This is a genomic window from Streptomyces sp. NPDC055140 (assembly GCF_053607285.1).
In genome coordinates this window covers 113634-228976 of the sequence record NZ_JBSGTG010000002.1, presented here as the reverse complement: position 1 = coordinate 228976, position 115343 = coordinate 113634, and the positions used below count along the sequence as shown (strand labels likewise).

The window sequence follows — 115343 nt, the reverse complement described above, 5'->3', positions numbered from 1 at the left end:
AGGGCCCCCTCGACTGGCTGGTCCCGCCCGTCTTCCGCGCCGCCGAATACGGCACGATCCTGCTGATCGCAGCGAAAGCGGACGTGAACGGAGCGTTGCCGGCGGCTTTCGGACTGGTGGCCGCGGTCGCCTACCATCACTACGACACGGTGTACCGCATCCGCGGTGGCACCGGCGCGCCCCCGCTCTGGCTTGTCCGGGCGATCGGCGGGCACGAGGGCAGAACGCTGGTGGTCACTGTGATCGCCGCACTGCTCACCGACACAGATTTCACTGTCGCGCTCACGGTTTGCGCCGTGGCCGTGGCACTGGTGGTGCTCGTCGAGAGCATCCGCTACTGGGTGACCGCCCACAGGCGCGGCACACCCGCCGTACACGATGAAGGAGAACCCGCATGATCGGCCTCGTGCTGGCTGCCGGCGCCGGACGGCGTCTGCGTCCCTACACCGACACCCTGCCCAAGGCCCTGGTGCCGGTCGGCCCCGAGGGTGACGAGGAGAGCCTCACGGTTCTGGACCTGACCCTCGGCAACTTCGCCGAGATCGGTCTGACCGAGGTCGCGATCATCGTCGGGTACCGCAAGGAGGCCGTCTACGAGCGTCGCGAGGCGCTCGAGCAGAAGTACGGCGTCAAGATCACCCTGATCGACAACGACAAGGCCGAGGAGTGGAACAACGCCTACTCCCTGTGGTGCGGCCGTGACGCGATCAAGCACTCGGTGATCCTCGCCAACGGCGACACCGTGCACCCGGTCTCCGTCGAGAAGACGCTGCTCGCCGCCCGCGGTGACGGCAAGAAGATCATCCTCGCCCTCGACACGGTGAAGTCCCTCGCCGACGAGGAGATGAAGGTCGTCGTCGGCCCCGAGGGCGGCATGACGAAGATCACCAAGCTGATGGACCCGGCCGAGGCGACCGGTGAGTACATCGGCGTCACGCTCATCGAGGGCGAGGCGGCCGACGAGCTCGCCGACGCGCTCAAGACCGTCTTCGAGACGGACCCGCAGCAGTTCTACGAGCACGGCTACCAGGAGCTCGTGAACCGCGGTTTCCGGATCGACGTGGCCCCCATCGGCGACGTCAAGTGGGTCGAGATCGACAACCACGACGACCTCGCCAAGGGACGTGTTATCGCGTGCCAGTACTGACGAGGCTCATCCCCTCGCCGGTCGTCGTCGACATCCGGGCGGGGGCGATCGACGACCTGGCGACCGTTCTCGCCGACCAGCGGATCTCGTCGTCCACCGGACGCCTGGCCATCGCGATCAGCGGTGGCTCGGGCGCCGTCCTGCGCAAGCGCCTCGAGCCGCAGCTGCCCCGTGCGGAGTGGTTCGAGGTCGGCGGCGGCACGCTCGACGACGCGATCAAGCTCGCCGAGGCCATCAAGAAGGGCCGCTACGACGCGGTCGTGGGCCTCGGCGGCGGCAAGATCATCGACTGCGCCAAGTTCGCCGCGGCGCGCGTCGGCCTGCCGCTGGTCGCCGTCGCGACGAACCTGTCGCACGACGGCCTGTGCTCGCCGGTCGCGACCCTCGACAACGACGCGGGCCGCGGCTCGTACGGCGTGCCGAACCCGATCGCCGTCGTCATCGACCTCGACATCATCCGTGAGGCCCCGGTCCGCTTCGTGCGCTCCGGCATCGGTGACGCCCTGTCCAACATCTCCGCGATCGCGGACTGGGAGCTGGCCGCCCGCGAGCGTGGCGAGGACATCGACGGCCTGGCCGCCGCCATGGCCCGCCAGGCCGGCGAGGCCGTGCTGCGCCACCCCGGCGGCGTGGGGGACGACTCGTTCCTCCAGGTCCTGGCCGAGGGGCTGGTCCTCACCGGTATCGCGATGTCGGTGTCGGGCGACTCCCGTCCGGCGTCCGGCGCCTGCCACGAGATCAACCACGCCTTCGACCTCCTCTTCCCCAAGCGCGCCGCGAGCCACGGCGAGCAGTGCGGCCTGGGCGCGGCCTTCGCGATGTTCCTGCGGGGAGCGCGCGAGGAGTCGCTGTACATGGTCGAGGTCCTGCGCAGGCACGGCCTGCCCGTGACCCCCGAGGAGATCGGCTTCACCGTGGACGAGTTCGTCCAGGTCGTGGAGTTCGCGCCGCAGACCCGTCCGGGCCGGTACACGATCCTCGAGCACCTCAATCTGTCCACCGACCAGATCAGGGACGCCTACGCCGACTATGCAAAAGCCATCGGTAGCTGAGCTCCGCCCGGTCGTTCACCCCGCAGGGGTGAAGGACCGGCGGAGCGGCGAGCACTGGGGCGGGCGGCTCTACATGCGCGAGATCTCGCTGCGCATCGACCGCCACCTCGTGAACACCAAGGTCAGCCCCAACCAGCTGACCTACCTGATGACCGTGTGCGGCGTCCTCGCGGCGCCCGCGCTGCTGGTCCCGGGTATCTGGGGCGCCGTTCTCGGCGTCGTCGCGGTCCAGCTGTACCTGCTGCTCGACTGTGTCGACGGCGAGATCGCCCGCTGGCGCAAGCAGTACTCGCTCGCCGGCGTCTGGATGGACCGCGTCGGCGCGTACCTGACCGACGCCGCGGTCCTCGTCGGCTTCGGTCTGCGCGCCGCCGACCTGTGGGGTTCCGGCCGGATCGACTGGCTGTGGGCCTTCCTCGGCACGCTCGCCGCGCTCGGCGCCATCCTGATCAAGGCCGAGACGGACCTGGTCGGCGTGGCCCGCGCGCAGAGCGGCAAGGAGCAGGTCAAGGAGTCCGCCTCCGAGATCCAGGCCTCCGGCATGGCGCTCGCCCGCAAGGCGGCGTCGGCGCTCAAGTTCCACCGCCTCATCCTCGGCATCGAGGCGTCGCTGCTGATCCTGGTCCTCGCGATCGTCGACCAGATCCGGGGCGACCTGTTCTTCACGCGCCTGGGCGTGGCGGTTCTGGCCGGCATCGCGCTGCTCCAGACCCTGCTGCACCTGGTGTCCATCCTGGCGTCGAGCAGGCTGAAGTGAGTACGCGCATGAAGGTCGGCGCGGTGATCATCACCATGGGCAACCGCCCCGAGGAGCTGCGCGCCCTCCTCGACTCCGTCGCCAAGCAGGACGGCGACCGGGTCGAGGTGGTCGTGGTCGGCAACGGCTCCCCGGTCCCGGACGTCCCCGCCGGTGTCCGCACCGTCGAACTGCCCGAGAACCTCGGTATCCCGGGTGGCCGCAACGTCGGCATCGAGGCCTTCGGGCCCTCGGGCTCCGACGTGGACGTGCTGCTCTTCCTCGACGACGACGGCCTCCTGCCGAACACCGACACCGCTCAGCTGTGCCGCGAGGCCTTCGAGGCCGATCCGAAGCTGGGCATCATCAGCTTCCGGATCGCCGACCCGGAGACTGGCGTCACCCAGCGTCGCCACGTCCCGCGCCTGCGCGCCGCCGACCCGATGCGCTCCTCGCGCGTCACCACGTTCCTCGGCGGCGCCAACGCGGTGCGCACCGGCGTCCTCGCCGAGGTCGGCGGCCTGCCCGACGAGTTCTTCTACGCCCACGAGGAGACCGACCTCGCCTGGCGTGCCCTCGACGCGGGCTGGATGATCGACTACCGCGCGGACATGGTGCTGCACCACCCGACCACGGCTCCCTCCCGGCACGCGGTCTACCACCGCATGGTCGCCAGGAACCGGGTCTGGCTCGCCCGCCGCAATCTGCCCGCGCTCATCGTCCCCGTCTACCTCGGCGTCTGGCTGCTCCTCACGCTTGCCCGCCGCCCCTCCGGACCTGCGCTCAAGGCCTGGTTCGGCGGGTTCAAGGAAGGCTGGACGAGCCCGTGCGGCCCCAGGCGTCCCATGAAGTGGCGTACGGTGTGGCGCCTGACCCGACTGGGCCGACCTCCCATCATCTGACAAGCTCGTGTCTGAGAGCATTCGGCCCGTACCCCGGTCCCTGGCCCGTGCCTATGCCCGACCAGGCTGCGCACTTTGAAGACGAAAGTTTCCACTAGTGAGTGAGACAACGCATGACGGCGGTGTCGCGGTGACAGCGCGTCCGTCGCCCGATGAAGGGCTCTCCCCGGCCGACCTGGCCGCCAAGTACGGTCTGACCGTCAGTGGCGCCAGGCCCGGCCTGTTCGAGTACGTCAGCCAGCTGTGGGGGCGGCGTCACTTCATCCTCGCCTTCTCGCAGGCGAAGCTCACCGCCCAGTACAGCCAGGCCAAGCTCGGCCAGCTCTGGCAGGTGGCGACGCCACTGCTGAACGCGGCTGTGTACTACCTCATCTTCGGCCTCATCCTGCACGCCAGCCGGGGCATGTCGATGGACGTGTACATCCCGTTCCTGGTCACGGGCGTCTTCGTCTTCACCTTCACGCAGAGCTCGGTGATGGCGGGCGTGAGGGCGATCTCGGGCAATCTGGGCCTGGTGCGCGCCCTGCACTTCCCACGGGCCTCGCTGCCGATCTCGTTCGCGCTCCAGCAGCTCCAGCAGCTGCTGTTCTCGATGATCGTCCTGTTCATCGTCGCGATCGGCTTCGGCAGCTACCCGGGTCTGTCCTGGCTGCTGATCGTCCCGGTGCTCGCACTCCAGTTCCTCTTCAACACCGGACTCGCGCTGATCATGGCGAGGATGGGCTCGAAGACCCCGGACCTGGCGCAGCTGATGCCGTTCGTGATGCGTACGTGGATGTACGCGTCCGGCGTGATGTTCTCCATCCCGATCATGCTGGCCGACAAGCCCGCGTGGGTCGCCGACGTCCTGCAGTGGAACCCGGCCGCGATCTACATGGACCTGATGCGCTTCGCGCTCATCGACGGATACGGCTCCGGGAACCTGCCGCCGCACGTGTGGGCGGTCGCGGCCGGCTGGTCGGTGCTGGTCGCCGCCGGCGGCTTCGTCTACTTCTGGAAGGCAGAGGAGCGGTACGGCCGTGGCTGACGAAGACATCCTGGGCAAGAACGCAGGCAAGGGGCACATCCCGACCGTCATCGCGGACGGGCTGCACATCGTGTACCGCGTCAACGGCGCCAAGACGGGCAAGGGCAGCGCCACCGCGGCGCTGAGCCGCATCGTCAAGCGGGGCTCCGACGACGCCGCGCGCGGCGTGCGCAAGGTGCACGCCGTCAAGGGCGTCACCTTCACCGCGTACCGCGGCGAGGCGATCGGCCTGATCGGCTCGAACGGGTCCGGTAAGTCGACCCTGCTGCGCGCGATCGCCGGGCTCCTGCCGGCGGAGAAGGGCAAGGTCTTCACCGACGGCCAGCCCTCGCTCCTCGGTGTGAACGCGGCGCTCATGAACGACCTGACGGGCGAGCGGAACGTCATACTCGGCGGGCTCGCGATGGGTATGTCCCGCGAGCAGATCCGGGAGCGTTATCAGGGGATCGTCGACTTCTCGGGCATCAACGAGAAGGGCGACTTCATCACGCTCCCGATGCGCACCTACTCCTCCGGTATGGCGGCGCGGCTGCGCTTCTCCATCGCGGCGGCCAAGGACCACGACGTCCTCATGATCGACGAGGCCCTGGCCACGGGTGACCGCAAGTTCCAGAAGCGCTCCGAGGCCCGGATCCGCGAGCTGCGCAAGGAGGCCGGCACGGTCTTCCTCGTCAGCCACAACAACAAGTCGATCCGCGACACCTGCGACCGCGTGCTCTGGCTGGAGCGCGGCGAGCTGCGTATGGACGGACCGACAGATGAGGTACTCAAGGAGTACGAGAAGTTCACGGGCAAGTAGCCGAGGCGGCCCCCGGGCAACCCGCTGCACCCGTTTCGCGTCTCAAGGCCCCGCCGGGATCTCTTCGGCGGGGCCTTGATATGCATGTAGGTGGCAACTGATTCCCGCGGAGGTCAAGTGAAGGCCAACTTCCTTGCGCGCAGGGAATCTTGAAGCCGATCGGTGTGTTGTTGTGATCTGCAGGAAACCCCGTCGGGGCAGGGCCGGTTGTACAACGTAAGCTGTACCGGTGCCGATTCGCGGCAAAGGGGCGATAATGCGCGACATCCTGACTCAGGGGTCGGGTCTGCCGCGCGCAAGGCTGGGCGGCGTGTCCGAAATGGGATGTTTTGGGTCGGCAGTGTAGAACGGGAGATGTGACGGCAATGGCTATGGAAACTCTCCAGCTCCACGATGCTTTCGCCGTCCTAGCACCGGGCCGTGCGTGGTGACGGGATCATCGGCAGCGCCCGCCGGGTCCCCGGCCGAGGCGACACTCGACAAGGCCGCCGACGAGAATTTTCCGGTGGCCCCCTTTTTCCTGCCCCGGGACTGGCGCGACGACCTCATGGCGGTCTACGGCTTTGCCCGCCTCGTCGACGACATCGGTGACGGCGACCTCGCCCCCGGCGGCGCCGACGCCCGCCTCCTGGGCGTGTCACCCGAACGGGCTGATGGGGACCGGCTTGCTTTGCTCGACGCCTTCGAGGCAGACCTTCACCGGGTGTTCGAATCCACCCCCCGTCACCCCCTCCTGCGCGCCCTGCAGCCCACCGTGCACCGTCGCGGCCTCACCCCCGAGCCCTTCCTCGGCCTCATCGAGGCCAACCGCCAGGACCAGCTGGTCACGCGCTACGAGACGTACGAGGACCTGCTGGCCTACTGCGAGCTCTCGGCCAACCCGGTCGGCCGTCTCGTCCTCGCGATCACCGGCACAGCGACCCCCGAGCGCATCCGCCTCTCGGACGCCGTGTGCACCGGCCTGCAGATCGTCGAACACCTTCAGGACGTCGGCGAGGACCTGAGGCAGGGCCGCATCTACCTGCCCGCCGAGGACATGAAACAGTTCCATGTCCAGGAGTCCGATCTCGCCGCACCCACGGCGGGCGCATCGGTGCGCGCCCTGGTCGCGTTCGAGGCCGAACGCGCCCTCGGTCTCCTGAATGAAGGCACCCCCCTCGTGGGTAGCGTCCACGGCAGGCTGAAGCTGCTGCTTGCCGGGTTCGTGGCAGGGGGGAAGGCGGCGGTCACCGCGATCGCCGCCGTTTCGTACGACGTACTTCCTGGACCGCCCAAGCCCACCAAGCTCCGGTTGCTGCGTGAGGTGGGAGCGACTCTGCGAGGAGAGGGGTGAGCCGGACCGTGGAGTCAGACCAGCACGTGTCGGCAGCGGTACTCGCCGCATACAGCTACTGCGAGACCGTGACCGGACAGCAGGCACGTAACTTCGCCTATGGCATCAGGCTGCTGCCGACGGCCAAGCGGCGCGCCATGTCGGCGGTGTACGCGTTCTCGCGTCGCGTCGACGACATCGGCGACGGAGCGCTGCCGCCGGACGTCAAGGCCGACCGGCTCGACGAGACCCGGGCACTGCTCGCCCGGGTGCGCGACGGCGATGTGGCGGAGGACGACACCGATCCGGTGGGCGTCGCCCTCGCGCATGCCGCGCACCGGTTCCCGATCCCGCTCGGCGGCCTCGACGAACTCATCGACGGCGTCCTGATGGACTTGCGCGGCGAGACGTACGAGACCTGGGACGACCTCAAGGTCTACTGCCGCTGCGTCGCCGGGGCCATCGGCCGGGTCTCGCTCGGCATCTTCGGCACCGAGCCGGGCGCGCGCGGCGCCGAGCGCGCCTCCGAGTACGCGGACACGCTCGGGCTCGCGCTCCAGCTCACCAACATCCTGCGCGATGTGCGGGAGGACGCGGCGGACGGCCGCACCTACCTGCCTGCCGACGACCTCGCCAAGTTCGGCTGCTCGGCCGGCTTCGGGGCCCCGACACCGCCGGTGGGCTCGGACTTCGCGGGCCTCGTGCACTTCGAGGTGCGCCGCGCCCGCGCCCTGTTCGCCGAGGGATACCGGCTCCTTCCGCTGCTCGACCGGCGCAGCGGCGCCTGCGTCGCCGCCATGGCCGGCATCTACCGGCGCCTCCTGGACCGCATCGAGCGCGAGCCCGAGGCCGTCCTGCGCGGCCGCGTCTCGCTCCCCGGGCGCGAGAAGGCCTACGTCGCCGTGCGCGGCCTGTCCGGTCTCGACGCCCGCAGCGTCTCCCGGCAGCACCTCAGGAGGCGCGTCTGATGAGCACGTCCGACAGAGCGGTCCGCACCGACGGGAAACGGCGGGCAACCCTCCGCGCCGACGCGGCGTCCATGACTTCAGCGGCCTGCCGTGCGTCTTTCAACCATCGCGCGCACACTGACGGAACGGCCGGAGGGGAGGGCGCATGAGCACCGGGAACATGCGGCCCGACGGGCCGGGCGCGGACACCGCCAAAGACACCGGACGGCAGACCGCGGTCGTGGTCGGCGGTGGTCTCGCCGGGACCACGGCCGCACTCGCGCTCGCCGACGCGGGCCTCGACGTCACCCTGCTCGAAGGGCGCCCGAGGCTTGGCGGTCTCGCGTTCTCCTTCAAGCGCGGCGACCTCACCATCGACAACGGCCAGCACGTGTACCTGCGCTGCTGCACCGCCTACCGCTGGTTCCTCGACCGCATCGACGGCGCGGCCCTGTCGCCCCTGCAGGAACGTCTCGACGTACCCGTCCTCGACGCCGACAGGAACCGGCTCGGCAGACTGCGCCGCACCGCACTGCCCGTACCGCTGCATCTCGCCGCGAGCCTCGTCACGTATCCGCATCTCTCGCTTGTCGAGCGCGCCAACGTGGGGCGTGCCGCGCTGGCCCTCAAGGGGCTCGACCTGGGCGATCCGGCCCTGGACGAACGGGACTTCGGCAGCTGGCTGGCCGAACACGGCCAGTCGCGGCGCGCCATCGAGGCCCTCTGGGACCTGGTGGGCGTCGCCACCCTGAACGCCGTCGCCGGCGAGTCCTCGCTCGGGCTCGCCGCCATGGTGTTCAAGACCGGGCTGCTGTCCGAACCGGGCGCGGCCGACATCGGCTGGGCACGCGTCCCCCTCGGTGAACTCCACGACACTCTCGCCCGCAAGGCGCTCGACTCCGCGGGCGTACGCACCGAACTCCGTACACGCGTCACCTCCATCTCCCGTACGGAGAACGGACGTTGGAGCGTGGAGGTTCCCGGGGAGCGGATCGCGGCGGACACCGTCGTCCTCGCCGTGCCCCAGCGCGAGACGTACGACCTGCTGCCCGACGGCGCGCTCGACGACGCCGAACGGCTGCTCGCCATCGGGACCGCGCCGATCCTCAACCTGCACGTCGTCTACGACCGCAAGGTCCTCAAGCGGCCCTTCTTCACCGCGCTCGGCTCGCCGTTGCAGTGGGTCTTCGACCGCACGGAAGCGTCCGGGCTCACCGAGGGGCAGTACCTCGCGGTGTCCCAGTCGGCCGCGCAGGACGAGATCGACGAGCCCGTCGCCGTGCTCCGAGAGCGCTATCTGCCCGAGTTCGAGCGGCTGTTGCCCGCCGCGCGGGGCGCGAAGGTACTCGACTTCTTCGTCACCCGGGAGCGCACTGCGACCTTCGCGCCGGCCCCCGGCGTCGGCGCGCTGCGGCCCACGGCCCACACCAACGCACCCGGCCTGTACCTGGCCGGCGCGTGGACCGCCACCGGGTGGCCCGCGACCATGGAAAGCGCGGTACGCAGCGGTGTCAGCGCCGCCGATGCCGCTCTCGCCGCACTCGACCGCCCACGCGGTCATCTGTTCCGGGAGGCGGCATGAAGCTCGATCTCCAGGGGGCGGACCATCCGGCCCCCGGCGACGCAACAAAAGGAGACCCTGTGCCCGCTGTGCCCCCGGCCGAACCGGCTGCCGACGCGGTGGACGTGACCGCGCTGCTAGAGCGCGGCCGGACCCTGGCCACCCCGGTGCTGCGGGCCGCCGTGGACCGCCTCGCACCCCCGATGGACACCGTCGCCGCCTATCACTTCGGCTGGATCGACGCCCAGGGCAACCCGGCCGACGGCGACGGCGGCAAGGCCGTACGCCCCGCGCTCGCCGTGCTGTCCGCCCAGGTCCCCGGCGCGGCACCCGAGGTGGGCGTGCCCGGCGCGGTCGCCGTCGAGCTGGTGCACAACTTCTCGCTCCTGCACGACGACCTGATGGACGGCGACGAACAGCGCCGCCACCGGGACACCGTCTGGAAGGTGCACGGCCCGGCGCAGGCCATCCTCGTCGGCGACGCGCTCTTCGCCCTCGCCAACGAGGTGCTCCTCGAACTCGGCACTGCCGAGGCCGGCCGCGCCACGCGCCGTCTGACCGCCGCCTCGCGCGCCCTGATCGACGGGCAGGCGCAGGACATCAGCTACGAGCACCGCGAGCGGGTCACCGTCGAGGAGTGCCTGGAGATGGAGGGCAACAAGACCGGCGCCCTGCTGGCCTGCGCCTCCTCCATCGGGGCCGTGCTCGGCGGCGCCGACGACCGGACCGCGGACCAGCTGGAGAAGTACGGGTACCACCTCGGCCTCGCCTTCCAGGCCGTCGACGACCTGCTCGGCATCTGGGGCGACCCGGAGGCCACCGGCAAGCAGACCTGGAGCGATCTGCGCCAGCGCAAGAAGTCACTGCCCGTCGTCGCCGCGCTCGCCGCGGGCGGCCCCGCGTCCGAGCGGCTCGGTGAACTCCTCGCCGCCGACGCGAAGAGCAACGACTTCGACACCTTCTCCGAGGAGGAGTTCGCGGCCCGCGCCGCCCTCATCGAGGAGGCCGGCGGCCGCGACTGGACCGCCGAGGAGGCGCGCCGGCAGTACGCCGTCGCCATCGAGGCCCTGGACTCCGTCCAGATGCAGGACCACGTGCGGGCGCAGTTCGTCGCGCTCGCGGACTTCGTCGTCGTACGAAAGAGATGATCACTATCGGCCGCATATGACTCGCAGTCGCCGGCCGGTGTCCATCCAGGGCATCGGCCGACGGCGGACCCAGCAGAGATCGAGCACTGCACGAAGGGGAAGCCATGACAGCGACGACCGACGGAAGCAGCGGAGCGGCAGCTCCCGGCGCGACCTCGGCCACCACTGCCCAATTGACCGACACGAGCCCCGGGGCGGCCGGGACGCACGACGCCGCCACCCGCGCCGTCCAGCGCGCCACGGACTTCCTGCTCGCCCGGCAGGACGCCCAGGGCTGGTGGAAGGGCGACCTCGACACGAACGTCACGATGGATGCCGAGGACCTGCTGCTGCGCCAGTTCCTCGGGATCGGGGACGAGGCGACCACCCGCGCCGCCGGGCTCTTCATCCGCGGTGAACAGAGCGACGACGGCACCTGGGCCACGTTCTACGGCGGACCCGGCGAACTCTCCGCCACCATCGAGGCGTACGTAGCCCTGCGCCTGGCCGGGGACGCCCCCGACGCGCCGCACATGGCGAAGGCCTCCGCCTGGATCCGGGAGCGGGGCGGCATCGCCGCGAGCCGCGTCTTCACCCGCATCTGGCTGGCCCTGTTCGGCTGGTGGAAGTGGGACGACCTGCCCGAACTGCCCCCGGAACTCATCTACTTCCCGAAGTGGATGCCGCTCAACATCTACGACTTCGGCTGCTGGGCCCGCCAGACCATCGTGCCGCTCACGGTCGTCTCCGCGAAGCGCCCCGTACGGCCCGCGCCCTTCCCGCTCGACGAGCTGCACACCGACGCGCGGAACCCCAACCCGGCCAAGCCCCTTGCTCCGTTGGCAAGTTGGGACGGCGCCTTCGAGCGACTCGACAAGGCGATGCACCTGTATCGCAAGGTCGCGCCGCGCAGGCTGCGCAAGGCGGCCATGAACTCGGCCGCCCGCTGGATCATCGAGCGCCAGGAGAACGACGGCTGCTGGGGCGGCATCCAGCCCCCGGCGGTGTACTCCGTCATCGCCCTCCACCTGCTCGGCTACGACCTCGAACACCCCGTGATGAAGGCGGGGTTGGAGTCACTCGACCGGTTCGCCGTGTGGCGAGAGGACGGGGCCCGGATGATCGAGGCCTGCCAGTCTCCCGTGTGGGACACCTGCCTGGCCGTGATCGCCCTCGCCGACGCCGGCCTGCCCGCCGACCACCCCCGGCTGGTCAAGGCCGCCGACTGGATGCTCCGGGAGCAGATCGACCGGCCCGGCGACTGGTCCGTCCGCAGGCCTCAACTCGCCTCCGGTGGCTGGGCGTTCGAGTTCCACAACGACAACTACCCCGACATCGACGACACGGCCGAGGTCGTCCTCGCGCTGCGCCGCGTCCGGCATCCGGACACCGTGCGCATGGAGAAGGCCATCGAGCGCGGCGTGCGCTGGAACCTCGGCATGCAGTCGAGGAACGGCGCCTGGGCGGCCTTCGACGTCGACAACACCAGCCCGTTCCCCAACCGGCTGCCGTTCTGCGACTTCGGCGAGGTCATCGACCCCCCGTCCGCGGACGTCACAGGGCACGTGGTGGAGATGCTCGCCGTCGAGGGAATGTCGCACGACCCGCGCACCCGGCGCGGCATCGAGTGGCTGCTCGCCGAACAGGAGCCGAACGGTGCCTGGTTCGGCCGCTGGGGCGTCAACTACGTATACGGGACAGGGTCGGTGCTGCCCGCCCTGACCGCCGCCGGACTGCCCCCCTCGCACCCCGCGGTCAGCCGCGCCGTCGCCTGGCTCGAATCCGTCCAGAACGACGACGGCGGCTGGGGCGAGGACCTGCGCTCCTACCGCTACGAGGACTGGAAGGGCCACGGCGTCTCGACCGCCTCGCAGACCGGCTGGGCGCTGATGGCGCTCCTGTCGGCGGGGGAGCGGGACTCCAAGGCCGTCGAGCGGGGAGCCGCCTGGCTGACCGAGACCCAGCTGGAGGACGGCACCTGGGACGAGCCGTACTTCACCGGCACCGGCTTCCCGTGGGACTTCTCGATCAACTACCACCTCTACCGCCATGTCTTCCCGCTCACGGCACTTGGCCGGTACGTCCATGGGGAGCCGTTCGCCGACCAGTCGTCCTTGCCGGGCAAGGTGAGCTGATGGCCCGATCCCCGGCGGCCCCGCGCCCGCCGGACGCCGCCCCGCTGCTGGTCGCCTGCGCGCTCGGCATCGAGCACCTCGCCCTGCGCACCGGCGCCCGCGCCGGAGCACCGGCCCCCGTGACCGTGCTGCGCACGGGCATGGGCCCCAAGGCGGCCGAGCGGTCCGTGGCCAAGGTCCTCGAGGACCCCGCCCTGCAGGACGCGGCGGTCGTCGCGACCGGTTTCTGCGCCGGCCTCGCCCCCGGGATGCACCCGGGTGACCTGGTCGTCGCCGAGGAGACCCGTGACCCGTACGGTTCCACGCCGTGCACCGGCACGGAACTCCTCGTCAAGGAGCTGGTCAGGGCGGTACCGGGACGGACCGTGCACACCGGTCCGCTCACCGGCTCCGACCATGTCGTGCGCGGGCACGAGCGCGGCGACCTGCTCGCCACGGGCGCGATCGCCGTGGACATGGAGTCCGCGGCCACGCTGCGCACGGCGGCCGCGCGGGGCCCGCGTCCGGTTGCGGCCGTACGGGTGGTCGTGGACGCTCCAGAACATGAGCTCGTCCGTATCGGCACGGTGCGCGGTGGAATATCGGCTTTCCGCGTTCTTCGTGCCGTGCTTCCCGCATTTTTCGAATGGCACCGTTCTTTGCTGCTCCCCCGGAGGTGAGCCAGATGGCCATGCCGCTTCGTCAGTCCATCAAGGTCGCGACGTACCTCGTTGAACAGAAGGTTCGCAAGCGCGACAAGTTCCCGCTCATTGTCGAACTGGAGCCGCTGTACGCCTGCAACCTCAAGTGCGAGGGCTGCGGAAAGATCCAGCATCCCGCCGGAGTGCTGAAGCAGCGGATGCCCGTGGCGCAGGCCGTGGGCGCCGTCCTGGAGTCCGGCGCGCCGATGGTGTCCATCGCCGGCGGTGAGCCGCTCATGCACCCGCATATCGACGAGATCGTCCGGCAGCTGGTGGCGAAGAAGAAGTACGTCTTCCTCTGCACGAACGCGCTGCTCATGCGCAAGAAGATGGACAAGTTCAAGCCCTCGCCGTACTTCGCCTTCACGGTGCACATCGACGGGATGCGTGAGCGTCACGACGAGTCCGTCGCCAAGGAAGGCGTCTTCGACGAGGCGGTGGAGGCGATCAAGGAGGCCAAGAAGCGGGGCTTCCGCGTCACCACGAACTCCACCTTCTTCAACACGGACACCCCGCAGAACATCATCGAGGTCCTGAACTACCTCAACGACGACCTCGAGGTCGACGAGATGATGCTCTCGCCCGCCTACGCCTATGAGAAGGCGCCCGACCAGGAGCACTTCCTGGGCGTGGAGCAGACCCGCGAGCTCTTCAAGAAGGCCTTCGCGGGCGGCAACAGGCGCCGCTGGCGCCTCAACCACTCGCCGCTGTTCCTCGACTTCCTCGAGGGCAAGGTCGACTTCCCGTGCACGGCGTGGGCGATCCCGAACTACTCGCTCTTCGGCTGGCAGAAGCCCTGCTACCTGATGGCGGACGGGTACGTCACCACGTACAAGGACCTCATCGAGAAGACCGACTGGGACGCCTACGGGCGCGGCAAGGACGAGCGCTGCAACAACTGCATGGCGCACTGCGGTTACGAGCCGACGGCCGTCCTCGCCACGATGGGCTCGCTCAAGGAGTCCATCCGCGCCGCCCGCGAGACCGTTTCCGGAAACCGCGGGTGACACCGCCATGACCTCCGGAGAGCCCGTTTCACTGGGGCTCCCTTCGCTGCCGGTCCGACCGATCGCCGACCGCAGAACGAGTCGGCAGATCCACGTCGGACCGGTGGCAGTGGGGGGCGGAGCGCCGGTGTCCGTGCAGTCGATGACGACGACACGGACCTCGGACATCGGGGCCACGCTGCAGCAGATCGCCGAACTGACGGCGTCCGGCTGCCAGATCGTGCGGGTGGCGTGCCCCACGCAGGACGACGCGGACGCGCTCGCGACGATCGCGAGGAAGTCGCAGATCCCTGTCATCGCGGACATCCACTTCCAGCCGAAGTACGTCTTCGCGGCCATCGAGGCGGGCTGCGCGGCGGTCCGGGTGAACCCGGGCAACATCAAGCAGTTCGACGACAAGGTCAAGGAGATCGCGCAGGCGGCCAAAGATCACGGCACCCCGATCCGTATCGGGGTCAACGCCGGTTCCCTGGACGCCCGATTGCTGAAGAAGTACGGCAAGGCGACGCCCGAGGCGCTCGTCGAGTCGGCGCTGTGGGAGGCGTCGCTCTTCGAGGAGCACGGGTTCCGCGACATCAAGATCTCGGTCAAGCACAACGACCCGGTCGTGATGGTGAACGCCTACCGCCAGCTCGCCGCGGCCAGTGACTATCCGCTGCACCTCGGCGTGACCGAGGCGGGCCCGGCCTTCCAGGGCACCATCAAGTCGGCTGTCGCCTTCGGGGCGCTGCTGAGTGAGGGGATCGGCGACACGATCCGTGTCTCGCTGTCCGCGCCGCCGGTCGAGGAGATCAAGGTCGGCATCCAGATCCTGGAGTCGCTGGGGCTTCGGCAGCGGCGTCTGGAGATCGTGTCGTGCCCGTCGTGCGGGCGGGCGCAGGTCGACGTCTACAAGCTGGCCGACGAGGTCTCCGCCGGCCTCGACGGGATGGAGGTGCCCCTTCGGGTCGCCGTCATGGGGTGTGTGGTGAACGGTCCCGGCGAGGCGCGTGAGGCGGATCTCGGCGTCGCGTCGGGCAACGGCAAGGGCCAGATCTTCGTGAAGGGCGAGGTCATCAAGACCGTCCCCGAGTCGAAGATCGTCGAGACCCTCATCGAAGAGGCGATGAAGATCGCCGAGCAGATGACGGACGCCGGGGTGGCCTCGGGCGCTCCCGACGTCACCGTGAGCTGAGGACAACCGGAGAGGGGGCCCGAGCGTGACAATTCTGGAAAGCATCCGGGGGCCGCGCGATCTGAAGGCGCTGAGCGAGGAACAGCTCGGCGAACTGGCCGCGGAGATCAGGGAGTTCCTGATCCACGCGGTCGCGAGGACCGGCGGCCACCTGGGACCCAACCTCGGGGTGGTGGAGCTCTCGATGGCCCTGCACCGGGTCTTCGAGTCGCCGGTCGACCGGATCCTGTGGGACACCGGCCACCAGAGCTACGTGCACAAGATGCTGACGGGACGTCAGGACTTTTCGAAGCTGCGCGGGAAGGGGGGCCTGTCCGGCTACCCCTCGCGCGAGGAGTCCGAGCACGACGTCATCGAGAACAGCCACGCGTCCACCGCGCTCGGCTGGGCGGACGGCCTCGCCAAGGCCAACCAGGTCCTGGGGGAGCGGGGCCACGTCGTCGCCGTCATAGGAGACGGGGCGCTCACCGGCGGCATGGCCTGGGAGGCGCTCAACAACATCGCGGCCGCCAAGGACCGCCCGCTGATCATCGTCGTCAACGACAACGAACGGTCGTACGCGCCGACCATCGGCGGACTCGCCAACCACCTGGCCGCCCTGCGCACCACCGACAGCTACGAGAAGGTCCTGGCCTGGGGCAAGGACGTCCTCCTGCGCACCCCGGTCATCGGACACACCGTGTACGAGTCCCTGCACGGCGCCAAGAAGGGGTTCAAGGACGCCTTCGCGCCGCAGGGCATGTTCGAGGACCTGGGGCTCAAGTACGTGGGGCCCATCGACGGGCACGACCTGGGCGCGGTCGAGTCGGCGCTGCGACGTGCGAAACGGTTCCACGGGCCGGTGCTCGTGCACTGCCTCACCGAGAAGGGCCGCGGCTACGAGCCCGCCCTCGCGGACGAGGCCGACCGGTTCCACACCGTCGGTGTGATGGACCCGCTCACCTGCGAGCCCCTCGCGCCGTCCCACGGCCCGTCGTGGACCTCGGTGTTCGGCGACGAGATCGCCCGCATCGGACGGGAGCGCGACGACGTCGTGGCGATCACCGCGGCGATGCTGCACCCCGTCGGACTCACCAAGTTCGCCGAGGAGTTCCCCGGCCGGGTGTGGGACGTGGGGATCGCCGAGCAGCATGCGGCGGTCTCGGCGGCCGGACTCGCGACCGGCGGCCTCCACCCGGTCGTCGCCGTCTACGCCACCTTCCTCAACCGCGCCTTCGACCAGCTCCTCATGGACGTCGCGCTGCACAACTGCGGTGTCACCTTCGTCCTCGACCGAGCCGGCGTGACCGGCGTCGACGGCGCCTCGCACAACGGCATGTGGGACATGTCCGTCCTCCAGGTCGTCCCCGGCCTGCGCATCGCCGCGCCCCGAGACGCCGAGCAACTGCGGGCGCAGCTGCGCGAAGCGGTCACCGTGGACGACGCCCCGACACTGATCCGCTTCCCGAAGGAGTCGGTCGGCCCCGAGATCCCGGCGGTGGACCGGATCGGCGGCCTCGACGTACTGCACCGGGCCGACGACCCGGACGTCCTTCTGGTCTCCGTCGGCGTGATGGCGCCGGTGTGCCTCCAGGTCGCGGAACTCCTGGAAGCGCGCGGCATCGACTGCACGGTCGTGGACCCGCGGTGGGTCAAACCCGTCGACCCGGACCTCGCGCCGCTCGCAGCACGGCACCGGCTCGTCGCCGTCGTCGAGGACAACAGCAAGGCGGCCGGCGTCGGCTCCGCCGTGGCGCTCGCGCTCGGCGAGGCCGAGGTCGACGTACCCGTACGGCGGTTCGGGATCCCCGACCAGTTCCTCGCGCACGCCAAGCGCGGCGAGGTGCTCGCCGACATCGGGCTCACGCCCGTCGAGATCGCCGGGCGGATCGGCACCAGCATGGCCCTGAAGGCCGAGAACGCGGCCCTCGTGGCCGGCAAGGGGAGCGACGACGTATGAGCAAGGAGTTCGATCTCGCAAGACTCCTGGCCGACCGCGGCGCCGAGCGCTACGAGCTGCACGCCAAGTACCTCAACCACCAGCTCCCGCGCATGCTGCACACCATCGGCTTCGACAAGGTCTACGAGCGGGCGGAAGGCGCCTACTTCTGGGACGAGGACGGCAACGACTACCTGGACATGCTCGCCGGGTTCGGCGTGATGGGCCTCGGCCGGCACCACCCCGTCGTCCGCAAGGCGCTGCACGACGTCCTCGACGCCTCGCTCGCCGACCTCACCCGCTTCGACTGCCAGCCGCTGCCGGGCCTCCTCGCCGAACGGCTCCTCGCGCACAGCCCGCACCTGGACCGGGTCTTCTTCGGCAACAGCGGGACGGAGGCCGTCGAGACGGCGCTGAAGTTCGCCCGGTACGCCACGGGCAGGCCCAGGGTCCTGTACTGCGGTCACGCCTTCCACGGGCTGACCACCGGGTCTCTGTCCGTGAACGGCGAGTCCGGATTCCGGGACGGCTTCGCGCCGCTCCTGCCGGACACGGCGTTGCCGCTCGGTGACCTCGACGCCCTGCGCGCGGAACTCGTCAAGGGTGACGTGGCGGGGCTGATCGTCGAGCCCATCCAGGGCAAGGGGGTCCACGGGACGCCGCCCGGCTATCTGCACGCCGCTCAGGAGCTGCTCCACCAGCACAAGGCGCTGCTCATCGCGGACGAGGTGCAGACGGGCCTCGGCAGGACGGGGGACTTCTACGCCTACCAGCACGAGGAGGGCGTCGAACCCGACCTCGTATGCGTGGCGAAGGCGCTCTCCGGCGGCTATGTGCCCGTCGGCGCGACGCTCGGCAAGGACTGGATCTTCAAGAAGGTCTACTCGTCCATGGACCGCGTCCTCGTGCACTCGGCCAGCTTCGGCGCGAACGCGCAGGCCATGGCCGCAGGGCTCGCCGTGCTTTCCGTGATGGAGAACGAGGAGGTCGTCGCGAACGCCCGGGCGACCGGTGAGCTCCTGAAGTCCCGGCTCACCGCGCTCGTCGACCGCTACGAGCTGCTGAGCGACGTACGCGGCCGCGGCCTGATGATCGGCATCGAGTTCGGGCGGCCGAAGTCGCTGAAGCTGCGCAGCCGCTGGACGATGCTCCAGGCCGCGCGCAAGGGTCTCTTCGCGCAGATGGTCGTCGTGCCGCTGCTCCAGAAGCACCGGATCCTCACGCAGGTCTCCGGCGACCATCTGGAGGTCATCAAGCTGATCCCGCCGCTGATCATCGGGGAGCGTGAGGTGGACCGCTTCGTCGAGGCGTTCACCGCCGTCATGGACGACGCGCACTCGGGCGGCGGGCTGATGTGGGACTTCGGCAAGACGCTGGTGAAGCAGGCGGTCGCCAACCGCTGACCGCTTCGGAAGGGCGCTTCAAAAAGAAGGTCACCGTAAGAAGGTCGCTGTTTGCCTCTGGGGCAAGAAATTTGCCTCAGAGGTACGGCTCTGGCTCAATCGACGGTATGAGCCCTGCCCCTCCGGAGCCGGCTCCGGAACCCACGGAGCTGCCCGCCGTCGCCCCGCAGCTGCGCGAACTCCGGCGCCGCGCCGCCCTGACCCTGGAGGCCGCGGCCCGCGCCGCCGGGCTCTCGCCCGCGCACCTCTCCCGCCTGGAGACGGGCCGCCGTCAGCCCTCGCTCCCGATGCTGCTCGCCCTCGCCCGCACCTACGGTACGACGGTCTCCGAGCTCCTGGGCGAGACGCCTGCCGACAGGGACGCCGTCGTGCGCTCCGGCGACATGGAGCCCACCGAGGCGGGCGGCTGGATCTACCGGCAGGCGGGCGCCCCGGGGCGCGGCATGCAGGCCTTGCGCGTGCACGTGCCGTTCGGCGCCCAGGGCGACATCGTGCGGGTCCACCCCGGTGAGGAGTGGCTGTACGTGCTCGAAGGGCGGCTGCGGCTGCGCCTCGGGGACACCGCGTACGCGCTCGCGCCCGGGGACAGCGCGCACTTCGACTCGCTCACCCCGCACCGGATCGCCGCCGCCGACCGCGACGGCGCCGAGCTCCTCTTCGTACACACCCTGCTGCAGAGCCCGTCCGCCGCGCTGTGTCTCGGCCCGGCGACGGGCGCCGGCGAACGGACCCAAGGAGGCCCCCAATGAGCTCAGAGCCGAACGACGTGACCGAGCCGGAGCGGCCCGCCCGCCGCGACATCGAGGACAAGCTCCCGCGCGGCATCTGGGTGCGCCTGCTCGTCTACGTCTTCGCCGGGCACCTCGTCGCGGGCTTCATCTATCTGCTGTTCACGCTGGGGGCGTCGCGCGGGTGACGCGCCCGGCGTGCGGCCGGTGAGCCTCAGTCGAGGAGGCGCTCGCGCAGCCGCTCGCGCTGGGCGGGGGACAGCTTGAGGCCTTCCTCCAGGTAGCGGTCGGTGGAGCCCCAGGTCTGCGCGACCTGCTCGAAGGCGGCCGCCAGATACGTGGCGCGGGCGTCGAACAGCGGGCTCAGCAGCTCCATGACCTCGGGGGACATCGCGTCCTTCGAGGCACTGCTGCGGTGCACCTTGTAGCGGCGGTGCGTCGCGTTCGACTCCAGGTAGTCCGCCTCGATGGCGTCGCGCTCCACACCGACGGCCAGGAGCGTGACCGCTATCGACAGGCCCGCGCGGTCCTTGCCCGCCGCGCAGTGCATGAGCGCCGGCACGCTGTCCTCGGCGAGGGAGTGCAGGACCTGGCTGTGCTCGGCGGTGCGCTCCGTGATGATCGCCCGGTACGACGTGATCATGCGGTTCGCGGCCTGGCCCTCGGCGAGGGCGGCGCGCAGGTCGTCGAGGTTGCCGTCGCGCACCATCTGCCAGAACTCGGCGCCGTCCGCCGGGTCGGTCAGCGGCAGATTCACGTTCCGCACGCCGGGCAGCGTGACGTCGGGGCCTTCGAGGCGCTGGTCGGCGGCGTTGCGGAAGTCGAAGATCGTGTGCAGCCCGAGCGAGGAGAGGAACGCGGCGTCCTCGTCCGTGGCGTGCGCGAGGTGACCACTGCGGAACAGCACGCCCTGCTTGACCCGACGGCCGTCCACGGTCGGGAGACCACCGACATCGCGGAAGTTGCGCACTCCGGCCAACTCGGGCTCGGTGGACGGGACCTGCTGCGTCACGGGGGCTCCTCCCGGTCGGCCGCGGCGCTGCTCGCCTGCGGGCGCGTTCGACGATACGACATGGCTGCCAGGGGCACCCATGTGAGAGGTGGCTGGCGATTGCGTATTAAATGCCCGAAATGAACCGATAGGTAGGCAATCGAGCCTTACGAGATAACTGGCCCTGAAATACAGCCATATGGTGGCCGATGGGTGAGCAGGGTCATAGCGGTGACCGTGCGTGGCGGCGGGGCCGAATGGATTTTCAGCAGGTATCGCAGTTGCAAAGATCGTGAATCGACGGAGCGTGACGGCCTTTTCCGGAAAGGATCATTTAAGGATCAAGAACCGGAATGCCCAGGGGAATTCGCGGCTTGTCCCAGCGCTCTCCGCTCGCTTACGTTCAGCGCAATCCGGACGGACCGCCTAATCCTGCCGCCGCCCGGAATCCGCACATCGATCCGTGCTCGGCAGGAGTGGGGGACCCAGGTAGACCGCCGTTTCCGGGACACCGGAAACGGCTCGGGGTGAAGCCGTGCCCGAAAGGGGCGCGGCCGGGCAACTCCAGTCCGAACCCGACAGCTCACCTCGCAGGCGACGGAGAGGAATCCCCCATGCCCGCGAAGGGTAAGCACCGCCGTCCCAAGTCCCAGCGCTTCGCACGCACGATCGCCGTCGCCGGAATGGGCGGCGTCGCGCTCGCGCTGCCGCTGATGGGTGGCTCCGGCGCCCACGCCGCGACTCCCGCGGCCGCCCACTCGGCCGTGAAGGCCGCGGCCGCTCCCGCCGCTGCCAAGACCTACACCGTCAAGGGCGGGGACACGCTTTCGAAGATCGCCGACGTGCAGAACGTCAGCGGCGGCTGGAAGAAGCTCTACTCCGACAACCGCTCGGCCGTCGGCGGCGACCCGTCCCTGATCCATCCGGGCCTGAAGCTGACGATCGGCCAGAAGGCCGCGGCCCCCGCCGCGAAGTCCTCGGCCACCGCCACGCAGGCTTCCGCACCCAAGGCCGCTACCGGTTCCGGCTACGCGCTGCCCGTCCAGGGCGCCTCCGTCGGCACGGCGTACAAGACCGCGGGCAGCATGTGGTCCAGCGGCTACCACACCGGTGTCGACTTCGTGGTCCCGACGGGCACTCCGATCAAGGCCATAGGCGCGGGCACCGTCGTGTCGGCCGGCCTTGACGGCGCGTACGGCAACGAGGTCGTCATCCAGCACGCCGACGGCAAGTACTCGCAGTACGCCCACATGTCGTCCCTCTCCGTCTCGTCCGGGCAGACCGTGACCGAGGGCCAGCAGATCGGCCTCTCCGGCGCGACCGGCAACGTCACGGGACCGCACCTGCACTTCGAGATCCGCACCACCCCGAGCTACGGCTCGGACGTGGACCCGGTCGCCTACCTCCGTGCGCACGGGGTCTCGCTCTGACCCCGGCGGTGTGACGTCGCTCTGACCTGACGGTGTGACGTGAAGGTGTCTCGTCGAGGCGTGACGTGAAGGGGCGGGTCCGGTTCCGGGCCCGCCCCTTTGTCGTATCCCCGTCGTATTCCTGAAATCGCGAAACTGACCGGGTGGGCTATATCACCACCCGTCAACCCCTTCCTACGGTCGCGTAGGTCACATCGCAGGGTGAAAGATGTGTGGTCGTGGCAAACGAATCGAGATCACTCAGCGGCGGCACGATTCGGTCCTACGCGGCGGTGGGGGACAGCTTCACCGAAGGTGTCGGGGACCCCGGTCCCGACGGGGCCTTCGTGGGCTGGGCCGACCGTCTCGCCGTCCTCCTGGACGACCGGACCCCCGAGCACTCCTTCCGATACGCGAACCTTGCCGTGCGCGGCAAGCTCCTCGACCAGATCGTGGAGGACCAGCTGCCGCGGGCCGTCGAACTCGCCCCGGACCTGGTGACCTTCGCCGCCGGCGGCAACGACATCATCCGTCCCGGCACCGACCCCGACGACGTCGCGGAACGCTTCGAGAAGGCCGTGGCCCGGCTGACCTCCGCTGTCGGCACGGTCATGGTGACCACCGGCTTCGACACCCGTGACGTCCCGGTCCTCAAGCATCTGCGCGGCAAGATCGCGACGTACAACGGGCATGTGCGCGCGGTCGCCGACCGCTACGGCTGCCCGGTGCTCGACCTGTGGTCCCTCAAGACCGTCCAGGACCGCCGTGCCTGGGACGACGACCGGCTGCACCTTTCGCCCGAGGGGCACACGCGGGTCGCGCTGCGGGCGGGGCAGGCGCTCGGCGTCGAGGTGCCGGCGGACCCGGACCAGCCGTGGCCGGCGCAGCCGCCGCGCGGCACGCTGGAGGTGCGGCGCGACGACATCCACTGGGCGCGGGAGTTCCTGGTGCCGTGGATCGGCCGACGGCTGCGCGGCGAGTCGTCCGGGGATCACGTGGCGGCGAAGCGGCCGGATCTGCTGCCGCTCTGACGGGAGTTGCGCGCGTCATGGGGGAGCTTGCCCTTGGGGGCGGCTCCCCGCGTCATTTCTACGCGGTCACCCGGGCTCCCTTCGGAGCCGACGTCGCAGCGCCGTCAGCCCGTCGTCGTCGTCGCCGTCGTCGCCGTCAGGTCCGCCCGCTCGAGGCCCAGCTCGCGGGCCAGCGCGTCGTCGACCCACTCCTGCATGCGGGCCCGTGAGACCGTCCCCGTATACGCGGTCATCTGCACCGCAAGACCGTCGAGGAGCGCCGTCAGGCGCAGTGCGGCGCCCGCAGGGTCCGGGCAGCGGAACTCGCCCGCCGCCACGCCCTCCGCGACGACCTCCGTGAGCGCCGCCTTCCACTGCTTGTCCAGGTCGCGCGTGACCTCCCGCAGCGCGGGCTCACGCAGTGCCGCGGACCAGCCCTCGATCCACAGCCGCCACCCCTTGGCCTGCCCGGTCGGCGCATACCAGCGCACGGCCGAGCGCAGCCGGCGCAGCGCCGTCGTGCGCTTGCCCAGCAGCTTGCGCAGATGCGCCAGGTCGCCCTCGGCGGCGTGCGCGAACGCGGCCGAGACGAGCTTTTCCTTCGTCGAGAAGTGGTACAGAACCAGCGCGTTGCTCACCCCGAGCGCTGCGGCGACGTCGGCGATGCGCACGGCTGCCACGCCCCGCGCCTCGATCTGCTCGATGGCGGCCCGCAACAACTCTTCGCGCCGCTCGGCCACGCTCAACCGCACTCTTGCCACGCGGTAACCCTACACACGGGCACCGGCGGTGGGCGCCGAGCGGCGAACCCGGCGCGAACGCCTCGTGCACGACTCTTGACAGTGCCCAGTGGCGCCCGTCACAGTCTCGCTTACTGACTGGCCGTTCAGTCAATAGGGCGACCGGGGAGCCGGTCGCGACACCGTCGCAAGAAGAGTCGCAGCACAGTCCGAGAACACCCGTCACGCCCCGTGCCCCGCCGTGCAGCAGGAGTTTCCCCGTGACCCAAGCGCCGCCGATACCGCCGACCGAGCCGTCCGCCAAGGACGCACCCGACCTGCCTGACCTGTCGGAGGGATGGGGTGAACAGCGCTCCCGGCTCAAGAAGGACCTGCGCAGGCTGGACGTGCTGTTCTTCCTGATCTGCACCCTCGTCGGCCTCGACACGATCGGCTCCGTGGCCGCGCAGGGTCCGCAGGGCCTGACCTGGATGGCGATCCTCGCCCTCGCGTTCTTCCTCCCGTACGGGCTGCTCGTGGCCGAACTCGGCTCGGCCTTCCCCGTGCAGGGCGGCCCCTACGTCTGGACGCGCCTGGCGTTCGGGCGGCTCGTCGCCGGTGTGAACCAGCTCCTCTACTGGATCTCCAACCCCGTCTGGGTGGGCGGCAGCCTGTGCATCATCGCGCTCACCACGTGGGAGGAGTTCTTCACCCCGCTGCCGGGATTCTGGAAGTACGCGGCCGGCCTCGTCTTCATCTGGGGCGGCGCACTGGCCGTCGTGCAGTCCGTGCGCATCGGCAAGTGGGTGCCCATCGCGGGCGCCGTCGCCCGGATCGTGCTCCTCGGGTTCTTCCTCGTCTCCGTGGTGGTGTTCGCCGTCCAGCACGGCGTGCACGCGCTGCCCGCGGGTGAGTTCGTCCCGACATACGCCGGTTTCGTGGCGCTGGTCCCGGTCCTGATCTTCAACTACGTCGGCTTCGAACTGCCCAGCTCCGCGGCCGAGGAGATGACGAACCCGCGGCGCGACATCCCCCTGTCGATCCTGCGCTCGGGCTTCGCGGCGGTGCTCCTCTACGGCGGCCCGATCCTCGGCATCCTCTTTGTGCTGCCCAGCCAGGAGATCGGCAGCCTCGGCGGTTTCATCGACGCCTGCAAGGCCGTGTTCACGGTCTACGGCGGGTCGATCGCGGCCGACGGCACGGTCACGCTCACCGGCCTCGGCTCCGTCTTCGGCGGGGTCGCCGCGGCGGGCCTGATCATCGGCCTGCTGACCTCGGGCGTCACCTGGGCCATGGGCGCCCACCGCGCGCAGGCCGTCGCCTGTGCGGACGGCGCGGGTCCGGCGTGGCTCGGCCGCATCTCCGAGAAGCACGGGACGCCGGTGCGGGTGAACCTGCTCTCCGCCGTGCTCGGTTCGATCCTCTTCGTGGTCGCCCTCAACCTCACGGGCGGCAACGGCGAGAAGTACTTCGCGGCGGGCCTCGGCCTGACCATCTGCACCACCTTCATCTCGTACGTCATCACGTTTCCCAGCCTCGCCGTGCTGCGCCGCAAGTACCCGGACACGCCACGCCCGTACGCCGTCCCGGGCGGACGTGTGGGCGCGTGGGTCGTGAGCGTCCTCGCCACCGGGTTCGTGGCGTTCACCGTGATCGTGCTGATCTGGCCGGGCTTCGGGGTTGGCTGGTTCGGCTCGGCGGGCAGCGCGGCGGACTCACTGCCTGAGTCGTTCGCCGGCCAGCGCGCCCAGTACACACTCAGCCAGGTGGTGCCCCTGCTGCTCTTCGTCGGCATCGGGCTCGTCTTCTACGCGATGGGCTCGCGGACGCGCAGGCGCGTGGGGAAGTAGCGTGCTCGCGCGCAAGGGAGGGCCTTCCCCGTGGCGGGGAAGGCCCTTCGGTGCATTGGATCCCGACGGACGATCTGTCGCGTCAGATGCCCACGAACTGGTAGTCACGCACGATGCGTCCGTCCTCCGCCACGACCACGAACTCCAGGCCTCCGCCCGTCACTTCGCCGCTCTGCGTGAGGACCGACTCCCAGCGGAACGTGACGACGTCGTTCAACTGCTGCGCGTGCGCGGCCGTCGCCCTGAACGCGTATTCGCCGGACGCCACGAACTCCTCGTGGGCCCGCGCCACCCGCGCCTCCAGCTCGTCGTGACCGCGCGCCTCCAAGGCGGCCGTGGGGAAGCCGAGGCGCACGGCCGACTCCCGCAACTCCTGCGGCGGCAGCAGGGCGTGCACGCCGTCCGGGGACCACAGGGCGTGCACGGCCTTGCGGCGCAGCTCGGGGTCCCGCTCGTTCCAGACGGCCGCGTACCGGCCGGCCAGTTCCTGTGCGTCGATGTGCGGCATTGACTCGCTCTCTTCCTGTCCCTGATGGCTCCTGTGATGTGTGAACTCTGCGCGGCGGGGTGCGGCGCGACAATTCCCCGCAGGGAATGGCCCGTAGGCCCCACCGTCGGGTAGACACGGTCCCGTGACGACGCAGGCGGAACCGGCTGAGGCGGGGACAGGGGCAGGGCCCTCGGACAGGGCGGCGCAGAGCGGGCTCGGTGACGCGTTGCGTGAGTGGCGGGTGCGGCGGCGCGTCAGCCAGCTGGAGCTGGCCACGCGCGCGGGGACCACGCAGCGGCATGTCAGCTTCGTGGAGAGCGGCCGCTCGGTGCCGGGCCGCGCCATGGTCGTACGCCTGTCGGAGGCACTGAAGGTGCCGCTTCGGGACCGCAACGCCCTTCTCCTTGCGGCGGGTTACGCACCCGCGTACCAGGAGTCGCACTTCGGGGGTCCGCAGCTGTCCGCCGTCCGTACGGCACTGGAGCGCGTCATGGAGGCGCATCTGCCGTATCCGGCGGTCATCATCGATCGGCGCGGGGATCTCGTCTCGCGCAACGAGGCCTTCGACGCGCTGACCGAAGGGGTCGATCCGGCGCTGCTCTCGGCGCCGGTGAACATCGCGCGCGTGCTGCTGCATCCGCGCGGCCTCGCGCCGCGGATCGTGAACCTGGACGAGTGGGCCTGGCACGTCATCGACGGACTGCACGACGAGTCCGTCCGCAATTCCAACCGAGCTCTCACGGAGCTGGTCGCAGAACTTGAGGACATGGTGCCGGACCGGCCCCGACAGGCCGGTCCGGACTACCTCGGCTTCGCCGTCCCGCTGCGGCTGCGCACGAAGCGCGGCGAGCTGCGCCTCCTGAGCACGCTCACCCACTTCGGGACGGCGGTCGACGTCACGCTCGCCGAGCTGAAACTGGAGGCGTTCCTACCCCTCGACCAGGAGACCGCCGCCCTCCTCGCCGACGCCATGGACGGGCGCCGGTGAGGTGCCGGCCTGGTCGAGCACCCCGTGCGCGTCCAGTGCGATCGCGCCGCCCGGGTGCACGAGCAGGGGATTGACCTCCAGTTCGGCCAGCTCCGGATGGTCGACGGCGGCTCGTGCGACCGCGCACACCGCGGCGGCCGCCGCCTCCAGATGCGCTCCGGGCGCGCCGCGCCAGCCCGTCAGCAACGGCGCGTGCCGCAGCCGCAGGAGCAGGGCACGCGCGTGTGCCGGCGTCAGGGGTGCGAGGGCCAGCGCCGTGTCGGCGAGCAGTTCGGCGGTCACCCCTCCGATGCCGACCATGACGACGGGCCCGAACGACGGGTCGCGCCGTACACCGACGATCAGTTCGTGTCCGTACGGCGGTGTGGCCATCGCCTCCACGGCGTAGCGGTCCGCGCCCGTCGCCGCCTTCATACGGGCGAACGCGGTCCGCAAGGCGTCGGCGTCGGCGATCGACAGGGCGACCCCGCCCGCCTCGGTCTTGTGCGCGAGCCCCATCGCCTTGAGGGCGAGCGGATACCCCGTCCGGTGCTCCGCCGCCTCCACGGCCCCCTCCGCGTCGGTTACGAACTCGGCTGCAGGGAAGGCGAGTTGATAGGAGGCGAGCAGCTCCCGTGCGCTCTCGTAATCGCCGTCCGCCAGCCTGTACGTCGCCGGGGCAGGAGGATCCTCGCGGGTGAGCGGAGGGTCCGTGAGGCGGGCCGCCGCGGCGACGGCGGTCGCGGCGTGCTCGATGCGCTCGTAGACGGGCACGCCGCGCTGCCGCAGAACCGTCAGGGCGGGGGTGTCGCGGGCCATCGTGTGCACCACGAGGGCGCGCCCGGATGTGACGGCGGCATCCGCGAGGGCGTGTGCGACCTCGCATTCGCGCTCGGCCTGGGCCGGGTTGGCGGTCGCGTAGTCGCCGAAGTAGCCCGTGAGGACGACGGCGTCGGTGTCTCCCGAGTGCAGCAGGGTCCCCGTCACGCGCGCGTAGTTGCCGAGATCGGCCTCACCCGCGCCCGCCAGGTCGACGGGGTTGCCGCACCCGGCCCCATTCGGCAGCTGCTCCGCCACCGCCTCGCGCGTGTGCTCCGTGAAGGCGGGTACGTCGAGGCCCTGTGCGGCGAACGCGTCGGCGGCGAGGGCGCCTTGGCCGCCGCTGTCCCCGACCACGGCGACGCTGCGCGGGTGAGGCGGCGGGCCGGCCGCCGTGTGCCCCGCACTCCGGTCGCGTACACCCTGAGCCAGCAAGTACACGGCTGTGTCGACCAGTTCGCCCGCCGTGTCGAGCAGCAGGGCGCCGGCGTCGCGGTACACCGCCTCCACGGTGGCGCGCGCGCTCACCAGGGCGCCGGTGTGGGACGCGGCGGCGCGCCCGGACGCGGCGCTGCGCCCCACGGTCAGGAGCAGGACGGGCTTCCCGGCGGCGTGCGCGGCAGCCAGGACCTGCGCGAGCCGCCGGCCGTCGCGGAAGTCCTCGATGTACGCGGCGAGCGCTCTCGTGGGGCCGTGCGCGATCAGCGACTCCAGGGCGTCCGCCGCGTCGATGTCCCGCTGGTTGCCCAGCGACACGAACCGGGAGAAGCCCTGCCCGGAGCGTGCGAGGAGTCGGCCGATCTCCAGGGCGAGATTCCCGCTCTGGGACACGAGACCGAGGCCGCCCGAGGGGAACTCTCCCCAGCTGAGCCGCAGTTCGCTCGTCGTGTCCACCACGCCCATGCAGTTCGGGCCCAGCAGCCGCGCTCCCCGGGCCGTGACGAGCTCGGCGAGCGCCCGCTCCTCCTCGGCGGTGGCGCCGCCCGACGTGATCACGGTGAAACACCGGGCGCCCGCCGCGAGACCGTCCGTGACCACCGGCCGCACATGGCGGGGCGGCACGGCGACGACGACGTGCTCGGGCGGCACGGGGAGCGACGCGAGATCCGGCAGGAACGGTTCACCGTCCAGGGCACCCCCGCGGTGGTTGACGAGGTGGACGGCTCGGCGGTCACGGCCCGACAGGGCCCCCGCCGCCAGCCAGTAGCCCCACTTCTCCGGGTTGTCGGACGCCCCGACGACGGCGACCGACCGAGGGTCGAAGAGCGCGTCGAGACCTACGCGCGCGTGTGCACCTACGTCCGGCGGGGGCGTCACCTGTACCACCCGAACCGCTCCGCGATCACCGGAAGACGGTCCGCGACGATCGCGTGCGCGGCGGCACGCGGCGTCGTCCCGTCCGCCTCGGCCCGCGCCAGCATCTGGTCGATCAGCGCGCGCATGGAGCGCCGCGTGTAAGCGAACGCCTCGTCCGCGTTGGCCTCGATGTCCCCGAACAGGGTCCACCACCACCAGGCGTTCGTACCGGAGTTGACGACGACGTCGGGCAGGACGGTGATGCCGCGTAGCGCGAGCAGCTCCTCCGCCGCGGGCAGCACGGGCATGTTGGCGGCCTCGACGATCCAGCGCGCCGTGATCTGTTCCTGGTTCGCCGCGTCCACCGCGTACGACACGGCGGCGGGCACGAGGACCTCGGCGTCGGCCGACAGCCAGGCGTCGCCCGGCAGTTCACGGTCGCCCTCGCGCAGTGCCGAACGGTCCACCGTCCCGTAGGCGTCACGGGCGGCGAGGAGCGCGTCCACGTCCAGGCCTTCGGGGTTGGCGACGGTGCCCTTCACGTCCGCGACGGCCACGACCCGCAGACCCGCGCGTGCCAGGAACCGGGCGGTCGCCCCGCCCATGGTGCCCAGGCCCTGCACGGACACCCGGGTGCCCTCGTACGGGACGCCCGCGCGGTCCAGGGTCGCGAGCACCGACTCGGCGACCCCGCAGCCGCCGACGAGCTCGTCGAGGCCGATGCCGTCGACGTCGACCGCGAAGGCATCGGCGAGGCGCCGGCGCGCGGCCGCCTCGTCGTCGAGCAGCGGGTAGACCGCCTGGATGGACGAGACGAGCCCGGCCTCCTCGGCCGCCCTGTCGACGAGGTCCTGGGTGAGCCCCAGGTCCTCGCCGGTCGTCCAGAAGGACTCGATGTAGGGCCGCATGGCGCGCAGATAGCGCACGAGGACGCCGTACGCCTCCGGGTCCTGCGGGTCGCAGTCGATGCCGCCCTTGGCGCCGCCCAGCGGGATGTAGCGGCCCTGCGGGTTGTAGTGCAGGGCCTCCTTCATCGTCATCCCGCGCGCGAGGCCCGCGACCTCGTCGAGGGTGCAGCCCTGACGCATCCGGAGCCCGCCGCTGGACACGCCGCGCACGAGCCGGTCGACGACGAGGTAGCCGTGCCTGCCGGTGACGTGGTCGGTCCAGGTGAGCGACATCAGGGGGGTGGCGGGCGCGGTCATGCGGTCTCCTCGGGGACGGTGATCAGGGTGGGTCCGGGGGTGGCCAGGGCGCGGGTCAGGAGCGCGGCGAGTTCGCCGGGGGAGTGCGCGGGGGCACCCCTGCCGCCGAAGGCCCGCGCGAGGCCGGCGAGGTCCACGCGCGCGTGGTCGACGGCGGCCGGTGTGTCGCCGCGCGCGGCCATCTCGTCGCGGATCTCGCCGTAGCCGCCGTTGTCGAACACGACGACGGGCAGCGGCAGTCGGAGCTGCGCGGCCGTGGCCAGCTCCTGCACGGAGAACTGGAGCCCGCCGTCCCCGCTGATCGCGATCACCTGCCGGTCGGGGCAGGCGGTCTTCGCGCCGATCGCGGCGGGCAGCGCGTAGCCGAGCGTGCCGAACCCGGTGGGGTGCAGATAGCGTCCCTCGGGGCCGACGGGGAGGTGCGGGAGCGCGCCGTAGTAGCAGCACTGGGCGCTGTCGGAGGACACCACGGCATCGGCCGCGAGGACGCTCCTGATCGCTTCGAGATACGGCACCCAACGAGCGTCACGCGCGCGGGTCTCGTCGTCGCGGGCGGCGCGCACGGCGGCCGTGGTCCGCGTGGCCGCGTCCGTGGACGCGGGGCCCGGCACCTTGGCGAGGCGCTCCTTCAACGCCTGCATCGTGGCCTTGGCGTCGCCCACCAGGGCGACGTCCGCGGGGAGGCCCGCGTACATCTGCGCCGGATCGACGTCGACACGGATCAGCCTGCCGCCGAGCGCAGGCGGCGCGGACCACAGGTCCGACTCGGCGAGCTCCGTCCCGAGGGCGAGCACGACGTCGCAGTCGGCCAGCCACTTCTGTACGGAGGGGCTGTGCAGGGACACACCGAGGGACAGCGCATGCCGTTCGTCGACGATGCCCTTGCCGTTCGCGGTGGTCGCCACCGGAGCGCCCAACTGCTCCGCCAGTGCCCGGCATTGCTCGGCCGCACCGCGTGCGCCACCGCCCAGGACCAGGCCGGGGCGCACCGCGCCGGCGAGGAGGGCGGCCGCCGCGTCGAGCGACGGACCATCCGCTGTGCGGGGCGCCACCAGGGGAGCGCGCCGTATCGGCCCGGCGGGCTCCGTCGCCTCGAGCAGGTCGAGCGGCACCTCGATGTGCGCGGGCCGCGGCCTCTCCGTACGGAACAGGCTGAACGCGCGCGCCACCGCCGCCCCGATCTCCTCCACCGAGGACACCCGATGGCTGAAAGCCGCGACGTTCCGCAGCGCCTCCGTCTGGCTGCGCATCTCGTGCAGCAGACCCGTCGACTGGCGCGGATGGCGCAGCGGCATGCCCGGCGACACGACGAGAAGCGGCACGCTGTCCGAGTACGCCTGCCCGACCGCGGCCGCGATGTTCAGGAGAGCGGGCCCCGTCGTCGTGATCGCGACGCCGGGATCGCCCGTCACGCGCGCGTAGGCGTCGGCGGCGTATCCGGCGCCCTGCTCGTGGCGCGGCGCGACATGTGTGATGCCGTACGCCGCCAAGTGCCGGTAGATCTCCAGGTTGTGGGTTCCCGGAATGCCGAACGCGGTGGAGACCCCATGGGCGGCGAGTGCCCTGACGAGCGCCTCGCCGCCGGTCGACGTCCGCATCTGCTCCGTCACCGTCTCCTCGGTCACAGCGACCTCGATATGACCAGGCGCATGATGTCGGAGGTGCCTTCCTCGATCTCCTCCAGTTTGGCGTCCCGCATCCACTGCTCGACCGGGAACTCCCGCGAGTAACCCCAGCCGCCGAGCGTCTGCACGGCCGCCCAGGTGCAGTACGCCGCCGTCTCCGACGCGGTCAGCTTGGCCATGGCCGCCTCGGCGGTCGCGTCGAGTCCGGCGTCCAGACGCCGCGCGGCACGCCACGTCATCAGACGGGACTGCTCGATCCGCGTCCGCATGTCCGCGAGGCGGAACGCCACGGCCTGGTGCTCGATGATCGGCTTGCCGAACTGCACGCGCGTGCGTGCGTAGTCACGGGCGTACTCGTACGCGGCCCGCGCCACACCCGTGGCCGCCGCGCCCAGAACGGCGCGCGAGATGTCGAACGTCCGCATGAGGCCGGCGAAGCCCTGCCCCTCGTCGCCGAGGCGGTCGGCGTCGGGCACGAACACGTCGGAGAAGAACACCTCGCGGCACACGATCGCGCGCTGGCCCATCTTGCGCATCGGCTCACCGAACGTGAGCCCCTCCGCGCCCTTGCGCAGCAGGAACGCCGTGACACCGCGCGAGCGCTGCGACGGATCGGTCTTGGCGAAGACGACGTACTGCTCGGCCTCGCCCGCGTTCGAGATCCACGCCTTCTGGCCGTTCAGGAGGTAGCCGCCCGCCGTGCGCGTCGCGGTCGTCACGATCGAGGCGGCGTCGGACCCGGAGCCCGGCTCGGTCGTCGCCAGCGACGTCATCGGAGTGTCGGGCCCGGCCAGCGGCGTCAGCCACGCGCGCTTCTGCTCCTCGGTGCCCAGCTCCATGACCGGGTCGGCGAAGAAACCGTTCGAGCACAGGAGGTTGCCGATGCCCAGGTCACCGACGCACAGCTCCTCCTGGACGAGGACCTGCGTGAACACGTCGGTGAACCCGCCGCCCCCGTACTCCTCGGGCAGCATGAATCCGGTGATGCCGACCTTCGCGGCCGCGCGCCACAGGTCCCAGGGCGTCTCCACGTCCGCCTCGTCCACGGCGCGCCCGCGCGGGCGGATCTCCTCACGCGCGAACGTCCTCGTGAGGTCCACGATGTCCCGCTGCTCCGGGGTGAGGGGGACCAGCTCGATGGGGAGCTCTGACACGGTGCCTCCAGAAACTGACGGATACCGACGAGGGGGTCACGACCGGCGCGGATCACTGACCCGATTACTGAATCGCCAGTCAGTATCCGAGGCCGTGAAGACCGGTGTCAACGCAACGGCTACTGAATGATGGATCAGTTTTTTTGACGCCACTGCGAAGCGGCTTCCACCCGCTCGGCGCGCGGGGAGGTCCGAGTGGGATACGAGCCTGTTGCGGGCCGTGACGCCGAGTGACGTCGGCGCCACGTAACCGGGGCGTGTCTTGGAATTCCCTGTGCGTCCAGGTCCCGGATCGGGCACTGTCGGCGAGGCCGCCCATAATGGAATCCCTGATCGGGAAACCCTGATCGATCCACCGGGAGGCGCTGTGTCACGTTCCCTGAGCTCCGGGCTCCGCCCGCTGCGGCCTGCCGCTTTCGGCGCGGACCCGGCGGGAGAGCGGCTCGAGCGGATCCGGAGGTCGCCGAACTTCGCGGACGGCAGCTTCCAGAACCCGGTGGGCGCACGCACCCGGCCCGCGGGTTCCATGATCGAGTTCGCGAAGGCCTTCTTCGCCAAGGAGGGGCGTGTCCGCCGGGCGCCCACGGGCACCGTCCCCGTGCACTCCACGACCCTCGCAGACCTCGCTAAGCCCCCGGCGAGCGGCCTGCGGCTCACCTGGATGGGGCACTCCAGCGTCCTCGCCGAGATCGACGGCCGCCGCGTGCTGCTCGACCCCGTCTGGGGCGAGCGCTGCTCCCCGTTCTCCTTCGCGGGCCCCAAGCGGCTGCACCCCGTACCGCTGCCGCTCACCGCGCTCGGCCCGGTGGACGTCGTGGTGATCTCCCATGACCACTACGACCACCTGGACCTGCCCACTATCCGGGCGCTGGCCGACACGGACACGGTGTTCGCGGTGCCGCTCGGCGTCGGCGCGCACCTGGAGCACTGGGGCGTCCCCGCGGAGCGCCTCCGCGAGCTCGACTGGAACGAATCGACGAAGGTGGCTGGGCTGACCCTGACGGCCACTCCCGCGCGCCACTTCTGCGGCCGCGGTCTGCGTAACGAGCAGCACACCCTGTGGGCGTCCTGGGTCGTCGCCGGTCCCGAGCACCGCGTTTACCACAGTGGTGACACCGGCTATTTCCCCGGCTTCAAGGACATCGGCGAGGAGCACGGGCCGTTCGACGCGACGATGATCCAGATCGGCGCGTACAGCGACTTCTGGCCCGACATCCACATGCGTCCCGAGGAGGGCATGCGCGCCCACCTCGACCTCCAGGGAGGGCTCGGCGGCGGGCCCATGCTGCCGATCCACTGGGGCACGTTCAATCTGGCGCCGCACCCGTGGTCCGAGCCCGGCGAGGGCACGCTCGCGGCGGGACGGCGGGCCGCGGCCAAGGTCGCGCTCCCGTGCCCGGGGGAGCCCTTCGAGCCCACGGCCGAGACGCTTCCCGTCCAGCCGTGGTGGCGCGGCGTCGCCACGCAGCCGGAGGAAGGCTGGCCCGAGGCGGAGCCGGCGGACCGGCCGGACACCGGCGCGGCAGCCGGGAACGGCGCAGGCACCGGGGTCGGGGCCGGCTCCGGCGAGCAGGAGGCTGTGCCCGCCGTTTGAGCGGGTCGATGAGATCCGGGCTCCCAGGCCCCGAACTCCTCTCACCGACCCGAGCCGCAAACCAGCCATGGGTGGCTGGCGCAGCGGCCGTGACGGCACACAAGAGCCGCGTCAGATCTCTGAGTTGGCGACTTTCGGCGCCGGTGTACCGGTCGGGTCGTCCAGTGGGCGGAACGGCAGGGGCGGGCCGCTGCTGCCGGGTTCGGGGGGCGTCGTACCGGCGGTGGCGTTCACGCGCTCAGCAGAACGGCCTTGTTGCGGGCCAGCCATTGGCGTTCCGCGTCGATCTCCTCGGCGTCGCCACGCCGCAGCATCAGGTCCCACGGGGCCCGGCCGCGCCCACCCTGTTCACGGATGCGGGCCGCCTCGCGCACCTGCATGCGGTCCAGCGCCGCCAGCACCGGGTCCGGCCCGATGCCGTCGCCATAGGCCTCGCAGAGGCCGAGGAACCGCTCGTACACCGGAGCGCCGTCCGGGAACCCGCAGCGGGCCTGCACTCCCGCGTCGCGCAGCGGCACCGCGTACCAGGCGAGTTGGGCCAGATCGTCGACGGGCTCGCCGGGTTCGGCGAAGTCCCAGTCGATGAACCCGGCCAGTCGATCGCCGCTCCAGATGGAGTTCCACATCCCCAGATCGCCGTGGCGCACGATCTGGCCCGGGCGCCACCGCGCGTCCGGCGCAAACCACTCGGCGTCCTGCGGCGGCCGGAAGCCGCGAACGGCCTCGTGGTAGTCGCGGGCCCACCTCCCCAACTGCCGCAGACCGTCCGCGCCTTGGAGGGCCGGCCCCCACGGGTTCATCCCCGGCTCGCCGTGCAGCAAGGACAGCACCTCGCGGCCGTCCTCGTCGAAGCCCAGCACACGCGGAGCGCCGCGGAATCCGGCCGTCTCGAGGTGGGCGAGCAATGCGTGCACCAGCGGGGTCCAACGGCCGGGAGGGCGCCTGATGGTGTCGCCAACCCGCTGAACCGTCGTCACGGTGCCCTGGTCTGTTCCGCCGTCCTCAATCACGCCGGAGAGCGTATCGACAGGCCGGCACCCGCATCGGTCCGACGGCTGTTCCCGGCACGCCCCGCCTCCGCTGCGACACCTCTTCGGCTATGGAACATCCGTACCCATGACCGGTCGGGCGTCCGGAACTGTTATCGGTCTGTCGTACGAAGCCTCATACCAGAGCGGGACCTGGGCCGCCGGACTTTGGCAACTGCCCACCGCATGTGAGCCGTCCCCGACTACCGTGTGTGCTCGCTGAGCGACGCAGCGGCGGCATTCCCACCCGCTCCCGGCCGGGAGCGCGATGCCGCCTGCCCGCCTCGCGCCGACCCGCAGGAGCCCCCACGTACGAGGACGCCGAATGTCTCACCTTCGCCCACCGGCCCCCCGCGCAGACCGCCGAGAGGGCGGTCGGCACGGCAGGCCGGGCGGCCGGTCCGTCCCCCCGCAGCCCGAGACCGATATACGGCCCCAGCTTCTGCGCCTTGCCGTACTGCCCCCGCTCGCCGTCGCCCTGAGCGCCGGCGCGGCCGTTCTCTTCACCATCCGCTCCACGGGCGCCCGCCCCGGGCTCGCCCTCTGGGCCGTCCTCGCCGGAGCGTGCCTCGTCACCCTGGCCGACATCGTGATCGCCGCCGTGGCCGCCGACCGGGCGGCCAGGACCGTACGCGAACGGGTCGGTGTCCTGCGCCGAGCGAGTGCGCGCGGGCAGGGTGAACTGCGCGGTCTCGTCGAGCAGTTGCGTAAGGGCGAGGGGCCGCCGCCCCGCAGGCAGCCTCCCGCGGCCGCCCCGGACGCCGACGAGTTCGACCTGCTGGCCGCGGACATGACGCGCGCCCAGGACGTGGCCGTCACCGCCGTCGTCCAGGCGTCCCAGCTCTCCAGCCACGCGGGCAGCGAACAGAAGGTCGAGGTCTTCGTCAATCTGGCCCGGCGCCTGCAGTCCCTCGTGCACCGCGAGATCTCGATCCTCGACGAACTCGAGAACGACGTCGAGGACCCCGACCTGCTCAAGGGCCTGTTCCACGTCGACCACCTCGCCACCCGGATCCGCAGGCACGCCGAGAACCTGGCCGTGCTCGGCGGCGCCGTGTCCCGTCGCCAGTGGAGCCGCCCGGTCGCCATGACCGAGGTCATGCGGTCGGCCATAGCGGAGGTCGAGCAGTACTCGCGGGTCAAGCTCGTCCCGCCGGTCGACGGCACCCTGCGCGGGCACGCCGTCGCCGACTGCATCCACCTGCTCGCCGAACTCGTCGAGAACGCCACCGTGTTCTCGGCCCCGCACACCCAAGTCCTGCTCCGCGCCAACACCGTCACGTCCGGTCTCGCCATCGAGGTCGAGGACCGCGGCCTCGGAATGCCCGTCACCGAGCAGAACAAGATGAACACGCTGCTCGCCGACCCGGACCAGGTCAACGTCGCGAGCCTCCTCCAGGACGGGCGCATCGGCCTCTTCGTCGTCTCGCAGCTCGCCCGCAGACACGGCATCACGGTCCGGCTCCAGAGCAATATCTACGGTGGTGTGCAGGCGGTCCTCGTCGTGCCGCAGAGCCTGCTCGGCGGCGACGAGAACGAGCCCGCGCCGAGGCCACGGAGCGCCGCGGACGCGACGGACGACAGCGCGCAGACCATGCACCAGCGGCACCAGGCGCATGAACGGCGACTCTCGCAACACCAGAGCCAGCAGGGACGGCAACACCAGCTCGAACAGCAGCCACAGCCGCAGTCCCACCGCCGGCCACCGCAGCCCCAACCCCAACCCCAACCCCAGCCCCAGAACCAGCTCCACCGGCCCCCTCGGCCCGACGTCCAGCCGTTCGACCCCCAGCCGTACGAGGCACCCCATCAACCCCCGCCGCCCCGCGAGACCCCGCACGCCGGCGTGGCCGTCGTCCCGCGGCAGCCTCAGGGCGGTGCCTCCGACGGCAGGCATTCCGGGGCGAACGGCGTCGCGCCGCCCCTGCCGTTGCGTACCGCCAGGGACGAGCGACGGACACCCGCCGACGCGCTGCCCGGCATCCGTTCCGAGGACCGGCAGGCCGCCGGGGAGCACACGCCCGTCCTGCCGATCCCGGCCGACGGTGCCGTGCGCGGCACCATGGGGCGGCCCCAACTCCCCAGACGGCGCGTCCAGGAACACCTCGCGCCGCAGCTGAGGGGCGGCCCGGCGCAGCGGCAGGAGCGCCCCGAGAACGAGGCGCCCGTACTCCACGACCCGGGTCTGATGGCGGCGTTCCAGCGCGGCATCGGGCTCGCGGAGGCGGCCGAGGCGCGAGACCTGACCCTCGGGCTGCGCGACCTGCCGGAGGCCGGTCCCGAGCCGACCGGCGGCCCCGCCACCGGGTCGCTCGCCGCCTACGAACCGGACGCACGGCACGACGGGAGCGATACGGCCGGATGACGTTCGCCCGCCACCTGTGCGCCCGCCACCTGTGCGCCCACCCCCCGTGCGCCCGCCAAGTGCCGCAAGCAGTCCCGCACTTCCCACAGTCAACGCACCCCCAGCAGTCCACCAAGGAGTCGATCCCCTATGGCGAGCAATGTGCCGACGGGTCATGTGTCCGATCTCGACTGGCTGATGAGCGGCCTCGTCCAGCGTGTGCCGCACACCCGCAGCGCCGTCCTCCTTTCGTCCGACGGGCTGGTCAAGTCCGTCCACGGCCTCGACGCCGACAGCGCCGACCACATGGCGGCCCTGGCGTCGGGCCTGTACTCCCTCGGCCGTAGCGCGGGCGTCCGTTTCGGGGACGGGGGTGAGGTCCGGCAGGTCGTCGTCGAGCTGGACTCCACCCTGCTGTTCGTCTCCACCGCGGGCTCCGGCACGTGCCTCGCGGTGCTCGCCGGGCGTGAGGCCGACGCCGCGGTGCTCGGCTACGAGATGGCCATGCTGGTCAAGAGTGTGCGCCCGTATCTGATGACCGCACCCCGCCAGCACGCGGCCGAACCCACGGCGATGAGGAACTGAGCATGACGGCCCCGCAGGACGGGCCGTGGCTCGACGCCGCGGCCGGCCGCCTCGTCCGTCCGTACACGGTGAGCAACGGGCGGACGCAGCCGACCACTTCGCTGGATCTCCTGTCGCTGGTGATGGCGACCGGGGCCACCCCGCTCGGTTACCTGGGGCCCGAACACGGCGAGGCGCTCAAACTGTGTGCCCACCCCACATCGGTCGCGGAGATCGCGGCCCATCTGAAACTCCCCGCCGCCGTCACGAAGGTCCTGCTGTCCGACCTCGTCGACTGCGGGGCGATCACCACCAAGCCCCCCACGTTCCACGACAACCCCACTGACCGGTCCCTACTGGAGGCAGTGCTCGATGGACTACGACGACAGCTCTGACGCCTTCCCCACCGCGCTGAAGATCCTGGTCGCGGGTGGCTTCGGTGTCGGCAAGACGACCTTCGTCGGCGCGGTCAGCGAGATCGCCCCGCTGAGTACGGAGGAGCTGCTCACCACGGTCAGCGCCGAGACCGACGACCTCGAAGGCATCGAGAACAAGGTCGAGACGACGGTCGCGATGGACTTCGGGCGGATCACCCTGGACCCGCAACACGTGCTGTATCTGTTCGGCACACCCGGGCAGGAGCGCTTCTGGTTCATGTGGGACGAGCTCTCCGAGGGGGCGCTCGGCGCGGTGATCCTCGCGGACACCCGCCGTCTCGAGGACTGCTTCGCGGCCGTCGACTTCTTCGAGGAGCGCGGCCTGGGGTTCATCGTGGCCGTCAACGAGTTCGACGGCGCCTACCGCTACGACCCCGACGAGGTGCGGGCGGCCATCGACCTCGATCCGCAGGTGCCCGTCGTGCGGTGCGACGCCCGGATCTCCAGCTCGGGCATCCAGACCCTTCTCACCCTCGTCAGGCATCTACTCGCCCACGCCCCCGCCCCGACGTACGGGGCCCGCACATGACGACGTCAGACGGTCACCGTCCCGCCTTCCGGGAACGTGATCCGCACCTGCCCGCCGTCCCCGGGGGCCGCCACACATGAGATCGACTCGCGCAGGGACTGCGGACGCACGACGTCGCGCGTCAGGACCGCGAGCGTGACATGGACGCTCGGACCTCCCGGGTGGCCGGTCGCGCGGAGGTACGGCGTCGCCGAGTGCGGGCCGTAGGCGTTGGCCTCGACCTCCCGTGCGATGCCGGACTCCTCGTCCCAGCCGTGCAGCGCCACCACCGCGCTGGTCACCCCGGACTCCGTGCGTGTCAGTGCCCAGCCCGGGCCCCGCTCGGCGTGGACGCTGGTCTCGTCGGCGACCGCGTAGCCGCCCTCGCGCACCGTCACGCCCGCGGGAGCCTGCACCCGGTGCACGCGGATCTCCCAGGGCCCGTGCAGCACGGTCGTCGACTCGATCGGGAACTCCTCGTCGAATCCCGGCAGTTGGGCGTCATGGCGGGACGAGGCGACGCGCCCCTCGCAGGAGACCTGGTGGATCCGGCGCCGGCGCGACGGGGTGCCGTCCTCCGCGACGAGCGCCACATGGTTGTCGATGGTCCGCTGCCAGGCGTGCGGGGCCGACTCGGGCGCCGTCGCCGTGGAGTAGGCGAGCTTCGCGTAGTGCGGATCGTCCGTGGCGGGACCTTCGAGCGGGTTGTGGTCGCTGCCGTGGTTGATCAGCCGCACGATCCCGTCGTGGGGCGTGCCGTGCAGCAGCCAGCCGGGCGCGGGCAGCGCCGTGTACTGGATGGCCCGCTCGGACTTCTCGACGGGCAGTTGCGCCTCGCGCTCGGTCCACACCGGATGGTCGGCGGGCAGCAGCAGTCCGAGGAACCCCTTGCTCGCCCAGTACGGCGAGGCGGGGCCCGAGTAGGGCTGCGTCGTCGGCAGGAACGTCCCGTACCAGCCGAGCGGCAGCAGGCCCCGCTCGTCGGGGACGCCGCGCTCCACGAAGTGCCGCGCCGTGCCCGACGCGAGGCGCCGGGTGAGCCCCGGCTCCAGCGGGGTGCAGTCCGCGAGCGCGCCCATCCACACGGGCGCGGTGGCGGCGAAACGGTACGTCAGTGAGCGGCCCTGGTGCACGGGTGCCCCGTCACCGCCGAAGAAGTGCGGGTAGGTGGTGAGGAACTGAGACAGGCGCTCCCGGTAGTCCTTCGCGCGGCCGCCGTCGCCGTCCGGGCCCGCCATCCGCGCCCACAGCAGCGGGTACAGATGCATGGCCCAGCCGATGTAGTAGTCGAAGTTGCGGCCCTCGCCGTCGGTGTACCAGCCGTCGCCGACATACCAGTCCTCGATGCGGTCGAGACCGCCGTCGATGTCGTCCTGGCTGTACGGGGCCCCGACCGAGGCCAGGAACTGCTCCGAAACCACCTGGAACAGACGCCAGTTGTTGTCCCAGGTGCGGCCGCCGACGAAGCCGGAGAACCAGTCCACGATCCGCTCCTGGACCCGGGAGTCGAGCTTGTCCCAGATCCAGGGGCGGGTCTCGTGCAGCCCGATCGCGATGGACGCGGCCTCCACCATCTGCTGGGAGCAGTCGGTGAGTTCGGGCCACGCCTCGCCGTCGAGGCCCGTGCCGCGGCCGCGGTCGGTGCCGGTTGTCAGACCCTCCGCGTAGCGCTCCACGAGTCGGGGATCCACGTCCCCGCCCGCGCCCGCTATACGGAAGGAGGCCAGCAGGAATGACCGCGCGAACCCCTCGAGCCCGTCCGACACGACGCCCGACCAGCTGGCCCGCCCGGGCAGCCGGTACTGCGCGAACCCCGGCGTCGCGTACGGGACGAGCGCCTCCAACTGCCGGTCGGCGAGCGCCTCCCAGTGGGCCCGCGTCCAGCCCGTGAGCGGGGACAGGACACGGTCGGTGGGCGGCAGCGAGAGGTGCGGTGCGGGCATGGGGGCGTGACGCTCCTTGATCGGAAGTGGCGGGCCGGGGGTGACCCTATGCGCGCCTGGGACGGACGTCGACGGCCGGAACCGACGGACATGACCTCATGCGAGCTCCGCCGTGTGGCTGTGCCCGCGTGAGCCCGCGACGTCGACCGTCAGGACGGGCCGGCGGCCCGGGGTGAGCGTGATCGTGTCGTCGGCACGCGTCACCTTGCGGACGGGGAAGGGGAGTTCGACCGTGAGCGTCGACCCGGTGCGGCCGGGGTCGGCCACGGCGACCGCGATGGCGTCGCCGTGCCGCCGCACCAGGACGGTGCCGGGACCGGACGACGTGAGTCCGCCGGCGCTGCCGGGACCCCAGAAGTGTGCGGCGAGGAGCCCGAGTCGGCGCGCCTCGACGGCCTGGACCATGGCGTCGTTCGCCACGATCCGCACGGGCCGAGAGTGCGCCCAGACCCCGGTCGCCACGGCGCTCGCACCCGGCAGGAGCACATAGGCGTACGAGGAGTCGGTGGGGGAGGAGCCGTGGTCGAACCACAGCGTGACGTAGCGGCGCGTGACCGGGTCGGTGTTGCCACCGGTGTCCGCACCGGAGTTGAGGGCGCCCCAGGTGCCGGTGCGCTCCTCCCGCAGCGCTCTCAGCGGGACGCCGCCGTCCGGCCTCCGTCCCGGATGGTCGGGAAAGACATAGCCGCCCGTGCCCTCCAGATGTGCCCAGTCGGCGCCGGACAGCGATGCGGACCAGCCCTGCTCGCCCGGTTGCCGCATCCCGTCCACCAGGAGGCGCGGCGCTCCGTCCGTACGCAGACTGCGGTTCTCGACGACGGTCTCGATCGTGCGGCCGTCGCTCGCGGTGATGCCCGCGCCGAGCGCGACGACCGCGTTGTCCAGGCAGAACCACGCCTTCCGCGCCTGCAGGGTGCTGCCGTCGGCGATGAGTTCCATCGCAGCCGCGCCATAGCGGTCCTGGAGGACGGCGCCGCCCGCCACGGCGTTCTTCGGGCGGTACGTTCCGGTGCCGGCCCCGGTGCCGAGGTCCGCACGCGCGCGCGTGTCCACCGTCGTGCCCGGCAGCCGGTACGGGTCGACGGTCGGCCAGAACCCGTCGCCGAACTGGCCGAGGTCGTCACCGTCGTACAGATACGTCATACCGTCGCCGGTGTACCAGCCGTGCAGGTTCTCACCGTTGCCCGCCTCGTAGGCCGCGATGCGCTTCGAGGAGAGCGACAGGGCGAGCGCCCAGCCGGGGCGCCGGTGCACCACGCGGTCCATGTCGGCGAACGAGAAGTGACCGGTGAGACGCTCCGCCGCCGGGATCGCCTTGTCGTCGAGGACAGCCTTCGCGCGTGCCAGAGCCGGGATGCCGACGAGCCCCGCGTACGGATTGGCCTTGTTGCGGCTGATCCACCCCTTGGCGAGCGCACGCCAGCGGTCGGCGTACGGGGCCGGGGCGCCCGCGGCGAGCTGAAGGACGTAAGTGAGGGTGACAGCGCCGTCGTTGTAGTCGCGGGCCCGCTCGCGGGAGATCGCCCGGCCGCGCAGCGCGTCCATCATCAGCCCGTCGAACATGACGGGCGAGAAGGACCGCTCCACCGCCTCGTAGAGCACCGACACCTTCGGGTCGTTCAGGGCCCAGTCCGATCCGGCGAGCAGCGCGATCAGCTGCCCCGCGCTGCCGAGCAGCACACTGCCGTACGTCCCTGTGTAGGCGACGCTGTCGTGCTGGACGAACGACCCGTCCTCGTAGAAGCCGTCGCCCGAGGTGACATAGGTGAACAGGCTGCGGCGGCCGTTGTCCCGCACGTCCGACAGGCCGTCGCGGGCCAGCGCGACGGTGGCCGCGTCCCGGGCGAGGAGCCCGCGCAGGGCCACGATGACGGCCTTGTCGGCGCGGTTCGCGCCGGTCTCGGAGAGGGAGGGGGAGTTCGTGCGGCGGTCGGGGTTCGGGCAGAACTTCGCGACGGTCCCGACGTATTTGGCCAGATCCGCGGCAGGCAGCTTCGATCGCAGGAGCACGCAGGTGTCCATCAGCGCCCGGGGTGCGCCGATCTCCCAGAACCACCAGTTGCCGGACTCGCCGCGGGCCGGGTTGTAGCCGGTGCTGCCCAGGAAGCCCAGCGCCGCGACGAGTGTGTCGGCGACCTCGGCGCTGCCCGTCAGCGAGGTGCCGGGGGTGGCCCAGGCGGTGGCCAGGGTGCGCAGGCGCGGATAGCTCTGCCCGAACATTCCGGGGTCCGACGCGGGGGAGAGGTCGGCCCACAGCGCCTTCCTGCCCGCGCTCCGGTCGAGGTCCTTCCACCAGGCGGACGCCTGCGTGTCGAGAGCCTTGACGGCGGCCGCGAAGTCTGGATCGGCGGTGTCGAACGCGCCGCCGGTGAGCTGCTCCTCGGCGCGTGCCAGCAGTACGTCGAAGGCGTCGGCGGCAGGGGCGTCCGCCGCCGTCGCGACGCCCGCTGCCAGGGGGAGCGCCGCCGCGGCGGTCGCGCCCGCGAGGGTCAGGGTCTGTCTGCGAGTGAGGTCCATGTTCGGTGGGTCCCCTCCGGGTCGGTCGCGTCGGTCGCGTCGGTCGGGTCAGTCGGTCAGCGTGGCCGGTTCGACGGTCGGCTTGGGCAGCTGGAGCGCGGCGATCTCGGCCAGCCCGGTGGCGTCGATGGGGAAGGCCCAGTCGCGGCTGAAGAAGTTCGTGAGGTCGCGGCCGGAGACGCGGCTGGCGTAGGTCGACAGGGCGCGGTACCGCTTGGCGGTCTCGGTGTAGTCGGACTGCGGGTTCTCCTCGCGCACAAGCCGGTGCAACCGCGGCCAGAAGTCGTCACCGAAGGCCAGCTCCAGCTGCCGCAGCGGCACGAGCTTCTCGTAGGCGCCGAAGGACTTCTCGTACGTCAGCCCGTCCGTGCCGAACTTCGCGCGTGCGGACTGGAAGGGGTTGAGACCGGTCTTCGGGTCGACGGTCAGAAGGTTCGACGGCTGGCCAAGGGCCCGCTGCACCGCGAGCGAGTAGATGTTGACCGTGACCTCGGTCAGGCCCGTCGGCTTGTACGCCATCTGCTGATGCAGGTGCCCGAGTTCGTGGTAGAGGCCCCAGCCCCGGGTGCGCAGCCCGTCGACGGTGGTGGCGCGGTCGAGATAGGCGCGCGGGAAGCCGTTGTACCCGTGCGTGGCGTAGGCGCCGACGCCGGACGGGACCACCGACACCTCGGTGAAGTGGTAGCCGCCCGCCTTCGGCCGGTGCACCGGCTTCGACCCGTCGAGCCCGCTGATCCGGGACTCGGCCTCGATGATCTCCTCGACGAGCCGGAGCAGCGCCGCGTGGTCCTGGTCGCGGTACAGGAGCGCGCCGTCGCGCGTCAGCGTCATGATGGTGCGCGGCGCGTGCAGCTCGACCACCGGTACGTCGGTGAGCGTGTCCAACTGCCGCTGGTAGTCGGCCTCGGAGGTGTGGCCGAGCGTGAAGACGGGCATCGCGGTGGCGCCCGCCCTGAACTTCACGGCGGCGCGCTCGCCGTGGCCTTCGAGGGAGAAGTAGACGGGACCGCCGTGCGGGTCGGTGACCGTGTTGGCGCCCGGCTTCAGCGCATAGCTGCGCGGCTCCGTCACCGTGCCGTAGTAGTCCCACTGCCCGATCCAGAGCGTGGGTACGAGGCCGTCGTAGGGCAGCACGTCGAAGCGCAGCGCGGTCCCGGCCGGGACGTACTGCCCGGTCGGCTGGAACTCGGTGGCGCGCAGGGCCTGTCCGAGGCGGAGGCGCTCCGTCTCGGCGGAGGGGCGCGCGATGAGCGGGACGGTGAGGCCGACACCGCGCACGTCGTGGGCACTTGCGGTGCCGGTGCCGAGCAGCGTGACGGCTCCCGCGCCGGCCAGGGTGGCGAGCACCGCACGACGGGAGAAGCCCGAGGTGGCGGGGGTGTCGGCGGGGACAGCGGCGTCGGCAGAGGTGGCGGAGGGCATACGGGCAGGGCGCATCCAGAGACTCCCATGGGGATCAACAGCATCGGAGTGATGTGCGGGCTGCGCGCCAGCATGTAAGCGTTTGCTATTCCGCCGCAAGAGGGCCCGGCAAGTTTCTGTCTGTTACTACGACCTGAGGGAGGAAACCGGTGAACAGGGCCGGGCGGAAAGCCGTTGAACGGTCCAGGGCAGCATGCCGTGAGCCGGGGCGTCGTGAGCCGGTGCGCCGCAAGCCGGTGCGCCGGACATCGGAACGTCGTGAGCCGGTGCGCCGCAAACCGAGACGCCGCACACCGAGACGCCGTGAGCCGGGGCGTCGTGAGCCGGTGCGCCGCACACCGAGACGCTGTGAGCCGGGGCGCCGCAAGTCGGGACGCAGTTCACCCCCGGCGGCGTCGCACCCCACGCGGCGCCGCCACGGAATCGCGTACCACCAGATGCGTACCGAGGCGCAGCGTGCCCGTCGTCGGGGCCCGCCAGTCGTCCTCGTCGCCGCCCGCGAGGGCGACGCGGACGGCCTGGCGGCCCATCTCCTCCAGCGGGATGTGCACGGTGGTCAGGCGCGGTCGCAGCTCCTGCGCCACGGGCACGTCGTCGTAGCCGACCAGGGAGACGTCCTGCGGCACCCGCATCCCGGCCTCTTCCAGGGCCTGGGCCGCGCCCGCCGCCACTATGTCGTTGGCCGCGAAGACGGCGGTGAACTCCGGCCCGTCGCGCAGCAGTTCCGCCATCCGGCGGTGGCCGAACTGGCGACTGAACGCCCCCGGCTGCACGAGCGCCGGATCGCGCGGCAGCCCGCGCTGTTCCAGGGCGCGACGGTGGCCGGCGATCCGTTCCTTGGTGGTGGAGAGCCCCGGCGGCCCGCCCAGGTACAGGATCCGCTCGTGGCCCTCGGTCAGGAGGTGGTCGGTGATCGCGAAGGCGCCGCCCTCGTTGTCGTACTCGACCCCGACCGTGGGGGCGTCCTTGCCGAGGGAGGGGCGGCCGCACAGCACGAGTTTCGAGCCGCCGGCGTCCAGTTCGCGGGCGCGGCGTTCGAGTTCCGTGCGGTAGCCGCGGTCGGCGACGCTGCCGCCGACGAGGATCACCGCGTCGGCGCGGCGCTCGTGCATCAGCTCGATGAAGGCCAGCTCGCGCTGCGGGTCGCCCTGGGTGCTGCAGACCAGGCAGAGCCGGCCACCCGCCGTCGCCTCGCGTTCCACGCCGCGCGCGATGTAGGCGTAGAAGGGGTCGACCACGTCGCTGATGATGATGCCGACCGTGCGTCCGGAGACACCCGCCAGCGCGCGGGCATGGGCGTTGACCACATAGCCCAGCTCCCGCATGGCCTCCTCGACGCGCTCGCGGGTGGCGGCCGCGACCGGATAGTTGCGGTTCATCACGCGGGACACGGTCGCGGTCGACACGCCCGCGAGACGAGCCACGTCCACGACGGTCGCGCGCCGTCCGTTCGCCGTAGAGCCCTGCCGGGGCATCCGGACCTCCCCCTGGTCGTCGCGGTCGTCCTGACCGTCCTGGTCACCGGTCTGCGCGGCGGGCCCCGCGACCCGTCCCGCGACCCTCCCGTGCGCAGAGCCTATGGCGTCCGCGGAGCCCCCGCTCACGCGATCCGCTCCAGTTCCTCCAGGAGGACCGGGTGGTTGAGCGGCACCCCGCGCGCGTAGCGGGCGAGTTCGTCGACCGCGAGGGCGCCGAGCCGCCCCACCTCGTTGCCCTGCGCCCCCGCCAGGTGTGGGGTGATGAAGACGTTGGGCAGGTCCCACAGGGGGTGGTCGGCGGGTAGCGGCTCGGGGTCCGTGACGTCGAGTACGGCGTCGACCCGGCCGCTGACCAGGTGCGCGGTGAGGGCCTCGGTGTCGACGAGAGGGCCGCGTGCCGTGTTGATCAGCAGGGCGCCCGGGCGCATCAGCGCGATGCGCCGCTCGTCGAGCAGGTGGTGGGTGAGGGGGGTGGACGGCGCGTGCAGGGTCACGACGTCGCTGGTGGCGACGAGGGTGTCGAGGTCGGTGCGGGTGGCCCCGAGCAGCTCCGCCTCGGCGTCGCTCACGTACGGGTCGTGGAGCAGTACGTCGGCGTCGATGGAGCGCAGCAGCTGGATGACCCTGCGTCCGGTGCGTGACGCGCCGACCACGCCGACGGTGATGCCGTGTGTGCCGAGCCAGTGGTGGCGGTCGAGGTCGGCCGCGGTGCGGTGGGAGCGGCGGGACCGGAACAGCTGGGCGAGCGGGAAGGCCCGCTTGGCGCCCATGATGATCGCCGCGAGGGTGAACTCCGCGACGGGTACGGCGTTGGCGGCCGCGGCGGACGACACCGCGATGCCGCGCCCGTACGCCTCGGGGGTCAGGAACGTCTTGACCGTGCCCGCCGAGTGGATCACCGCGCGCAGCCGCGGTGCCCGGTCGAGCACGTCCGTGTCGATGTGCGGGCAGCCCCAGCCGGTGAGCAGGACCTCGCACTCGGCGAGCGCGGCCACCGCCTCGGGACTCCCGAACTCGCCCACCACCTGCGGCGGCCGGATGTCCGCGGACTCCTCGAGCCGCAGCCGTACGGCGGGCGGAAAGACGTCGTCGAGCAGCCCCGCGTCCATCGCCAGAACGGTACGGGGCCTGCGTGGGGGCCGTGTGGAGCCGGCGGAGTCGGCCTGGACCGGCGACTCGTCAGTGGTACGCACCCTGCCTCCGGACAGTAAACGTGTTCTATGAAGTCACCGCACGCTAGGGATCACGAGGGGTGAGCGTCAAGCATGCCGACCATGGCCCTCGCCCGCCTTACCGCGAGATAGTGTCAAATACCCGTCAGGAACGGGCAGTTGAAAAGCTCGCTTGACCCAGGTGTTACCCAGACCTATTGACGTGAGGGGTAACCGATTACTAACTTGCCGCCCCATGGCTGATACAACGCCCTCCCCGCCGGGGGCAGTTCACCGCCTCTCGCTGGGGCAGCGGCTCAAGCGGGACAGGGTCATGCTGCTGCTGACCCTGCCGGGCCTGCTCTATTTCTGCGTGTTCCACTACGTGCCGCTCCTGGGCTACGTGGTGGCGTTCCAGGACTACCAGCCGTACCTGGGCTACATGCACAGCGCCTGGGCGGGCGTCTCGAACTTCACGTCTGCCTTCGCCGACCCGGCGTTCTGGTCGGCGACCGGCAACACGCTGAAGATCGCGCTCGTCCAGCTGGTGTTCTTCTTCCCGGTCCCCATCGCCCTCGCGCTGCTGCTCAACAGCATCGTCAGCGACAGGGTCCGCCGGTTCGTGCAGAGCGTGGTCTATCTGCCGCACTTCATCGGCTGGGTCATCATCGTCTCGATCTTCCAGCAGATCCTCGGCGGCGCCGGCGTCCTGCCCGACCTCCTCGGCCACCTCGGCCTGCCGCGCTACGACATGACGACCGACCCGGCCGCCTTCCCCTGGCTCCTGACCCTCCAGGTGGCCTGGAAGGACGCGGGCTGGGGCACGATCATCATGCTCGCCGCCCTGCTCAACATCGACCGGGGCCTGTACGAGGCCTCGGCGATCGACGGGGCGGGGCGCGCCCGGCGCCTGTGGCACGTCACGCTGCCCGGCATCTCCCCGGTGATCATCCTGCTCCTGATCCTCAACCTGGGGCAGATCCTCTCCGTCGGCTTCGAGCAGATCCTGCTCCAGCGCGACGCGGTCGGCCCCGCCGCCGGTGAAGTCCTCGACACCTACGTGTACTTCCACGGGATCAAGAACAACGACTGGGGCACGTCGGCGGCCGTAGGACTGGTCAAGGCGGTCATCGGCACCGTCCTCGTCCTCGGTGCGAACAAGTTCGCCCACCGGCTCGGCCACGAAGGGGTGTACCGCGGTGCTGACCGCTGAGACGCAGACGGCGGCCGCCGGACGCCGCGCACGCAAGACGGCCGCCCCGGCCGAAACCGGCATCAGGGTGTCCGACGGCCGCCCGCCCTGGATGGAGAAGCCCACCCGAACCGGCCTGTTCCTCAAGGGACTCGTGCTGATCCTGGTGGTCGCGGCCGTCGCCTACCCGCTGCTCGGTGTGATCGGCACGAGCTTCGCCTCGCAGTCCGACATCATCCGCAGCCCCGGCCTGGTCCTGTGGCCCGACCACCCGACGCTCGAGGCGTACCGCACGGTCTTCAGCGGCGGCGTCGTCACGCACGCGCTGCTCATCTCCGTCGGCGTGACCCTCGTGGGCACCGCGACCAGCGTCCTCGTCACCATCGGGATGGCGTACGGCCTCTCGCGCCGCGAGGTCACCGGTTCCCGCTTCATCCTCATGACGGCCCTGTTCACGATGCTCTTCGACCCGGGCATCATCCCCAAGTTCCTCACCATCAAGGAACTCGGCCTGTACAACACCCTGGCCTCGCTCGTACTGCCCACCATGGTCAGCGCGTTCAACCTGGTCGTCCTGCGCTCCTTCTTCATGAACCTGCCCGAGGAGCTGTACGACGCCGCGAAGGTGGACGGCGCGGGCGACCTGCGCACCCTGGTGCGCATCGTGCTGCCGCTGTCGAAGGCCGTCATCGCCGTGATCAGCCTGTTCTACGCGGTGACGTACTGGAACGCCTTCTTCAACGCGATGCTCTACCTGAGCGACAACGACAAGTGGCCGCTCTCCATGGTCCTGCGCACCTTCGTCCTCCAGGGCCAGTCCCTCGAAGGGGCCTCGGCCGGTGAGGCCCTCGCGCCTCAGCAGGCCGTGCAGATGGCCGTCCTGGTGATCGCCGTCGTGCCGATCCTGTGCGTCTACCCCTTCCTCCAGCGCTACTTCACCAAGGGCGTCCTCACCGGCGCCATCAAGGGCTGACGCAGCACAGTCCCGTCCGTCCCACACCCCCCGCGCCCATGTCCCCTCCGTCACCGAGGAGTCCACCGTGCCGCGCTCCACCCCCATCAATCGCAGAACCCTGCTGAGGACATCCCTCGGCCTGGGCCTCGGACTCGCCGCGGCCCCGCTGCTGACCGCCTGCGGTGACGGCGGCGCCGCCGAGAAGTCCGCTGCCAAGAGCCGCAAGGTGCTGCCGTCCACCGTCACCGCCAACGGCGTCAAGGCCGACCTCCCCGGCACGGCCGCCGGTGTGCCCAACGCCTTCTTCAACTACCCGAAGTCCCCGGTCCGCTCCGTCGAGGGCACTCCTCTCAAGGGCGCCAAGACCGTCAAGGCGTTCACCGAGACCTACGCGCCGCCCGCCCCGGGCCGCGCCAGGAACGCCGCCTGGCAGGCGATCGAGAAGCGGCTCGGCGGCACGGTCGACATCACGGCCGTGGCCGCCGACGACTATCCGGCGAAGTTCTCGACGATGGTCGCGGGCGGTGACCTCGCGGACGTCTTCATGTACCCGGAGACCGGCGGCGTCGACCACAAGGCGGCCTTCCTCGCCGCCGAGTGCGCCGACCTGACGCCGTTCCTGTCCGGCGACAAGGTCAAGGCGTACCCGAACCTCGCGGCGATCCCGGCGAGCGCGTGGCAGCAGGCCCTCTACGGAGACAAGCTCTACGGAGTTCCGGTCACCCGCTACGGCACCTCGGGCGCCGGCTTCTACCGCCACGACCTGTTCAAGGAGGTCGGGGTCGACAGCCTCGACCAGATCACCGACCTGGACCGCTTCTTCGAGGTCTGCAAGGAGCTGACGCAGCCGAAGAAGAAGCAGTACGCGATCATCGCGGGTGCCACCAGCATGCTCGCCATGTCGGCCGGCGCGCCCTACTTCTGGTCGATGGACAAGAAGACCGGCAAGTTCACCGCCGACCTCGAGACCGACGAGTACCGCTCCGCCGTCGAGATGGCGGCCAAGCTCTACAAGGCAGGCTGCTACTACCCGGGCACACTCGCCATGACAGGCGCCCAGAAGGCCCAGTACACGGACCTCTTCAAGAACGGCAAGGGTGCGTACGTCTACGACGGCATGCCTGCCTATCTTCAGCCCTCCAGCGGTTACGTCGACGCGATGGCCGCCATCGACAAGAGCTACGACGTGCGGCCCTTCGTGCCGGTCGGGACGAAGGCGGTCACCTGGACCGACAACGCCACGCTCAGCGAGTCCTTCGTGAAGAAGGCTCCCAAGGCGCGCGTCGAGCAGATCCTGCGCCTCCTCGACTTCATCGCCGCGCCGTTCGGCACCGAGGAGTACACCCTGATCAACTTCGGGGTGGAGGGCACCGACTTCAAGCGCGACGCCCAGGGCATTCCGGTGCTCACGCCCGCCGGCAGCCAGGACATCGGCGTCCCCTGGGGCAAGCTCGCCTCCGCCATCCCGGCCCTCTTCTCGCCGACCTCGAAGGACGCGGTGACGCACGCGCACGAGGCGTACACGAAGCTCATCCCGATGCTGGAGAAGTCCGCCTTCCTGGACTACACGTCCCCGACCTGGGACTCGAAGGGATACGGCAGCCTCTACACGCTCAAGCTCGACGGGCTCAAGGACATCATCTCCGGCCGTAAGTCCATGAAGGACTACGACGCCCTGGTCAAGGACTACCTCGCCAAGGGCGGCGAGCAGTGCCGCTCCGAATTCGAGGACGCCGCCCAGAAGGGAACCGGCAAGTGACCCGCACCGTACGCGCCGCCATCGCCACCGCCGCGGCCGCCGCGACCCTCGCCCTGGCCGCGCCCGCGCAGGCCCACCCGTTCGACCCGAAGCCCGGCACGGACGGCGTCGGGGACCCGCTCTTCCCCACGCTCGGCAACGGCGGATACGACGTCCGGCACTACGACCTGTCCTTCGACTTCACACCGGTGACGTACGACTTCACCGGCACCATGAAGATCAGCGCGAAGGCCACCCAGGACCTCTCCTCCTTCAACCTCGACATCGACTCGCTCGCCATCGACGCGGTGAAGGTCGACGGCAAGGACGCGGCCTTCGCCGTATCGCTCGGCAAGAGCGGCCAGGAGCTGACGGTCACCCCCGGCGGCGGCCTGCACGACAACCGCCCCTTCGAGGTCGCCGTCACCTATCACGGCAACGGCAAGACCAAGCCCATCGGCGCACCCGGCTGGCGCTACATGAGCGACGGAGGGTTCGCCTCCGCGGCGCAGTCGTCCCGGGCCGACACCTTCGCGCCCGTCAACGACACGACGATGGACAAGGCGAGCTGGACCTTCCACCTCACCGCCCCCGACGGCTGGACACCCGGCGCCAACGGCACCGCGACCGGCACTCGCCCGGCAGGGGAGGGGAAGACCACCTCCGACTTCCGGCTCGACGCGCCCATGGCCTCCGAACTCCTCGGCATCTCCGTGGAGAAGCAGACCCTCCTGACCGGCGAGGGGCCGCACGGGGTGAAGCTGCGCCACTACGTCCCCGACGACCAGGTCGCCACGTACCGGCCCGTCGTCGAGCAGACCGGCGGCCAGATCGCGTGGCTGGAGAAGACCCTCGGCGTACGCTTCCCGTTCGACACCTACGGGATGCAGATCGTCCGTGACGGCTACAGCGACGCGTTGGAAAACCAAACCCTGTCACTGTTCGGGCCGGCCTGGTTCAAGAACGCGTCCACCTCCACGACGTACACGAACGTCATGGTCCACGAGATGACCCACCAGTGGTTCGGCGACTCGGTCACACCCACCACCTGGCAGAGCGCCTGGCTCAACGAGGGGCCCGCCGTCTACTACGCGGCCCTGTGGGCCGACCAGCAGGGCACCGCCTCCATGGAGGACAAGATGAGGACGGCGTACGGGAAGCTCGACGCCGTCCGCAAGACCGACGGGCCGCCCGGACTGCCCACCGAGCTCGGCGGGTTCAACATCTACGACGGGGCCGCCGTCGTGCTGTACGCCCTCAACCAGCAGGTCGGACAGGACGACTACGACGCGATCATGAAGTCCTGGCTCACGAAGCACCGGCACGCCAACGCCGACTCCCAGGACTTCATCGACAACGCGGTACGGGTCACGCACGACCCGTCGCTGCGGCCCTTCCTGGAGGACTGGCTGTTCAGCAAGGACAACCCGCCCATGCCCGGCCACCCCGACTGGAGCTGACGCCGACCATGAACGGCACCCGCATCGCCGTCGCCCTCGCCGCGACCGCCGCCCTCCTGTCGACCGCCCCCGCCGCGCACGCCGAGCCGTCCCCCCGCGTCCTGCACGCCGCCCCAGACGGATCCGGCACCGCCTGTACGCACGGCCGTCCCTGTTCCCTCGACGGCGCCCGCGACGCCGCCCGCACCGTCGAGGGACGCGACGTACGCGTCGAACTCGCCGACGGCACCTACCCGTTGAGCAGACCTCTGGAACTCGGCGCGGCCGACTCCGGGCGCGACGGGCACACCGTCACCTGGACCGCCGAGCGAGGCGCCCACCCCGTCCTCTCCGGCGGCAAGACCCTCAAGGGCTGGGACAGCAACACCGACGGGACCTGGACCACGCACGTCCCCGAAGGCGTCACGCCCCGCCAGCTCTTCGTCGACGGGGTACGGGCCGTGCGCGCACGCGGCGCATCGTGCGCCGCCTCCGTGTGCGACGCCACCAAGACCGGCATGACCGGCGCGAAAGCCACCGGCATCGCCTCCTGGGCCCGCCCCACCGACGCCGAGGCCGTCATCAGCGTCCGCTGGCGCAACTACCACTGCCGCATCGACTCCGTCACCGGCGACGTCCTGACCTTCGCCCAGCCCTGCTGGACCAACTCCGCCTCCGGCACGAACCGCACGGGCCCCGCCTGGGACACCACCACGGTCGACTCGTCGCGCTACACGAAGGTCAAGTACTTCGAGAACGCGCCCGAACTCCTTGACCAGCCGGGCGAGTTCGTCTGGAACCCGGACGCCCGCACCCTCACGTACCTGCCGCGCAAGGGCGAGGACATGCGCCGCGCCAAGGCCGTCACCCCCGCCACCGAGCGCCTCCTCGTCCTCGACGGCGCCCACGACGTACGCGTCGAAGGCATCGCGCTGCGGTACGCGGCCTGGCACCAGCCCTCCACCGACGAGGGCTACGCCGGCATGCAGGCGGGACTCGTGCTCACCGGCGCCACCGGCCCCGTCGACCACGCGGGCCGCTACTACACCAAGCCCTCCGCCGCCCTCACTGTGCGCGGCGGCAGGAATGTGGCCGTCGACCAGGTCGAGTTCAGTCACCTCGGCGGCGCCGGAGTGGTGTTCGAGGCCGGTACGCAGGACTCGAAGGTCACCCGGTCCCGCTTCACCGACCTGTCCTCCGGAGCCGCCTACATAGGGGACACGGAACCCATGCCGGCCGCTGAACTCGCGGGTGCGCGCAACACGGTGGCGTACAACACCATCCGCCGCACCGGCGTGGAGTTCACCGACGCCGTCGGCATCTGGGCCGGCTACGAGGCCGCCACCGTCATCGACCACAACACCCTCGACGACCTGCCCTACTCGGGCATCTCCGTCGGCTGGGGCTGGAACCAGCCCGAGGCACAGAAGTCCGTCCTGCGCGACAACCGGATCACGAACAACCGGATCACGAACGTCATGCGCGTCGAGCACGAGCAGCACGACGGCGGCGCCATCTACACCCAGGGCGCCCAGCCCGGCACCGTCATCTCCGGCAACTACATCAACCGCAGCGCCTTCGGCAACACCGAGCGCGACGGCAACGGCATCTACCTCGACGAACAGTCCAGTCACATCCGCGTCGAGGGCAACGTCCTCACCCGCCTCGGCTACAAGTGGGTGTCCAACTGGGCCGACTACGGCATCGACAACCACGCCACCGGCAACTGGACCGACACCGACGCCCCCGCCCTCGCCGGCACCGGCTCGGTGATGGCCGACAACCACACCAAGCTCGACCGGCTCCCCGCCGACGCGCTGGAGGTCGCCGCCTCCGCGGGCGCCCAGGGACACGGCCGCGTCGAACAGCTGCGCCCCGACCTCGCGCGCACCGGCACCGCCTCGCAGTCCTCCACGGACGGCACCGCCACCGCGGCCGCCGCGACCGACGGCGACACGTCCACCGACACCCGCACCCTGTCCGAGCCGGGCGCCTGGTGGCAGGTCGACCTGGGGTCCGTACAGCACGTCGGCCAGGTCGAGGTCTGGAACAACACCTCGATGACCACGACCGGCTTCGACGTCCAGCTGGCCCGCACCGCGGACTTCGCCGACGCCATCACCCTCCACGTCCCGGGCAAGGCCCTGCGGCCCACTGTCCTGGACACCGACAAGGGCACCGAGGCCCGCTACGTACGGATCAAGCTCACCGGAACGGGACGCGTGGCACTCGCCCACGTACTGGTCCACCCGTAGCTCCGTCGGAGGCCTGAAGGAAACCTGCGGCGGCGCTTAAGAAATCCTCGATGGACCAAGAGCGCCGCCGTACGGCAGATTTGCTCCCGTCGGCAGCAGGGCGCGCCGCAGCCGCACCAAGGCGCCCGCCCGTGCTGTCATTTCACTCTTCCCCTCGCACGGCGGCCGGTCCCGGCATGCCGTGACGCGGGGTGCGACGACGGGAGCCGTGCGTTGAAGGCGCTGGTCAAGGAGAAGTCCGAGCCGGGACTGTGGCTGACGGACGTGCCCGAGCCGGGCATCGGTCACGGAGATGTGCTGATCAAGGTCCTCAGGACCGGGATCTGCGGCACCGACCTCCACATCCGCAACTGGGACGGCTGGGCGCAGCAGGCGATCAGCGCGCCGCTGATCGTCGGCCACGAGTTCGTCGGCGAGGTCGTCGAGACCGGCCGTGACGTCGCCGACATCGCCATCGGCGACCGCGTCAGCGGCGAGGGTCACCTCGTCTGCGGCAGATGCCGCAACTGTCTCGCCGGGCGGCGCCACCTGTGCCGCTCCACGGTCGGGCTCGGCGTCGGACGCGACGGCGCGTTCGCCGAGTACGTCGCTCTGCCCGCTTCCAACGTGTGGGTGCACCGCGTGCCGGTCGACCTCGACGTGGCCGCGATCTTCGACCCGTTCGGCAACGCCGTGCACACCGCCCTGTCGTTCCCGCTGGTCGGCGAGGACGTCCTGATCACCGGCGCCGGGCCCATCGGCCTGATGGCCGCGGCCGTCGCCCGGCACGCCGGCGCCCGCAACGTAGTCGTCACCGACGTCAGCGAGGAGCGCCTCGACCTGGCCCGCAAGATCGGCGTCAGCCTCGCCCTGAACGTCGCCGAGACCACGATCGCCGAGGGCCAGCGCTCCCTCGGCCTGCGCGAGGGCTTCGACGTCGGCCTGGAGATGTCGGGCAACCCCGTCGCCATGCGCGACATGCTCGCCAACATGACCCACGGCGGCAAGATCGCCATGCTCGGCCTGCCCGCCGAGGAGTTCGCCGTCGACTGGTCCCGGATCGTCACCTCGATGATCACGATCAAGGGCATCTACGGCCGCGAGATGTTCGAGACCTGGTACGCGATGTCGGTCCTCCTGGAGGGCGGCCTCGACCTCGCCCCCGTGATCACGGGCCGCTACAGCCACCGTGACTTCGAGGCCGCCTTCGACGACGCGGCCAGCGGCCGCGGCGGCAAGGTCATCCTCGACTGGACTGTCTGAGCACAGCCCACCGAGCCCCGACCTCCTGACCGACCTCTTCTTTTAAAGGAAGTCACCATGTTCGACTCCGTACGCGACGATCTCCAGGCCACCCTCGACGAGATCACCGCCGCGGGCCTGCACAAGCCCGAGCGCGTCATCGGCACCCCGCAGTCCGCGACGGTCGCCGTCACCGCGGGCGGCCGCCCCGGCGAGGTCCTCAACTTCTGCGCGAACAACTACCTCGGCCTCGCCGACCACCCCGAGGTCATCGCCGCCGGCCACGAAGCGCTCGACCGCTGGGGCTACGGCATGGCCTCCGTCCGCTTCATCTGCGGCACCCAGGAGGTCCACAAGGAGCTCGAGGCGCGCCTGTCCGCGTTTCTCGGCCAGGAGGACACGATCCTCTACTCCTCCTGCTTCGACGCCAACGGCGGTGTCTTCGAGACGCTCCTCGGCGAGGAGGACGCCGTCATCTCCGACGCGCTGAACCACGCCTCGATCATCGACGGCATCCGCCTCTCCAAGGCCCGCCGCTTCCGCTACGCCAACCGCGATCTCGCGGACCTGGAGCGGCAGTTGAAGGAGGCGCAGTCCGCCCGCCGCCGCCTCGTCGTCACCGACGGCGTCTTCTCCATGGACGGCTACGTGGCGCCGCTGCGCGAGATCTGCGACCTCGCCGACCGCTATGACGCGATGGTCATGGTCGACGACTCGCACGCCGTCGGCTTCGTCGGCCCCGGCGGCCGCGGCACCCCCGAGCTGCACGGCGTCATGGACCGCGTCGACATCATCACCGGCACCCTCGGCAAGGCGCTCGGCGGCGCCTCCGGCGGCTACGTCGCGGCCCGCGCCGAGATCGTCGCGCTGCTGCGTCAGCGCTCGCGCCCGTACCTCTTCTCCAACAGCCTCGCCCCGGTGATCGCGGCCGCCTCTCTCAAGGTCCTGGACCTGCTGGAGTCGGCGGGCGAGCTGCGCGAGCGGCTCGCCGCGAACACGGCGCTCTTCCGCACCCGCATGGCACAGGAGGGCTTCGACATCCTGCCCGGCGACCACGCCATCGCGCCCGTCATGATCGGCGACGCGTCCGTCGCGGGCCGCATGGCCGAGCTGCTCCTGGAGCGCGGTGTGTACGTGATCGGCTTCTCGTACCCGGTCGTCCCGCAGGGCAAGGCGCGGATCCGCGTCCAGCTGTCCGCGGCGCACTCCACGGAGGACGTGAACCGGGTCGTGGACGCCTTCGTCGCGGCGCGCGCGGAGCTCGACGCGGAGTCCGCCGGGGCGGCGAGCTGACCTGGGGCCGCAGGCCCCCGGTTCGGACATCGGCGGCACATTTGGGAGAATCGGTCGCATGATCGAAGCGCGGCGGCTGCACATCCTCCGAGCGGTGGCCGACCACCGCACCGTGACGGCGGCTGCCGCCGCGCTCTATCTGACTCCGTCGGCGGTCTCCCAGCAGCTGACCGCCCTGGAACAGGAGACCGGACACCGGCTCGTCGAGCGGGGCGCGAAAGGCGTCCGGCTCACCCCGGCGGGCGAGATCCTGCTCACGCACACGAACGCGGTCCTCGCCCAGCTGGAGCGGGCGGAGGCCGAGCTCGCCGCGTACAGCTCGGGGGCGGCCGGCACGGTCACCGTTGCCGCGTTCGCCACCGGGATCGGCCTGGTCGTCGCACCGGCCCTGACCCGCCTCGCGCGGACGGCGCCCGGCATCCGGATCCGGGTCCAGGACGCCGAGGGCGACGCGAGCCTGCCCATGGTCCTCGACCGGCAGGTCGACGTCGCGGTCGCCGTCGAGTACCGGGGGGCGCCGGGAGCGGACGACGCCCGCCTCACACGCGTACCGCTGTACGCCGAGCCGTTCGACGCGGTGCTTCCGGCGGCGCACCGGCTTGCGGCGTCCGACCGGGTGCCGCTCGCCGAGCTGGCCAAGGACACCTGGATCGGCCCGTTCCCCGGTAACCCGTGCCACGACGTGGTGGTCCTGGCCTGCGAGCACGCCGGTTTCCAGCCGCAGGTCGAGCACTCCTCGGACGACTTCCGTGCCGTCGTGGCCCTCGCCTCGGCGGGCGCGGGCGTCGCCCTGGTGCCGCGCTCGGCGCTGCGCGGCATGGACCTGTCGGACACGGTCGTCCGTCCGGTCGACGGGGTGGCCCCGACCCGCAGGGTCTTCGCGGCGGTCCGCTGCGGGGCGGAGGAGCACCCCCTGATCAGGCCGGTTCTGGAAGCTCTGGGCGAAGCGGCCGAGTAGCCGGGAGGCCTCCGGATCACCCCGGTGCCCCCGTGCTCGCCCGTATCCGTACCTCGCCGACGATCCGCTCCACCCGTGAGCGTGGCCCCCTGGGTTCGCGCAGCGCGAGGTCGAGGGCGGCGCGGCCCATGCCGGTCAGGGGGAGGGACACCGTTGTGAGGGGCGGGGTCAGTTCGCGGACCAGGGGGATGTCGTCGAAGCCCGCCAGTGAGACGTCCTGAGGGACGCGCAGACCGTGGTCGCGGAACGCGGCGAGCGCCCCCACAGCCATCACGTCGGTGACGGCGAAGACGCACGTGGGCCGGGGTGTGCGGCGCAGCAGTTCGCTCGCCGCCGCGTAACCGCCGTCACGCGTGAAGGCGCCCTCGACGACCCGCTCGTCCGCAAGGGACACCCCCGCCTCGGCGAGACCCTGCCGGAATCCGGTCAGCCGGTCCGCGACGGTCGTCAGCCGTGCGGGCCCGGCGAGCACCCCGAACTCCCGGTGCCCGAGGCCGAGCAGCGCGCGGGCGAGCGCCGCCGCCCCCGCCCGGTTCTCCGGCAGCACGGTGTCGACGCGCAGACTGCGGTGCCGGCTCACGACCGCGACCCGGCCCCCGCCGCGCAGATAGGGAGCGATCTCGGACTCGAGTGAACGCTCCCACGCGGGGTCCTGGAAGCCGGAGCCGATGAGCAGGATCGCGCGGGCCCGCTGCGCCCGCAGCATGGAGATGTACGCGATCTCGCGCTCGGGCGCGCGGAACGTGCTGGACAGCATCACCAGCAACCCGCGCTCGGCGGCCCGCGCCATGATGCCGCTGGCGATCGCGGCGAAGTACGGGTCGCCCACGTCGTGGCAGATGACGCCGACGGTGTTGTTGGAGGCGCTGGCGAGGGCCTGCGCGTGGGCGTTCGGGATGTAGCCGAGTTCGTCGGCCGCGGCGCGGACCCGGCGTAACAGGTCGTCGCGGACGCGGGTGGTGCCGTTCAGGGCGCGGGACGCCGTCGCGGGGGAGACCCCCGCCGTGCGGGCCACCGCGTCGAGGGTCACGTGCGGTTCTTGCGGGTGCCCCTGCGGTTCGCTCACTCTGCCCCCTCGGATTCCGGTTGCGGCCCCGGTCGCAGGAAACTTCGGAACGGCCTATTGACCCTGTGCTCCACGAGTCATTAGCGTGGCTGACATCTTACCAGAAAGCGCTTTCTGAAAGCGATTTCTCATCTTCGTTGTCGTCCTGCCTGTTGTTCCGTTACCTCGATTTCTCAGCTCTCCTCAACTGCCTCCCGATTCCGTAGGAGTTCATCGTGAGTCAGAGCACGCTACCTGCAACTCCCGCCAGAACAGCGGGAGTTGCAGACCGGCAGGCACCCGGCTTCCGCCGGCGTGCCGCGGACATCGCCGAGCGGAGCTGGCGCCCCGTCGCGCTGCTCGTGATCTGCTTCGTCGCCTGGTGGGTGATCGCCGCGGCGGAGCTGGTCGAGCCGTATCTGGTGCCGTCGCCGGGCCGGACCCTCGACGTCATCCTCGACAAGCCGGACTACCTCTGGCAGCACACCTGGGTGACCACGTACGAGACGCTGCTCGGCTTCGTCATCGCCGTCGGCGTAGGCATCTTCTCCGCCGTGATCATGGTCTACTCGTCGACCGTCGAGAAGACCCTCTATCCGATCCTGCTCTTCGCCCAGGTCGTCCCGAAGATCGCGATCGCGCCGCTGTTCGTGGTCTGGCTCGGCTTCGGCATCGCCCCCAAGATCCTCATCGCCGTACTCATCGCGTTCTTCCCCGTCGTCATCTCGATGGTGACCGGACTCAAGGCCGTCGACCCGGAGATGCTCCAGCTCTCCGCGACGATGGGCGCGAGCCCCTGGCAGACCTTCCGCAAGATCCGCTTCCCGGCCTCCCTGCCGCACCTGTTCTCCGGCCTCAAGGTGGCCGTCACGCTCGCCGTCACCGGCGCCGTCGTCGGTGAATTCGTGGGCGCGAACGAGGGGTTGGGCTACGTCATCCTCCAGGCCAACGGCAACCTCGACACTCCGATGCTCTTCGCGGGCCTGCTCGTCATGTCCTTGATCGGTGTCGTGCTGTTCGTCCTCGTAGAGATCGCCGAGAAGCTGCTCCTGCCGTGGCACGCGAGCCGCCGCGACATCGCGGCGACCACGGCGTACTGAACGCCGGCACCCCGGGAACCTCCCGGGACCACCCACCGACCGCCGCCAGAAGGGCCGCTCCATGAACGCGCGCAGACTCCTGACCGGACTCGTCCCCCTGACGCTCGTCGCCCTGACGGTGACGGCCTGCGGCGACGACTCCGGCTCCACGTCGACCAGCGACTCCGGCAAGAAGCTCGACAAGGTCACCCTGACGCTCAACTGGTACCCGTACGGCGAGCACGCGCCGTTCTACTACGGCAAGAAGCAGAAGATCTTCGAGAAGCACGGCATCGACCTGGAGATCCGCGCGGGACAGGGCTCGCAGAAGACCGTGCAGGCCACGGGCGCGGGGCAGACCGACTTCGGCTGGGCCGACACCCCCGCCGTGCTCGCGGGCGTGGACCAGGGCGTCAACGTGAAGAGCCTGGGCGTGTTCCTCCAGACGACGCCCGCGTCGGTGCAGTCGTTCGCCGGCCAGAACATCAAGTCCCCCGCGGACCTCAAGGGCAAGACCATCGCGGGGACGGCGGGCGACGCGCTCTCCAAGACCTTCCCCATCTTCCTGAAGAAGAACGGCCTCGCCGAGTCGGACGTCAAGGTCCAGAACACCGACCCCGCCGGCAAGATCGCCGCCGTCATCTCGGGCAAGACGGACGCACTGCTCGGCTACGCGAGCGACCAGGGCCCCACCATGCAGGACAAGGCCAAGAAGGACGTCGCGTACCTCCGCTTCTCCGAACACGGCCTGAACTTCTACTCGAACGGGCTCATCGCGGGCTCCAAGACCCTTCAGAGCAAGGGCGATCTGGCCAAGCGCATGGTCGAGGCAGTCAGCGAGTCCTGGGCCGCCGCAGAGAAGAGCCCCGAGCCCGCCGTCGCCTCCATGAAGGGCGCGTCCGAGCAACTCCCGCCGGAGAACGTGCTGTCCGAGCAGTTCAAGACGACCCTGACCCTCCTGCACACGGACGCGACGCAGGGCAAGGCGCCCGGCGCCAACACCGAGGCCGACTGGCAGCAGACCATCGACGTCTTCGCGCAGGCGGGCATGGTCAAGAACCCGAAGCCGGTGGCGGACTACTGGGATTCGGCCAACGGGATCAAGGGCTGAGCACCCGTCCCGTACAGCCCACAAGGAGAGCTGCACCATGCCGAAGGACGCGACACTGAAGAAGGCAGACGGAGCGAGCGGACACGTCGGGCCCGCCGTGCGCGCGGCGGACGTCGACGTCCGCTTCCGTACGAAGAAGAAGGACGTCACCGCGCTCACCGACGTCTCGCTCGACGTCGCGGCCGGCGAGTTCGTCGCCATCGTCGGACCGTCCGGCTGCGGCAAGTCCACGCTCCTCAAGCTCGTCGCGGGGCTCCTCGCACCCTCGTCCGGCGAGGTCAGCCTCTACGGCGAGCGGGTGCGCGGCCCGCGCCACGACATCGGGTACGTCTTCCAGCGCGCGGCCCTCCTGGAGTGGCGCTCCGCGCGCCGCAACATCCTGCTCCAGGCGGAGATGCGCGGCATGCCCGCCGCCCAGGCACGCGCGCGTGCCGACGAACTGATCCGGATGACGGGCCTCACCGGCTTCGAAGACGCCTATCCGCACGAGCTGTCGGGCGGCATGCAGCAGCGGGTCGCCCTGTGCCGGGCGCTGCTGCACGAGCCGCCCGTCCTGCTCATGGACGAGCCGTTCGGCGCCCTCGACGCGCTCACACGCGAGCAGCTCAACGTAGAGATGAACCGCATCTGGCGCCAGACCCGCACCACCGTCCTCCTGGTGACCCACTCCATCGCGGAGGCCGTCTACCTCGCGGACCGCGTCGTCGTCATGAGCCCGCGCCCCGGCACCGTCACCGAGATCATCGACGTCGGCCTGCCGGCCGAGCGGGACTACGCGGCGACCCTCGCGACCCCGGAGTTCCGCACGGCGACGGGCCGCATCCGCGAGCTCCTGGGCGCGGTCTCGGCGCACGACTGAGCGCACACCGCTACGCGTACGCCGCCTTACGTGCAAACAGGGACCCCGCGCCCCGCGACGCTGTTCCGCAAGCGTCACGGGACACGGGGTCCCTTTTCCGTTCTCCTGCACCGGCCGCCTCAGTACCGCAGCGCCGCCAGATACTCGTAGCTGTTACGGGCCGTCGCGAACGGGTCCTTCGGGATGTCGTGCTCCACCAGCCACTGCTTGACGCCGCCGGCGTGCGCGTCGTCGAACATGGCGGCGAAGTCGAGCGTCCCCGACCCCACGTCGGCGAACCCGCCGTCGGGCGCCATGTCCTTCACGTGCAGGGCGGGGAAGCGGCGCCGGTGCCGCACGAAGTACGCGGCGGGATCCGCGCCGCCCTTCGACGCCCAGTACACGTCCAGCTCGAAGGCGACCAGATGCGGATCGGTCTCGCGGACGAGGATGTCGTACAGGTTCTCCCCGTCGATCACGTCGTGGTCGCCGTCGTGGTTGTGGAACAGGACGGGCCCGAGCCCGGCCTTGCGTGACGCGGCGCCGATCCGGTTGAACTCCTTTGCTGCTTCCCGGTATCCGGCCGGACTGTGCATCGAGCCCGGCAGGCTCGGCACCACCGGCCACCTGGCGCCCAGGGTGTGCAGATCCTCCAGCGCCTGCGGCAGTCCGCTGCCCGTCAGCGTCTGATACGCGACATGCTCCAGGACCGCGCGCAGGCCGACGGTGTCGAGCATCCGCCGGATGTCCGCCGCCCCGTACCCGTGCCGCCCGCTCACACCGACCGTCGCGTACCCGATCTCCGCGAGCTGCTCCACGGTGCCGGCGAAGTCCTTCGCGAGGACGTCACGCATCGTGTAGAGGTGCATGCCGATGCCGCCGCGCGGGATGCGCCGCCGCTGCTTCGCGGACGCGGGCAGCGCCGTACCGACCGCTGCCGCGAGCCCCAACGACGTACCGAGAAAGGCCCTTCTGCTGCTCTTCATGCCCACACCTCTCACTTCACCGTGATCCGGACCGAGCCGGTGGTCGTGTCGCCCTTGTCGTCGGTGACGGTCAGATGCGCCGTGTACGCACCCGCGCGCGCGTACGCGTGCTGGGCGTCGGCGCCCTCCGTACCGCTCGGCTTGCTGTTGTCCCCGAAGTCCCAGTGGTACGAGGCCGCGGTACGGCCCTCCGGGAGCTTCACCGCGCCCTTGAGCGCGACGGTGAGCGGCGGTGCGCCGATCTCCGGCGTCGCGGCCACCTTCACCTTGGCGCCCGCGCGCTTCTCCACCCCGGGCCCGTTGAAGTGCAGCCAGTCGACCGCGAACAGGTCGGGCTTGTCGGCGCTCCACTGCGGGTTGGTGAAGACGGCGTACAGCGGGAACGTGGCGTCGTAGTCGGCCAGTCGAGTGGTGGGGGACACCACGTTGCCCCAGTCTCCCGTGTTCGGGACGGACACCTTGCCGAGCAGCTTGCCCGTCGGGGAGCCCACGCGGAACTCGACGTCGCCGCCGATCCCGCCCGACGCGGCTCCCACGGTCACCGAGTCGACGCCCTTCAGGTGCACGGGGTCGAAGGACACCCAGTCCCCGTCCTCGATCTCGGTGAGCCGCTTGCCGCCCGAGGCGTCCGCGCGGCTCGCGACCACGACACCGTCATGCGCGCCACCGGTCTTCGTGAAGTGCTCGGCCTCACGGAACGAGGTACGCAGCGAGAGCGACGCCGACCCGGTCAGCGCGGGCACGCCACCCGGCCCGCCCTTGTCCTCGTACTGGGCGCTGATGCCGTAGTACAGGTTCTGGCCGGGCCCGTGGCTGTCCCCGGCGTCCGTCACGATCTCCCCGGCGCACCCCGTGTAGTTGTCCAGCGGATGCAGATGGGAATCGTGGCCGAGCTGGGACTGGACGACGACGCGCGAGCAGTCGATCGGACGCCCGTCCTCCCGGTCCGTCACCTTGATCTTGAACGGGATCGTGTCGCCGAAGCTGAACGTCCCTCCGTTCGGCGGCTGTTGGATCGTCACCTTGGGCCGCGTGTTCCCCACGGTGACGTCCTGCACGGCCAGTCCGGTCAGCCCCGTCGGCCCGGTCACCGTCAGCCGCGCCGTGAACACGCCGTTCTTCGTGTACGTGTACTTCGGGTTCGCGTCGGTCGAATCGGTCGTGCCGTCCCCGTCGAAGTCCCAGGCGTACGTGACCGGTTTGCCGTCCGGCAGGCCGGAACCCGCGCTGGAGAACGTGACCGCGAGAGGCGCCGAGCCGCTGTCCGGCGCCGCGGCTGCCCGCGCGTCCGGCAGGCGGCTGTCGGCGACGTAGTCGATCCGGTAGATGCCGGCGCCCTCGTTGCTCCCGCCGCGGCCTGTGCCGCTGCCGAGCCCGAAGTCGATGACGTACAGCGCCCCGTCGGGACCGAAGTCCGCATCGAAGGGCTGGTTCCACTTCATGTCGCCGAACACGGAGTTGATGGACTGCAGATCGCCGGCCTTGGCAGGCGCGAACCGCGGATCCGTGAACGTCTGGTCCTTCTCCTGGATCGAGAAGGTCTTGAACCACTGCCTGGTCAGCTCGTAGTTGAACCACTTCCCGTCGAAGTACTCCGGGAACTTGGTCTTGTTCGGGTTCGCGGGATCGTAGGCGTACACGGGACCGCTCATCGGGCCACCGCCGCCGGTACCGAGCTCCGGGAACTGCTCCGAGGCGGAGTACGCGTACCAGACCGACGCCGCGTGCGCGGGCGGCAGGTCGCGCAGGCCGGTGTTGTTCGGCGAGTCGTTCACGAGGTGAGCGCAGTCGAACTTCGCCCCGGACGTCTTCGACCCGAAGTCGTAGTCGTTGAAGGGGGTGTTGTCGCCGATGCAGTACGGCCAGCCGTAGTTCCCCGCCTCGGTGATGCGGTTGAACTCGACGGTGCCCTCGGGCCCGCGGTCGGCCACCGCGTTGCGCGCGTCGGGACCGTAGTCACCCACGAGGAGCGCCCCGCTGACCGGATCGGTCGTGATCCGGAACGGGTTACGCATGCCCATCGCGTAGATCTCGGGGCGGGTCTTGTCGGTGCCGGGCGCGAACAGGTTCCCCTCGGGGACGCCGTACGTCCCGTCGGCCTTCGGAGTGATCCGCAGCACCTTGCCGCGCAGGTCGTTCGTGTTGCCCGCGGTGCCCTGCGCGTCCCAGGCGCGTCGGCCCTCGCGCTCGTCGATCGGGTTGAACCCGTCCGACGCGAAGGGGTCGGTGTTGTCGCCCGTCGCGATGTAGAGGTCACCCTTGTTGTCGAAGGCGATGGAGCCCGCCATATGGGAGTTGGCGCGTCCCTCGCCCCGCCAGGTCGGCAGGGTGAGCAGGCGTTTCTCCGACGCCGGGTCGACCTTGCCGCCGGACTCGGTGAACCGCGAGAGGTTGATCCGTTTCTCGGTCTTGTCGGAGTTCAGGAGATAGATCCAGTGGTTGTCCCGGAACTTCGGATCGAGCGCGAGCCCCAGCAGGCCGTCCGACTGACTCGTCATCTCGGGCGTGTAGTCGAGGTCGAGCGCCGTGGTGACCTTCAGCGTCTCCTGGTCGATGATCTTCAGTTTGCCGGTCCGCTGGATGAAGAACACGCGCCGGTCCGGCGCCACGGCCAGCTCGAAGGGGTCGGCGAGGTCGGCCGTCGCGAGCGGGGTGCGCTGGAAGCTCCCGGTCCTGGTCGCCGAGCAGTCACCGGGCTTGTCGCCGGCCGCCCACTGGATGCCGCCGAGGATGTGCTGGAGGAAACCGGCTTCCTCGAAAGCCGACTTGGCGTGTCCGCCCGCGGTGAACCAGGAGCGGCCGCCGTCGTAGTTCTGGCACCACGACCACGGGTGGTCGACGCCCTCGTCGAGGCCGGTGACCCCGTCGCGCACCTTGATCTGCGCGAGCGTGTGGACCTTCCCGGTGGGGTTGGTGCGCCAGTTGTACCACTCCTCCGTACGCTCCCAGAGCTCCGGAAGCCCCTTCGTGGACGGGTGCGCATGGTCGAGGACCTTGATCCGGCCCGTCTGTACGGCGGGATGCTGGTCGAAGATGGCTCCGACGAGCCCCTCGTACCAGCCCCAGTCCCGCTCGCTGGCCGACGCGGCGTGCAGCCCGACCCAGCCGCCGCCCCCACGGACGTACTTCTGCAGGGCCGCGCGCTGGTCGGCGTCGAGCAGATCGCCCGTCTCCGGCGTCGAGTTGGTGTTGTTGAAGACGATCGCCTTGAAGCGGGCGAGGTTCTCGTCGGTGAACGCGGCGGCGTCGTCGGTCGCCTCGACCTCGAAGCCGTTCTCGCTGCCGAGCTTCTTGATCGCGTCGATGCCCGCCGGGATCGAGTCGTGGGCGAAGTTCGTGACCTTGGAGAAGACGAGCACGCGGTACGAGGCCGCGGCCTCGGCGCGCGGCGGGGCCGCCAGACCGAGGCCGACGACGAGGGCGACGAGCGCGAGGAGGACGGTCCAGGGCGAGCACCTGTGCGGGCTTCGCCGGCTGTGCGGACTTCGCGCGGTGGGCGTGGTGCGCGCGGGAGGACCGTGTCTCCCGGACGGTACGGGTGTGGCGGAACTCGTAGAACTCATGGCGCTCCCTGGGCTGTTGGCCGGTGGCCGACTCGGGCGTGCGGTGAGTGCTGCGGGAATGCCGGAGCGCCTAGAAAGCGCTTTCCCGATGGCGTCGTTCAGCGTAGGTTCCGGGCGGAGAGGGGTCAATGGGTCGGAACAGGCCAGGGGATGCGGAGGGGGCGCCGCGATCGCGGGGGAGCGGGTGGCAGTCGCCGCCGAACCGGTGGGGTGGGTGGCTGTCGAAGGTGGGGGGCGTGGCGGTGGCGCCTGAAGTGATGGGAGGGCCGGCCGTCGTTCGCGGGGGCCTGGCGCTGGTCGAGCCGGAAGTGGTGGGCCGGTCGCCGTTCGCGGGGCCTAGCGCTGGTCGCGCCCGAACTGGTGGTCCGGACGGCAGTCGTTCGTGGAGGCCCAGTGTCGCTGTCGCCCGAACCGGTGGGCCGACAGGCCGTTGTTCGCGGGAACGGGGCTCGGTGCCGGTGGCGCCTGAACTGGTGGGTCGGCTGTCTGATATTCGCGGCGACGACCCGGCGCCGGACGCGCCCGAACTGGGGGACAGGCTGTCCCGCGCATGCGCTCCGACCGGCGCTTGTCAGTGGGCTTGGCTACCGTTTCCTCCATGCAAGACGCCGACGACGTACGTTCCATCGCACTCGCCCTGCCGGAGGTGACGGAGAAGATCGCCTGGAGCATGCCGACGTTCCGGGTCGCAGGGAAGATGTTCGCCACGATGCCCGAGGAGGAGACCTCCATCGCGGTGCGCTGCCCCAAGGTGGAGCGCGACGAACTGGTTCTCGCGGAGCCGAAGAAGTTCTGGATCGCGGACCATGAGGCAGGATTCGCATGGGTGCGGGTGAGGCTCGCCGCGCTCGACGACGGCGACGAGCTGCGTGACATCCTCACCGACTCCTGGCGACAGGCCGCTCCGGGCCGACTCCTGGACGCCCACCCGGAGTTGGGCACACCGGAGCCCACGGACTGATATTCCCGGGGCGATGTCAGTGCTGCGTGGCATCATCCGGCAGGGGTGGGGGACGCGGAGCCGCTGGGGCCGCCGCGCCGCCGGGGAGGGTACGGGCAGGCATGGGTGGAATGTCGAAGGAAGAGCCATGGGGGTCGAGGGAGGAGCGGGAGCGGGCCGGGGATTCGGCTGGGGGGTCGATTCCTGGTTCTGGTGAACCGAAGCGGCAGCGGGATTCGACTGGCAGGTCGAATCCTGGTCCCGGTGAATCAAGGCGGCCGCGCGGCGGTATCTGGTCGCGGGACTTCGGGCTGTTCTTCTCGGCGCGTGCCGTGGCCAAGCTGGGGGACACCATGCTGCCGGTGGCGCTCGCCGCGGGCTTGCTCCAGCACGGGTACGGCGCGGGCGCCGTCGGCCTCGCGATGGCCGCCTCCGTTGCCTGCTTCGCCGGACTCGTCATCTTCGGCGGCGTCTTCGCGGACCGGTTCAGCACCCGGCTGCTGATGATCGGCGCCGACGTCACGCGCCTCGTCACCCAGTCCCTCGCCGCGGTCATGTTCTTCTCCGGACACGTGGTGCTGTGGGAGATCTGCGTGATCGGCGCGGTGAACGGCGCGGCGGCCGCCCTCTTCCAGCCCGGCGTCGCCAGCACCGTCCCGCGCCTCGCCACCGACGTGCAGGCGGCGAACGGCGCGATACGCGTGGCCGAGTCCGTGGCGCAGCTCGCGGGTCCGGCCGTCGCCGGCCTGCTCGTCGCGTTCGCCTCGCCGGGCGTCGTCTTCGCGGCCCACGCGGGTACGTACGGCCTGAGCGCCCTGTGCCTGCTCCTGCTCCGGCTGCCCCCGGCCCAGCCCGGCACCGAGGCGATCCGTGGCAGCGGGTTCCGGGCCGATCTCCTGGAGGGCTGGCGGGAGTTCAGATCGCGCACGTGGCTCTGGGGAGTCATAGCCATCTGGTGCGTGCTGATGATCGCCGCCTGGGGCCCGGCCGTCCCGCTCATCGCCACACAGGTCGTCCAGGAGCACGGCCCGCGCGCCTACGGCCTGGTCAACTCGGCGCTCGGCCTCGGTACGGTCATCGGCGGCGTCTTCGCCCTGCGGCTGCGCCCTCGCCGCATGCTGCGCGCCGGCGCCGTCGCCCTGTTCGGCTTCAGCCTGTTCCCGGCGACCGTGGGCGCCGGGTTCGGAGTGGAGTGGATGGCGGCGGGAGCGGTCGTCGCAGGCGCGGGCATGTCGTTCTGGGGCGTCATGTGGGCGACCAGCATCCAGACCCAGGTCCCGCGCGACGTCCTCAACCGCATACACGCCTACGACGTCGCGGGCTCCCTCGCGATGACACCGGTCGGCCAGGCGCTCGCGGGTCCCGCCGCCGGAGTTTTCGGCACCCGCCACGTCCTGCTCGCCGGTGGCGTCACGACTGTCCTCGTGGCGGCGGCCCTGCTCTCCGTCCCCGCGATCAGGGGCCTGATACGGGTGGACAGCACTGTGCCCGTGCCGGGCCCGAGCCTGGACAAGTCCTCCTCTAACCGCGAGCCCGCCTGTCGAGGAAGCCGCTGATCCGATCCCGCAGAGACGCGGGATCGAGGCCGTGCGCGGCCACGTGCTCCTCGATCTGTCCGTACCGGCGCAGCTCACGGCGGCCCACGCCCAGCCCCAGCACGCGGTGCGGCAGATCGGCGAGCGCGTCGTTGGCGGCGGCCGTCGACGTACCCGCCAGATAGGGCTCGACGATCACCACGTCGGCGGCGTCGGCCGCTCCCGCGGCACGGCGCAGCGCCCCGGCGTCGAAGGGCCGTACCGTCGTCGCGTAGAGCACGGTCACGTCGAGGCCCTTCGTAGCGGCGAGGGCCGCGTCGAGCATCGGCCCGACCGCGACCACGACGCCGTTCCGGCCTTCGCGGACGGTCAGGAAACGCTCGCCGTCGACGGCGATGGCCTCCCTGTTCGACTGCACCGAGAGGCGGACGTACACGCGGTCGTCACCGGCGCCGACCGCGTGCCGCAGCAGCGTCTCGGCCTCGTCCGGATGGCCCGGCACATGGACGGTCCAGCCGTCGAGGGTGTCGAGCAGCGCCACATCGCCCGGCGCCATGTGCGTGAAGCCGCCGGACGGCCAGTCGAAGGAGGCGGCGGCGCTCACCAGGACTCCGCCCACGTCCTGATGCCCGAGGTCGAGCTTCACCTGCTCGAAGGGGCGCTCCACCAGGAAGCTGGCGAAGGTGTGCATGACGGGCCGCAGCCCGGTCAGCGCGAGCCCCGCTCCCGTCCCGATGAGCAGCTGCTCCCTGATGCCCACGTTGATCACCCGGTCCGGGTGCCGGCGCTCGGCCTCGACGAAGCCGTCCCTGCCGATCTCCGCGAGGACGACGGCGACCCGGGGGTCCTCGTCGAGCAGCTGGGAGACGACAGGGGCGAATCGATCACGCATGGTGTCCATGACGTGGGTGTCCTTCCTGGGAAGAGAAAGAAGAGAGCAGAAGGGAGGGGGCGGCGCGGCTCAGGCGTTCTTGGGCTCCACACGGGCGACGACCACGCGCGGCCTTCCCGGGTGCGGCGCGGTGAAGGCGGCGTACAGGGACTCGTGATCGCGTCCGTCGACGGTCGCGGCGGACCAGCCGGCCGCCTCGAAACGGGCGGAGATGCCGCCGGGCCTGGCGTGGCTGGCCGAGGAATTGTCGACGACGACGGTGTTCAGCCGGTCGAGGGCGGCGGGCCCGGCGAAGGCGATGGCCTCGTGGTTGCTGCCTTCGTCCAGCTCGGCGTCCCCGACCAGCGTCCAGACCGCCGGTCCCGTGAGGCCCTGCGCGCGGAGTCCGAGTGCCGTCCCGACGGCGATCGGCAGCCCGTGCCCCAGGGACCCGCTCGCGATCTCCACGCCGGGGACGAGCACCCGGTCCGGGTGGTGCCCGAGGGGGGAGCCATACGACCCGAAGCCGGGCAGCCACTCCACCGGCACGAACCCCTTCGCCGCGAGCACCGCGTAGTACGCCATGGGGCCGTGGCCCTTCGACAGCAGGAACCGGTCACGTTCCGGATCCCGTACACCGTCGGGCGTCACCCGCAGCACGCGGTCGTAGAGCACCCACAGGACATCGAGGGTGGAGGTCGCTGCGGGGCCGTGCTTCTCGTCGCCGGTCATGCGTTCCATGAGGGCGGGAAGGTCTTCGTAGGAGTAGGTGGCCGCCGCTGTACGTGCCGCTGTCGTTGTCATGACAGGAGCGTGCAACCTCAAGCCAACTTGAGGTCAAGAGTGACCTGTCACGCGCCGGTCGCGGACGAAAGGGGTGCGCGACCACGGTCCCGAGTGCGGTATGGTTTCCGTGCGCGTTCGGCCAGGGGAAAGCCCAGGTCAGACGAGCACCGGGACGTGGCGCAGCTTGGTAGCGCACTTGACTGGGGGTCAAGGGGTCGCAGGTTCAAATCCTGTCGTCCCGACAGTTCGAACGTATCGAACGTCGCAGGTGAAGGGCCGTTTTCATAACGGCCCTTTTTCTGTTCCCGGGTTCGCTCCCTGGGAGCGATGGGAGGGAGCGCGCTCCCTCCCAGTCCCCTTAACGGATTGCTCCCACTCGGGCCGCTGCGCACATATTCGATTTCTTGCCCACGCGTTCACATTCGTGTCCGTTTTGTGACTGCTGGCTCCCCGTCGTTCGGGGGGCCTTTTGGGTATGGGCTAGCGCTCTTCGCGCAGGTCACGCTCGCTCCCAGTGGGAGCGGGGCTGGGAGCGGCGTCCCCATAACCGGGGCCGACGGTATGGGGCCATGCGAAATCTTGGCCCCATGTCCGATTTCAGGGACCCCATATGCCGGATTTCCGTCCGGGCCGTTGTGCGCGGCATCGAGACGTTGAACGCGGTTGGGAGATGTCAGGGATGGCGGTGGGACCGACTGCAGCGATGAAGGATGCGAGCGCAGAGCTGCCGCACGCGACGCTGGCCCATTTCAGCGACCCGAAGGTTACAGACTGCTTTACCCGTACTTCGAAAGGGAGGAATGCCTCGTCCGGTGACGCACAGTCAAGACAGTCGGTGCCCGCATGGCTCATCGACGCGTCCGGACCGCCGTCGCGGCGGCACCGCCTATCGCGGCCTGACCGTGCCGCGGCCCCGCCGAACGCGCCACATCCATCGAACGAGCCGCTACGCGCCCGCCGTCACCGGGATGAACGCGCTCGCCTCCCCGCTCCACGACACCCGCAGCGCCTCCCGCGCCCGCGTGCACGCCACGAACAGCAGGCAGCGTTCGCGCAGCATGTCGGCCTCGTGCTGAAGCGGATCCACCTCAGCCGGGGTGATCTCCCGGGCGAACGGCACCACGCCCGCCGACGCACCGAGAACGGCGACCGCGCGGAACTCCAGCCCCTTCATCGCGTGCATCGTCGCTAGCCGCACACCGTCCGCCCCAGGCGGTACCTGCCCCTTGACCCGTGCGACGGGGATCCCCGCGGCCTTGAGACGGTCCGCGGCCTTGTCGAGCGTCAGGTTGAACCGCGTACATACGCCGATCTCGGCCGGTGCGACGCCGTCCGCGATCCATTCCTGCACCCGTTCCACCATCGCCGACACTTCCTCCTGCTGGCTTGCGCAGCCCACGGCCTCAGGGCGGCGACCGTGCAGCAAGGAGCGGTAGCCGGCGAGCGAATCGTTGCCCTCGCCGTCCATCGCCTCCACCGTCACCGGCGCCAGCAGTCGCGCCGACCAGGCAAGAATCTCCTCTGTGGAGCGGTAGTTGACGCGCAGCCGGAAACTGCGGCCGGTGGTCTGTACGCCGAGCGATCCGAGCGTGACGCGGGAGTCGTAGATTCGCTGGTGGGGATCGCCGGTGAGGAAGAGGTCGTCCGGGCCGGCCGCAACGGCGGCCCGCAGCACCCGCCATTGCGCGGGGTGCAGGTCCTGTGCCTCGTCGACGACGACGTGCCGGTACGCCGGGCCGCGCTCGTTCAGCAAGTCGGCGGCGCGGGCGCAGACGCCCAGGTGCGTGGTCTCGCCGCGCTCCCGAAGCAGTCGCTCGAACAGCTCGACGGCTTCCCATACCTGCTTCCGCCGCCCCGGCCCGACGGCCGTACCGCGGCCGCGGCGCGAGGCCACGAGGTAGGAGTCGAGGTCGCGCAGGTTCTGCCCGAGGATCACATGCCGGTACTCCTGCGCCAGGAACTGCTCGCCGAACGGCAGCCCGAGACGTTTGACGACCTTGCCCCACAGCTGCCTCTGCTCGCGGTCGCCGATCGGGTGTGCCAGTGCGTCGTGTCCGCGCGCGACCGAGTTTGCGTACGCGTCGACAGTGGTGACGTCGACGCGCTTCAGCAGATCCTGGTCGTCGTCGAGGAGCAGTGCGAGGTTCTCGCGCAGCCCGGCGGCAAGAGCATTCGTGAACGTTGTCAGCAGGATGCGGCTGTCGTCGTCCCGCCCGAGCAGGTGCTTGACGCGGTGCAGTGCTGCGACCGTCTTGCCGGTCCCGGGGCCGCCGGTGACCTGCACAGGGCCACCGTACGAGGTGCGATAGGCGACCCGGCGCTGGGACGGGTGGAGGAAGACACGCCAGGCGGCGAACGGCTTCTCCAGCATCTCTTCAAGCTCCTGCGGGCCGGTGACGAGCCGGATGCGCGCGGTCGAGTTCGCGATGACCGTCGCGAGGTCCTCGACCGGCTCCGCGGGCGCGTCGGCGGGCCGGCGCACGGCGACGACGTCCCGGTAGACCTCTTCCGGGCCGAACCCTTCGGCGAGGTACTGCAGCACCTCCAGCTGGTCCTCGGGCAGCAGCGTGGCGAACGCCTCCAGCTGCGCCTTGTCCGCGATCGAGCGAACGGCGCGCAGTACCTGGTCGTCAATGCCGAGTTCGCGCAGCGTCCCGTCCGATACCTTCGCGAAGAGCAGCTCAGGCGCCGTCCGCGCAGCCTCCTCATACAGAGGTGTCAGCTGGTCCAGAGCGACCGCGTTGCGGACCTCCAGGGCGCGGGTTGCGGTGTTCGCGCTGTAGAGGCGCTTGGCGGCCCAGGTGTACGCGTCGTCATGCGGAAGAACGTTCACCAGCAGGAAGACATCACTGCCGTCGTCCGGGGCGAGGACGACACCGCGCCAGAAGTCAGTGATCCGGATGGTCCGCATGCGCGGGTCGCGAGCGTTCTCGACCGACTCCAAGTGGAGACCCTTGTCGGAGTTGAGCTGGGCGACGGTCAAGGTCTGGAACTTGGCCATCGCCTTGCGCACACCGGCGCGGATCGGCTTCTCCAGATTGTCGTAGCCATCCCAGAAACTATTGGCGAACGCGAGCCGTGGCATCAGTGTCCCCTCCCGTGAGTGTGCATGGGCGTACACACAATGATCATCGTTGGTCGTAGCCGATCGCCAGGCGGGCGGCCAGGTCGCGGAACGTGGCCAGCAACTGCGCCGGTTCGCGGTCGAGATCCAGTACGTGCTGGTACAGGCGCACGCCGCCGCTTTGCGCTGTGGTGTACCCCGGCCGACGGCTGCCACGCACCTCGTGGAACTGTCCGTCGTGCTTTCCGGCCGCGTAGACCAGGTGCCCTTCGCCCAGCCCGAGGACGGTGCAATAGGCGAGCATCTGGTACAAGTCAGCGTTCGGGTACGCGCCTGCCTTCTCCGTCTTGTACTTGGCGTCGACGACCGCGACCGGAGTGCGCCCGTCCCGCTCCTGAACGACCAGGTCGGGGCGCATCCGGACCCGTCCGGCGGTGTCGAGATGGTGCGGGGCCTGCAGCCGGCCGATGAGCCCGTGCTCCCGGACCGCTTCGCGCAGGGCCCCGGTGACGAAGTCCTCGAACAGGACGTTCATGTCGAAGAGAAAGCCGTCGACTGCGAGTTCACCTGCCTGGTGCTCGGGGGACGTGCCGCGGAGTACGGCCTCGGCGAGCTGCAGCGCAGGCCGGTAGCGGGCGTTGAGCCTGGACGGCGTCCACGCGGGCAGGGCCCGTCCGCGCACCAAAGGTGTGACGTCGGCCAGGCGTACGCGTTGGTGGCCGAGCCGCCGACGTACGTGGTCCGGGACCCCGGGGACCCGCAGGAGCGCCTCGCAGGCGGCCCGCAGGATCTGGTTCTCGGGGACGTCCGGGGTGTAAGCGTCATAGGCGATCTCGATCGGCAGGGTCCGTCCGAAGCGGCGCCGTATCTGGTCGGCCTCCCGTATCCGGCCTCGCACGACGAGGGCCGACTCCTCCACGCGCCGGTATCCCTGCAGCAGCCCCTGCCGCAGCGAACGGTCGATCTGCCGCTCCACTGCGTGCGCGAGGGCGGGCACGATGTCATCGTGGGCGTCGGCGTCAACTGTCCCCTCGTGCGGATGCCGCCAGGCGCGCGCAGGGTCGAGGCTGAACCCGAGCAGGAAGAAGAGACGGCGGACCGGCGTCTTCGGGATGATCCGCAGCGTGACTGTGTCCCGTGGCTGGCGGCCGTGGCCCGGCCGGCCAGGGACAGTGACGCGGACCGCGCCGACGCGGCTGGTGGCGCGCAGCAGCCAGTTCCCCGCCAGGTGCGGGTCCGGAACGGCGCTGTCGAGCACGCCGGATGCAGCCAGAGCGCGTCCGGCGGCCGCGTCGAGCGGGACGGAACGGGCCGGGGCATGCTCGCGCAGCGTGATCACGGTACCGGCGTTGCCCGGCCGGTCCGTCCGGCTGGGGCGCGTGGCATCAGTACGTGCGCTCGCCACCGGGGTCGTCACGGCTGAGCCTGCCGAAGGGAGTCCAGACCGTACCGCTCCTCTATGTCGGTGCCTTCGCCGTAGTGGTACTCCTCAAGTAGCGGGAGGATCTTCGTGCGCCATGTGCGCTCCAGACCCCCAGCCCGGTAGACGCCGTCCTTCATCAGGTACGAGGGCCCGATGGCGAAATCCGGGTCGCCCAGGCGCTCGTTGAGGATGTCGAGGAGCCGGGCCGGCTCGTCGTCCTTGCCCTCGCGTTCCAGCCATCGGGCCAGCAGCCCGCGTGTGGGTTCGATGCGAGGAGAAAGCTCTACGAAGACGAACCGGCGGCGCATCGCGGCGTCGACGAGTGCGATGGAGCGGTCGGCGGTGTTCATGGTGCCGATCACGAACAGGTTGGGCGGCAGGGCGAAGTCGTCCCCGGAATAGGTGAGCCGCACCGTCTTCCTGCGGTACTCGAGCAGGAAGTACAACTCTCCGAACACCTTGGCCAGGTTGGCCCGGTTGATCTCGTCGATGATGAGGAAGTGAGGGATGTGCTTGTTCCCGTCGCGGGAGGCCAGATCGGCCAGCTCCCGCAGCGGCCCGGCGGTGAGCCGGAACGCTACGTCGCGGGTCTCCGGATCCTCGACGGGCCGGAATCCTTCGAAGAAGTCCTCGTACGCGTACGAGGGGTGGAACTGCACGAGCTTGACCCGCTCAGCCCCGCCACCGAAGTGCTCGGCAAGCTTCATCGCGAGATAGGTCTTGCCAGTGCCGGGCGGTCCGTACAGGACCAACTGCCGTTCGTCCCAAAGTAGTTCGCGTACCTCGTCGAGCCAGGCCCGGTCGTGGACGAGCAGCTCCGCGGCGAGCTCGTGGGTGACCTCCGGCAGGGCCAGCTCGGGGGCCGGTTCCGCGGGCATCTCCTCGTCGGCTGCGGGGGCGGGAGCGCCGAGCGCGGTCAGGGTGTCCGTCACTGGGGTCAGATCCACGACGTCGTGCTGCACGGAGAGCTTCTGCTGCAGCTCCTCCGGCAGTTCGTCGTACGGGTGTCCGTGCAGCTGCCATGTGACGGTGCGGCGCAGGTTCGTGAGGCCGCCGGGGGAGTCGGTCTGCTGCGCCTCGCCGGTGATCTGGCCGAGGAAAAGCCGACCGTCGGACAGAGTGGCGACGGTGTCTCCGACGCGCATCTGGGTCAGGAAGGCGTGCAGTTCGTCGACCAGGCCGCGCTTTTGGCTGTAGGAGGCGGTGCCTTCGTAGCCGTCCTCGACGTAGCGGCGCAGGGCACTCTTGGTCGGGTCCGGCTCGTCCAGCGGCGGCAGATGCGCACCGGGCAGCGAGACGAGTCCCTCGTTAAGCCACACCCGCCGCACCAGGTCCCGGCCGGACACGTTGGAACCGCGTACCAGCCAGGACTTGCGGGGTGCGCGCCAGCCCGGGGACACGTAGTCGGACAGGGGGTGACCGTCGGCGTCCCGCCACATCTCGGGGCCGCTCGCGCCGTACCCGATGACCAGCGACGCTGCGGCCGACGAGGAGTTGCACTCGATGTCGCGGGTCGCCACCCAGTACAGGGCCTGTCCGTCGGCGGCTTTGGGTGCCTCGGGAGCGTCGGCGAGTGTGCCGTCGGTACGGAGGCTGCTGCGCTGACGGCGGCTGTACTCGCTCAGGCCGGGCCATTCCCGGGCGCTCACGGGCGAGTCTTCGAGGACCAGGAACTTGGCGGAGCCGTTGTTGCCGAGCTCGGTGAGCGTGCGTCCGCGGGCCGTGGGGCCGCCGCCGGGGAGTTTGAGTCGGAACTCGGGGTGATCCGGGTGTTCCATCAGGCGGCCTTCCGTGTGGGGGAGGGGCGGGCGGTCAGTATACGTGTTGACGACGCTAACGGACTTGCCCTCAGTGCTTTGGAGTACTTGCGCTCCCCAACCGGCGTTTGTGCTGCGGTGGTTTATGGGCCTTGCGGCACCGCGGTGTCGGCATAGGGGCGGACTCAGCGCACATTCTGTTGACGTTGTAAACGGGGTGGTTCTACAGTGGGGCGCACCGACTCGCCTCTTGCGGGTGGGGAGCAATGCTCCGGAAGTCAGGGGTGCGTCATGGGTGGGGACCTCGATGCGGAACGGCAGGCCATCGCTGCGCAATTGCCCGCTGTCATCAAGCGGTTGCAGCGCCGCGCGGGCCGCACGGGAACGGTGAGCCAGGCGGCCTTCGCTGCCGAGGCCGCTCGGCTGGGCCTCGAGACCGATGAGCAGAAGGCGGGCCTGCGCAGAGGGCTTGCCGGGGTGGGTATCCGCTTGAAGGCCTCGCGTGCAACGCGGGAGTTAGGGCGCTCGCCTGCCGCGGCTTCTTCTCCCGGCGCGCAAGGGTTCGCGAGATCGCGCGCGGTGTTTGCGCCTCTCGGAGCGCAGGCGGTCGGGAACTCGACTGTGGACGTGCCTTCTCCCGCGGCTAAGCGCTTGGTCATGGCGCGCCAGATGCTTGCGCGGTACGCCGAGCCGGATGGGTCGGTCAGCAGGCTGGCTCGCGATGGTGTTGCGCGGCTCACCGGTCTCAGCAGCGCCGAGGCGCAGGAACTCACGACGGGCTTCCCGGTGACCCGGCCGTTGCCGCCTCAGGTGGCGGCACCCGTACGGCCGCGGACCGGCAAGAGACGGGACCGAGCCGCTGTCCCCGCGGAGGAACATCAGCATGCTGATGCCGTACGGGCTGCTCGCGTTGTGCTGGAGGAGGACCGGTGGCGTCGGGCTCCGGAGAAGACTCTGCTGAAGGCGGTGGAGGAGGTGGGGCTCGCGGTTCTTCTGCGTGGTGGCACCGGTGACCTCGGCAGGGACATTCCGGAGGAGGAGATCACGAAGCTTCCGCGCGAGGAGGAACAGTGGCGCGCCTTCGAGTGCCTGGTCCGCCACAATCGGCGCCTGGTGTGGGGCATCGCGCGTCACTACGAGGGGCGCGGGCTCGACAGGGAGGACCTCGAACAGCATGGGACCCTCGGCTTGATGCGGGCTGCGCGCAAGTTCGATGCGACCAAGGGCTACAAGTTCTCGACGTACGCGACGTGGTGGATCAAGCAGAGCATCAGCCGCGGGATCGCTGACGAAGGCACCACGATCCGGATTCCCGTGCACTTCCATGAACGTGTCCACAAGGTCGCCAGCGCCGAGCGCAAGCTCCTGAGCGAGGGGCGCCCCCGGACCGTTGACAACGTCGCCTACGCCACGGGCCTCACCTTCGCCGAGGTGGAGGAGGTGCGCAAACTCAGCAGGCCCACGGACTCGCTCGACCGGATCATTGGCGACGATACCGCGTTGGGCGAACTGATAGCCGGGCCCTGCCGTCTGCCGAGCCCCTGTGCGGCAGCGCTGCGCAAGGAGTTCTACGTGGAGCTGGGAGCTCTCCTTGAGACCTTCGCCGAACGCGAGCGCTACATCATCGTCTGGCGCACAGGAATGGATGGTGGCGAGCGCCGAACGCTGGACGAGATCGGCGTCGCCTTCGGCGTCACGCGGGAGCGGATCCGGCAGATCGAATCAAAGGTCATGCCGCTGGTCCGGGAGGAGTTGATGCGGCGCGGGCTCGCGCCTCGGCGCCGCTGAGCCGTCGCTGCCCGACGATCACGCTCCGCTCACCTTCCGCACCTCTAGCCTGTAAGGACCTTCATGGACCCGCGCCAGGAACTCGTCGACTACCTCACTCGCCAACTCGTAGGCCCCGCCTCAGGCGACGACGAGGTGCTCGACGCGCCGCCCGACCGTCAGTACCTGATGGGCACGCTGTACCCGCAGCAGGCCGAACTCGAGCGGCGGCTCTCGCATGCCGCTGAGGACCCGGACGGTACAGGCGCCGAGCAGGACGCCCCCGATTCGAGCCCGGCCGGCGACCCGTTGCCCGAGGGCAACAGTTGGCTCCCCGCATCGCTCGGCCTCAGCTTCTACACCGACGCGCCCGCGGTCGAGGTCAGTTGCACCGCAGCCCGCTACGAGACGCTGAAGAGCGAGCCCGGACGGGGCCGCCGCTGGCGCCGTATCGCGCTCCGGCTGGAGACGCACCTGATCGAGCCGGACCGTGACACCGTGCCCGTCCTCGAAGGGCGCGCCGAGATCCGGTTGACGCGCCGCGCCTACGGCACGGGAACTCTCGTCACCGTTGCCCTGGTCAATACGGCCCGTCACGACCTGTCTGACAGCAAGCCGCCGAGCTGGGACGACATGCTCTTCCAGTGCGGACTGACCGCCCGCCCCGTCGACGGCGCTGTCCTTCCGTATCCCAGCGTCCGGCTCGCCAGCCGCGACCCTGAAGAGCGCGAGCTGCGACTCCAGTACCGGCATGTCATCACCCGCGCCGTTGGCCACGGCTGCGCAGTACGCGAAATCGTGGCCAGTGACGGGACGATCGAGAGGCTCTCCTGTGAGCCGCTCCCGCGCGCCGAAGTGCCGGCCATCCGGCCCGGTGGCCCGCTGGACTCGCCCGCTCTCATGCTCGCCCACCTCGCGGACCCGGCCGTCGGAGTCGACCAACTCCGTGAGGAGCTGGGCGAGTTCGCGTCCACCTACCACGCCTGGTACGCGGGCCAGCTCGCCGTGGAAGTACCGTCCTGGGGCCAGGAGGCCGCAGACAGGATCCTCGGCCGCATCGGTCGGGCAGTCGCGCGTATCGAGTCGGGTGTGCGCACCTTGTGCGACCCCAACCGCCCTGAACTTCTCGCCGCCTTCCGGATCGCGCAGCGCACCATGCAGCTGCAGATGCGTCACTCCGCGCCCGACCTCGCGGGGCAGCGGAGGCAGCGTTCCGAGCCGACGGTCACAGACCCGGCGGTCGACGACACCGCAGCATGGCGACCCTTCCAGCTCGCGTTCTTCCTCCTCGCCCTCGACGGAGTGGCGGACTCGGAGCACCCCGACCGCGAGACGACGGACCTGATCTGGTTCCCGACAGGTGGTGGCAAGACCGAGGCGTACCTTCTGCTCGCCGCGTTCACCATCGCGCTGCGCCGGATCCGCGACGAAGGGGCCGGCACGGCCGTCCTCAGCCGATACACGCTGAGCCTGCTCACCACACAGCAGTTCCAGCGCGCGGCCACCACCATCTGCGCCCTGGAGTACCTCCGCAGCACCGAGCCGGACCTCGGGCTCGGCGGCGAGCCGATCACCATCGGACTCTGGGTCGGTGAGACCACCACGCCCAACAGCTTCGAGTCCGCGAAGAAGGCGTTCGACGATCAGCGCGTCGCCGCGCGTCCCGAGGACGTCTTCATCCTGGACCGCTGTCCTTGGTGCGGCACGCGCATCCTGCCCGCGGCCCGATCCAGCGTCCGAGCCGATTACGGCATCCGTGCAGAGCCGGACGAGTTCTCCTTCTACTGCACCCGCGACGACTGTCACTTCCATGACGACCTGCCGGTTGCCGTGGTCGACCAGCACCTCTACCGGGACCCGTCCACGTTCGTGCTCGGCACCGTCGACAAGTTCGCCCGGCTTGCCTGGGAGCGCGACTCCGGCCGGCTCTTCGGCGCCGGCACCACGAACCCGCCCCCGTCCCTGATCATCCAGGACGAGTTGCACCTGCTCACCGGACCGCTCGGCACCACCGTGGGCCTGTACGAGTCGGCGATCCTCGAACTGTGCACGGGCCCGGACGGCCGCCCACCGAAGATCGTCGCGGCCACCGCCACCATCCGTCGGTCGGCCGAACAGGTCCGCGCTCTCCACAACCAGGACGTCCAACTGTTCCCGCCGTCCGGACTCGACGCCCGCGACAGCTTCTTCGCTGTCCCCGACGAGGGCCGTCACGGCCGCCTCTATCTCGGAGTCATGGCACAGGGACACACCGCGGGCCGCGGCGCGGTCGCCACCACGGCGGCCATGCTCCAAGGCGTCCACCAGCTCCCCGAGGACCACCGCGACGATTACTGGACCCTCGTCGCCTACCACCACAGCCTGCGCGAGCTCGGCCGCACCGTCACCGCGGCCGGCGACGACATCCCCGCGCAGATCCGCGGTCTCGACGAGGGCACCGGCGTACGGGCACTCGGCGTTGGTGATGTCGAGGAGCTCACCAGCAACCTACCGCGAGCTGAACAGCCCATCCTTCTCGACCGCCTCGAACAGCCCTGGACGGACCCGCGCTCGGTCTCCTTCCTGCCCTGCACCAACATGCTCTCGGTTGGCGTCGACGTGAAGCGGCTTGCCTACATGCTCATGCAGGGCCAGCCCAAGACCACCGCCGAGTACATCCAGGCCACCAGCCGCGTGGGCCGCCACCGGGTGCCTGGCCTCGTCGTCACGTACTTCAACGCCACCCGCCCCCGCGACCGCTCCCACTATGAGACGTTCATCGACTACCACGGCGCCCTCTACCGCTTCGTCGAACCCGCCAGCATCACCCCGTGGTCGATCCCCGCCCGCCGACGCGCCCTGCACGCCGCCCTGGTCATCCTCGTACGCCACCGCCTCGGCCTGGCCGCCGAGAACGCTGCAGGACAATTCACCAGGCGACGGGCCGAAGCTGATGCGATCGCCGACGCGCTGGCTGTCCGCGCGGCGATCGCCGAGTGCGGTACCACGGACGGGGCGGGCAACGATGCCGTACGCGCCCAGGTACGCCGAGAGCTCGGCTACCACCTGGACGACTGGTGCAAGCAGGCCGAGACCGCGGCCGCCGAAGGCAAGGACCTCTACTACCGGAGCCAGGGAAAGGGCCAACACAACCTGCTCAAGGGCTTCGAGCAGCGGTACGGCCTGTGGGAGACACTCAACTCCATGCGCAGCGTGGACCGCGAATGCCAGATCACCGTGACGGGGGCAGGAAAGTGACGCGCAAACTCCGGATCCGCCAGGCGCAGACAGTGCTGCCGTTCGGCGTAGGCGCCGTGCTCGACATCCAGGGTGAGTCGTTCGTCGCCGCCGGCATCGAGGCCTGGCCGTACAAGGGCAAGACCCCCGTCCCGTCTGAGCGGCTCGCCACCCGGCTCGGTGTCACGGGCTTCTTCGCTGCTCCGCACACCCTCAACGACCGTTACGACAAGGCCGAGCAGCCCGGTGCGCCCTACGTCCGGTTCCCCGGATGGCTGTTCTGCGGGGCCTGCCGGGCCATGGTCCGCTTCCTGAGGGAGGACGAGCGGCCCGGTGAGCCGCCCGTCTGCACCTCGTGCGCGGCGGCACCGCGTCTGGCTCCGATGCGGTTCGTCCGGATCTGCCCGGACGGCCACCTCGACGACGTGGACTGGTGGTATTGGGCGCACTCGCAGCTCTCTCCCGAGGCCCGGGCGTCCTGCCCCGAGTCCGACGACGCCTGGAAGGCCCGCCGGCTCAGCTTCCTCGTCGCGGACCGCGCGTCGGGCCTCGAAGCGCTGTCCGTGCGCTGCGAAGCGAGCCATATGGGCTGCAACGACGGCGATGCCCAGCGTGATCTGCTCGACATTCTCGGCCCGCAGGGCGGCAGTTGCTCCGGCCGCAACCCCTGGCAGCACTGGACGGAGCGCGCCTCCTGCGGCCAGCAGGTCCACATCGTGCAGCGCACCGCGGGCAACGTCTACTACCCGTCCGTCTATTCGGCGCTGGACATCCCCGAGTCCGACGAACCGCCGCAGGCCGACCAGGACGCGGCAGCGGCCGTGCGTGGCCACGACTACTGGGACCTCCTGCTCGGCGCGCTGGGCAAGCCCCGGGCCGAAGCCTTCCGGGACATGATCAAAGAGGACACGGAAGCCCCCGACGACCTGATCGACCGGCTCATCGCGGAGGCCACCGGCGAACCCGTACCCCTGTCGGCGATCAAGCCCGCCACGGCCAAGTTCGACCTCAGCCGAGACGAGTGGAACGCCTTCGCCGCCACGCAGATCCCGGAACCCTCGAAGGACTTCTCGGCGCGTCGGACCAGTCTGGGACTCGAAGGCGAGAAAGAGGAGCCCTGGGCCACTCTTGCCTTGCTCGTCGACGGAGTCGTGCTCGCCGACCGCCTGCGGGAAGTACGCGCGCTGACGGGCTTCCGGCGCCACGCGCCGACCGGCACGCTCGTTCCGTCCGACACCAGCGGCCGGTTGCGCTGGCTTCCTGCCGTCGAGGTCTACGGCGAGGGCATCGTGCTCAGCCTCGACGAGCAGCGCCTGGCCGAATGGGAGAACGACCCGCGGGTCCGCGTCCACGTCGGGGACGTCCGGGCCGACCTCGACGACTCGTTCCGCAAGGAGCAGCTGGAGGAGACCGCCGGCGAAGAGCTCTCGCCGCGCTTCGTCCTCCTCCACACCCTTGCGCACCTCCTGATCCGCCAGCTCTCCTTCGACTCCGGCTACACCACGTCGAGCCTCCGCGAACGCGTCTACGGGCGCCCTGAGTTCGGGCAGCACGGCGTGCTGATCTACGCGGCGGCCGGAGACGCCGAAGGCACCCTCGGCGGCCTGGTCCGCCAGGGCGAAGCGCCGCATTTCACCGAGACGCTCATCCGCATGCTGGAGGCGGCGGCCTGGTGCTCGGCTGACCCGCTCTGTGCTGAGCACACCGGCCAGGGCTTCGGCAACCTCAACCGGGCCGCCTGTCACGCCTGCACGCTGCTCCCCGAGACGAGCTGCCAGACCGGCAACACCCTCCTCGACCGCGCCCTCGTCGTCGGCTCCGCCACCGTGCCCGGCTACTTCTCCGACGTCCTCACCGCCAGCCGCGAAGCGGCGGCCGCAACCGCTCTGGGATGACCCATGACCGCCACGAACCCCGCCCCGACCGGCGCCGTACTCCACCCTGACCTCACGCAGGCCCAGCGTGGCTGCCTCGACGCACTGCCCCTGACCGGCAGACACCTCGTCAGCGGCCCGCCAGGCAGCGGCAAGAGCCTCATCGCCGCGCACCGCGCGGTGCACCTTGCGCTCACCGGCCGGCCCACGGTCCTGCTGACCCGCTCCAACCTCCTACGCCAGCTTCTCCAGCCCACGCTCAGCCATCTCACGGTCCCGGGCGCGGACCTCAAGGCCTCAACCGTGCACAGTTGGATCAGGGGCCGATTCGACCGCAGCGCGGCCGAGACGGCGGACGGCTGGTTCGACTGGAACGCGCTCACTGCGATGGCGGCCGCCAGCATCGATGAGAGCGAGGCGACGGTGTCTCCGCACCTTGTCATCGACGAGGGCCAGGACCTGCCGCCCGGCCTCTACAAGATGGCCCGCCTGGCCGCGGTGTCGGTCACGGTGCTTGCTGACGAGTGCCAGCGCCTCACGGAGACGAACTCGACGCTGGACGAGATCGCCTCCGCCCTGGGCGGCGCGACCCGGCGCCACAAGATCGAGGGCAACCACCGCAACACCCGCGAGATCGCCTCCTTCGCCGAGCACTTCCGCGTCGGTGGTGCTCGTCCCGTCCTACCCTTCCGGAGTGGGCCGCGGCCCGAGATCCGCCGCTACTCGGGCTCGAAGGGCATAGCCGACGACATCGCCGCCTTGGCCGTCCGCGCGCCGAAGCAACGCATCGGCGTCATCGTGAACTCGCTGCGCACGGGAGCCGACCTGATGCGCCGCCTGGAGCGCGCGAACCTCCCCTCCGAGCCCCAGCTCTACAGCTCGGCGGCGACCCAGGGCGGCCGCTACCGCGACCTCGACCTGATCCGCCCCGGCGTCGTCCTCGTCCACCGCGCGAGCGCCAAGGGTCTCGACTTCGACACCGTCGTCATCGCTGACACGGAGACGGACACCGCCGCCGACCCCACCGATGCGACGCTCCGCATGGCGTACTACGTCATGGCCACGCGGGCCCGCGAGAGCCTGATCCTGGGCTGGCAGGGCACGCGGGTTCCGCGGCATCTGGAGGGATTGAACGGACTGGTCAGCAGGGCCTGAGCCGCTGCCACCGGCACAGTCGGCGCGGGTGTCCCCGCCTTATCGCCGGGACGGCAGGACGATCGCCGCGCCCGGGAGAGCGCTGCCTTCCGCCATCTGGCCGTGCCCCTGTTGGCGAAGCTGCCCGAGTCGGACGAGCTGAGTGTCCAGAGCGGCTTTGTCGTCACGGGCCATGGCGCTGCGCAGCGCGTCCCGGGCGGCGATGACCTGGGTGCGCAGTGTGGTGGGGTAGGCGTCCTGTTCGGCGAGGCGGATGGTGTAGAGCGCGTTACGGATGGCCGGGTCGATGCCGTCCGACAGGTCCGTCATGCGTTCGGTGGCCGCCCGCATCGCGGCCGTGTCCATGGACTCGCGCGCGTCGTTGACGGCCTCGGCCACGTTCCGTAGATCCACCAGGAGCGCCGCCGGCAGCAGTCCACGACCGCTCTGCGCGAACATCGTCGCGCCCGCGTGGGTGCTCCGGGTCCGGCTGCACAGGTCCAGGGTGTCGCGAGCGGAGTCGAGGAACCCGTCGAGGGAGCGGCTCACGGTCTCTCCGCGACCGAGGGCCGCGAGGTCAGTCATGGTCTCGGTGAGCGCGTCGCGTTCGGCGTGGGTGAGCCCCTCCTTCCAGGTGTCCAGGAACTCGGCGTAGCGGGCCTGCAGTGCGGCGGCCTTCCGGCCGAGGGCGGGGGAGACCAGGTTGCGCCGGAGTTCGGCGCCACACCAGTCCTCGGAGCCGATGCGGTACCTCAGGCCGATGGTCCGGTCGGCGTCGAGCCGTACCTGGAGGGTGAGCGGCACGTCGCCCCGGAGTCCATCGGGGCTCTCATGGACGAAGCCGCCGCAGAACTCGTTGCGCCGCGCCGAGCGCAGGTGCGGTCCTTCCCAGAGGTTGATTCCCAGGGAGGTGCCGTTGTCGCTGCGGATCGCGAGGTCGTCCACCCGGTGCCATTCGGTCGGGTACGGGGTGCCGCCGGGGAAGAGAACCTCCACTGTGCTGTCCGCCAGTTCAACGCCGATGTCCTGGGCCGTGACCTGTTGGGGGAGGGCGGTGCCGAAGTCGCTGCCGCAGAACGAACAGGCGCTGAGACCCGCGGCGTTGATCATGGAACAGCCGGGACACTTCAGGCCGCCGGAGTCCAGGACCGCGTCGCAGTCCCCGCACACGGTCGCGCCGGCGGGGTTGTCGTCGCGGCCGCAGGCAGGACACTCGGCGGGGGCGACGGCCGGGGCGGCCGCGCGCAGTCCAGACAGATCCGTGGCGCACACGGGGCAGCCGCCGGTGAGTTCGGGGGCGGGGACGTGACAGTCCGGGCAGTCGACCGTGGTCGTACCGAGGAGCGGTGTGGCGCATGCCGGGCAGGCCTCGGAGTCGACGGGGATCTTCTCGACGGTGCAGGTCTCGGACGGGCAGTCGAGCGTGCGGAGGAGTCCGGCCTCCACGGCTGCGCCGTGAGCGACGGCTGTCATGGGGTCCACCGCATCCGACACCGTGTCCGTCCCGAAGAGGTCCTGGAGGCCGCGTCGGACGGCCGGGACGAGGGTGGAGCCACCGACCAGCAGGACCCGCTGGACGTCCTCGGGCGTCGCGCTGTACTCCGTCAGTACCGTCTCGACCGTCTCCCGCATCCTGCGCAGGTGACCGGCGATGAGTTCCTCGAACTCGGTGCGCAGTACCGTCCCTGACCAGGAGCCGCCCTGCCGCCCCAGCGGGGCGAGGATCACCTCCGAGGTGTCCTGCGCGGACAGTTCGATCTTCGCTCGCTCGGCGGCGGCCCGGATGCGAGAGGCGTCACCGTCCCCGTCGTGGTCGCGCCCGCCGAGCCGCTCCCGCAGATGCGTGTCGAGCAGCGCATCGAAGTCGGCACCGCCGAGGAGGTTGTCCCCGCCCAGCGCGGCCACCGAGAAGTGGCCGGGTCCGAGCGTCAGGAGCGACACGTCGAAGGTGCCGCCGCCCAGGTCGAAGACGAGCACGGTGGCGTAGTCCTTGAGACCACCCTCTCCCGGGCGGACCCCGAAGGCATGCGCGGCGGCCGTCGGTTCCTGCACGATGCGCGCCACGTGGAAACCGGCGAGCCGTCCGGCCGCACGCACGGCGTCGAACTGCGGCTCGGCGAAGTACGCGGGCACGGTGATCACCGCGCGTCGGAACGAGACTCCCGCCGCGTCCTCGGCGTCCGTCCTGAGCCGGCGGAGCAGGACGGCGGAGACCTGTATGGGGGAGAGCCAGTGCGACCCGAGCTGGATCTCCACCGCACCGTCGGCGCTTTCCCGGACGGGCGGGGCGTCGTCGGGCCGGGTCTTCAGCGCCTGCTGGACGAGCTCGTCGTCCCAGCGGCGCCCGATCAGCCGCTTGACCTCCGTGATCACTGAACGGGGGTCGCCGCCCCGCCAGTTGAGGGCCTCCTGCCCGACGAGCAGGGCGCCGTCGGGGTCGACCCCGACGGCGGAGGGGGTCGCCCGGTCGCCGTCCCGGTTGTGCAGGACGGTGGGGACGCCGTCGCGCATCCAGGTTGTGACGGAGTTGGTGGTGCCGAGATCGATGCCGAGAGTCCGGTGCATGAAGGCGTGCTTCCTGATCGTCTTGGTACGGCGGAGGAGGGGGGTGATACGGGTTCAGGTGCGGCGGGACCGGCGGCGTCCCAGCGCCGCCCATGGTTTGAGCAGAAGCCGCCGCTGGGAGCGGGTGGTGCGCCGGGGCTGGGCTCGCACGGGTCCGGGCACAGACTCGGGCTCCTGTACGGGATCGGGTGCGGACTCCGGCGCGGGTCCCGGCACCGAGACGACCACCTGGGCGGGCCGCAAGGTGTCGGAGCCCTGCCGGAAGCCGGTGACCTTCTCCCGCAGCACAGTGCCGCCCGGATGGCTGGGGTGCGGCTCGGTACCGACGACACGCATCTCCGCCGGGTCGACGGCCCTGCCCACGACGTCCATCGGGCTGACGTCGTACCGCTCGAGCTCCACGCGCAGCATCAGATGGGCCGCCTCGATCTGCTGGCCCAGCGCGAGGGCCGCCGAAGCCGTCTCGCGCGCGGACCGCGCCGTGTGCAGGACACCGGCCCGGCCGCGGGTGTCTGCGAGCAGGTCGTCCAGCGCGAGCAGCGAACCCAGGAGGGCCTGCAGCCGCCCGTCGGCAGCCTTACGTTTCTCGGAGAGGACGGCGACCCGGCGCCGCAGCTTGTCGAGCTCGGACGGTGGACCACCGGCATCGGCGGAGGTGAGACCGGCGCCGGTCATGGGCGTTCCTCGGTGTCGTGGCGGGGCAGGGGAGGGGTGAGCATCTCGGCCACGAGGGCGTCGACGGGGGTGTGGGAGTTCTGGTTGGCCCGGTGAACGAGCGCGTGCCGGGCCGGATCCTTCCGGGCCGCGGAGTCGGTCAGTTCCGGGGCCGCCAGCCTCCAGAGCTTCGGGGGCCGGGTGCCCAGCGGCACGTCGGGGAGGAGCTCGTGGAGTGTGGGGCCGAACCAGGGGAGCGGGGGCAGATCCGTGTCGGAGTGCTGGGGGGAAGGGGCGCCGGTGGTCAAAAGAGCGTGTCCTGTTCGGTGTCGGCGAGGCGGGAGCGACGGGCAGCGGAGCCGAAGAGCGGGGCCTGGCGCGGGAGTCCGGCGCCGACCCGCTCCGCGCTGGCGCGGTCGCGCCGCGCGCCGCCGGGGTCGCCCGCCCGCTCGCGATCCCGGGCACGGTTCAGGTAGGCGGCCTCCACGATCTGGTCGAAGCGCCCGTTGACCCCGGTCCGCATCAGGTCCCGAAGGAACAGCTCGATGACGTCGGACGGAGGCTCGGCGGCGTCCAGATACTCCGCAAGGTCGAGGAGCGCGCTTTCCAGGTCTCCCTGGGCGTGGTGGTCGGTGGGGCTGGGCAGTGTCACGGCCGTGTGCAGCAGCGCGACACGGCGTTCGAGGTCGGCCCGGTTCCGCTCGGGGGAGAGGTCATCGGCGGCGGTGACTAGGAGGTCCATGAGCAGCTCGTCGACGTCCGCCTCGTCGTACGTGTCCTCCGGATCGATGCACATGAGTATCGCGTGTGCGGCGCGCTGTGCCTCGGCCGTGTGTCCCCGGGTTGCGGCGGAGACGGCCACATCCGCGTAGTGGTCCTCCAGCCACATCCTCGCCTCCGCGCAGTCCGGATCCCGTGCGAGCAGGCCCTGCACCTCGTCGGCCGTGAGCGCGTCCCCCGCGTATTCGCCGTCGAGCGCCCGGCTCAGATCCTCCCTCAGATGGTCGTCGAGGCCCGCCCTGGCGTCCGGATTCCCGGGTGTCACGGCCAGGGCGCGGGCGAAGTGGCTCCGGCTCTCCTCGGGATCGGAGGCCACGAACTCCCGGCCCCGCCGCACCAGTTCGGCAGCCAGCTCGGCTGCCAGGGAGGCGTCCTGCGGCAGGAGCGCGTGGGCCTGTTCGAGTCCTTTGATCCGTACGCGGGGAGAGTTGTCGCCCCCGGTACGGCTCCGCCCGACGTTGTTCCCCGCGTGCAGGACGGCGGCCCGTTCGTCCGCCCGGAGGGTGTGCCCGAGTCGCACTGCCGCACCGATGTCGACGAGCGCCTCGCTCCACCTGCCGCCCCGCACCCGGCTCATGCCGCGGGCGGCGAGGGCCCGGGCCAGCGGCTCGGCGCACGCGTGGTGGCCGGGCAGCTCGGCCGGCCAGGTGCCGGGATCGGGGTGGCGGGCCGTGTAGGCGGCGAGGAGGCCGCTGCCCCGGCCGTCCTGGACGAGGTGCCAGGCGGCTTCCCGGAGGGAGACCAGGGCGTGCGGTCCAGCATCCGTGGGGGTGTGGGAGAGGAACACGGAACGGGCCGCGCGCTCGGCCGCCCAGGCCGTGTGCCAGGCGGAGAGAGCGTCCCGCTCGGCCCGGACATCCAAAGCGTGCAGCAGGTCGGCGACACGGCCGCGCAGTCGGGCGAGGGCCTGCTCCCAGAGAGCGTCGGACACGGGTGCGCCACGGCGTTCGGTGAGCAGGGCGCGGAAGTCGCCCGGGTCCTCCTCGTCCAGGAGATGCGCCCACAACACGATCGCGACGGACGCGGTACCGGAGTCGGTGTGCCGTCCTTCCCGCGTCAGTTCGTGCAGGGCGCTCACGGCGAGGGCGTGGACGATGCCGGTCCCCACCTCGTCGAGGTCCTCGGGGCACCGCCGCCTCGCCTCGGGCCAGTTACCGGCTCGTGCGGCCAGCGCGCCGAGCAGAGCGTCGTGGCGCTTGGCGGCCGGATCGGTTCCGGGCGGGCCGAACTCCTCCCGGAGCCGCTGCAGAAGCGGTCGTACGACGTCGAACTCGGCGCGCAGAAACGCCTTTTCGGCCATGGCCAGCAGGGATTCCGTCGTGAAGTCTGGGCAGGGATTCCAGATACCGTCCACCTGCACGTGCTGTCGCCCCTTCAATCCCCCATGTAAGAAGAGCCACCGTAGGGAGGCGTGTTGGCGACGTCAACGCGCTCACGGTGTGGCGGCCGATCTTGGCGCGATTTCGCTTTAGTGCGGGAGACGGAATCTGTCAGGCGCGGGCGTTGCTCGTGCGCGACGCCGTCAGCAGGGCTCGGACGGTCTTGCCGGACGGCGGGTAGGGGACGCAGTCCCACGTGTCGGCGAGCGCGGCGACGAGCAGCAGCCCGCGCCCGCCGGCCTCGACCGAGGTGGGCTCGTGTGCGGGAGGGCGAGGTTGTCGGTCGCCCCGGGCGTCGGTGACCTCGATGCGGAGGTGCTGCGCGGGCGGGGCGTAGGCGAGCGCCAGACGGAAGTCGCGGCCGGGGACACGGCCGTGCAGGACAGCGTTCGCGGCGAGCTCGGCCACGACGAGCTCGGCACGCTCCGTGAGGTCCGGCAGCACGCGCCATGAGTGCAGCTCGGTGACCGTGAGGAGCCTGGCGAGACGGGCGCCGCGCGGCGTGGACGAGAACTGCTGCGCGAATGTCCTTGCTGGGTAGATCAGTTGGGGGAGTGCTTGGTTCATGATGTCAGCGTGGTGGGCCCGGGGCGGCTGACGCGAGGCTGACACCACGTACGGGGAGTCAGCGTACGGGCACGCGAGGTGGATAGTACGGGCTAGACGTCGTCACGCTGTGTGGGCAAGATCCGTGCGGCAGGGGTGCGAGGAGAGGGGCCGCGGATGGACAGCGTCGATGGGGGCCAGGTCGAGAGCGCCGTCGAGAGTGAGGGCGACTGGGAGCGGGAGCCGCGTCCGTCGGACAGTCTGCGCACGTTCGGCGCGGTCGTCCAGGCGCTGCGGGAGCATGCGGGGCTCAGCCGGGCGGAGCTGGCCGCGCTTGTCCAGTACTCCAAACACACGGTGGAATCCGTGGAGTTGGGCCGCCGGATGCCGGACGAGACGTTCGTCGAGCGGACGGAGGAGGCGCTGGGCAACACTGGTGCGTTACGTAAGGCAGCCCGTCATCTGAGTCGGGGAGAGGCGGGGCTGGCGGCGTGGTTCCGGCGCTGGGCCAGGCTTGAGCGGGAGGCGGTGAGTCTTTGTACGTACGAGTGCCGGCTGGTTCCGGGGTTGTTGCAGTCGGAGGGGTATGCGCGGGCGCTGTTCGAGAATCGTCTTCCGTTGCTTACGGACGACCAACTTGAGGCTCAGCTGGCGGCGAGGATGGACCGCCAGCGGATACTGCTGGAGCGGGTGACCGTCCCCTTCCATTTCATCGTGGAGGAGGCAGTGTTCCGCCGTAGGCTCGGTGGCCGCGATGTCTGGAGGGGGCAGCTGGAGCATGTTTTGGAGCGGACCGCGCCACGCCATGTAACCCTGCAAGTCATGCCGACGGACGCTGAGTTCCACTCCTGTATGGATGGACCGGTGCGACTGCTGGAGACCGCTCAGCGGCGACGGCTCGCCTACTCCGAAGGGCAGGAGAACGGGCGGTTGATCTCCGGCCCGCAAGAGGTGAGTTGCCTCTACCAGCGCTATGACACACTGCGCTCTCAGGCCCTGAACGCCAAGGACTCGCGGGGTCTGCTGGAGCGACTCCGAGGAGAGCTATGAACACGACGACGGATCTGGCGTGGTTCAAGTCCAGCTACAGCGGGAGCTCGGGCGATGACTGCGTGGAGATCGCGATCGCCGAACAGGCCGTCCACGTACGGGACTCCAAGGACCTGGCCCGCCCGGCCTTCGCTGTGGGGCGCGAGGGCTGGGCGCCCTTTGTGAGGTTCGTGTCGGGGCACTGAAGGAGCGGTGTGCCACCCTGGAGCGATCGGCGGCGCACCCTACCTCACTCAGGTGAGTGTGTTGCGCAGGTGCGGGCCGAGGTAGCCCACGTAGACCTTCCCGGAGCGGGGGCCGTCCTCGTAGAAGTGGAGACGCGGGGCGATGGTGTTGCCGCCCCCGACCTTGAGATGGGCCTGCATGAAGACTCGGCCGCTCGGGTCGACCGCCTCCGGAACGGGGAGCATGCGCTCGCCGCGCAGTTTGCCGTTCTTGGCAACCGTGTCGGACTCCCGCATGGCTACCTTGGCCGCCGGGAACGGGACGCCGCTGGACGCCTCTGACTTGCACCAGCTCAGGAAGTCGCCGGAAGCCTTACAGTTTGCCGAGGCCTCGGCGAAGTGGTTGAGAGCGAGGAGGCCGTCCCAGGCCACGCTCAGCCAGTTGTCGACCGACTGGCTGTCGAGCCTCTGAGTGGTCTTGGCGTTTCCGGTGAAGGCAAGGAAGGGGAGCTCTTCCAACCGGTCGAGCAGGTCGGCGAATGTCTCTGGATAGGCGATCGTCGGGGCGTCGGCCGTACCGTAGGCCGTGGCGAAGTCCCCTGCGGCTTCCAGTCGCTCTCGTAAAAAGCGGATAAGGCGCTGGGATTCCTGGAACTTTTCGTACAGCTCTTCGTTCTCCCCGCGCAGTTCGTCGCTTCCCCGCTCGGCCTTGGCGAGTTCCGCGTACAGATCGTTGAGCTCGTTGACGCGCAGCGCCTCTGCCTGTTCTGCCTCGTCCAGCAGCGAGGTCAGGGCGACGTTGTCCTTACGGAGCTTGGCGATGTCCGAACCGTCCGAACTCGGCCGGGGACGCGTCCGCTGACGCGGGACACTGACCAGGGCGTCGGGCAGCACGTGACGGGAGGCGAGTCGTTGCGGGAGCGCGGCGAGTATCTTCGCGGCGCGGCGCACATCGGCTTCGACGGTCCTCCGGGACATTACGGGATGCCGCTGCGCATCAGGCTTCCACGCCGGATCGAGTCCCGGTACGTACGTGCGGACGCCGCCGCCGAACACCGGGTGGTACTCCAGCGCGGTGTTGAACCCGACCTGAGCCTCCGGTGTGAGGACGTACAGCACCGCCAGTCCATGGAGATTCCGGAACAGCGGCTCCACGACCGAACTCGACCATGCGTCAGGGTTCTTGCCGTACGGCACGGTGGCGATGACGACCGGCATCCGGCGGTTCGTGTCACACAGCTCTTCGAGCAGGTCGTCCACATCGTCGGCCTCGATGAAGGCCGGAGACGTGGTGACGTCAGCCTGGCCGTCACGCGCTTCCAGCGCATCGAGGAGAGACCGGGCGATGCCCGGAGTGTTGGCGGGCGTGGGGAATTCGCCCGCAGTGGCCGGCTGGTGCTCGATGTCGACCTGCACCCAGGTGCTGCCCCTGTCCTTTGGAAGCCCGGAACGCACGATGAGCGTCGACTGCCAGGTGCCCGAGGTGGCAGAAGGTGTCTCGCGCATGCGCCACCGGCTGTACGCGCCGTTCATGCCGGACTCGGAGTCGCGGTCGAGGGTCGCGTGGGCAGCGATCTCGGTCCGTCCCTCCTCAAGCCCGGAGGTGTCGTACTGCTTGGTGGTCTTGAGCCATTCGATCAGCTCCCGCTCCGCTATGGCGCAAGTGCCGACGTAGTCCGATTCGGTCGACACCACCATGCGGTAGCCGCGTGCCTCCATCGACTGTCTCCTCTCCAGGTGCGATACGTGCTGTGCGGGTCATGCCTCCCCGGCGGGGTGTAGCCGAGTCAGCGATCGGTAACGAGCGAGGACCGCTGGTCTGGCTGCGAAGTACTACCGGCTCAGGCCGTGTGCCGTGGCCGGGCGGGGGCGCGTGAGGGCGGACCGGCGCCCTGTGTGGGCGCCGCTGTCAGGCTTCGTCGCCGCTCCCACGTCGGCGGAGCGCTCGTTCGGCGATGCCGCTGGAGAGCTTGCCCGTGGCCGATCTGGCCCGGTCGAAGGTCTCGGTGCCGAGGCGCAGGGCAGCGTCGACGTTCTCCGCGCCCTTCTCCAGCGCCCTGTCCCTCACCTCCACCGCCGCCTCTTTCCATCGCCGTGCTTCCAACGACTCCTTGCCGCGCTCGATCCCGAGCCGCCCGTGGAAGTCGACGACGGCGACCTCGACGTGGTTGCGCGCATGCACCACGTCCCGGGACGTGGTCGGGTGCAACAGCACCTTGGCGTTCGCCGTGCCGGCAGTTGCGTGCATCCGGGTCATCAGACGCTCGGTGCTCCGCGAGATGAGATCCATCCGGTTCTGCCGCGCGGCCCGAACCCCGAGCCGATGCTGGTCCAACTCTTCCGGAGCCGTGTCCCGTACCCGGTCGAGTTCGAGCACGGCGAGCGCGTCCTGGAGCTGGAAGCAGTGCGCCAGGACAGCGAGCCACTCCCGAGCCCTGGACTCGACTTCCTTGGACGCCTTGGCGATATCGCCGATCTTGTCCCTGCGCTCCATCTTCTCCGCGAGCGCGTCGAGTTGACGCAACGCGTACACCTGGGTCTGCGCGATCGTCGTTGACGTGCCTTGCACCTTCGACCACGTGACCTCGGAGACCCGGCCCACCTTCTCCCGGATGGTCATGGCCTCCTCGATCACGAGGTCCACTCCGACCATGTTCGACAGCGCGACGTCCTTCTGGGCGCGGAGTATGTCGTCGACCTTCTCGTCGATTGTGGCGAGATAGTCGGCGATCTCGTCCATGGCCTGCTGCATCGCCAGCTGTGCCATGGCCGCCGCGATATTGGCCAGTCGCGCCGGGTTGGCCCGAAGTGGTCCCGAGCTCTTCGCGAACTCGACGAATCCCTTGATCTGGCCGCTGTCGCCCTTCAGCACACCTGTGCTGAGACCCGTCGTGGCGCTTTCCCTCAGCCCGTACTTGTCGATGCGCTGCGCGGACTCCTTGGTCAGCTTCACCCAGCGACTTGAGCTGGCCGCGATATCGGAACCCGCCTGCGCGACTCCGGCCGCGTTGCCGAGGGCGGTTCCGAGCCGGCGCGGTCCGGGGTCCTTCGACGGCAGCCCCTCAGAGACGAGGAAACGCTCGACCGTCGCCTGATTCCCGATGACCGTCAGGCCGTCGCCGTCCCTGATCAGCTGAATTTCGTCGTCCATGGCCGACTCCTTTCGGGGCGCCGCCCGGACCGGGGCGCTCTCCTCGGGTCCGGGCGGCGTGGGCGTGGTGCGCGTCAGGCTGCCGGGTGGCGCGGGCCGTGGCCTGGGGGCGGGGTGAGCGTGGAGGTGTAGTTCTCGCCGTCCACGAGGGGACTGGTCAGGCTGACGCCAGCCGCCGCCATGCGGTCGTACTCGGCGAGGACGAGCCGCTTGGTGCGGTACTCGCCGAACTTGTTGATCTCGTTGTTCTTGAGCCCGCCGGATTCCGACTGGAAGGACTCCAGAATGTAGTCCGTGTCGTCGCGCGAGATGCCGTACAGATGGAAGAAGTAGGCGTCGAGCTCGGCACGGAGCTGAGCGCGCCGGGTCTCGTCCCAGCGGAACGGCTCGCCCTCGTCGCCCAGTTCGCAGGCGAGGCCACGCATGTCGTAGGCGGTGTAGACGAGTTCGAGAACGCGGGGGAGGAGGAAGGCGAGGTGGGGAGCCAGCGAATCCGGGTGGGGGACGGGGAGCTGTTTCCAGATGAAGAGGCCCATGCTGACGCCGCCGATCTTCTGACGGCTCACGAAGTCGAAGGCGAGTGAGGACTGGACGGCGATGAGCCCAGCAACTAGGGGCGCCTCACATGTCGGCATCATCAGCGGGAACTTGTGGCCGACCGCGGTGCGCGGTAGAAACGCTGGGATCGCCGTTCGTTCATCCGTAGCCCGAGCGACGTCGCGCCACCCGAGAAGCCACTTCCGCTCCCAGCCGGACTCCTTGAGCCGCTCTTCGATGCCAGGTACTTCGACGGACTTCGACCCACGGGTGGTGGCAATTGTGCCGAGTTCCTGGACCCAGTAGCGAGGTGCGGCGGCCATCGCCGGGTCGTTCTTCTCATGGGCCGTGATTCGGCGGACGTCCTCCGCCTCTGTACCGGTGTACGCGTTCCAGCGCTGGTCGTAGAGCTGTGCCATCTTTCCCTCGTACAGCGGCAGCATCCGCTCCTCGCCCCGCTCGAAGGTGTTCCCTCGCAGCTCCCACCCTTCAGCCTCCAACTGCTCGCGCGTCCGGAAGAGGTCGGAGTCGTCGGTCATGTGGAAGGGAGTCGCCTTGAAACGCATGCCCCAAGGGTTGCCGTTCCGTCGTGTCTCGTTCCACAGCACCGGGACGCGGCGATACACCGAAACCGTGAGCTCGGCGTCGCGACGTGTGCGGAAGACCGGAAGGGTGCCCGTGTTGGGGTTGATGAGGGCGAGGTCTTCTGGGCTCAGGGCGAAGACGCGTTGGGGGTCTTCGAGATCCGTGACGTCGCCGAGGAAGAAGCCGAAGCGGGCAGCGGGCTCGCTGCCGTCGCGGCCGGTGAGGGTGATGAGACAGAACTTGTAGCTGGAGTGGACGCTCTCGAACCACTTGCCGCCCTGGGGTAGCGCAGGTGACCTGGGGCGCTTGTTCTCGAAGTCGTAGAGCGTGGCGAGCACCCCGCGGCGGGTGAAGTCCGAGAACAGATGCTGGGCGCCAGCGCCGGTGGCGATGGCCGTCGGGAGGATGAGGCCGAGGCGCCCGCGGGGGCCGGTGAGGTCGGTGAACCGCTCTGCGAAGAGCTGGTCCGTCTGGAGCATGGTGACTCCCTTGACGGAGAGACCCTTCCCGCAGAGCGGGAAAACGCCCGAGTCCCCGGCGAAGTGGAACGTGCCCTTGACCATACGGCGAGCGCGGTCGTACGCGACAGCCTCCGCCGGAAACTCCTCACACCACGCGGCGATCGCCTTGCGGCGCGCCACCCCGGAAATCTCGGCGAGCGACGGGTTCACGACGGCGAAGTACTTCTTGTCCTCGAAGTCGACCTTGTCCCACGGCGGGTTGCCGACCATGCAGGAGAAGCCTCCGGCCCAGCCGGTGCGCGGGTCGACCTCAGGTGCGTCAGTCGCGTCAGGGACGGTGAAGACGTCAGGGAACTCGAGGTGCCAGTGGAAGTAGTGGTACTGCTCACGCTGTCGGACGATCTCGTCGTGGACGGACTGCGGGACGCCCTCGGACTCGGCGTCCTTGAGGGCCTGGAACACGTCGTGGGTGATGGCGGGCGGTGCTTCCTCGGACTTGATCCAGGTGAAGGCCGCGCACCAGGCGTCCGCGAGGTGGAGGGCGCGCAGGTATTCAGGGGACGATTCCCACCGCCGGTAGGCATCCTCCTTGCGATGAACGTCCGCGAGCTTCCCGTCGGGCGCGGCCGTGATCCGCTGAAGGGCAGACGCGAACGCGGTGTTCGTGACCGTCGGCTCTGTATCCTCGGCTCCGAAGAGGCCAACGTTGCCCTTGCGCTGCATTTCGTTCTCGCGCTCGTAGCGCCGGGCCACCTTGGCGTCGTCGCCCTCGATCGCCTTGAACGCCCTGTCCGGGATACCGCCGCGCAGCAGTGTCGGTGTCGTACCGATGAGGCCGTTGCCGCGCTTGATGTGTGCGTCCAGGAAGCCCAGCGGCTTACCCGGTTCCATGGCCTCCAGCCAGAGAGAGACCTTGGCGAGCTCGACGGCCATGGGATTGAGGTCGACGCCGTACACACAGCGGGCTGTGACCTCGTGCAGTGCCTGCCGTACGACCTGCTCCGGCGGCTCCGGGTTGTGTTCGCGTACGGAAGCGAGCCGCTTGGCGATGCGGCGCGCTGCCGCGACGAGGAAGTGGCCGGAGCCGCAGGCCGGGTCGCAGACCGTGAGGGCGAGCAGCTCACGCTCGATGTCTGCCGTGGCGTCAGGCCTGCCTGCCTCCGCGGCCAGCTCCTCGCCGCGCTTCTGCGCGGCGTCGATGACCGGGGTCAGAGTGGAGTCGAGCAGAGCCTCGGTGAGTGCGGTCGGCGTGTAGTAACTGCCCGTCTTCTTACGGTCGTTGCCAGCACGGTCGACCAGCTCGAAGGTGCGGTCCGCGGGGCTGTGCCGGGGGACCAGTTCGAGCAGGGCCTCGTAGACAGAGCCGAGTTCCTCCGAGCCCATGTGGAGATAGTCGACAGGACGCCAGCGCCGCGAGTCGGCGTCCCGGACGCGCGCCAGATAGCGGACGGCGTCGAAGAGGTCACGGTTGGCGAGACGCGCACCGCGCAAGGGGCGGTCGGCTTCGTCGCCGTTGAAGATTCCGCCGAGTCCGGGCAGGCCGAGCTCCGGACGGCCGTTCTCATCGCCGAGGGCGCTGATCAGGAGCTCCAGCGTCTGGTACTGGTCGTCGTGCGCCGTTCCCTGGCGGCGCAGCGCACGGCGACGCAGCGCGGTCGTGGAGAAGTAGCGCGCAAAGCGCTCACGGGTCTGCTCGTCTGCCTCGGGGTCGAGGAGCGCACCACGGTCCTCCGCGACGAACAGGAAGATCATGCGGTAGACGAGGCGGAGCAGCGCCTGCTGGTACGCCTGAACGTCCAGGTTCTCGCGCAGCTCGCCGTTGGCCGGGTGACGCAGGAATCCGGTGCCGAGCGCGGTGAGGGCCTGCTGGACACCATCTCGGTAGACGTCGAGCGCACGGGAGCCGGACTCGATGGCGAGCGTCCGCCATTTCTCCAGCCAGCACGCCGACGCCGGCTGTCCCTCGCCAACCTCGAAGCGGGACGCGTGCAGCGTCATGTACAGCAGGACGAACTCGCTGAATAGTTCGCCGTCGAAGATCGATTCGAGGTCGAACTCGACGTACGACGCTGTGGCCATCGTCGAAGAGTCGCGGAGCAGACGGACACAACGGCCGTTGGTGAGGACCGCCCACAGGTGGGCCTCGGTGCGGTTGAGGCAGTCCTGGAGCATCGACTGGGCCGGCATCTGGCCCGCCGCCACGCGTTTGTCGAGCTCCTGGGTCCAGGGGATCTGGTGGACGAGAGCCGCGCCGTGCCGGTGCGAGACAGGGAAGCGCTTGGCCGGGTCGGAGTCGGCCGGGATGCCAGACGGGCCGACTCCCGTGAGACGGCCGAAATCCAGCTTCCGGAACAGCTGCGACAGCCAGTCGGAACCGGCGCGCCCCGTCGGGTCCGCCGCCGGGGCACCCGTCACCGGGTCCGATGGCAGCGCGGCGCGCAGGTCGCGCCAGAGCGGCTTGAGGTACTCCCAGGCGCGCTCCGCCTCGTCGCGGACGGCGACCGACGCGGGCAGGCCGTAGTCGGCCGACTTGGTGCCCGGCAGGTTCCGGGTCTCCGCGATGCGCAGGAGCATGTCGGAGGGGAGCAAGCCGCCGACCGTGGTGACGGAGGTGAAAGCCGGGGCGGTGCGAGTGGCGGCGGACATCAGGCGACAACTCCAGCAGGGGTCACAGCGGCGGCGGCCGGGTTGGCGGGCAGGTAGACATAGGCGCCGAGGATGTCGGCGGGCTTCTGCGGGACGACCTTCAGGCCGCGGACGATCTCGTCGCTCGCCTTGCGGACCCGGCGGTGCGAGGCGTCCAGGTCCGCGGCGAGGAGCTCCCCGAACTCCTCCAAGTGCGCAGTCAGTTCGCCCAGGTTGTCGAGCGTGCGGGCGATCTGGTTCCGGGCCATCTGTGGGTTGGTGTTCGCGGAGGCGTGGGCGGAGAGGAGAGCCGTCGCCGCGTCGTCGTCGAGCCAGCGGGCGCGCTGCGGCATGCCCTCGAAGGCCAGCAGGCGGGCATCCTCGGCCACCAGCTGCTTCTCGCCCGTACGAGACGGGAGCGTGAGGTGGAAGCGGTAGCGGACCAGGAGGAGCGTCGTGCGGGACGTGACCGCGTCCGTCGTCACCACGCCGCAGCGGCGAGCCGGGCGCGGGCCCGAAGTGTCGCTGTCGAGCGCCGAGTTGAGGACGTACGAGGCGAGTGCGCCGACGGCCGGGTCGGTGCGCACCAGGGCCGCCTCGCCGCGCGCGATCGCCGGGGACGTGCGGAACGGGATCTCGCGGTCCTCCTCGACGACACGGTTCCCGAGTGTGGCCGCCAGCGCATCGCGCAGGCCGGCCGGGGCGCCGCCGACCTGGGCAGTGAAGTCGCCGGAACCGTCACGCGGGTCGCGGACCAGCGCGTCCAGGCCGTACAGGGCGGCGAGCGTGAAGTCGCGGACTTCGTCCGCCCCGCCGAGCGCGGCACGCACTGCGGTGACCTCGCGGGCGACGTCCTCCGGGTGGATGGACCGCTGCGCGTACTTGGAGCGGGAAGTCTTCTCGCGTTCGGCGGCCGAGTTCCAATCGCGCTCGGCGCGGTCGAAGGACTCCTGGATGCCGGGCACGTCGAAGAGGGTCTCCTGGCTTCCCTGGCGGCCGTGCAGCAGGAGCCACTCGACCACGGCGTCGGTGACGCCGGACGCCGTCTCGTCGGGGACGGAGACGGAGATTCCCAGGTCCTTCTGAATCTGGCGGTGCTTCTTGAAGAGGACTTCGAGGACCTTGCCGTCGATGCCGTTGTCCTCGCCGAACATGGTGATGACGCGGACCTGGTCGCGCTTCTGCCCGTAGCGGTCGACGCGGCCCTCGCGCTGGTCGTGGCGGGTGGGGTTCCAGGCCAGGTCGTAGTGGACGACGGCGTCGAAGTGGTGCTGGAGGTTGACACCTTCGGAGAGGCAGTCTGTGGCGATCAGGACGCGGCGTGCGGCCGGGTCGTCGGCGCCCTCGGCGCCGAGCTGCTCGATCCGCGCCAGACGCTGCTGCGGCGAGAGGGTGCCGGTCACCGCCGCGACGTGCGCCTTCTTGCCGAGCTTGCCCGCCTTGCCTTCCGAGCCGCCCAGCTCCTCCGCGAGGTATTCGGCGGTCGGGATGTAACGGCAGAAGACGATGGGATGGTAGCCGTCGGCGAGCAGCGACTTGAGGTGCTTGACCAGTGCCTTGAGCTTCGCGTCGCCCTGCTGGCCGGCCAGGGCGGCGGCCCGCTCGGACAGTTCGAGCAGGCGGGTGCCGGCGTTCTCGCTTTCGCTCGCGCCGGGGGCGACGTCCAGGCCCTCCAGCGCGTCGGTGTCGGCGGCGTCGTGGTTGAGCGGGGCGCCGAGGATGTCGGCCTCCTCCGCGCTGCGTGCGACGGCCGCCGTGGAACGGGTCTTCAAGGTCTGGGCGGCGGCCGCCGGCGAGGACACCATCGAGCGCAGCAGCGCGATCACCGACCACCAGGCGATGCGCGCCTCGCGCTTGCCCTGACTGTCGGCGGTCTTGACGCGGTCCGCGGCGTACGCGATCGCGTCGTCGAGCAGGGCGCGGTACTCGGGGGCGAGCTTGTAGGGCTCGTCCTTGGTCCAGCGGTCGGACGGGAAGGCGGTGCGCTCGGCGAGCGAGTCGTCGGCCAGTCCGTCCTCCTTGGTGAGGTACTGGCGTACGTCGGCGCGCTTGCGGGCGACGAAGTGCTCGGCGAGCTTGGCGCGGCCCGCCGGGGCCTCCAGGTCGACGCTGGAGAGTTCCGGCCGGACCAGGCCGAGCAGATTACGGAACGCGGACTCCTTGCCGGAGTGAGGCGTCGCCGTCAGGAGCAGCAGATGCCGGTCCTGGTCGGCCGCGACGCGCTGCAGTAGCTCGTAACGGAGCTGGTTGGTACCGGACTTGCCGCCCGCGTGGGCGTCGTCGGCAGAGACACATGTGTGCGCCTCGTCGACGATGACCAGGTCCGGGCAGTGACGGATGAAGTCCTCGCGGTGGCGGGTGGACTTGATGAAGTCCGTCGAGATGATCGTGTACGGGTGCTTGTCGAAGAGCGACTGGCCGAGCTCCAGGCCGCGCTCCAGGCGGGAGACGGTGGAGGCGAGGACGAGCTCGGCGTCGATGCCGAACTTCTCGCGCAGCTCCGCCTGCCACTGTTCGGCCAGCGCCGGCGAGCACAGGACCGTCATCCGGGTCGCCTCACCCTGCGCGAGCAGTTCAGTGGCGATGAGTCCGGCTTCGACGGTCTTGCCGATGCCCACGTCGTCGGAGATCAGCAGCCGCACCGTCTGCTGCCGCAGCGCCATGAGCAGCGGTACGAGCTGGTAGGCGCGCGGCTCGACCGCGATCGAGGCCAGCGAACGGAAGGGGCCCGCGCCTGAACGGAATCCGACCCGCAGGGCGGTGCGCAGCAGCCCCGCCGCGCGCTGGTCACCGAGATCGTCGGCGTCCGGCGCCGCGAACTCCGCCGGGCGCACCTCCTCGAAGGTGGGAAACACGGCGGCGATGTCGTCGTCGCTGCCGCCGAGCGGGCGCAGCACGAGCATGTCGGGCGCGCTCTCGGGCAGCACCACCCACTCGCGGCCGCGGGCGGCCACCAGGGAACCGGCGGAGTACGTGAGGCTCATGGAGTGTCTCGGATCCTTCGATGGGTGCGGAGGTGGAGGAAGTGGTGCCGTCAACGCGTTTGGAAATAGCCTGAGTTGGCGTCGGCAAGGGCGTCCCAGTCTGCCCCGGCGGCGAAGCGGAAGACATCCCAGCCGGCGTCTTCGAGGCGGCCCACTGCGTCGTCGTCCCGCGAGGGATCGTCGTCGCGGTCCGGCCCGTCCACGAACACCGCCACGCGCGCACCGGCGGGGAGGAAGACGAAGTCCGGCTTGGCGGCGGCCTCCGGTACGAGCGTCGCTGACTCGTCCGGCAGCCGGTACCCCTTCACCTTGAGCCAGCCAAGGAGGTCACCAGCCTCGACCAGCGCGGCCAGGTCCGCCTCCAGCGGAGTGGTGGCCGTCGGCTCGACCGAGGTATGCGCGGCGAGCCGCTGGAACTGCTCGGAGCGCGATTCTCCGCGGTCCTCCTTGCGGGTCGTCGCCCTCGCCAGGCGCAGTAGCAGCGGGCGTGCCGCATGGCGGCTCAGCTGCTGGTGGACGCCCTGGTTGCCGTAGGTGAGCAGGCACTCGTAGCAGCCCCGGGCGCACTTCTCGTCACTGCTCGGGCCGCCGAGGTCGGCGCCACCGTCCGGGTCGAAGTGACAGATGCCCAGGGCGGTGCGGGCGGCCTGGGCCAGCGCGCGCTTGTCGTGCTGGATGCGGCGCAATACACCTGCGCCGCCCTCTGCGGCCTCGGTGAACAGGACGCGGCGGCGCGGTCCGTCGTCCGGCGGCAGGAGTTCGGCGGTCAGCTCGGCGTCCTCCAGCTCGAAGGCGGCCTCGATGCCGCGCTCCAGGGCATACATGAACGACAGCGCGACCGGCTCGGGCTGCGGCTCGTCGAGGGTGACGACGAGGATGTTGCGCCGGTCCTCCACGTACGGCAGGACGCGCTTCTTGCGGCGCTTCTCGTTGCCGTCCTCGTCGACGACCGGCATGCCGGTGCCTTCGATGGCCTCGGCGGCGGCCTTGTCGTTGAGCCAGCGGCCGTCACCGAGGTCGAGCCAGTAGCCGTCCGGCTCGCCCTGTTTGTCGCGGACGCGGCCCAGGTTGGTGATGCGGACGGTCGCGGAGTCGCCGTAGTCCAGGTCGAGGACCGGTGTGTCCTCCGCGTCGGTGACGTGCGAGGTGAGGCGGCCCTTGCGCGCGCCGTGGTCCTGGAACGCGTACGAGGTCTCCAGGCGGAAGCCGGCCCGGCGCCGCTCCTCCTCGTCGGAGGAGATCCGCTCGCGCGGTGTGGTGAACACGGTGTGCAGATGCAGCAGGTTTGCGCGCCGGCCGTTCAGCGGCTCCTGGCACATGTCGCAGACGTCGACACCCGCGGATCCCTCGTAGTGGTAGCCGCAGTTGTCGCAGCGCTTGGCCTCGGCCGTCGCGAGATCGCCCGAGGCATCCGGGGGCAGCTGCACGCGGGTGACCTGGTAGCGGGCGCCCTCGTGGTAGATCAGCGCGCCGGGGCCGAACTCGCGGATGGCGAGGAAACGGGGACGCTGCAGGTAGTCGCCGTCCGCGTTGCGCCGGTTGCCGGAGCGCGGGATGTAGGCGGCCAGCGGCAGACGCGGGAAGCTGTAGCCGGGCAGGAAGCCCTCGGAGGCCAGATAGCGGTACGGGTTGAAGTCGCTCATCACCGACTTGGAGTCGGAAGAACGGTTCAGCAGCAGCGCGGTCTGGGTCTCCGCCTCGCGCCTGCGGGACCGGGCGCGCGCCTGCTCGCCCTGGCTGAGGGTGTGGTCGACCACGCGCCGGTTCTGCTCGTACTGGTCGAGGACGGCGGCGCGGAACAGTTGCCGCCAGCGGTCGAAGGCCGCGTCGAACGCCGCGGGAGCGCCGGCGACCTGGTCCTCGATCCACTCGTCGTACCACCAGGTGGTGTCGGTGAAGTCGGGGATCAGCGGGGCCAGGGCGCTGCGTGCGGCCACGACCGCACGGCGCTGCGCGTCCTCGTCCAGCGACAGGTCGCGGATGTCGGAGAGCAGCGGCAGCGGCATGTCCGGGTCCGGGCGCTCCTCGCCCTCCGGGTCGTAGGCGACGTCGACGACATCGGGGACGGCACGGCCCAGCTTCATGCCCGTCTCGGCGAGCCAGATTCCCTGAAGGTGCGAGCGGACCAGATCCTCGTTGGCGAGGTCCAGGCGCGGCGGCGCGACCTGCCCGGCCACCATGTCCCGGGAACGGCGGAAGTAGTACTGGTCGTGGCTGTTGCCCGTGGCGCAGTAGGTGGTGACGAGAGCGGGCTGCCCCGACCGGCCGGCGCGGCCGGAGCGCTGGGCGTAATTGGCCGGCGTCGGCGGCACATTGCGCATCATGACGGCGTTGAGCGAGGAGATGTCCACGCCCAGCTCCATCGTCGGCGAGCAGTACAGCAGCGGCAGTTCGGCGGTACGGAACTCCTCCTCGCGCCGTTCGCGGTCCTCGGGCGACACCTGCGCGGTGTGCTCACGGGCGTACAGACCGGCCAGCTCCGCAGCGGCGTCCTGATACAGGCGTCGGAAGAACGGGTTGACGCGGGGGCCCTCGCCGCTGTGGTAGGTGCGGGTCAGCGGGTCCTGGGCACCGCTCTCTCCCGTTCCGGCCTTCCAGATCAGGGACGCGGCCGAGACCCGGTAGCCGGTGCGCTGCTCCGCCTGGCGGCGGCGGTACACCGGGCCGGACTGCTCCGGTCCCGCCTGCACCTCGTGGACCAGATCCGCCTCCCGCAGGACCTTCAGCAGGTCGTCGATGACCGTCTGGACGTCCTCAAGGCCGAGGCCACGGAACGCGGCCGCTGTGCGCTTGAGGTACTTGCCGTACTTGCCGCGCGCGGAGAGGAACACTGCGGAGCGCTCCATGCCGGGCTTCGACGCGTACGGATAAGCGGTGCCGACCACGGGCTTGTCGCCCTCGGAGAGCACCCAGGGGTCGATGAGCCGCTCCTCGCTGGCGCGCTGCAGGGCGTCGAAGTCGTCGCGGAAGTACTGCACGTCAACGGCGAGAGCGCGGCGCATGTAATCGAGCAGCGTGCGGGCCAACTCGGCACGCAGCGCGGGCTCGGCGTCGCGCAGCGCGAGGTGCGTGGACTGCCACCGGTCCTGCTGATCGGCGAGCCAGTCGAGGTCCTCGTAGTCGATGTGGAGCAGGCCGGACTGCTCCAGGTTCGGCATCGTGATGCGCCAGCCGCGCTCGAGGTCGCGGTAGAGGCGGTAGCCGACGACATCCCGGAACACCTTGGTGGCGCGGCGCTCCAGGCCGGGGGCCATCTTCGGATTGCCGGTGTACTCGCGGGGTCTGAGGTTCATGACCTCGGTGACGGCCTGGGTGAGGTCGTCGTGGCGCAGCCCTTCCTCGCCGGCCAGCAGCGCCGCCTGGTACAGGGCGCTGCGCAACTGCGTCACCTGCGCGAAGTCGTTGAAGTGCCCGGCCTGCAAGGAGGCGTCCTGCCGGTTGTCGACGAACGTGAGGAGCTTGCGGGCCTCCTTGGACAGCACGTCCTCGGGGACCGAGCGCAGCGACTTGACGATCGACGCCGAGACGACCGACGTCGCCGACGAACGGCCTTCCTGGTCGAGTGTGGCGAGCTTGGCGAAGTCCCGGCCACGAGTCTGCTCATAGGAAATCTGACAGTGCAGGCAGAAGAGGAACGGTGCCGGGATGAACGCGGCGACCAGCCCCTCACCAGACTCGTGCCCGAGTGCGTCGACGACGACGCGCTTGGGCACCCGGGGCCGGTAGGACTTCTTGACGGCGTTCACACCCTGGCCGTCCGGCTCCAGCCAGGATTCCGGCAACCGCCGGTCCTGGACGGCCTGCTGCGGATCGGCCGGCCACTCGTAGTCCTCGCCGGGCGTGCCGATGTACAGGTAGCCCTCACCCTCGCGGCCGCCGGAAGCGGAGGTGTCACGGCGCGGCTCGTAACGGAACGTGCCGTCCTTGTCGGTACGCCATACGGTGACGTACTCCTGGCCGCATTCGCGACAGAATGCCAGCGGGAAGAGCGGCTTGCCGTCGCTGTCGGGCTGCTCCAGCTGGTAGGTGCGCGTGAGCGGGCGGGTCAGCGGATCCTGGAGTGTCGTGTAGACGGTGTCGCCCTTGGAGAGAAACTGGTGCAGCCGGAACGCGAACAACGGCCGTTCGGTCACCGGGTGTTTGGCCTGCGACCCGGCTTCCAGCGTGGCGCGGATCGCGTCGCCGACCGTCTCCGCGGGGACGCCGGACTCCCCGGAAAGCTCGACCGCCGCTTCCTCGATCGTGCCGGGCGGACAGCGCCGCAGCCGCCCCGTCTCCGGCTCGCGCTCCAGACCGAACCGCGACTCCAGCCAGCGGGCCAGCGGGTCCTTGGCGAGCGCCTGGAACGACAGCGGAGCGGCAGCCGCACGCAGCCGCTCGGCGGGAACCTGAGCCGGGGCCTCATCGGTAGCGCGCACCAGGGTCTCGCCGATGACCCGTCTGGGCAGCACGGTGGTGCCGAAGAGCCGGCCGGCGACCTTGGCGACCTCGCGCTGCTGGTCGGGCCAGGCGCCCTCGGTCGACATCGTCGCGGACGTACCGATGCACTGGAGAGTCTCTGCTGCACGGCAGGCCTCGCGGACCCGGCGAATCAGCAGAGCGACGTCCGCGCCCTGGCGGCCGCGGTAGGTGTGCAGCTCGTCGAAGACCAGGAACTGCAGACCCTCGGCCATCCGGATCAGGCTCGCCCGGTCGTCGGGCCGAGTGAGCATGAGCTCTAGCATCACGTAGTTGGTGAGCAGGATGTCAGGCGGGTTCTTCCGCAGTTCGCGCCGCTGCTCGTCGCTCTCCTGGCCGGTGTACCGGGCGAAGGTGACGGGCTCGCGACCCGCGCCGAAACCGTGCCGCAGATACTTCTCCAACTCCTTGAGCTGCGAGTTGGCCAGCGCGTTCATCGGGTAGACGACGATGGCCCGCACCCGGCCTGCCGCGCCGGGGCCCTCCGTCTCGCGCTCCTTGAGGACCCGGTCGACGATCGGGACGATGTAGGAGAGGGACTTGCCGGAGCCCGTGCCGGTGGTGAGCACGTACGAGTCGCCGGCCTGCGCGGCGTCGATCGCCTCACGCTGGTGCCGGTGGAAGGTGAGCGGCCGGCCGCTCGGGCGGCGGGCGTCCTCCTTCTTGCCGGCCTGGAAGATCTCGACACACTTCTGATGCAGGACACCGTCGCGGACCAAGTCCTGGACGTTGCCGCCGTCGTCGAAGAACGGGTTCAGCGACAGCCAGGGGTCGGGCCACTGCGACTTGCCCGCCAGATCGTCCTCGATGAAGCCGCTGATCCGGCCGTCGCGTACCACGGTGGCGCCCTTGGTGAAGCGCTCGTACTCGTCGATCAGTTCACGGTGGATACCGAAGACGTCCATCGCGTCCGGCACACGCGGCGCGCGGCGCGGCACGGGAGCGGGCACCGGGGCGGACGGCTCGGGGAACTCCTCGCGCAGTCGCGACACCGGGGCCATCGCCGCCCACTCGGGGGCGAGCAGGGACGCGGTGTCGTCCGGGGCGAGGGCGAGCGGGACGAGGATCTCGCGGACCTGGGTGGCGTTCTCCGGACGGTTCGCCGCGTCCTTCTCAAGGAGCCGGTTGACCAGCAGGACGAGCTCGTCGGGCAGGTCGGGGCGGACCACGGTGAGGGACGGCGGCTGCAGCGTCTGGTGCTGCTCGGAAAGGTCGAAGGCGACCTTGGCGTTGAACGGCGGCTTGCCGATGAGCAGTTCGTACAGGACGCAGCCGAGCGCGTACAGGTCGGCGGAGGCGGTGACCCGTTCGGCGCGGAACTGCTCGGGGGCCATGTAGCGGGCGGTGCCCACGGCGACGCCGGTGCTGGTGAGGCGGGTCTGATCGGCGTCGTCGACGATCCGGCCCATGCCGAAGTCGAGGATCTTGACGGTGCCGTCGCGGGTGAGCATGAGGTTCGCGGGCTTGAGGTCGCGGTGGACGATGCCCGCGCTGTGGGCTGAGGCGAGCCCGCCGGCGATCTGCGCGGCGAGGGCCGCGGCCCAGGAGACGGGGAGCTGCGGCTCCTCGTCGATCAGCTCAGTGAGGGGATGGCCGTCAAGGAGCTCCATGACCAGGTAGGGCAGGCCACTGCCGCCCTGCGCGACCGCGGTGTCGACACCGCCGGCGATGAGACGGGTGAGGTTCGGGTGGCGCGGGGAGAGACGGCGCATGATGTCCACCTCGCGGCGAAAACGCTCGACCGCGTGCCCATCCTGGGCGGTATCGATCGCCAGGCCGGTCCGGCCGCGCAGGATCGTCTTCAGTGCGACCTCGCGGTCGGCCCCGTTCTCGGGCGCTTGCAGATCCAAGGCCCGGTGGACCTGCCCCATGTTCCCGCGACCGACGTCCCCCGTGATCCGGAACCGTCCGGCCACCGTCTGCAGGTCCACTGGCACTCCCTAACGTCATCCGACTGCTGGAGGGTGGGTGCGCATGGCGAGAGCGCCCCGGCGAGTAAGAGTACACCCAATCGGGTGTAACAAGGGGTGGAGTTATGTGTTGACGTCGCCAACACGCTCTCTGCTGGCTCGTCAGTGGTCGTCGACACCGTGATCGGGATGCGTCAGCGGACCGGGTCAGGGCCGCGCAGTGTCGATACGGGAGGGGAAATGCGGAGGCGTACCCAACTGTCATAGTCCAGTCGCCCAGTCAGGTGTGTGAGTTGTGTCAACGCATTGACCTGGGCCTGTGTAGGGGGGAGTCTCCGTGTACGGTGGCGCTATGCCGGACACCGTCAAGCCCAGCCCAGACCAGCCCGCCGGGGTGTCGTCGGCGCTCGTCACCGGTGCCGAGATCGCCCGCCTCGCCGGAGTGACGCGCGCAGCCGTCTCCAACTGGCGCCGCCGCTACGAGGACTTTCCCCCAGCTGTCGGCGGCAGCGCCTCCAGCCCTCTCTTCGTCTGGGACGCGGTCCAGGAATGGCTCGACGGGCGCGACAAGAGCCAGGAAGTCTCCCTCGAAGTCCAGACCTGGCAGGCGCTGCGCGCTGCTTACGGTGACGCCACAGGCGCGGCCGTCGCGGCCGCCGCGGAGTACCTTGCCCGTGACGCAGCGAGTGCGGCAGACATGTCCACGGACCCGGTCGGCCCGCCGCTACGCGAACCGGCCGGGGTTTCACTCCGGGAGCTGCTGGACCGGCTCGCCGAAGATGCCGGACCGGCAGGCGCCCTCGAAGCCCTCGTGGCCAGGCTGACCGACTCCGCCCGCCGTTCCGGCTCGGACCTCGTCACCTCACCCCGGATCGTCCGCGCCGTCACTCACTTCGCCCCCGACCTGCGCCGAGGACGGACCGTCTTCGACCCCGCCTGCGGTATCGGCACTCTCCTGTTCGGACTGCGCCCTGTATGCGGCCTCGTCCGCGTCGGGCAGGACACCGACGCGGATTGCGTCCGCATCGCGCGCGTGCGCTCCGCGCTCGCCGGCCGCGAAGACATCCGCATTGCACATGGTGACGCGCTGCGTGCCGACCACTTTCCCGGCCTTACCGCCGACTTGGTTGTCTGTGACCCGCCGGCCGCCGTCACCGACTGGGGTCGCGAAGAACTCCTGTTGGATCCGCGGTGGGAGTTCGGCACTCCCTCCCGCGCAGAAGGCGAACTCGCTTGGCTGCAGCACGCCTACGCACACGCCGCTCCCGGCGGCCACGTCCTCATGGTCATGCCGGCCTCCGTCGCCTACCGCAAGGCGGGCCGGCGCATCCGCGCCGAACTGGTCCGACGCGGAGCCATCCGCAAGATCGTCGCCCTGCCTGGCGGCGTCGCCTCCTCGCACGCCCTCCCAGTACACCTCTGGCTCCTGCGCCGCCCCGACGACACGGGTGCGCGGCCAGACACCGTCACCATGGTCGACCTCACCGCCAACAATCCCGACGGTCCACTCGTCCCCGAGGACGGCCAGATCAGCGACGTTCCACTCATCGACCTTCTCGATGACGACGTCGACCTCACCCCCGCAGCCCACATGCCCGCCGTCCGGCGAGACATGGCCGCAGAGTACGAAAGGGCCCGCACCGAACTCACCACGGCGCTCTCAACCCTCGAGTCATTGCTCCCCGATCTGCATGCAGGCGACGGCACCGATCTGTGGGACGGGGCCACCGTCAGCGTCGCCGACCTGGCTCGCGCGGGCCTCGTAGACTTCAGCGGGGGCGTTGTCCGGGCCACGGGGGACCAGATCGACCCCGACTACCTCGACGGTTTCCTCAGCGCTGGGCCCAATGTCCGCCGCTCCACCTCCCAGAGCGGCACTTACCGTCCCGACCCCAAGAGCGCTCGCATTCCGCAGCGCGAACCCGCTGTGCAGCGCCGCTACGGCTCTGCCTTCCGAGCGCTTGGCGAAGCGGAAGCCCAGGCATTGCGCCTCACCGAAACAGTGCGCCGCTTGGCGGAGGTGGCCAGGGAGGGGCTGGGCAGCGGCGCGTTGGAACCCGGGGACTGGCAACGGCCTGACAACCACGGGTAACGGGGCGGGTGGGTGACAAGACTCCTCGCGGTTCCTCGGTACGCGCTGACGGGATCTGCCGCAATGCCTCCGTCTGCGGCTGCAAGTGGCCTCCGAGCGGAGCGGTGCGAGGTTCAGTGCCCCTAGACACGTAATCAACACCGAGGTACGGCTCAAAACTCAACGGGCCTCAAGGCCATCTCCGCCGGGCCCTCTCGTCCGGAACGATGGGCGGGTCGTGGGAACAAGACGGCCGCAAGCTGTCCATGAAGAGCCAAGGGGACTCTGGACCGTGGTTGTCAGCGCTAGCCGCTACAGTCGGGGCGCCGCTGCATCATCAACCCACCATGGAGAGTTGACATGGCATCTGCTGGCTTCGCCAACCTTGCTCAGCGGTTGCGCTCGCTGCTGTCCAGCGCGGACGCGGCGGGCGACCTGAGGCGCTACTTTGACACCGACGAGCCCGATGGCGCTATGCCTGCTTTCACTGGTTCCGTTTCGAGCACTTGGACGGTGGGGGTGACCGAACAAGCATTGCCAACGTCGTCACCGCTGCAGACTTGATAGCTGTTCAGACGCTCTCCGTTCAGGTGCCACCCGCAGCAGCGCTTGCCTTGTTGGAGGGGCGCCTTGCCGGGGAGCTTTCCGTCCTTCTTGGTCAGATACCCGCCGACATAGATATGGCGAATGCAGACCCTGCTCTGTTGAGGCCCGGTTCAGCAGCTGACCGGTCCTGGCACCTCATCAAAGATCAGAAGGGACTGGGGTGGGTGACGACTAACAAGCTTCTGGCTCGCAAGCGCCCGCGCCTCATCCCCGTCTACGATCAGGTGGTGCGCTGTGTCGTCGGACACCCGGAGTCCTTCTGGTTGTCGCTGCGAGAAGCGCTGGCTGCCGAAGGCAATGCTCTTCATGAGCAGTTGCTCTCACTGCGGGATGACGCCGGTGTGCCGGAGACGGTGTCGGCGCTGCGGATCTGTGACGTAGTGCTGTGGATGAGCCACGTGGGAGACCATCGGGCAAAGGGCTGCGTGGGCGTCCCGGGCTGACCTTTCTTCTCCATTGCCACCATGCGTGTGAGGTCCGGGAAGAGCTGGTGATCGCCCCTCCACTCGGGCGGTTGATGGCAGTCGACTGGGCGCTCAGCATTGCCCGAAGGTGACTCGCGAAGAAGCGGCGCACGCTGAGCAAGATCACCAACGCCCATCGCGGCGCCATTCGCCGACCTGGTATTCACGGAATCGCGGCCAGAAGCTTTTCGATGACCGCTGACACGAGGAGACCAAGGGTATTGTGGGCGGTAGGCCATGTGCTCCTTCTCCGTGGTCGCTTCTCAGGAGGAAGCCCTCGTCCTGAACGCTCAGGGCATCGCCATCTTCAAGGAGCTGCTGGCTCTCGTCCGCCCCAAGCCTGACAAGGACGACGGCGAGGACGAGACGCCGCCGTCCGCGACGGAGATCCTGGACCACATCAAGGCCGCCCACCGGAGTCCGCGAAGTACACCACTCTGGCGGAGCGGATCAGGCTGTTACGGGACCGGATCATCCAGAACTCCCAGGACGCGCTTGAGTTCCTGTCTGAAGCACTCCGGATTGCGCGCGCCATCGTAGATGCCGAGAAGTACCCCGACCAAGCCGTCGTCGTGCTGGACGATGACCAGGTGGGTGTCCTGTCGCGGATCACCCACGACCTCGCACCGTCCGGCCTGACAGTCACGGAGCGGAACCTGGCCGAGGAGATCGATCAGGCGGTCACACGCGCCCTTGGCCGGTCATGGGACAACACTGACGCTCGCAACCGAGGCGCCCGCCGCGCCACCGTTGCGGTCGCCGGTACATGTTGAAGCCGGTGGGGGAGCCGTATGACTCCACCGTCGCCTACAGCGAAGCGCACTACCTCGTTGACTGACGAATGCACGGAGGCCCGGCAATCTGTGGCGGTTGCCGGGCCTTGTCAGCGTTGCACGGGCTCGCATCTATCCCCTGGGCCACACCTGACGGCAAGCTGGCACCCCAGTGAGAGATGCGGACGAGCCAGCTGGTCGTAGGCCTTTCGCGGTTTCGTCGTGTTGATGCCCGTAGGGCGGCCAGCCAGTGCGAGGAGCCAGCGGTTACGGACTGCAAGTTCAGTGGGAACGACGAGTTGTTCCACGAATGGTGAGAAGCCGCCAAATGGCGTCGGACGCCAGCGCTGACCGTGTCGGTGAGTGCGAGGGATGTGCCTACCCAGAGCGGCGTTCATAGCCCTCTGCCACCCAGCTGGCCTGCGGAATCGCGTGGGCCGTGCTGTCTCGTGTTGGTGGTTCCTGGACTTCCTGAAGGTTGAGATGCCAGCCGCTATCAGCCACGGCGCGTGCCTGAACCCGTGGAGGCTCTGCAGGGGATGTAGGGCCCGGATATCGTGCTCAGGTTGCATCTGTTACAGATGGGAACATCATGAAGCACCTCGGCGGGACTGGACGTATGCCGAGGGGCGGGCTCTACGGGGAGGGACAGATCGTGTCGGACGGCACGGGGGATGCGCCGCAGTCGACAGTGGCCGGGATCGGCGCGGCGGCGGGGAGTTTGGCTGCGTCGGTTCTGGGGGCCGGCGGTGCGTCTGTGGCGCAGGCGATGCGGGTCGAGGGAGAGACGCTGACGGCGTTCAAACGCCGCGTCGACACCTTGCTGCGGGACTTGGAGAAGTCGCACGCGGCGCCTTCGAAGATTGCCGGAGGAACGCTCGGGGCAGGCCGACTGGGGGCGTTCGACGAGGCGGACCTCCTGCACTCCTCCTACACGCACGTGCACACTCAGCTGGAGAACCTGTCCAAGATACTGGCGCTCCAGATCGAGGCGTTGGTCGTCACCGTGGACGCGTCGAAGACCGGCTACGACAACCTGGACGAAGACGTACGCGCACGACTGAACCGCATCCGCACTGATGTCGACGCCTTGGTCGGCGGAGGGTCGGACACCAAGCAGGCTTCGGGCAAGGGTGGTTCGGGCGGCGAAGAGCCCAGTGAGCCGAGCCCCGAGGCGACGGACACGGAAGCGGGTGGACTGTGATGTGGCGGGCGACTGATGCCGTAACTGCTGCAGCAGAGATCACTCTGTTCAAGGGACGCAAAGACGAGGGCGGAGCATGAGCGGCGGCCTGGGATCCCGCATGTGGGGCATGGTCAAGCAGTACCGCTTCGCCGTGCACACCCCTGAGGAACTGTGGGCG

82 protein-coding genes, 1 tRNA gene and 1 riboswitch (1 of these 84 only partly in view) are annotated in these 115343 nt (G+C 70.2%); of the genes, 52 read left to right on the top strand and 31 right to left on the bottom strand.

Going from position 1 to position 115343, the window contains the following annotated elements:
- From ACWFR4_RS04930 to ACWFR4_RS04835, 20 genes are all read left to right on the top strand, one after another.
- Nucleotides 1-398, top strand: partial view of a DUF5941 domain-containing protein gene (locus ACWFR4_RS04930; protein ID WP_453651398.1) — the end only. 1429 nt of this gene lie to the left of the window's left edge; the window shows 398 of its 1827 coding nt (coding positions 1430-1827); the start codon falls outside the window, past its left edge; its stop codon occupies nt 396-398.
- On the top strand, nt 395-1147 hold the full coding sequence (locus ACWFR4_RS04925; RefSeq protein WP_266557680.1) for a phosphocholine cytidylyltransferase family protein: 753 nt from the start codon (nt 395-397) through the stop codon (nt 1145-1147). The genes ACWFR4_RS04930 and ACWFR4_RS04925 overlap by 4 nt, the downstream gene beginning before the upstream one ends.
- On the top strand, nt 1135-2199 hold the full coding sequence (locus ACWFR4_RS04920; protein ID WP_453465568.1) for an iron-containing alcohol dehydrogenase family protein: 1065 nt from the start codon (nt 1135-1137) through the stop codon (nt 2197-2199). The genes ACWFR4_RS04925 and ACWFR4_RS04920 overlap by 13 nt, the downstream gene beginning before the upstream one ends.
- A complete protein-coding gene (locus ACWFR4_RS04915; RefSeq protein ID WP_382474916.1) occupies nt 2177-2956 on the top strand; it encodes a CDP-alcohol phosphatidyltransferase family protein in 780 nt (259 codons plus the stop codon). Before ACWFR4_RS04920 ends, ACWFR4_RS04915 begins: the two co-directional genes overlap by 23 nt.
- 8 nt (nt 2957-2964) lie before the next feature.
- Nucleotides 2965-3837, top strand: a complete 873-nt coding sequence (locus ACWFR4_RS04910) for a glycosyltransferase family 2 protein (RefSeq protein WP_453465587.1) — start codon at nt 2965-2967, stop codon at nt 3835-3837.
- A gap of 97 nt (nt 3838-3934) precedes the next feature.
- Complete coding sequence (locus ACWFR4_RS04905; RefSeq protein ID WP_453465570.1) at nt 3935-4864, top strand: ABC transporter permease; 930 nt, start codon at nt 3935-3937, stop codon at nt 4862-4864.
- The gene (locus ACWFR4_RS04900; protein ID WP_453465572.1) at nt 4857-5663 is read left to right on the top strand and encodes an ABC transporter ATP-binding protein; all 807 of its coding nucleotides are present in this window, start codon (nt 4857-4859) and stop codon (nt 5661-5663) included. Before ACWFR4_RS04905 ends, ACWFR4_RS04900 begins: the two co-directional genes overlap by 8 nt.
- Nucleotides 5664-6090: 427 nt before the next feature.
- On the top strand, nt 6091-6996 hold the full coding sequence (gene hpnC / locus ACWFR4_RS04895; protein WP_453465589.1) for a squalene synthase HpnC: 906 nt from the start codon (nt 6091-6093) through the stop codon (nt 6994-6996).
- Nucleotides 6993-7943, top strand: a complete 951-nt coding sequence (gene hpnD / locus ACWFR4_RS04890; protein ID WP_453465574.1) for a presqualene diphosphate synthase HpnD — start codon at nt 6993-6995, stop codon at nt 7941-7943. Before hpnC ends, hpnD begins: the two co-directional genes overlap by 4 nt.
- Entirely contained in the window at nt 7943-8092 is a 150-nt protein-coding gene (locus tag ACWFR4_RS04885) for a DUF6380 family protein (protein WP_405476722.1), read from the top strand. Before hpnD ends, ACWFR4_RS04885 begins: the two co-directional genes overlap by 1 nt.
- 11 nt (nt 8093-8103) lie before the next feature.
- Nucleotides 8104-9504 carry a hydroxysqualene dehydroxylase HpnE gene (hpnE, locus tag ACWFR4_RS04880; RefSeq protein ID WP_453651396.1) on the top strand — a complete coding sequence of 467 codons (1401 nt, stop codon included), beginning with the start codon at nt 8104-8106 and terminating at the stop codon, nt 9502-9504.
- The gene (locus ACWFR4_RS04875; RefSeq protein ID WP_453465576.1) at nt 9501-10631 is read left to right on the top strand and encodes a polyprenyl synthetase family protein; all 1131 of its coding nucleotides are present in this window, start codon (nt 9501-9503) and stop codon (nt 10629-10631) included. The genes hpnE and ACWFR4_RS04875 overlap by 4 nt, the downstream gene beginning before the upstream one ends.
- Nucleotides 10632-10735: 104 nt before the next feature.
- Nucleotides 10736-12745 (top strand): squalene--hopene cyclase, encoded by a 2010-nt coding sequence (gene shc, locus ACWFR4_RS04870; protein ID WP_453650862.1) that lies wholly within the window; start codon nt 10736-10738, stop codon nt 12743-12745.
- On the top strand, nt 12745-13404 hold the full coding sequence (locus ACWFR4_RS04865; protein WP_453650860.1) for a phosphorylase family protein: 660 nt from the start codon (nt 12745-12747) through the stop codon (nt 13402-13404). Before shc ends, ACWFR4_RS04865 begins: the two co-directional genes overlap by 1 nt.
- A 5-nt stretch (nt 13405-13409) precedes the next feature.
- Nucleotides 13410-14432, top strand: coding sequence for an adenosyl-hopene transferase HpnH (gene hpnH, locus ACWFR4_RS04860; protein WP_453465582.1), 1023 nt, complete (start codon nt 13410-13412; stop codon nt 14430-14432).
- 7 nt (nt 14433-14439) lie between these two features.
- Nucleotides 14440-15606 carry a flavodoxin-dependent (E)-4-hydroxy-3-methylbut-2-enyl-diphosphate synthase gene (gene ispG / locus ACWFR4_RS04855; RefSeq protein WP_453650858.1) on the top strand — a complete coding sequence of 389 codons (1167 nt, stop codon included), beginning with the start codon at nt 14440-14442 and terminating at the stop codon, nt 15604-15606.
- Nucleotides 15607-15631: 25 nt separating this feature from the next.
- Nucleotides 15632-17545 (top strand): 1-deoxy-D-xylulose-5-phosphate synthase, encoded by a 1914-nt coding sequence (gene dxs, locus ACWFR4_RS04850; RefSeq protein WP_453454950.1) that lies wholly within the window; start codon nt 15632-15634, stop codon nt 17543-17545.
- Nucleotides 17542-18927, top strand: coding sequence for an aspartate aminotransferase family protein (locus ACWFR4_RS04845; RefSeq protein WP_453650856.1), 1386 nt, complete (start codon nt 17542-17544; stop codon nt 18925-18927). Before dxs ends, ACWFR4_RS04845 begins: the two co-directional genes overlap by 4 nt.
- Before the next feature lie 107 nt (nt 18928-19034).
- Nucleotides 19035-19676 carry a helix-turn-helix domain-containing protein gene (locus ACWFR4_RS04840; protein WP_453454945.1) on the top strand — a complete coding sequence of 214 codons (642 nt, stop codon included), beginning with the start codon at nt 19035-19037 and terminating at the stop codon, nt 19674-19676.
- The gene (locus ACWFR4_RS04835) at nt 19673-19843 is read left to right on the top strand and encodes a DUF6126 family protein (RefSeq protein ID WP_326710135.1); all 171 of its coding nucleotides are present in this window, start codon (nt 19673-19675) and stop codon (nt 19841-19843) included. Before ACWFR4_RS04840 ends, ACWFR4_RS04835 begins: the two co-directional genes overlap by 4 nt.
- 26 nt (nt 19844-19869) lie before the next feature.
- Here the strand turns inward: ACWFR4_RS04835 and ACWFR4_RS04830 are convergent, their stop codons facing one another.
- Nucleotides 19870-20667 carry a tyrosine-protein phosphatase gene (locus ACWFR4_RS04830; RefSeq protein WP_116507561.1) on the bottom strand — a complete coding sequence of 266 codons (798 nt, stop codon included), beginning with the start codon at nt 20665-20667 and terminating at the stop codon, nt 19870-19872.
- Nucleotides 20668-21075: 408 nt separating this feature from the next.
- Nucleotides 21076-21256: riboswitch (cyclic di-AMP (ydaO/yuaA leader) on the top strand.
- A gap of 4 nt (nt 21257-21260) precedes the next feature.
- Between ACWFR4_RS04830 and ACWFR4_RS04825 the strand changes: the two genes are divergently transcribed.
- Together ACWFR4_RS04825 and ACWFR4_RS04820 are read left to right on the top strand one after the other, a co-directional pair.
- The gene (locus tag ACWFR4_RS04825) at nt 21261-22076 is read left to right on the top strand and encodes a M23 family metallopeptidase (protein ID WP_453650854.1); all 816 of its coding nucleotides are present in this window, start codon (nt 21261-21263) and stop codon (nt 22074-22076) included.
- A gap of 218 nt (nt 22077-22294) precedes the next feature.
- The gene (locus ACWFR4_RS04820) at nt 22295-23086 is read left to right on the top strand and encodes an SGNH/GDSL hydrolase family protein (RefSeq protein WP_227298375.1); all 792 of its coding nucleotides are present in this window, start codon (nt 22295-22297) and stop codon (nt 23084-23086) included.
- 104 nt (nt 23087-23190) lie between these two features.
- On the opposite strand, the gene ACWFR4_RS04815 is transcribed toward ACWFR4_RS04820, so the two are convergent.
- Nucleotides 23191-23826 (bottom strand): TetR/AcrR family transcriptional regulator, encoded by a 636-nt coding sequence (locus ACWFR4_RS04815; protein ID WP_453454937.1) that lies wholly within the window; start codon nt 23824-23826, stop codon nt 23191-23193.
- Between the two features lie 239 nt (nt 23827-24065).
- Between ACWFR4_RS04815 and ACWFR4_RS04810 the strand changes: the two genes are divergently transcribed.
- Nucleotides 24066-25634 (top strand): APC family permease, encoded by a 1569-nt coding sequence (locus ACWFR4_RS04810; RefSeq protein WP_453454935.1) that lies wholly within the window; start codon nt 24066-24068, stop codon nt 25632-25634.
- An 82-nt stretch (nt 25635-25716) separates the two neighbouring features.
- Here ACWFR4_RS04810 and ACWFR4_RS04805 read toward each other — a convergent pair whose 3' ends face one another.
- On the bottom strand, nt 25717-26142 hold the full coding sequence (locus ACWFR4_RS04805) for a hypothetical protein (RefSeq protein WP_453454933.1): 426 nt from the start codon (nt 26140-26142) through the stop codon (nt 25717-25719).
- A 124-nt stretch (nt 26143-26266) separates the two neighbouring features.
- Between ACWFR4_RS04805 and ACWFR4_RS04800 the strand changes: the two genes are divergently transcribed.
- The gene (locus ACWFR4_RS04800) at nt 26267-27112 is read left to right on the top strand and encodes a helix-turn-helix domain-containing protein (protein WP_453650852.1); all 846 of its coding nucleotides are present in this window, start codon (nt 26267-26269) and stop codon (nt 27110-27112) included.
- Here ACWFR4_RS04800 and ACWFR4_RS04795 read toward each other — a convergent pair.
- The 4 genes from ACWFR4_RS04795 to ACWFR4_RS04780 are packed head-to-tail and all read right to left on the bottom strand — an operon-like array spanning nt 27053 to nt 33190.
- On the bottom strand, nt 27053-29227 hold the full coding sequence (locus tag ACWFR4_RS04795) for an acetate--CoA ligase family protein (protein WP_453650850.1): 2175 nt from the start codon (nt 29225-29227) through the stop codon (nt 27053-27055). The two genes, ACWFR4_RS04800 and ACWFR4_RS04795, sit on opposite strands and share 60 nt — an antisense overlap.
- A complete protein-coding gene (locus ACWFR4_RS04790) occupies nt 29224-30411 on the bottom strand; it encodes a Glu/Leu/Phe/Val dehydrogenase dimerization domain-containing protein (protein ID WP_453650848.1) in 1188 nt (395 codons plus the stop codon). Before ACWFR4_RS04790 ends, ACWFR4_RS04795 begins: the two co-directional genes overlap by 4 nt.
- Entirely contained in the window at nt 30408-32036 is a 1629-nt protein-coding gene (locus ACWFR4_RS04785) for a 5-guanidino-2-oxopentanoate decarboxylase (protein WP_453650846.1), read from the bottom strand. Before ACWFR4_RS04785 ends, ACWFR4_RS04790 begins: the two co-directional genes overlap by 4 nt.
- The gene (locus ACWFR4_RS04780) at nt 32033-33190 is read right to left on the bottom strand and encodes an acyl-CoA dehydrogenase family protein (protein WP_227298382.1); all 1158 of its coding nucleotides are present in this window, start codon (nt 33188-33190) and stop codon (nt 32033-32035) included. Before ACWFR4_RS04780 ends, ACWFR4_RS04785 begins: the two co-directional genes overlap by 4 nt.
- A gap of 367 nt (nt 33191-33557) precedes the next feature.
- Here ACWFR4_RS04780 and ACWFR4_RS04775 point away from each other — a divergent pair, with 367 nt between their 5' ends.
- On the top strand, nt 33558-34784 hold the full coding sequence (locus ACWFR4_RS04775; protein ID WP_453650844.1) for an MBL fold metallo-hydrolase: 1227 nt from the start codon (nt 33558-33560) through the stop codon (nt 34782-34784).
- Nucleotides 34785-35014: 230 nt separating this feature from the next.
- Here ACWFR4_RS04775 and ACWFR4_RS04770 read toward each other — a convergent pair whose 3' ends face one another.
- Nucleotides 35015-35794: a phosphotransferase gene (locus tag ACWFR4_RS04770; protein WP_453650842.1), complete on the bottom strand. Its 780-nt coding sequence runs from the start codon at nt 35792-35794 to the stop codon at nt 35015-35017.
- A 343-nt stretch (nt 35795-36137) separates the two neighbouring features.
- Here ACWFR4_RS04770 and ACWFR4_RS04765 point away from each other — a divergent pair, with 343 nt between their 5' ends.
- The 4 genes from ACWFR4_RS04765 (at nt 36138) to ACWFR4_RS04750 (ending at nt 39686) form a co-directional block, all read left to right on the top strand.
- Nucleotides 36138-38177, top strand: coding sequence for an ATP-binding protein (locus tag ACWFR4_RS04765; RefSeq protein WP_453650840.1), 2040 nt, complete (start codon nt 36138-36140; stop codon nt 38175-38177).
- Between the two features lie 129 nt (nt 38178-38306).
- Nucleotides 38307-38741: a roadblock/LC7 domain-containing protein gene (locus ACWFR4_RS04760; protein ID WP_453650838.1), complete on the top strand. Its 435-nt coding sequence runs from the start codon at nt 38307-38309 to the stop codon at nt 38739-38741.
- Nucleotides 38742-38743: 2 nt separating this feature from the next.
- Complete coding sequence (locus tag ACWFR4_RS04755) at nt 38744-39115, top strand: DUF742 domain-containing protein (RefSeq protein ID WP_266675527.1); 372 nt, start codon at nt 38744-38746, stop codon at nt 39113-39115.
- Complete coding sequence (locus ACWFR4_RS04750) at nt 39093-39686, top strand: GTP-binding protein (protein ID WP_453454915.1); 594 nt, start codon at nt 39093-39095, stop codon at nt 39684-39686. Before ACWFR4_RS04755 ends, ACWFR4_RS04750 begins: the two co-directional genes overlap by 23 nt.
- Nucleotides 39687-39691: 5 nt before the next feature.
- Here ACWFR4_RS04750 and ACWFR4_RS04745 read toward each other — a convergent pair whose 3' ends face one another.
- The 5 genes from ACWFR4_RS04745 to ACWFR4_RS04725 all read right to left on the bottom strand — a co-directional run bounded on the left by ACWFR4_RS04745 (nt 39692) and on the right by ACWFR4_RS04725 (nt 48134).
- Nucleotides 39692-41608 (bottom strand): DUF2264 domain-containing protein, encoded by a 1917-nt coding sequence (locus tag ACWFR4_RS04745; protein WP_453650836.1) that lies wholly within the window; start codon nt 41606-41608, stop codon nt 39692-39694.
- A 96-nt stretch (nt 41609-41704) separates the two neighbouring features.
- Nucleotides 41705-44125, bottom strand: coding sequence for a polysaccharide lyase 8 family protein (locus tag ACWFR4_RS04740; RefSeq protein ID WP_453454910.1), 2421 nt, complete (start codon nt 44123-44125; stop codon nt 41705-41707).
- A 48-nt stretch (nt 44126-44173) separates the two neighbouring features.
- Complete coding sequence (locus ACWFR4_RS04735; protein WP_453454907.1) at nt 44174-45562, bottom strand: M60 family metallopeptidase; 1389 nt, start codon at nt 45560-45562, stop codon at nt 44174-44176.
- A gap of 365 nt (nt 45563-45927) precedes the next feature.
- On the bottom strand, nt 45928-47022 hold the full coding sequence (locus ACWFR4_RS04730; protein WP_453651394.1) for a LacI family DNA-binding transcriptional regulator: 1095 nt from the start codon (nt 47020-47022) through the stop codon (nt 45928-45930).
- A gap of 125 nt (nt 47023-47147) precedes the next feature.
- Entirely contained in the window at nt 47148-48134 is a 987-nt protein-coding gene (locus ACWFR4_RS04725; protein ID WP_453454981.1) for a hydroxyacid dehydrogenase, read from the bottom strand.
- Nucleotides 48135-48432: 298 nt separating this feature from the next.
- Here ACWFR4_RS04725 and ACWFR4_RS04720 point away from each other — a divergent pair, with 298 nt between their 5' ends.
- From ACWFR4_RS04720 to ACWFR4_RS04685, 8 genes are all read left to right on the top strand, one after another.
- The gene (locus ACWFR4_RS04720; RefSeq protein WP_453454904.1) at nt 48433-49389 is read left to right on the top strand and encodes an ABC transporter permease; all 957 of its coding nucleotides are present in this window, start codon (nt 48433-48435) and stop codon (nt 49387-49389) included.
- Between the two features lie 91 nt (nt 49390-49480).
- On the top strand, nt 49481-50341 hold the full coding sequence (locus ACWFR4_RS04715; protein WP_453651392.1) for a carbohydrate ABC transporter permease: 861 nt from the start codon (nt 49481-49483) through the stop codon (nt 50339-50341).
- A gap of 67 nt (nt 50342-50408) precedes the next feature.
- Nucleotides 50409-52082, top strand: a complete 1674-nt coding sequence (locus tag ACWFR4_RS04710) for an extracellular solute-binding protein (RefSeq protein WP_453454902.1) — start codon at nt 50409-50411, stop codon at nt 52080-52082.
- On the top strand, nt 52079-53521 hold the full coding sequence (locus tag ACWFR4_RS04705; protein WP_453650834.1) for a M1 family metallopeptidase: 1443 nt from the start codon (nt 52079-52081) through the stop codon (nt 53519-53521). Before ACWFR4_RS04710 ends, ACWFR4_RS04705 begins: the two co-directional genes overlap by 4 nt.
- Before the next feature lie 8 nt (nt 53522-53529).
- A complete protein-coding gene (locus tag ACWFR4_RS04700) occupies nt 53530-55755 on the top strand; it encodes a right-handed parallel beta-helix repeat-containing protein (protein ID WP_453650832.1) in 2226 nt (741 codons plus the stop codon).
- Between the two features lie 213 nt (nt 55756-55968).
- The gene (gene tdh, locus ACWFR4_RS04695; protein ID WP_453454894.1) at nt 55969-56997 is read left to right on the top strand and encodes an L-threonine 3-dehydrogenase; all 1029 of its coding nucleotides are present in this window, start codon (nt 55969-55971) and stop codon (nt 56995-56997) included.
- A gap of 57 nt (nt 56998-57054) precedes the next feature.
- The gene (locus ACWFR4_RS04690; RefSeq protein WP_453650830.1) at nt 57055-58269 is read left to right on the top strand and encodes a glycine C-acetyltransferase; all 1215 of its coding nucleotides are present in this window, start codon (nt 57055-57057) and stop codon (nt 58267-58269) included.
- A gap of 58 nt (nt 58270-58327) precedes the next feature.
- Nucleotides 58328-59227, top strand: a complete 900-nt coding sequence (locus tag ACWFR4_RS04685; protein WP_453454888.1) for a LysR family transcriptional regulator — start codon at nt 58328-58330, stop codon at nt 59225-59227.
- A 16-nt stretch (nt 59228-59243) separates the two neighbouring features.
- On the opposite strand, the gene ACWFR4_RS04680 is transcribed toward ACWFR4_RS04685, so the two are convergent.
- Nucleotides 59244-60257, bottom strand: coding sequence for a LacI family DNA-binding transcriptional regulator (locus ACWFR4_RS04680; RefSeq protein ID WP_453454976.1), 1014 nt, complete (start codon nt 60255-60257; stop codon nt 59244-59246).
- Nucleotides 60258-60508: 251 nt separating this feature from the next.
- On the opposite strand from ACWFR4_RS04680, the gene ACWFR4_RS04675 reads away from it, so the two are divergent.
- The 3 genes from ACWFR4_RS04675 (at nt 60509) to ACWFR4_RS04665 (ending at nt 63321) form a co-directional block, all read left to right on the top strand.
- Nucleotides 60509-61372 carry an ABC transporter permease gene (locus ACWFR4_RS04675; RefSeq protein WP_453454885.1) on the top strand — a complete coding sequence of 288 codons (864 nt, stop codon included), beginning with the start codon at nt 60509-60511 and terminating at the stop codon, nt 61370-61372.
- Nucleotides 61373-61433: 61 nt separating this feature from the next.
- Nucleotides 61434-62462, top strand: a complete 1029-nt coding sequence (locus ACWFR4_RS04670) for an ABC transporter substrate-binding protein (protein WP_453650828.1) — start codon at nt 61434-61436, stop codon at nt 62460-62462.
- A 37-nt stretch (nt 62463-62499) separates the two neighbouring features.
- Complete coding sequence (locus tag ACWFR4_RS04665) at nt 62500-63321, top strand: ABC transporter ATP-binding protein (protein ID WP_453454880.1); 822 nt, start codon at nt 62500-62502, stop codon at nt 63319-63321.
- A 119-nt stretch (nt 63322-63440) separates the two neighbouring features.
- Here the strand turns inward: ACWFR4_RS04665 and ACWFR4_RS04660 are convergent, their stop codons facing one another.
- Nucleotides 63441-64286: a sugar phosphate isomerase/epimerase family protein gene (locus ACWFR4_RS04660; RefSeq protein ID WP_453650826.1), complete on the bottom strand. Its 846-nt coding sequence runs from the start codon at nt 64284-64286 to the stop codon at nt 63441-63443.
- An 11-nt stretch (nt 64287-64297) separates the two neighbouring features.
- Nucleotides 64298-67849 (bottom strand): ThuA domain-containing protein, encoded by a 3552-nt coding sequence (locus tag ACWFR4_RS04655; protein WP_453650824.1) that lies wholly within the window; start codon nt 67847-67849, stop codon nt 64298-64300.
- 598 nt (nt 67850-68447) lie between these two features.
- Here ACWFR4_RS04655 and ACWFR4_RS04650 point away from each other — a divergent pair.
- Together ACWFR4_RS04650 and ACWFR4_RS04645 are read left to right on the top strand one after the other, a co-directional pair.
- Nucleotides 68448-68810 (top strand): MmcQ/YjbR family DNA-binding protein, encoded by a 363-nt coding sequence (locus ACWFR4_RS04650; protein ID WP_453650822.1) that lies wholly within the window; start codon nt 68448-68450, stop codon nt 68808-68810.
- Between the two features lie 110 nt (nt 68811-68920).
- Nucleotides 68921-70345, top strand: coding sequence for an MFS transporter (locus tag ACWFR4_RS04645; protein ID WP_453651390.1), 1425 nt, complete (start codon nt 68921-68923; stop codon nt 70343-70345).
- Here ACWFR4_RS04645 and ACWFR4_RS04640 read toward each other — a convergent pair.
- On the bottom strand, nt 70311-71225 hold the full coding sequence (locus ACWFR4_RS04640) for a transketolase family protein (protein ID WP_453454875.1): 915 nt from the start codon (nt 71223-71225) through the stop codon (nt 70311-70313). The two genes, ACWFR4_RS04645 and ACWFR4_RS04640, sit on opposite strands and share 35 nt — an antisense overlap.
- A 60-nt stretch (nt 71226-71285) precedes the next feature.
- Nucleotides 71286-71999, bottom strand: a complete 714-nt coding sequence (locus ACWFR4_RS04635; RefSeq protein ID WP_453650820.1) for a transketolase — start codon at nt 71997-71999, stop codon at nt 71286-71288.
- Nucleotides 72000-72149: 150 nt separating this feature from the next.
- Here ACWFR4_RS04635 and ACWFR4_RS04630 point away from each other — a divergent pair.
- A tRNA-Pro gene (locus ACWFR4_RS04630) sits at nt 72150-72223 on the top strand.
- 704 nt (nt 72224-72927) lie between these two features.
- On the opposite strand, the gene ACWFR4_RS04625 is transcribed toward ACWFR4_RS04630, so the two are convergent.
- The 3 genes from ACWFR4_RS04625 to ACWFR4_RS04615 all read right to left on the bottom strand — a co-directional run bounded on the left by ACWFR4_RS04625 (nt 72928) and on the right by ACWFR4_RS04615 (nt 78246).
- Nucleotides 72928-75066, bottom strand: coding sequence for a UvrD-helicase domain-containing protein (locus ACWFR4_RS04625; protein ID WP_453650818.1), 2139 nt, complete (start codon nt 75064-75066; stop codon nt 72928-72930).
- A gap of 43 nt (nt 75067-75109) precedes the next feature.
- The gene (locus ACWFR4_RS04620) at nt 75110-76384 is read right to left on the bottom strand and encodes an McrC family protein (protein ID WP_453650816.1); all 1275 of its coding nucleotides are present in this window, start codon (nt 76382-76384) and stop codon (nt 75110-75112) included.
- A 74-nt stretch (nt 76385-76458) separates the two neighbouring features.
- Complete coding sequence (locus ACWFR4_RS04615; RefSeq protein ID WP_453650814.1) at nt 76459-78246, bottom strand: DUF4357 domain-containing protein; 1788 nt, start codon at nt 78244-78246, stop codon at nt 76459-76461.
- A gap of 270 nt (nt 78247-78516) precedes the next feature.
- On the opposite strand from ACWFR4_RS04615, the gene ACWFR4_RS04610 reads away from it, so the two are divergent.
- The 4 genes from ACWFR4_RS04610 (at nt 78517) to ACWFR4_RS04595 (ending at nt 86237) form a co-directional block, all read left to right on the top strand.
- Complete coding sequence (locus tag ACWFR4_RS04610; RefSeq protein ID WP_453650812.1) at nt 78517-80013, top strand: sigma-70 family RNA polymerase sigma factor; 1497 nt, start codon at nt 78517-78519, stop codon at nt 80011-80013.
- Between the two features lie 63 nt (nt 80014-80076).
- A complete protein-coding gene (locus tag ACWFR4_RS04605) occupies nt 80077-83229 on the top strand; it encodes a helicase-related protein (protein ID WP_453650810.1) in 3153 nt (1050 codons plus the stop codon).
- Entirely contained in the window at nt 83226-85103 is a 1878-nt protein-coding gene (drmB, locus tag ACWFR4_RS04600) for a DrmB family protein (protein WP_453650808.1), read from the top strand. Before ACWFR4_RS04605 ends, drmB begins: the two co-directional genes overlap by 4 nt.
- A gap of 3 nt (nt 85104-85106) precedes the next feature.
- Complete coding sequence (locus ACWFR4_RS04595) at nt 85107-86237, top strand: AAA family ATPase (protein WP_453650806.1); 1131 nt, start codon at nt 85107-85109, stop codon at nt 86235-86237.
- 39 nt (nt 86238-86276) lie between these two features.
- Here the strand turns inward: ACWFR4_RS04595 and ACWFR4_RS04590 are convergent, their stop codons facing one another.
- From ACWFR4_RS04590 to ACWFR4_RS04570, 5 genes are all read right to left on the bottom strand, one after another.
- The gene (locus ACWFR4_RS04590; protein WP_453650804.1) at nt 86277-88781 is read right to left on the bottom strand and encodes an Hsp70 family protein; all 2505 of its coding nucleotides are present in this window, start codon (nt 88779-88781) and stop codon (nt 86277-86279) included.
- A 54-nt stretch (nt 88782-88835) separates the two neighbouring features.
- A complete protein-coding gene (locus tag ACWFR4_RS04585; protein WP_453650802.1) occupies nt 88836-89456 on the bottom strand; it encodes a nucleotide exchange factor GrpE in 621 nt (206 codons plus the stop codon).
- Complete coding sequence (locus ACWFR4_RS04580; RefSeq protein ID WP_453650800.1) at nt 89453-89743, bottom strand: hypothetical protein; 291 nt, start codon at nt 89741-89743, stop codon at nt 89453-89455. Before ACWFR4_RS04580 ends, ACWFR4_RS04585 begins: the two co-directional genes overlap by 4 nt.
- Nucleotides 89740-91575, bottom strand: a complete 1836-nt coding sequence (locus tag ACWFR4_RS04575; protein WP_453650798.1) for a hypothetical protein — start codon at nt 91573-91575, stop codon at nt 89740-89742. The genes ACWFR4_RS04580 and ACWFR4_RS04575 overlap by 4 nt, the downstream gene beginning before the upstream one ends.
- A gap of 130 nt (nt 91576-91705) precedes the next feature.
- On the bottom strand, nt 91706-92161 hold the full coding sequence (locus ACWFR4_RS04570; RefSeq protein WP_453650797.1) for an ATP-binding protein: 456 nt from the start codon (nt 92159-92161) through the stop codon (nt 91706-91708).
- 156 nt (nt 92162-92317) lie between these two features.
- Between ACWFR4_RS04570 and ACWFR4_RS04565 the strand changes: the two genes are divergently transcribed.
- Together ACWFR4_RS04565 and ACWFR4_RS04560 are read left to right on the top strand one after the other, a co-directional pair.
- A complete protein-coding gene (locus tag ACWFR4_RS04565; RefSeq protein ID WP_453650795.1) occupies nt 92318-93190 on the top strand; it encodes a helix-turn-helix domain-containing protein in 873 nt (290 codons plus the stop codon).
- On the top strand, nt 93187-93375 hold the full coding sequence (locus ACWFR4_RS04560) for a DUF397 domain-containing protein (protein WP_453650793.1): 189 nt from the start codon (nt 93187-93189) through the stop codon (nt 93373-93375). Before ACWFR4_RS04565 ends, ACWFR4_RS04560 begins: the two co-directional genes overlap by 4 nt.
- Before the next feature lie 48 nt (nt 93376-93423).
- Here the strand turns inward: ACWFR4_RS04560 and ACWFR4_RS04555 are convergent, their stop codons facing one another.
- The 5 genes from ACWFR4_RS04555 to ACWFR4_RS04535 all read right to left on the bottom strand — a co-directional run bounded on the left by ACWFR4_RS04555 (nt 93424) and on the right by ACWFR4_RS04535 (nt 110086).
- A complete protein-coding gene (locus tag ACWFR4_RS04555) occupies nt 93424-95073 on the bottom strand; it encodes a hypothetical protein (protein WP_453650792.1) in 1650 nt (549 codons plus the stop codon).
- A gap of 190 nt (nt 95074-95263) precedes the next feature.
- On the bottom strand, nt 95264-96505 hold the full coding sequence (locus ACWFR4_RS04550; RefSeq protein WP_453650790.1) for a hypothetical protein: 1242 nt from the start codon (nt 96503-96505) through the stop codon (nt 95264-95266).
- 74 nt (nt 96506-96579) lie between these two features.
- Nucleotides 96580-100734, bottom strand: coding sequence for an Eco57I restriction-modification methylase domain-containing protein (locus ACWFR4_RS04545; protein ID WP_453650788.1), 4155 nt, complete (start codon nt 100732-100734; stop codon nt 96580-96582).
- The gene (locus ACWFR4_RS04540) at nt 100734-103697 is read right to left on the bottom strand and encodes a helicase-related protein (protein WP_453650786.1); all 2964 of its coding nucleotides are present in this window, start codon (nt 103695-103697) and stop codon (nt 100734-100736) included. Before ACWFR4_RS04540 ends, ACWFR4_RS04545 begins: the two co-directional genes overlap by 1 nt.
- A gap of 50 nt (nt 103698-103747) precedes the next feature.
- Entirely contained in the window at nt 103748-110086 is a 6339-nt protein-coding gene (locus tag ACWFR4_RS04535; protein WP_453650784.1) for a protein kinase domain-containing protein, read from the bottom strand.
- Between the two features lie 331 nt (nt 110087-110417).
- Between ACWFR4_RS04535 and ACWFR4_RS04530 the strand changes: the two genes are divergently transcribed.
- The 3 genes from ACWFR4_RS04530 to ACWFR4_RS04520 all read left to right on the top strand — a co-directional run bounded on the left by ACWFR4_RS04530 (nt 110418) and on the right by ACWFR4_RS04520 (nt 115183).
- On the top strand, nt 110418-112157 hold the full coding sequence (locus ACWFR4_RS04530; protein ID WP_453650783.1) for an N-6 DNA methylase: 1740 nt from the start codon (nt 110418-110420) through the stop codon (nt 112155-112157).
- Nucleotides 112158-112642: 485 nt separating this feature from the next.
- Nucleotides 112643-113185: a DUF6308 family protein gene (locus ACWFR4_RS04525; RefSeq protein ID WP_453650781.1), complete on the top strand. Its 543-nt coding sequence runs from the start codon at nt 112643-112645 to the stop codon at nt 113183-113185.
- 1449 nt (nt 113186-114634) lie between these two features.
- On the top strand, nt 114635-115183 hold the full coding sequence (locus ACWFR4_RS04520; RefSeq protein WP_453650779.1) for a hypothetical protein: 549 nt from the start codon (nt 114635-114637) through the stop codon (nt 115181-115183).
- The last annotated feature ends 160 nt before the right edge of the window (nt 115184-115343 follow it).

Excerpts from the sequence above, each read along its gene's own strand:
- ACWFR4_RS04915 (WP_382474916.1), top strand. The coding sequence starts at position 2,177 with ATGCAAAAGCCATCGGTAGCTGAGCTCCGCCCGGTCGTTCACCCCGCA.
- ACWFR4_RS04635 (WP_453650820.1), bottom strand. The coding sequence starts at position 71,999 with ATGACAACGACAGCGGCACGTACAGCGGCGGCCACCTACTCCTACGAA.
- ACWFR4_RS04595 (WP_453650806.1), top strand. The coding sequence starts at position 85,107 with ATGACCGCCACGAACCCCGCCCCGACCGGCGCCGTACTCCACCCTGAC.
- ACWFR4_RS04790 (WP_453650848.1), bottom strand. The coding sequence starts at position 30,411 with ATGACCGCGCCCGCCACCCCCCTGATGTCGCTCACCTGGACCGACCAC.
- ACWFR4_RS04590 (WP_453650804.1), bottom strand. The coding sequence starts at position 88,781 with ATGCACCGGACTCTCGGCATCGATCTCGGCACCACCAACTCCGTCACA.
- ACWFR4_RS04685 (WP_453454888.1), top strand. The coding sequence starts at position 58,328 with ATGATCGAAGCGCGGCGGCTGCACATCCTCCGAGCGGTGGCCGACCAC.
- ACWFR4_RS04640 (WP_453454875.1), bottom strand. The coding sequence starts at position 71,225 with ATGGACACCATGCGTGATCGATTCGCCCCTGTCGTCTCCCAGCTGCTC.
- ACWFR4_RS04690 (WP_453650830.1), top strand. The coding sequence starts at position 57,055 with ATGTTCGACTCCGTACGCGACGATCTCCAGGCCACCCTCGACGAGATC.
- ACWFR4_RS04545 (WP_453650788.1), bottom strand. The coding sequence starts at position 100,734 with ATGTCCGCCGCCACTCGCACCGCCCCGGCTTTCACCTCCGTCACCACG.
- ACWFR4_RS04825 (WP_453650854.1), top strand. The coding sequence starts at position 21,261 with ATGCCCGCGAAGGGTAAGCACCGCCGTCCCAAGTCCCAGCGCTTCGCA.
- ACWFR4_RS04570 (WP_453650797.1), bottom strand. The coding sequence starts at position 92,161 with ATGAACCAAGCACTCCCCCAACTGATCTACCCAGCAAGGACATTCGCG.
- ACWFR4_RS04700 (WP_453650832.1), top strand. The coding sequence starts at position 53,530 with ATGAACGGCACCCGCATCGCCGTCGCCCTCGCCGCGACCGCCGCCCTC.
- ACWFR4_RS04845 (WP_453650856.1), top strand. The coding sequence starts at position 17,542 with ATGAGCAAGGAGTTCGATCTCGCAAGACTCCTGGCCGACCGCGGCGCC.
- ACWFR4_RS04735 (WP_453454907.1), bottom strand. The coding sequence starts at position 45,562 with ATGCGCCCTGCCCGTATGCCCTCCGCCACCTCTGCCGACGCCGCTGTC.
- ACWFR4_RS04650 (WP_453650822.1), top strand. The coding sequence starts at position 68,448 with ATGCAAGACGCCGACGACGTACGTTCCATCGCACTCGCCCTGCCGGAG.
- ACWFR4_RS04835 (WP_326710135.1), top strand. The coding sequence starts at position 19,673 with ATGAGCTCAGAGCCGAACGACGTGACCGAGCCGGAGCGGCCCGCCCGC.
- ACWFR4_RS04610 (WP_453650812.1), top strand. The coding sequence starts at position 78,517 with ATGGGTGGGGACCTCGATGCGGAACGGCAGGCCATCGCTGCGCAATTG.
- ACWFR4_RS04865 (WP_453650860.1), top strand. The coding sequence starts at position 12,745 with ATGGCCCGATCCCCGGCGGCCCCGCGCCCGCCGGACGCCGCCCCGCTG.
- ACWFR4_RS04625 (WP_453650818.1), bottom strand. The coding sequence starts at position 75,066 with ATGCCACGGCTCGCGTTCGCCAATAGTTTCTGGGATGGCTACGACAAT.
- ACWFR4_RS04585 (WP_453650802.1), bottom strand. The coding sequence starts at position 89,456 with ATGACCGGCGCCGGTCTCACCTCCGCCGATGCCGGTGGTCCACCGTCC.
- ACWFR4_RS04715 (WP_453651392.1), top strand. The coding sequence starts at position 49,481 with ATGGAGAAGCCCACCCGAACCGGCCTGTTCCTCAAGGGACTCGTGCTG.
- ACWFR4_RS04840 (WP_453454945.1), top strand. The coding sequence starts at position 19,035 with ATGAGCCCTGCCCCTCCGGAGCCGGCTCCGGAACCCACGGAGCTGCCC.
- hpnE (WP_453651396.1), top strand. The coding sequence starts at position 8,104 with ATGCGGCCCGACGGGCCGGGCGCGGACACCGCCAAAGACACCGGACGG.
- ACWFR4_RS04560 (WP_453650793.1), top strand. The coding sequence starts at position 93,187 with ATGAACACGACGACGGATCTGGCGTGGTTCAAGTCCAGCTACAGCGGG.
- ACWFR4_RS04765 (WP_453650840.1), top strand. The coding sequence starts at position 36,138 with ATGTCTCACCTTCGCCCACCGGCCCCCCGCGCAGACCGCCGAGAGGGC.
- ACWFR4_RS04925 (WP_266557680.1), top strand. The coding sequence starts at position 395 with ATGATCGGCCTCGTGCTGGCTGCCGGCGCCGGACGGCGTCTGCGTCCC.
- ACWFR4_RS04530 (WP_453650783.1), top strand. The coding sequence starts at position 110,418 with ATGCCGGACACCGTCAAGCCCAGCCCAGACCAGCCCGCCGGGGTGTCG.
- ACWFR4_RS04760 (WP_453650838.1), top strand. The coding sequence starts at position 38,307 with ATGGCGAGCAATGTGCCGACGGGTCATGTGTCCGATCTCGACTGGCTG.
- ACWFR4_RS04565 (WP_453650795.1), top strand. The coding sequence starts at position 92,318 with ATGGACAGCGTCGATGGGGGCCAGGTCGAGAGCGCCGTCGAGAGTGAG.
- ACWFR4_RS04755 (WP_266675527.1), top strand. The coding sequence starts at position 38,744 with ATGACGGCCCCGCAGGACGGGCCGTGGCTCGACGCCGCGGCCGGCCGC.
- ACWFR4_RS04885 (WP_405476722.1), top strand. The coding sequence starts at position 7,943 with ATGAGCACGTCCGACAGAGCGGTCCGCACCGACGGGAAACGGCGGGCA.
- ACWFR4_RS04540 (WP_453650786.1), bottom strand. The coding sequence starts at position 103,697 with ATGAGCCTCACGTACTCCGCCGGTTCCCTGGTGGCCGCCCGCGGCCGC.
- ACWFR4_RS04660 (WP_453650826.1), bottom strand. The coding sequence starts at position 64,286 with ATGAAGAGCAGCAGAAGGGCCTTTCTCGGTACGTCGTTGGGGCTCGCG.
- ACWFR4_RS04645 (WP_453651390.1), top strand. The coding sequence starts at position 68,921 with ATGTCGAAGGAAGAGCCATGGGGGTCGAGGGAGGAGCGGGAGCGGGCC.
- ACWFR4_RS04750 (WP_453454915.1), top strand. The coding sequence starts at position 39,093 with ATGGACTACGACGACAGCTCTGACGCCTTCCCCACCGCGCTGAAGATC.
- ACWFR4_RS04805 (WP_453454933.1), bottom strand. The coding sequence starts at position 26,142 with ATGCCGCACATCGACGCACAGGAACTGGCCGGCCGGTACGCGGCCGTC.
- ACWFR4_RS04615 (WP_453650814.1), bottom strand. The coding sequence starts at position 78,246 with ATGGAACACCCGGATCACCCCGAGTTCCGACTCAAACTCCCCGGCGGC.
- ACWFR4_RS04555 (WP_453650792.1), bottom strand. The coding sequence starts at position 95,073 with ATGGAGGCACGCGGCTACCGCATGGTGGTGTCGACCGAATCGGACTAC.
- ACWFR4_RS04875 (WP_453465576.1), top strand. The coding sequence starts at position 9,501 with ATGAAGCTCGATCTCCAGGGGGCGGACCATCCGGCCCCCGGCGACGCA.
- ACWFR4_RS04745 (WP_453650836.1), bottom strand. The coding sequence starts at position 41,608 with ATGCCCGCACCGCACCTCTCGCTGCCGCCCACCGACCGTGTCCTGTCC.
- ACWFR4_RS04910 (WP_453465587.1), top strand. The coding sequence starts at position 2,965 with ATGAAGGTCGGCGCGGTGATCATCACCATGGGCAACCGCCCCGAGGAG.
- ACWFR4_RS04740 (WP_453454910.1), bottom strand. The coding sequence starts at position 44,125 with ATGGACCTCACTCGCAGACAGACCCTGACCCTCGCGGGCGCGACCGCC.
- ispG (WP_453650858.1), top strand. The coding sequence starts at position 14,440 with ATGACCTCCGGAGAGCCCGTTTCACTGGGGCTCCCTTCGCTGCCGGTC.
- hpnH (WP_453465582.1), top strand. The coding sequence starts at position 13,410 with ATGGCCATGCCGCTTCGTCAGTCCATCAAGGTCGCGACGTACCTCGTT.
- ACWFR4_RS04670 (WP_453650828.1), top strand. The coding sequence starts at position 61,434 with ATGAACGCGCGCAGACTCCTGACCGGACTCGTCCCCCTGACGCTCGTC.
- ACWFR4_RS04730 (WP_453651394.1), bottom strand. The coding sequence starts at position 47,022 with ATGCCCCGGCAGGGCTCTACGGCGAACGGACGGCGCGCGACCGTCGTG.
- ACWFR4_RS04720 (WP_453454904.1), top strand. The coding sequence starts at position 48,433 with ATGGCTGATACAACGCCCTCCCCGCCGGGGGCAGTTCACCGCCTCTCG.
- ACWFR4_RS04725 (WP_453454981.1), bottom strand. The coding sequence starts at position 48,134 with ATGGACGCGGGGCTGCTCGACGACGTCTTTCCGCCCGCCGTACGGCTG.
- ACWFR4_RS04550 (WP_453650790.1), bottom strand. The coding sequence starts at position 96,505 with ATGGACGACGAAATTCAGCTGATCAGGGACGGCGACGGCCTGACGGTC.
- shc (WP_453650862.1), top strand. The coding sequence starts at position 10,736 with ATGACAGCGACGACCGACGGAAGCAGCGGAGCGGCAGCTCCCGGCGCG.
- ACWFR4_RS04665 (WP_453454880.1), top strand. The coding sequence starts at position 62,500 with ATGCCGAAGGACGCGACACTGAAGAAGGCAGACGGAGCGAGCGGACAC.
- ACWFR4_RS04605 (WP_453650810.1), top strand. The coding sequence starts at position 80,077 with ATGGACCCGCGCCAGGAACTCGTCGACTACCTCACTCGCCAACTCGTA.
- ACWFR4_RS04655 (WP_453650824.1), bottom strand. The coding sequence starts at position 67,849 with ATGAGTTCTACGAGTTCCGCCACACCCGTACCGTCCGGGAGACACGGT.